This is a genomic window from Actinomycetospora sp. TBRC 11914 (assembly GCF_012933465.1).
Lineage (GTDB): Bacteria > Actinomycetota > Actinomycetes > Mycobacteriales > Pseudonocardiaceae > Actinomycetospora.
Genome location: NZ_JABBND010000005.1, coordinates 1 through 115,343, shown reverse-complemented (window position 1 = coordinate 115,343; position 115,343 = coordinate 1). Strand labels below are relative to the sequence as shown.

Below are 115,343 nucleotides of genomic sequence, written 5' to 3'. Positions count from 1 at the left end.
GCAGGTCCCGACCGGGTGGTGGTAGGAGCCGACGTTCCGGCGGAGCCACCCGGCGAGCGCGTCGTCGTCGTCGACGGCCGGTCCGGGGTGGATCTCCGGGCCCGGCAAGCGGTCGGCGAGGGGCGGGGTGGATGCGATGCGGCGCGCCTCCCGCAGACCGGCGAGCATCCTGACGAGGTCCTCGGGCTCGCGCAGGTGTGCCGGGTCGATGCGGGGCGGGTCCTCGGGATCCGTCGACCGGAGCCGGACCCGGCCGCGGGACCGGGGTGCGAGCAGCCCGGTGAGGATCGCGAACGTCGCTCCGCTCCGGCTGCCGGGATCGTCGAACGGGCCGGCGGGGAAGAGGTGCAGGTCGGGTGGGGTCTCCGCCGAGGCAGCTGTCGAGCGCAGGGAGAGCAGGACGGGGAACGCGGGCCCGGTCTGGCCGGGGGTCGCCGGCAGGTCGAGCGCGACGAGAGGGTGGTCGACCAGGTTCGCGCCCACCCCGGGCAGCGCGACCGCGCAGCGCAACCCGAGCTCTTCGAGATCGGCGCGCGGCCCGATGCCGCTGCGCAGCAGCACGCTCGGTGTCCCGTAGGTGCCCGCGCAGAGCACGACGACGTCGGCGGCCACCTCGTCCCCCTCGAGGAGTCGCACTCCGCGTACCTGTCCGCCCCGGTGCACGATCCGGTCCACCGTGGTGTCGGCTCGCACGTCGAGACGACCGCGCGCGGGCGCGAGATGGGTGAGCGCGGTGCTCATGCGGGTCCCGCCGCGGACGTTGCGCGGCAGCGGACCCATTCCGACCGTGCCCGGCGCGTTGTGATCGGTCACCGCCCGGTGACCGCAGGCGACGGCGGCCTCGTGGAAGTCTCGCGGCCACGGCGGGAGGTCCTCGATGGCGATCCGGGACACGGGAACGGGTCCGTCGCCGCCGTGCTCGGGCCCTCCGAAGTCCGCGTCGGCCTCGATCCCACGCAGGATCGGGAGCACGTCGTGATAGCTCCAGCCCGGGTTGCCGGCGGCGGCCCATGCGTCGTAGTCAGCGGGCCATCCCCGCAGGAAGAACACGGCGTTGGTGGCCGAGCACCCACCGACCAATCTGGCCCGCGGGAGGGCTGTCCCCGGGCGGCCGTCGTCGCCCTCGGCCGTGAATCCCCAGTCGTGGTCCACGGTCGGACGGGACGCGTCGACGACGTCGACCGGCAGCTCGGCGGGAGTGGGGTGGTCGGGGCCCGCCTCGACCAGGGTCACGTGGTGACGGGCGGCAGCGCTGAGGCGGGCGGCCACGACGCAACCCGCGGTGCCCGCACCCACCACGACGACGTCCATCAGCTGCCCCGCACCGAACACGACCGGCGTTCGGGTCGGTTGTACTCCCAGGTGCAGGCCGTCAGCGAGAGTCGGACGTCGTCATCGGACGTGCAGCGTTCGTCCGGTGGCTGCTGCGGTGAGCGGGCCTGACATCGGCCCGCGGCGGACCACTGAAGAGCCGAATCGATCCGGCCGTCCTTCGGCCCGTCGGGCTGTTGGCCGGGGAACGAGAAGGCTGTACGAAAGATGGTGCGGCGTCCCGGTCGGCCTCGGCAGGGCCGGAGGAGAAGACCCTGTCCCCCGAGCGGGCTCCGTGCTCGGAACCGGGAACCCACGCGGCATCGCCGTGCTCATGGCAGCGCCGTAGGTCTGCTCCAGCCACCGGCCGGCGGTGGCTGCGGCCGAGACCGCCACGACGGCGTACGAGGTGCACGCCTGGTATCTCGCGGCCCGAGCGTCGGGCGCCCGCCCCCGGCCAGCACCCCCCGCGGCCGGGGGCGGGCGTACCGCGACGAGACGCTGTGGGCTCACCGACCGCGCGACCGTCAGCCCGACGGGATCGCCTGCCTACTGGTCGACCGTCGCCTTCACCCACTGACCTGGTGCGAACGCCGCGACGATCCGGTCGTCCTCGTCGTGCTTGTCGTGGACCTCGAGGGCTCCGGAGTTGGCGATCCAGATGGCATTCGCCGGCTCGAACGACTCGCCGTCGGGGAGCTCGTGGGTGATGACCTTGACCATGGCGCCCCAAGTACCCCGCTTCTCCCACCGGAATGCCTGATGCGCCACGCCGAAATGCGTCAGCGTGAGCGGGACTGCCCCTCGTGGTGAAGCGAGATCGCGTTGCCGACGCGGTAGCCCGCACGTCCCCCGACGACGGCCCCGACGATCAGCGCGCCCGTCACCAACGAGGTCCCCCGTGGCGGGCGGTGCACGACGTGGAGCGCTCCGCCCCGGACACCCCTGTGCGGCTGCGGATGGACCGTCTCGTCCTCGACCACTGTCTCTCGTCCCCCTGCTCACCCCGCCGACGGACCCCGGTCGGTCACGCTCGGAGTTGGCGACGCTAACCAGCCCGCCGGACGCGGCACACCACCACTCGGAGCAGCGTGGTCGGGAACCCACGACATCAGGCCGCGTGACAAGTAGGAGAACTGCGTAGCGCGGTTCGATCGGTCGGCTGTCGAGTCCGACACCGTGTTCCCCATACGTTCCTCGAGGACAGAACGACCGAATGGCGAACGCCCGCTCATTCCACCACCCGGCCCCGGAAGGCCCACGATGACGACCATCCTCGACCTGATGCGCGTCGACGACACCGATCGCGACGTGGACTGGCTCCACACGGCTCTGCAGGCCGCTGTCGAGCTCGAGCTCGCCACGATCCCGCCCTATCTGTGCGCCATGTGGTCGGTCGACGACCCGAACGGGACCGACCCGGTCCGGGCACTGATCAAGAGCATCGCCGTGGAGGAGATGGGGCACATGGCGACGGCCTGCAACCTGCTGACCGCCATCGGCGGAACACCGCAGATCAACACCGCGGCCGCGGTTCCCCAGTACCCGGGACCGTTGCCCGGCGGGGTGCACCCGGGCCTGACGATCCCGCTGTCGGGGCTGACCAAGGACCTCGTGTGAAACTCTTCATGGAGATCGAGCTGCCCCAGAGCGGCCCCGTCCTGTTCGCCGAGGGCTCCGCGTTCCCGACGATCGGTGCGCTCTACTCGGCGATCGCGCATGCGTACGCGGCGCTGCCGTCGTCCGCGATCACCGGTGATCGACAGATCGCGATCGGCGGCGGGACGGGAGCGGCGTCGACGATCACGGACGCCGACGACGCCGCGGCCGCGATCGCGCGGATCAAGGAACAGGGCGAGGGCAGCACGACCTCACCGGTCGGAGACCCGAACACGCCCGGCGACGACCTCGCGCACTACTACCAGTTCGCCGAGATCTTCTATGGACGGCGGTTGGTGGCGAACGCCGACGGGGTGTTCGAGTTCACGGGGGCGGAGCTGCCGTTCCCGCAGGTCCTCCCGATGGCCGAGGTGCCCGCGGCCGGCTATCCGGAGTCCGCGGACTTCGACAAGGCCTACACCGAGGTGCTCGGCGACCTCCAGCAGGCCTGGGAGACCGGCGATCAACCGGTCAACGGCCAGAAGCCCTCGTCCGCGGCGGTCGGTGCGATGTTCGGGCTCGAGAGCCTGGCAGTCACCCTCATGACGACGCCCCGCACGGATGGGCCGGGCAACCTCGGCCCCGACTTCAAACTGGCCACCTGAGCAGCGCGGCGTCGAGAACGGAGAGAAGTCCGGCCCGTGACCGGAAACGCACGCCGGTCTCAGGACGGGGCGCGGGCACCGTCCGGCTCCTCGCCGTGTCCGCAGAGGTCGAGCGGCACCCACCACGTCAACCGCGTCCCGGCGCCCACCGGCCGGCGGCCCACCCGGAGGTCACCACCGGCGGCGCGGGCCCGGGCCGCGAGGTTGGACAGGCCGCTCCGGGCGACCGTCTCCGGGATGCCGATGCCGTCGTCGACGATCTCGACGGTCAGCGCGCCGTCGGTCGAGACGGTCACCGTGATCTGGGAGGGCGTCGCGTGACGCAGGGCGTTGCTGACGCCCTCGCGCACGACCGCCTCGGCCGCCACCACCAGCTCCTCCGGCACGGCCTCCACCTCGCCCGACACCCGCACCACCGGCTCGACGTCGGTGTCGGCGGCCATGCCGGTCGCGGCGGCGCGGACGCGCGCGGCGAGCTCCCCGCCGCCTCGCACCGTGTGCAGGTCGAAGATGGCGGTGCGGATGTCGCGGATTATCCCGTCGATCTGGTCCACTGCCTCGTCCACGCGACGCGCGGCGTCGGTGGCCGGGAGTCGTGTGTGCGCGGCCTGCAGGCCCAGGCCCAGCGCGAACAGCCGCTGCAGCACGTGGTCGTGCAGATCGGCCGCGATCCGTTCGCGGTCGGCGACGACGTCGAGCTCGCGCAGCGCCCGCTGCGACTCGGCGTAGCGCAGCACCAGGGCGGCCTGGTCGGCGAAGGAGGCAATGATCGATAGCCCGTCGGGGAGGGAGTCCACGCCATCGTCGACGCCGCTCACCACGAGCACCCCGCTGGCCTCCTCACCGCTGCCCATCGGGACCGCGAATCCCGGACCCTCCCCGGGATGCCCGGGCGCCAGCACCAGGTCGGCCACCGCCTGCGGGGCGCCGGTACGGGCGAGGGCGCCGAGCACGGTGCCGCCCACCGGCAGCTGGGTCCCGGCCGGGTAGCGGTCCTCGAGCCCGACCGCGACCATCACCCGCGCCGGTGGCGCCTCGCCGGCGGCGACCACGGTGACCGGGGTGGTGATGAGGGCCCCTGAGGCACCGATGAGCTCGGCGGCGCGCTGGGCGACCAGCGCCAGCGCCTCCCCGGGACCCGCCCCGGCGAGCAGCGCCGTCGTGATCTCCCCGGACGCCTCGACCCACCGTTGCCGCAGCCGGGTCTGCTCGTCGGCCGCGCGCCGCGCCCGCAGCAGCTCCCGTTCGTACGCGCGGCGGTCGTGGGCGTCGACCACGGCCATCCGCACCAGCAACGGCTCGCCGTCCGCCCCGGTCTTGAGCACCGCGTTGACGAGCACGGGCAGCCTCGTCCCGCTCGCGGAGACCAGGTCGAGTGCGACCGAGCGGACCTCACCCTGCATGCGCAGCAGCGGCCAGAAGTGCGTCTCGTGGTAGATGCGACCGCCGACCGAGAGCAGGTCCTCGAACCGCCGCCGGCCGACGACGTCGTCATGGTCCAGCCCGAGCCACCCCAGCAACGTCGTGTTGATCCTGACGATCTCGCCGTCGGGCAGCGTCGAGAGGTAGCCGCAGGGTGCGTGCTCGTAGAGGTCCTCCGCGGTCTCCTCGAGGGCCAGCGCGCGGCAGCGCGACGACGCGCGGTCGGGGGTGCTCACGACCTCGACGGGACGGCGGCGGCCAGGAACTCGCGGATCGCGGCCACGACGTCGTCGGGAGCGCTCAGGTGCGGGCAGTGCCCGGACGTCTCGAGCACCGTCAACCGGCTGTCCCGCACGGCCTCGTGGACGAAGGTCCCCACCTCGACGGGCGCGAGCGCGTCGTGCCGGACCTGCAGGACCAGCGTGGGCACGTCGACCCGTCCCAGGTCGGCGCGGTTGTCGGAGGTGAAGGTGACCCGGGCGAAGTGGCGGGCGATGTCGGGGTCGGTGCGGCAGAAGCTGTTCGTCAGCTCGGCGGCGAGGTCCGGACGCTCCGGGTTCCCCATGATCATCGGGGCGACGGTGGCCGACCAGCCCAGGTAGTTGCTGTCGAGGGCCTCGAGCAGCTCCTCGATGTCCTGCTCGGTGAAGCCCCCGCGGTAGGGCGGGTCGTCCAGGAAGCGCGGTGAGGGGCTGACGAGCACGAGACCCGAGAAGCGTTCTGGGGCCTGCGCCACGGCGAGCAGCGCGATGATCGCCCCGACGGAGTGGCCGACGATCACGACGTCGGTCAGGTCGAGCTCCTCGACGATCTCCAGGATGTCCCGTGCGTAGCCGTGGAGCGAGGCGTAGCGCTCGGGGTTCCACGCCGTCAGGTCGGAACCGCCGGCGCCGACGAAGTCGAACAGCACCACCTGGTGATCGTCGGCGAAGGTCGGCGCGACCATCCGCCACATATTCTGGTCACAACCGAAACCGTGCGCGAAGACCATGGGTCGGGCGCCGGGTGGACCGGTCACGGTGACCCGGTTCCTGGTGCGGACATCCACGGCCGGAGTGTGCCATTCGGTCCGGGTACTGACGACCCCTCGGAGCCGTTCCCCTCACAGCGCGGAACTCCTCGCCGACGAGGCCTCCTGCGGGACGCGCCACGGACGTCGCCTCCACCGCGGATCCGCTGAGCAGGCCGTCGCGCCGGCCGGCGCCGACCCTGCGCGGGCGGACGGGGTGAATCGCTCGACGGTGCCCGATGGTCAGCGCTCCCTCTCCTTGACTTCCATTTTGGGTCGCAGTATGTGTGCGCGAGCAATCCGCCGACAAGATCGGATACCATGGTCATCAGGCGACCGTTCTGTCCACGGAACGAGCGTTATTCCGGCGACGTGCCACCGAGATTCCGGTGTAACTGGTGGACGCGCACGTGATCGACGCCGAGTGTAACTACCGCCACCTCCTGCTCCGTCGTCGTTCTCGCCACGAAAGCGGCCAGCCTCAGCGTCCGCGAGGCTGTGAGCTGCGCAAACAGCGAGATCTCCATCATCGGCAAGGGGTTGCGGCCGCCGGAGGAACAAACAGTTGCGATGCACAACTTCTCTACGCGATCCCACGCTCACGCAGCGTGTCCGAGGCGGGAGTTCTCGCGCAATTTACCCCGCAACGAGGGATTGCCCCGTGGGATACCGTAGGCTTCCTGTGTCAGCCATTGAGGGGGAACAGTGGCCGCACCAGTAGCGGAATGGGAGTTGGTCGGAGGCGACAGCTTCTGGCGGCGTGCGACTTGGGACGCCGTCGGTCTCGTCGCGATTTTCGTCGTCGGAGCACTCGCGGCCGGGGGGACGGTGCGGCCGCTCACCTCGGCGGATCTCGGCCCGATGGTGGCCGCCTTCCTCGCCGCCGTGCTCGCCATCGCTGGCGCTGTCCTCGCGGCGGCGCTGTCGGCGACGTTCGCCCAGTTCCGGACTCTCTGGCTGGCGACCGCCCTGGGCGCGTACGGACTCGTCGTGCTCGTCGCGACGGCCGCCAGCCTCGGGCCCTCCCCCTTTCGCGAGATCCTCGTCGGGGTCCACGCGGTCGGCGTCGTGATCGGCTTGAGCGGACTGGTGGCCTACGCGGCCACCTATCGACGCCAGGCCGTCGCGCCGTTGGCGCGACGCCGTCGGTTGGCCGTCCTCGGGGTCTTCGCCACGGTGACCGTCCTGGTGGCCGCGGTGGTCGCGCGGCTGCTGGGCGGCTTCGGTGTTCTCTCGGCGGTCGTCCCGCCCACCCTGGTGGCCGTCGTGGTGGGCTCGGTGGCGGTGGTGTTGCTGGTGGCGGGGCGACACGCGCGATCGCCGGGGCTCTGGCGCGTGGGTCTCGGTCTGGCCGCGCTGGCCGCCGCCTACCTGCTGCACCGCGTCCCACCCTGGGACGACTCCGTCGGGATCGCCGGTTTCGAGACCGGACGCGTCATCGGGTTGGCGGCGGTCCTCGCAGGCCTCGTCGGGCTGTTCCACGAGGGTCACCGACGCCGCCGGGAGCGTGAGCGTGAGCTGCTGGCCGAGCTCGCGCGGGCGCGGCGGAGCCGGCGGACGCAGGCCGAGCGCGACCACGAACTGCGCAACTCGATCAGTGGCCTCAGCCTGCTCATGCCGCTGCTCGCCGACACGCCGACGGCACCAGCGCACGACATCGGCGCGATCTCCGACGCGGCGGAGTCCGAGCTGTCCCGGATGGAACGACTCCTCGACTGCGGACTCCGGCCCGGCCCGAACCGGGCGGTGGAGGTCGGTCCGGTCGTGCGGCGAGCCGTACTGGGGCACGCGCAGGGTGCGGAGGTCTCGCTCGACGTCGCGGATGCACTGACAGTGCGGACCTCGGAGAGCACCATCGCACTCGTCATGGCCAATGCCCTGGCCAACTGCACGCGGCACGCAGCAGGCTCCGCCATCCGCATCACGGCTCGCAGGCGCGAGGAACGGGTGGTTATCGAGGTCGCGGACGACGGCCGGTCCGATCGCGTGCCGAGCCCACCCGTACCGCCTGCGCTCGGAAAGGGCATCGGGCTCGCGGTCTCACGGCGGCTGCTCGAACAGGAGGGTGCCCGCCTCGAGACGATCTCGAGTGGCGCGCGGCCCGGCTACACCGTCGTGGTCGACCTGCCGGCGGTCGGATGACCGCGGAACCCCGCCCCCGGCAGGGCCCTGTCATCGTCATCGACGATCACGATCTGCTCAGTGTCTCGCTGGTCCTGGTCCTGCAGCGCGCCGGTCTGGACGCCCGGAGGTTGCCCGTCCGGCATCGTGAGGAGATCGTCGCCGACGCGGGGCCGACGTCCGGCGGTGTCGCCGTCGTCGATCTCAACCTCGGGTCGCACCCGGGGCAGGGGACGCTGCACGGCCACGAGATCATCCCGTCCCTCCGCGGTTCCGGGTGGCGCGTCCTGGCGATGAGCGGCAGCGCCACCCGAGAGGCACTGGCGGATGCCGTCGTGGCGGGAGCCGAGGGCATCGTCGACAAGTCCTCGTCGACCGACGCCTTCGTGGCCTCGATCCGCCGGCTCCTGGCGGGCGAGGACGTCATGGAGCTCTCCGAGCGCGACGATCTCCTCCGCGTCGCCCGCCAGGCCCAGATGCGGAGGACGCAGAGCGCCGCTGTCCTGGACCGACTCACCCATCGCGAGCGCCAGGTGCTGGAACGCCTGGCCGAGGGCTACCGGGCCGCGGCCATCGCCGAGGAGTTCGTCGTCTCGCTCACGACCGTGCGCAGCCAGATCCGGGCCGTCCTCGGGAAGCTCGGTGTCGGGTCACAGCTCGAAGCCGTCGCACTGCTGCACGCATCATCATCTCTATGAGTGAACGACTCACACCGTCCAGGCACTCTCAGTGACTAATGGATATCCTCAGTGTTGAGGATGAGCCGATAGAGGTACGTCGTTCAAGCTTTCACCGGCACACGCTCCAACGCTCAGTGAGCGGGAGCGCTCATCTGGGGGAAGTGAGACTCCGTGCGAGGACAAGGCGAGACCACGAGCGTGACCTGGACGTCGTCGCGGACCATGCGTCCCTCGACTCCGAGCGTGTCGGTCATCGTCCCGACGAGGAACGAGGCCGCGAACCTCCCGATCGTCCTCGGCCAGGTGCCCGGTCACTACGAAGTCGTGATCGTCGACGGCAACTCCGTGGACGACACCGTCGAGGTGGCCCGCCGGTGCCGCCCGGACGCCCGCATCATCCTGCAGACCCGCAAGGGGAAGGGCAACGCACTGGCGTGCGGGTTCGCGGCGGCGACCGGCGACGTCATCGTGATGCTCGACGCCGACGGTTCCGCCGATCCGGCCGAGATCCCCGTATTCCTGGATGCCCTCGTCGCCGGTGCCGACTACGCCAAGGGCTCCCGCTTCGCCGAGGGTGGCGACAGCGACGACATCACCGTCGTCCGTGCGCTGGGCAACCGTGTCCTGACGGGCATGGTCAACCGCTTCTTCGGCGTCCGCTACACCGATCTCTGCTACGGCTACAATGCGTTCTGGAGCAGCCTGGTCCCGGTGTTCGGCCTACCCGACCTGCTCAGCCCGTCCGACGGGATGGTGTGGGGCGACGGCTTCGAGATCGAGACCCTCATCAACATCCGGGTCGCCGCGGCCGCCGCCGACATCACCGAGGTGGGCAGCGTCGAGCGCACCCGCATCCACGGCGAGAGCAACCTGAACGCGACATCCGACGGTCTCCGAGTGCTCCACACGATCCTCGTCGAGCGCTGGCGCCTGACCTGGCGCCGCCCGGCCCTGCCGGCGGTGGCGGTGCCCGACACCGTCCCCGAACTTGTCGGCCCCACGGTGGACTCGCTCCGTCGGACGTCGACCGCCACGCGCCGGCGTGAGGTCATCACGCCGCGGACCCGGCTCCGCGTGCTCGCCGCGGCCTGACGCCGAGCCCCCGGGCCAGCCCCGACCGATGCCCGCCCTTCGCCCGTCCGCTCCGGCCGGGCAGCTCCCAGCGCAAGGACAACCATGAGCTCTGCGCCCCGCGACGCCTCCGCGCGCCCGTTCCGCTTCAGCGTCATCATGCCGACCTACCAGCGCCGTGACCTCGTCCGGCAGAACGTCGTCGCGCTCGGCGCCACCCGCCGCCCCTGGCCCTGCGAACTGATCGTCGTCGTGGACGGGTCCACCGACGGCACCGAACAGGCGCTGCGCGAGCTCCCGGAGCCCTTCCCGACCACGGTGCTCGTGCAGCCGAACCAGGGCGCGGCGGCGGCCCGCAACGCCGGGGCACGCCACGCCCGGGGCGAGATCCTGCTGTTCCTCGACGACGACATGGAGGCCGACCCGGAGCTGCTGGTCGAGCACGACGCGGTGATCGGCGCCGGCGCCGACTCGGTCGTCGGGCACCTCCCGCTCGCCACCGAGGCTCCCCGCAACCTCATGACGATCGGGATCGAGCGGTGGGCGGACCGTCGCCGCGAACGCCTGGTCGACAGCGACGGCACGCTCGAGCTCGACGACCTCCTGACCGGCCAGCTGTCGGTGCGGGCGCAGGTGTTCGCTGCCCTCGGCGGCTTCGACGGCAGCTTCACGGCCGGGGGGACCTTCGGTGGAGAGGACACGGATTTCCTCTACCGCCTCCGGTGCAGCGGGGCGGACCTCCGTTTCGCCCCCGATGCGATCTCCCACCAGCACTACGTCGTGGCGCCGGAGCAGCTCCTGCGGCAGTGGCGCCAGGGCGGACGGGCCGACGCCCTGTTGCTGCGCAAGCACGCCGAGCTCGGCGACAGCCGTGATCGGGTCGGGTTGAGCGCCGTGCTGCGCTCGACGGCGGAGGTGCTGCCCGACTCCGTCACCAGCGCCGCGGGCCGGTACGTGGCCGGAAGGGTGCGGGCCGGGCACGTCGACGGGGTGACCGACCGGGCCTTCACGGGACTGCGCCACGTCGCCTACTGGAAGGGACGCGCCGAGGGCGCCGACCGCATGAGGAGGGGGCTGCGGGCCCTGCCGGGGACCGCGCCGCTCGTCCGGGTCCTCGCGTACCACGCCGTGGAGGACGTCCGTGACGACGTGATCGGCCGATGGTCCGTCTCGCCCGAGCGCTTCGCCGCCCAGCTCGACGCCCTCGTCGACGCAGGCTTCGGGTTCCTGACGCCGGAGCGGTTCGTCGCGCACCTGACGGAGGGAGCCGCGCTTCCCGACCGGTCGGTGCTGCTGACCTTCGACGACGCCTACGCGAGCGTGTACGACCAGGCGGCACCGGTCCTGCGCGGCCTCGGGGCGAGCGCGCTGGTCTTCATGGTCTCGAGCCGGATCGGCAGCCACAACGCCTGGGACACGGACCGCGGCGGCGCCCAGCTGCCCCTGCTCGACGGTGACCAACTGCGCAAGCTCGTCGACGAGGGATGGGAGGTCGGGGCGCACACCCGCTCCCACGCCCGACTCGTCGGCCTCGACGCGCTGGGGCTGCGGCAGGAGCTCGTGACACCCCGCCGCGACTTCGTCGACGCGGGTCTCTCCTTCCCGCGCACCGTGGCGTATCCCTACGGCGAGCACTCGGCCCGGGTGCGGGCCGCGGCCCGCGAGGCGGGCTACGACGTCGCCTTCGGGCTCGAGGAGACCCGCCGCGCACCGTCCCTGCGCAGTCGCCACGCCGTCCCCCGGATCGAGGTGACCCGCGACCTCGGCCCCGAGGAGCTCCTGCGTCGCGTCCTCGACCCGCCGCTGCGCCCGTTCGCCGCCCTCGAGCGCGAGGCGAGGGACGCGGCGCGCACCCTCATCGGCGCGCACGGGGGAGCCCCCCGGTGACCACCGCACCCACCTCGGCGCCGGTGAGCGGGACCTGGTGCTGTGAGTACGAGTTGTCGGACGTCGCCCCGCCACGCTCCGTCGTGCCCGTCGACCCGACGCAGAACAGCGCCCGGGTGCTCGTCCGACTCCATGGCGAGCCCCTCGGGTACGTGGTCGTCGACCTCGTCGGCGGCACGCTCGACGTCGACCAGCTCGCCGCCGCCGTCCGTCGCGAGCTCCGTGGACCGGCCGCGGAGCACCTGGTCGCCGAGGGCCTCCCGCCGCTGGTCGGCTCGGGCGATCTCGCCATGCCGGCCGCGACGTCCAGCTGTCCGTCCCGGGTCGACGGCGACGAACTGGTGTCGGTGGTCGTGTGCACCCGGGACCGCAGCGACATCCTCCGCCACTGCCTGGAGAGCCTGCGGGAGCTCACCTACCCCCACCTCGACGTCGTGGTGGTGGACAACGCCCCGACCGACGACCGCACCGAGCGCGTCGTCCACGAGATCGGTGCGGGTCGCTTCCGGCACGTCGTCGAGCCGCGGCCCGGCCTGTCCTGTGCCCGGAACCGCGGCCTGGCGGAGACCCGCGGGCGGTGGATCGCCTTCACCGACGACGACGTCACCGTCGACCCGCACTGGATCGAGGGCATCCTGCGGGGCACCCGGCGCCACGACGACGTCGGTCTGGTGACGGGCCTCGTCGCCACCGCCAGCGTCACCGGCGCGGCCGAGGCGTACTTCGACGCCCGCGCGGCCTCGTGGTCGGTCCGCACCCGGCCCGAGCTCTTCGACCGTGGAGTTCACCGGCGCGACGACGCCCTGTACCCCTACGCGGCCGGGGTGTTCGGGGCCGGCGCGAACCTCACCGTGGAGCGCGACCTGCTCCTGGCGCTCGGCGGTTTCGACGAGGCGCTCGGCGCGGGCACGCCGACCCGCGGCGGGGAGGACCTCGATGCCTTCGTCCGCGTCGTCAACGCCGGACGGGTGATCGCCTACGAGCCGTCCGCGGTGGTGTGGCACCACCACCGCGCCGACGCGTCGGCGCTGCGTCGGCAGATGTACGCCTACGGCACCGGCATGGCGGCGTTCGTCGCGAAGTTCCTCGTCGACGGGACGACGCGGTGGGATCTGCTCCGGCGCATCCCGATCGGGCTGTGGCGGATGCGGCGGATCGGCGCCACGACGCGGGAGGGCCTGGGTAGCGCGCACACCGCCCCGCGCGGCGCTCTAGCGCTCGAGTTCGCCGGCTTCGTCGCCGGGCCCTGGCTCTACGGCCGCTCCCGGCGGGGCCGTCGCGACGCGCGACGTGCCGGGTATCCGGCGGTGCTCTCCGGGGTGCTCCGGTGACGGCTCTGGTCCCGGCGAGCGTGATCGTCTGCGCGCACACCAACCGGCGTCGCGGTGACATCGAGGACGCCCTCGCGTCGCTCGCCCGGCAGACCTGTCCACCGCTCGAGGTCGTCCTCGTGGTCGATCACAACGAGTCCCTCCTGGCCTGGGCCCGGGACCGTTTCGCCGGCGAGGCGCGGGTGGTCGCCAGCACCTGGCCCGCTGGGCTCTCGGGAGCGCGCAACACCGGCGTCGGCGAGGCCGTCGGCGACGTCCTGGCCTTCCTCGACGACGACGCGGTCGCCGATCCGACCTGGCTCGAGCGGCTCGTCGGGCACTACGCGGAGCCCGACGTCGTCGGCGTCGGTGGCGGCGCGTTCCCGGTGTGGGAGGACCAGCGCCCGACATGGTTCCCGCCCGAGTTCTTCTGGGTCGTGGGCTGCTCGTACGTCGGACTGCCCGGGGAGACAGCCACCGTCCGCAACTTCATCGGCGCGAACATGAGCTACCGCCGGGAGGCGTTCGAGCAGGCCGGGGTGTTCACCCTGGGGCTGGGCCGCGTCGGCTCGACCGCGCTGGGGTGCGAGGAGACGGAGTTCGGCATCCGCGTCCGGGCCGCGCTCCCGGGCGCCCGCTTCGTCTACGACCCGTCCGCGGCCGTCCGGCACTCGGTCGGCGTCGAGCGCGGGCGTGTCACCTACTTCCTGCGTCGCTGCTACGCCGAGGGCGTCTCCAAGGCCGCGGTCTCCGCCATCGCCGGGCCCGATGCGGCACTCGAGAGCGAGCGCCGGTACGTCGGGACGGTCCTGCCGCGCGGTGTGGCGGCGGGTCTGCTCGGCCGCGGGAGCAATCCGCTCCGTGCCGCCGGGATCGTCGCGGGGCTGGCCGTGACCGCAGCGGGCTACGCCATGGCGCGAGTGCGCGGCACGTGGGACCCCGGGGGACCGGCGCCGCTCGCGATCCGTCCCGCGGGGGAGGGGACGTGACCGTCGACGTGTCCCGGGCGCTGCGGGTACCCCTCGGGGTCCGACGCCACCTCGAGACGCCGCTCTTCCGCAACTCCTACGCGCTGGTCGTCTCCGGTGGCGTGTCGATGCTGCTCGGCCTCGGCTTCTGGGCGCTCGCGGTGCGGCTGTTCCCCGCCGAGGAGGTGGGGCGCACATCGGCCGCGGTGTCGACGATGACCCTCCTGGCCGCGATCCTGCAGCTCAACCTCACCAACGGGCTGATCCGGTTCCTCCCGGAATCGGGGCGCCGGACGGGAGCGATGCTGCGCAGCGCGTACGGCATCGCGGCGATCTCGAGCCTCGTCGGCGGTGCCCTCTTCGTCGCGATCACCGTCGGCCGGTCCTTCCTGGCCGGGCCCGGCGGGAGCACGCTCGGGTTCGCCCTGCTCTTCGTCGTCGCGGTGCCGGTCTGGTCCGTTTTCGTCATGCAGGACGCCGCGCTCATCGGGTTGCGCGCCGCCGGTGCGGTCCCCGTCGAGAACGCCGTGTTCTCCGTGCTCAAGATCGCCCTGCTGGTGCCGTTCGCGGCGTTCCCGCAGCTCGGGATGCTCGGCGCCTGGATGCTCGCGGCCTCGGTCGTGATCGTTCCGCTGAACACCTACATCGCCCGCCGCCTGCTGCCGCGGCACGCCGGCGAAGAACCGACGGTGCAGAGCTGGTGGGAGGTCCGCCGCTACCTCGGCTCGGACTACACGGGCGGCCTGCTCGAGACGGGCTTCGTCGCGGTCCTGCCGATCCTGGTGACCGCCAAGCTCGGCCTGGTCGCCAACGCCTACTTCTACACGAGCTGGATCGTCGTCACCGGACTCGAGCTGGTCCTGTTCAGCATCGGCTCGTCCCTGACCGCCGAGGGCGCCCACCACCGCGCCGGCACCGCCCGCTTCCACGCCGCGACGGTGCGCCTGACGGCGGCCTTCATCGTGCCCGTGGTCGGCATCGGCGTCCTCATCGCCCCGTGGCTCCTCGCGGTGTACGGACCCGACTACGTCGACCACGGCACCACGCTGTTCCGCCTGCTGCTCCTGGCGATGCCGCTGCGCGCGATCGTCGCGCTCCGCCTGTCGGTGCTGCGGGTGGAGCGGCGCGGGGCCGCGATCGTCCGCTACCAGGGGGCGAACGCCGTGCTGTTGCTCGTCGGCGGCTATGTGGCGCTCGGTCATCTCGGCCTGCCCGGCATGGGTCTGGTCTTCCTCGCCACGCAGGCCCTGCTCGCCGCCTCGGTAGGCATCGGTGGCCTCGTCCGTCGTATACGGAGGGAGAGCTCGTGAGGTCCAGGATCCCGGGGCTGCTGCGGTCCCTGGCGGTTGCCGTCGGCGAGGACCTGTTCCGGGGGGTGCGCCACGTCCTGGTCAACGTGATCGGGGGCTCGGCCCTCACGACGCGGCCGCTGCGCTACCTGATCTACCGCGCCGTCGGCATGGACATCCGCACACCAGGGATCTTCGACGGCTGCATCTTCTCCGGGCGCCGGCACGTGCGGATCGGCGCCGGCAGCTTCGTCAACCGCGCGTGCTACTTCGATTCGGCGGGCCCCATCACCATCGGGGAGCACACCGACGTCGGGATGTGCGTCCTGTTCGTCACCGCCACCCACCGGCGCACCGACCGCGGGTTCGACCACCGGTCCACCGCGCTCCCCATCGTCATCGGCGACCGCTGCTGGATCGGCGCCCGCGCCACGATCCTGCCCGGCGTCGCGATCGCCGACGACGTCGTGATCGCCGCCGGTGCCGTGGTCGCTCGTGACTGCCCCGTGCCGGGCCTGTACGCGGGTGTGCCCGCGCGGCTCATCCGTCCCCGCGGCGCCGGCGGCGCGGCCGGCGCCGCGGGGACCCCGTTCCAGGAGGCTCGATGACGACGCCGACCACCGCTACCACCACCCGGCCGCGCCGAACGGGATCCTGGGTCCCGCCGGTCGTGCTGCTGGTCGTCGGGGTGGTCGCCTGCGCCATGGCCGCGTCGGGAGCCGATGACGGTTCGGCCGGGGCCGTCCGCGCTGTCGCCACCCTCGCCTTCTTCCTCTTCGGGCCGGGCTGGGCGGTGGCCGGGTTCCTGCGCACCGTGACGACGGCGACGAGGTGGTTCCTCGCCGCGGCGTTCAGCTGCGCGATCGCCATCCTCGGGGCGCAGGTGATGGCGAGCACCGGGAGCTGGCACCCGGTCGGCGGTCTGTATGTGCTCGTCGGTCTGGCGACCGTTCCCCTCGTACGGCTCGCGTGGGCCGCGCGATGACGGCAGGGACCGGCATGACGAGGCTCATCAGCCTCGTCGAGCGCGCCAGGCCGGAACCCGACGGTGCCGCTCCCGACGACGTCGAGGGTGGGGCACCGACGTGGCATCGGCTGCGCCCGTGGACGCCCCTGGCGCTGGCGGCGCTCGCCGTCGCGCTCCTGCCGTTGGCCGCCGTGACCGTGGACCTCGACGCGATGGGGGGCCTGGGTCTCGGCGGGGTGCTCCCCGTCTGGGGATGGGCGTCGATCGTGCTCGCCGTTGCCGCATGCGTGCTCGAGATCGCACGACCCCGCCCGGTGGCGCTCGCGCTCCTGACCGGGGTGCTGATCCTCTGCACGACGGGCATGCCGTCGGTGGTGGAGCCCGCGGCGCGTCTGGGCATCACGTGGCTGCACGCCGGGTTCGTGGACGCGATCACCCGTGCGGGCGGCGTGCCCCGCGGGATCGACTCGCGGCTGTCCTGGCCCGGCTTCTTCGCGCAGTGGGCCTGGATCCAGGACGCCGCCGGGATGCGCCAGCTCGACACGGTGCTGCGGTGGGCGCCCATCGCGATCGTCGGGGCGTGGGCCGCGGGCGTCTTCCAGATCGCTCGCGGCCTCCTCGGCGGCACCCGTGCGCCATGGGTCGCGACGTGGCTGTTCTGCGGCGAGAACTGGATCGAGCAGGACTACTTCTCCCCGCAGGCGACCGCCATGATCCTCGTCCTGGCGGTGCTCGCTGCGGCGGTCGGCCCCCTCGCGGCCCCCGCGACCGGGCCGAGGAGGGCCGCGGAACCCCGGTACGCGTCGACCGAGGCCGACACCGTGGAGCTCGCCGCGGTCCGGCCGTACCGCGTCGGAGCGCTGATCGACCGGGTGCGCTGGTGGCTCTCGGGGCCGTCGCGGCCAGACACCGACCGACTGGACGTCCTCATCCAGTGGGGCGGGTCGGCCGTGTGCCTGGCGGCCCTCGTCGCCGCCCACCAGCTCACGCCGTTCGCGATCGGCGCCCAGCTGCTCGTCCTCGTCGTCGCCCGACGGCTCTGGGGCCGGCACCTCCTCCTGGTGTTGGTCCTCGCCGTGACGACGTGGTTCGTGCTGGGAGCCGCCGAGTTCTGGGTCAACCAACTCGGACTCGCCACCTCGAGCGTCGGCCAGGTCGGGTCGTCGATCAGCGGCGGGCTCGGTGACCGGCTCGTCGGCGACGTCGGCCAGCTGGTCGGCAAGTTCGGCAGGGTCGCGCTGGCCGGCGCGACCTGGGGGCTGGCGCTGCTCGGGGCGTGGTGGCGCTGGCGGCAGCGGCGTGAGCTCGTCGTCCTGGCGCTGGCCGCCGTGCCGGTGACGATCGTGCTGCTGCAGAGCTACGGCGGCGAGGTCCTGCTCCGGATCCTGCTCTACGGGTTGCCGTTCCTCGCGGTGCTGGGCACCGAGGCGCTCCGGGTGCTCCATCGGCGCTGGACCTCGGTGGCGCTGCCCGTGTTCGCCGCCGGGATGGTCCTGCTGTGCGCCGCCGTCGTCGTCCTGCGCGGCGGCAACGACGTCTACCTCTCGGTGCGGCCCCACGACGTCCAGGTCGTCCGGGAGACCATCGAGGCCGCTCCGGCCGGCACCTCGGTCTACACCCTCGGCGATCACGCCCCGCTCGGCATCGAGCGTCTTGCGGACGTCAACCAGTTCAACACCGCCGCGGACTGCCAGCCGATCATCGACGACCCGATCCGCTGCGTCCTCGCGAACCCCCCGGAGTACCTCGTCGTGCTGCGCCAGGGCGATGCGGAGGGCGTCGTCCTCGGTGGGAGGAGCCCGGGGTGGACCCGTCAGGCCATCGCCGAGTTCGTCGCCGAGGGCTGGTACCGCATCCAGCGTGTCGAGGGCGACGCCGTCGTCCTGGAGAGGACGAGGAACCCATGACCACCTCGACGGCCGAGATCCTCGCGTGGTGCGCGTTCGCCGTCGCGATGCTCGCACTCGCCGGCTGTGCCGTGCTGGCCGAATCACCGTGGCGCCCGGAGCCCGCGGGAGTCACCAGGACCGTCCGGGTCCTCGCCTGTGTCGCAGCCGTCGCCGTCGGCGAGCTGCTGTTCGCCCTGCTGACCTTCGTGCTCACGACACTCCGGATCTGGTCCTGACCCACGACACACCCACGCCGTGCTGTCGGAGCCCGGCCGCTAGGAGGACCGTCCCTCGGGGGAGGAGCACGGACCGCCGAGCCACACCGCCCCGCACGCCGTGACGATGTCCGTGCCGTAGGCGGCCAGCGGTACCGATCCGAGCCCGACGCCGGCGACCACCGGGTGGTCGCCGGTGTTGAGGAGCAGGGTGCTGTCGTTCGACTGGAAGGCAAGGACCTTCCCGTCGCCGGATCGTCCGATCTTCACCTCGCCGTGGGCGAGCCGTGGTGCGAGCCAGGTCCACGCCGTGGTGAGGGCGGTGGGCCGGCCGCCGTCCGAACTCGCGGTCGAGGTCCACAGCGCGGCGTAGTCGAAGCCGGGTTGGGCCTCCGGCTGCCACAGGAGCGTGGCCGACGCCCCCGAGGTCGCCAGCGCGGCGACGGCCTCGAGCGTGGCGGCGGCTCGCTGGTGGGACGACGAGTCGCCGGCGCGGGCCTCCGGGTAGAACTCGGCCCACCAGATCGGCAGCGTCGTCCGGCCGCGAAGCCACTCGTCGATCACGGCGAACTTCGCCGCCGCGGTCGCGGGCGTGGCGACCAGACCGCCGTCCTTCGTGGCGGTGCCCCCGTCGACGACGACGAAGTCGGCCCCGCGGGCGTGGCCCAGCCAGTAGTCCACGACGTCGAGGCTGCGCTGGTCGACGTACCCCCAAGGCCCGGAGAGCGACGACGGCGACCCGCCGGCGGCCGGGCCCGCCCACGAGTCGATCGCCACGTACGGTCCGCCGAGGCGGACCGTGGGTCGCGCCTGCTTCACTGCGTCGTAGACGGCGTTGTAGAGATCGGTGTAGGACGCTGCGTCCCAGTCGTTGGCCGCGGCCGAGTAGAAGCCCTTCAGCTCGCTCCAGACCTGCACGTACTGGATCTGCGGATACCGCTGCACTGCTGCCGCGGCGAGACGGGCGAAGTCGGCGTAGTGCGCGCGGTCGGGCGCGACCTCGATGCGGGAGAAGTCGGTGACGCCGGGCGCCCCGCCCTTCATCCAGTCCGGCGCCCCGGCGAGCGTGAGTACCGTCGTGCCGCCGGTCTCCCGAACGAGACCCATTCGTTGGTCTAGCCGGGACCAGTCGAAGACGCCGGGCGCAGGCTCCGGGTTCAGGACGCCGAACCCCATGAGGTACTGATTCTGCAATCCGCTCGCTTCGCGCAAGATCGCGTCGGCACGGGTGCGTGCCGGCGCGGGCTGCCACGTGTCGACGCTGTACTGACCGTGGGTCACCCCGAGCCTCAGCGGGCCCTCCTGGGCCGCCCACGTCCAGTCCGCCGTGCCCAGCGCGACGGCCGACGCACGCGCCTGGTCATACCACCAGACGGCGAGGGCGCCCCCGGCGAGGAGCGCCACGACGAGGACCGTGAGCAGCGTCCTGGGCCAACGGACCCGCGAGCGGGCGTGGCGTGCTCGGGTCATTGTTCCTCGGGCTGCCTGATGGACCGCTCTGACCGGCCTGCGCCGGACGCTCACTCTGGCGGAAAGTGATCAAGGCAAGACTGCCTGACCTGTCAGTGCGACATCATCCTCAGTATTGAGGATGGCATCAACACTCTCCGTGCTGTTCGCTCGTTGCGTCATCAAGGAGCAAGGGGAGTCTGCTCGTGCTGAAGTACACCGCCGTCGCCGCGGCGTCGAAGGCCTTCTCGGTCAACAACGTCACGCGCCGCGCCTACCGCGTGCTCGGCAACAAGGTGCTGGAGCGGATGCGGCTCGACTCGGGCATCCCCGCGCCCTATCTCGACCGCGCGGTCCGGCTCCTCGAGACGTGCGATCGCTACTCCGCCCTCGCGGCCGGCGACCGGGTGCTCGAGCTCGGCACCGGCTGGGTGCACTGGGAGGCGACGATCCTGCGCCTCTTCCACGACGTCGAGGTGACGCTCTACGACGTCGTCGACAACCGCCTGCCCAGGGCCTACCGCGCGTGGCTCGGGCAGCTCCGCGACGAGCTCGACGGCGACTTCGGTCGGCGGCTCCCGGTGTCGGCCGAGCGTCTCGACGCCGCGCGGGCTCTCGCCGACCGCGCGCTGCGTACCGAGTCCTACGACGAGCTCTACGCCCTCATGGGGTTCCGCTACGTGCTCGACCCGAGCGGCATGCTCGCCGGCGTCCCCCCGAACTCGTACGCGCTCGTCGTGAGCGCCGACGTCCTCGAGCACGTGCCCGCCAGGACGCTCCCGACCTACCTCGACGAGGCACGGGAACGGCTCCTGCCCGGGGGCCTCTCGGTGCACCAGATTGACCTCGTCGACCACTTCACCTACTTCGACCCCACGTGCTCGAAGAAGAACTACTACCGCTACACCGACGAATCCTGGCGGCGCTGGTTCGACTCCGACGTGCAGTACATCAACCGGGTGCAGTGCCCGGAGTGGCGCGCGCTGTTCGCGGATGCCGGCTTCGAGGCGATGGAGGAGGACCAGGTGTCGGAGCCCCTGCCCCCGCACGGCCTAGCGCCGGAGTACGCCGACCTGTCGGCGCCCGACCGCGAGTGCATGCAGATGCTCGTCGTGCACCGCCGCTCCGAAAGGACGCCGGCTTCGGTCTGACGACCTGGTCGACGTGGCCCGCCGACCGAGAATTCGTTCGCACCATCATGAGGACGCCAGACACGAACGTTTCTTGCCGTCGGCCCGATCGGGCCGCAGCTCGAAGGAACAGGCGGCTCGGCCGGCGGCGACCATGACGATGCGGGTTCCGTCCAGCGCGAGTAGATTCGCGACGGCGATGGTCGGCAGCGCAGCCCACGGGGTTCGGGAGTCCGGGTCCCAGGGCCGCACCGTCCCGATCGTCGGCGCCCCGGTCGCTGCCCCCGCTCCCTGAGACGAACAGCGGTCGGCCATCGGGGGTCCCAGAGGCGCAGCGTCGCGTTGTCGTGCCCGGGGTCGGCGCGCACAGCGCCGCCCCGAGTCGCCGACCGACGCCCGACAGATCAGGCGATGCAGGTGAAAGCTGCCTGAAAGGCCTGGTGCGTTGCCTTGCCCCATGGGAACGATTCCGAGTCGCCGTTCGCGGGCTACGGCTGCGGGACTTGCGGCCCTCGCGGCAGCGGTGCTGGTCGTCGTGTCGGCGTGCGAGGACGACAGCCAGGGCAGCGGCGGCTACGGCGCCGGCTACGGCAGCGGATCGACCCCGTCGTGGCCGACGACCTCCACCGGGCCATCGCTTCCCGACCTCGGCGACATCCCATTACCGAACGATGTCCCGACCTGGCGTCGAGCTCCCGAGCCGCTCCCGATCCCGGAGCACCCTCCCATCAAGCTCCCGCACCTTCCCATTCCCTGAGCCTCACGGGTCACTCCGCGCCGATCGGGACGTACAGAGCGTCGACGGCACTAGGTGCTGGCGCGAACAATTCGCCCATACGGTCGAACGAATACGTTCGGGGACGCCGTAGCCTCCCCCCAGGTGCTCACGTGGAGTGACCTCCTGGGGGGAACGATGACGTTCGTGGAGATCCGGCTGCTCGGATCCGTGGCCGTCGAGCGGAACGGGGTGGCGGAATCCCGGCGCAGCCGCAACCACGCCGCGCTGCTCGCGATGCTCGCGCTCAACGCCGGCCGTGCGGTCGACGGCGACGTGCTCATCGACGAGGCGTGGGGCGAGGACCTGCCGCAGAATCCGCGAGGCACCCTCCAGATCGCGCTCACCCGGCTCCGGGCCTGGTTGGGAGAGCGGGCCGAGCCGTGGCTCACCGCGCGCGCCGGGCTCTACACACTGCACCTGCCGCCGGACGCCGTCGACCTCCTGCGCTTCCTTCGGCTCGCCGACGCGGCACTGACGAGCGACGACATCGCGCGCTACGACGAGGCCCGCGACGCCTGGCGGGGGACCCCGTTCCCGGGACTCGACTCCGACCGGCTCGCCGAGGCCCGGCGCACGGCCGAGCAGCGGCGGCGCACGCTCACGGTCCGCCACGCCGCTCTGTTGCTCGACGCCGGTCGTCCCGGAGAGGTCGTGGACCTGCTCGCCGGCGAGGACCGGCTCGACGAGGAGTTCGCGACCCACCTGGTGCGCGCCCTGCGCGAGGGCGGCCGGCACCGCGACGCCGTCGAGACCTTCCTCGACGTGCGCCGACGGCTGCGCGACGAGCTCGGGGTCGAGCCCGGACCAGTGCTGCGTAGCACGTACGCGACCCTCACCCCGCGACACCCGCGACCGGCTCCGGCCCGGGGGCCCGAGATCGTCGGCCGCGCGGCCGTCGTGGCCCCGATTCTCCAGGCGCTGCACGAGGACGGCCGCGTCGTCGTGCTGCACGGTCGAGCCGGCGCGGGGAAGACCGCCGTGCTACGGGCGGTCCTGTCAGGCGCTCGCGACCGGGGAGCCCGCACCGCCGCGAGTGCGTGGGGCGAGAACGGCGCCCCGGCCGCGCCGTGGCACGAGGTGATCGACGACCTCGGGGTCCGCAGTGCCGTTCCGGACCGCGACCTCGGCCCGTGGGTCCACGAGCAGCTCGCGCGCAGCGCCCAGGACGCGCCGCTGCTCGTGGCGCTCGACGACGCGCACCGCGCCGACACCGCATCCCTCGACGTCCTGCGAGTCCTGGCGCGACGGGGCCTGCCGCCCGGTGTCGTCGTGGTGGTGGCCGCGCGGAGCCCCGACAGCACCGAGCACCCGCACTGGGACCGCGCGCTCGCCGAGCTCGGCACGCAGCACGGGGTGACGACCTGCCCGGTGGGCGCGCTCGCCCCGGACGCCGTGGCCACCCTCGTCCGCCGGCGCCTCGCGGCGCTCGATCCCGGCGACGACCTGGCCGCAGCCGTCCTCGACCGCTCCGGCGGTCTGGCGCTGCACGTCACCGCACTGCTCGACCTGCTCGGACGCTGCACGACCCGCGCCGAGGCCGCGCAGGCGATCACGGAAGTGCCCGAGCAGGTACGGGCCGTCGTCGAGCACCAGGCCGCCCAGCTGCCGGCCCTGACGCGCCGCGCGATCGAGGCCCTCGCCGTGCTCCGCCCGATCGACCTGACCAGCCTCGCCGCCGTCCTCGCCCGCCGCCCCCTCGACCTCGCCGACGACCTTGAGGTCGCCGTCCGTGCCGGGCTGGTGACGGGGGAGGGCGACCGCTACGTGCTGCGACACGACCTCGACGCCGACGGGCTGCGCGACGGCGTCTCGCGGGTGCGGGCAGCCCACCTGCACCTGGCCCGCCTCGACGCGCTCGACGACGCGGCCGACGTCTTCACCGTGCTGCGCCACGCCGAGGGCGCGGCATCGCTGCTGCCGCCGCTCCGGGTGGCCACGGCTCGGGTGGACGCCGGGGTGGAGTCCTACCGGCGGCGCGCCCTGCCCGAGGCGTCGGCCCTGTTCGAGGCGGCTCTCCCGGCGGCCGCCGACGACGTCCGGGCCCGGCTGCTCGCGTACCGGGCGCTGTGCCTCTCCGCGCTGGGCGGCGACGCCGACGATCCCGACGATGCCCTGGACGAGGCTCTCGACGCCGCGCTCGCGGTCGGCGACGACGAGCTGGCGGTGCTCGTCGCGATCGGCGACGAACCCCTCGGCCTGTCCGTGCAGGGGGACCCTCGTCGCTACGGGCGGCTGTGCCGGCTCCTCGGGAGGCCGCTGGGCCCGCGGCCGCGATTCGACCTGGTGGTGGCGACGATCCGCGAGGCCGAGGCGACGGCGCAGGACGCCGCGCCCGAGCTCATGGCCGAGGCCCTGGCGCTGGCCGACGACCTCGCCCGCGTCGACCCGCACGCCCACGCCCGGGTGCGGACGTTGGAGGCGCGCAGCCTCGTCGACGGCTCCCGCCCCGCGCTGGACCGCCTCGCGATCGCCGCCGACGCCCACCGGCTCGCCGTCGCCACGGAGGACCCGGCCCTCTTCCTCGACGCCACCGAGCTGCTGATGTCCGCCGAGCTCACCGCAGGGCACTCGGAGCGCGCCCACAAGCTGCGCGTCGAGCTGGAGACCGCGGGCGAGCGCTGGTTCCGCCCGCGCTCGATCTGGGCCGCCCAGGTCACCGAGGCCGCGATGCTGCTCGCCGAGGGTGATCCGGGCGCCGACGCCGCCGCGGAACGCGCGGCCGAGCGCGGCGGCGCGCTCGGGCTCCCCGGCGCGCCCCTGGCCGCCGGCGCGCACCTGCTCGTGAAGCGGGTGCTCGGCGGGGGCGTCGCCGAGCTCGCGCCCCTGGCCGCACATGCGTCGGCGCAGTCCCCCAACACCGCGGCGTGGGCCGCCGCCGCGGCCTTCGCCGAGACGTGCGCGGGTCACGACGACGAGGCCCGGGTGCACCTGGCCGAGTTCTCGCGTCGCACCGTGAACCCGGCCATGTGGTTCGGTCCCGCCGCGCGAGCTGTCGCGGCCGCTGCCGCGTTCAACCTGCGGGACACCGCGGTGGCGGCCCACGTCCGTGAGGTGGTGCCCGCCGATCCCGACTCCGCCGTGCTGGTCGGCTTCGGCGGGGCGGTCCTCGGGCCGGTGCCCCTGTGGACCGGTCTCGCCGCGTGGACGCTCGACGACGTCGAGGCCGCCAGGCGCGACCTCACGGCGGCGGCCGCGTTCGCCGACCGCGCCGGCTGGCCGCCGTGGTCCGCGGCGGCCCGCCAGTGCCTTACCGCGCTCGACGACCCGAGCGCGCCGCTACCCCTGGGGCTGCACCGCTGAGCCGCCGTCGCCCGACCAACGACCCTGCATGATCAGCGTCCAGTCGATCACGGACGTCGTGATCGGCGGCGGGGACGACCCGTTCGGACTGGGACCATTGGGGTCGTCCAGCGCATCCGCCGCGATCTCGCCGAGACGGCGACCCAGATTGTGGTAGGCGTCGAACTGGTCACGATCGAACCACTGGTCAGCCGTCGAGTCGTAGGGGAAGTCCGGATTGGCGTGCGCGTACGCGAATACTTCGTACGGCAGGTCCTGGACGAGCCGAGTCTTCACGACGACGAGTCGGCCGTATGGAGTGCCGCTCGGCAGTGGGGTCGGGTACGTGATCGTTCCCCTCACTAGAGCGCTCTTCGACAGCCGCGGGAGCAGGTCCTTCAGCGGTTCGGGGAGCGGGTCGTCCAAGAGAACTGAGCCCGGAGCGAGGTCGTCGGGGTCCTTGAGGTCGACAGTTACGCCCAGTTCCTCGTGCGCAAGTCGGATCGCCTCGAGCAGTGCGGTCGCATAGGGCGGTGCGTCCCCGCTTGAGTCGACGACGATGATCGTCGCGCATCGGTGCCGCAGGGCCTCGACCAGCCCGAGGTTGTCGTAGTGCCCGCCGTCGGTCACGAGGACCAACGGATCGTGGAGCGGATGGCTGCCGAGGATCTCCCGGAGGTGATAGCTCTCGCCACGTACGGCGGGCAGCCGTCGGCGCGTCCAGTCCCGGGAGCCGGCGTCCTGGGACTCACGACGTAGCCACCAGGGGTTCGGCAACCACGCCCCCAACCGTGCATTGCTGAGCGCGAGCAGTACTTCAAACGGTTTGCTCATCACGCCCATGGCTGAAGCGAACGCTGCGCCCGAGAGGGCCATCGCGCCGAGGACGGTGAGGTCGCCCCGGTAGCAGCGAGGGACTCGGTCGTCGAGCGCCTCCGTGCGGACGTAGCCGAGCTGCGCTCCACCGACCCAGTCTCCGCTGAAGGTGTAGGGGACTGGTCGCGTCGGCTTCCCAGGGCCTGCCGAGACCTGGGCAGTAGCGACGAACACGAGGGCCGGAAAGCCCTCGACCTTCTTGGCATAGCAGGAGAGGGCGGTGCGCTCGGCGTAGTCGTACGGCGCGGCGCTGCCGTTCTCCCTCCGCCGGGTGGCGAACACGGTGTTCATGCGCTGGCGATAGAAGGGATGCAGGCTGGCTGTGGTCTGGTCGAAGGTGAGCGCCGCGAGTGCGGCGACGAGGACACCGACGGCGAGTGAGATCAGGAGCCACGTTGGTGCGGGCGGAGGAACGAAGCTCGGGGGAGGAACGGTCGCCGGAGGAACGGGAGCGGGCGTGACGAGCCCCGGAGAGACCTGGGCCACGGTCCAGGCCATCACGATGAGCATAGCGACGATCAACAGGGCCACCACCACGACGACCCCGACCGGCATGAGATAGCGGGTGAATCGCCCCGTCGCGCTCGATGTTCCCCCGGCCGGAGACAGCTTGGTCCCCATCGCCGCGACCGACGAGATCGCCGTCAGGGCTGCACCGATCGCCGCCGTCGTCTGCGCGACGGCGTTGTTGTTCCCCACCCACCAGGCCAGCCAGGGGACCACCAGAGTCACCACGGCGACGAGGAGCGTGATCCCTGCCGGGACCCAGGCGGTCCGTCGCCACGCGGGGCTCGGCGCGCCCGTCAGACCTTCTCGGGCGCCGGCCGCGATCCACAGGAAAACCGTGAGGGCGACGAGAGTGCCGAGCAGCCAGGTGACGCCGCCTGGGTCGTGCCCAACGTGTCCAACCGCGTCCGACACCCCGGGCCCGGCCAGGGGGTACTGCCTGTAGAGAAACCCCAGCACCAGACCGACGGCGACGGACGCGGCCGCGAGCAGGAAGAGGACGTACACCAGGTGCGCGAGCACTACACCGAGCGCGACCATCCACTGGGTGCAGCCCTGCGCGACGTAGTTGCCGTGGTCGCGCATGTGGCGGAGTTCGGCGGTGCCTTGCTCGTAGAGCGGCGGGTTGCGGTTTGCGCGATTCGCGTCGCCGGTATGTTCGGCCTGCATGGCGAGCCGGAGGGCTCCGGCCATGTAGCCACCTCCCGAGACGGAGAACAGGTAACCGTCGTTCGTCAGCTTCCCGGCTGCGCGGAGCATCTGAAGGGCGCCGAGCGTCACGCAGGCCGATCGGATGCCGCCGCCCGAGACGCACACCCCGACCTCGCCGGCGAAGCGCTCCTTTGCCACGCTGGGCGGTAGGGAATTGCTCGGGTCGCCGGACCTGAGCGAACCGGGCTCCACGGTCACAGGCGCGGCCGTCGGGTGGTGCGCCGCCCGTGCACCGACCATCAGGACCGTCGCGAGAGCAACAGCAACCGTCGGTAGGAGCAGCACGAGCTTGAGGACGTCTGCCGACGCCGCCACCCGCCACCACAGCTCGCCGGACTGCGGCTCGGTCAGCTGTTCCAGGCCCCAGGTCACGGCGAGGTTCTCGACGACGTCGAGGAGACCGGCAACCACAGCGGTGCCCACTGCGACCCGGGCGAACAACCGTGCCCGCGGTCCGGCGAAGCACCAACCTCCGACCAGTGTGAGCAGGACGAGGCCGAGTGTGTAGGCGCCGATCAGCCAGTAGTCGGCCGCGAGCGCGGCGGTGTACGTGGCCGAGGGCTGCGTGAACGTCTTCCGGACGGCCTCGACGCTGCCGGCGAGCTGGAGGCCCGGCAAGTCCGGTGGCTTGCCAGCGAAGCGCGAGGAGTAGTACAGGAAACCGACGTCGATCAAGGCGATGCCAGCCGCCATGAGGAGCAACGCGACGAGCCAGTGCGGCACCCGTGCCTGGTGGCCGTCGTTGTGGGTAGGCCCCTTCTGTGTTTGCGTGCTCATCCTAGGAGTGAGCCAGCGCACACTTTCACTTACCTTTCAACCCGAACGCCATCACGCGCGGGTCGGCACCGCGTCCGGCTCAGCGTTCGGCAGCCGATTACCTCTATCGCTGCAGTCCTCGCGCCCCAGCCCCCCTGAGCCCCGGGTGTGGTGGAGGCTTCGATCCCACAGGAAGGTTGAGATCGTGTCGGCACCGAGGAAGTTCAGTGACAAGATACGCGATCGGGCCAAGCGGATGGTCGGCGAGGCCCGAGCGCAGCAGCCGGGCCTGTCGGTCAACTAGGAGGTCGACGGCGTTGGTCAATGCCACCGCCGCCGCTTCCGAGCGACCTCGAGCGGCGGGTGGGCCGGGCGAATCGGGAGAAAGCACCTCAGATAGCCTCACCTACGTGGGGGAGTGCCTGTTGGGCGAGTGGACTAGCGACGGACATGCGCCGAACTGCCGGCGGGGCAACCCGCCATGGCGCCGCGAGAAGGAGTCGCACCCGAGAACGGCGTTGGCTCGCCGCGTGGAGGCCGGGGCGGATCGCCCCGGCATGTCGTGAGCGTCATGGATGAGAGCGTGGAGAGGGAGTTCGATTCCGTTCGGATTCTCGCAGGAACGCCGTCGAGTGATCTGTACCTGGTAGACGGCAGCCGCTTCGGCCGCGATCTCGTCGTGGTGAAGGTGCTGCGGGCTACCGTCGGCGCCGACGAGCGCGACCTCTTCACGGACGGCAACGCTGTGGCGTCCCGGTATCGCCACCCGAATCTCATCGAGGTGCTCTCGGAGGGCCAGCTCAGCGACGGTCGCCTGTGGGTGGCCATGCCGTTCTTCGCGAGAGGGAGTCTCGCGGAGGTCGGCGAGCAGCCGATCGAGACGATGCTGCACGTCGGAGCGCGGGTCGCGGACCTTCTGGACCTCCTGCACGGCCGAGGTGTGCTTCATCGCGACGTGAAACCCGCGAACATTCTGATCGATGATTTCGGGGAGCCCGTCCTCGCCGATCTCCACGTCGCCGGGCGTCTTCACGAGGAAACCACCAGCATCACAACCGGTCTGGCAACCCGGAGCTATGCCGCCCCGGAGATCGTCGAGACGGGCAGGTACACGGTCCGGAGCGAGGTCTACTCCCTGGGCCTCACTTTGGCCGCTCTCGCGACGGACACACCGAGTCCGGCTGAAGAGCTGATCGGACGCATGATCGCCGCCGATCCCGAGCTACGCCCGCGCTCGTGCGGCGAGGTGGCGGAGACGCTGCGTGACCTCCAGCGGGCGCTCGATCTCCCGGTCACCGTCGAGACACCTCCGCTGGAGACGTCGGAACCGTCGCCACGCCGACCGCCGAGAAGGACGTTCCGACGCGTGATCTTCCGTCGCGGGCGGCGCCGCGCAAGCGTCGCTGCCGTGGTGGCCGTGACGCTGTTGGGTGGAGCCGCCGTCGGTGGTGCTGCGCTGACCGGTTGGTTCTCGAGTGGGTCTCCGGTGGCTTCGGAGCGAGCGCCATCCGAGACGGACCAGCCGTACCTGCGCGATGACTTCGACGGTAACCGGCTCGATCCCTCGAAGTGGCTGCCGCCGATGCAACCGGAGCACATCGCTCCGGGCGATCGAGTACTCAATCTGATCGGGACAACGAACTCCGCGGAGACGGTCGACACGGATTTGGTGCCGCGGTCGCAGAACGAGTTCCGTGAGCTAGATTTCCAGGTCGGTGTGTCGTCCGCCGACTATCCTGGTCCCGGCGGTGGTTCCGTGATCGTCACGGAGCAAGGTGGCCGGACGCACCGTTTCATCTACGGCCCGAGCCCCGGCGAGCCGACCGCCGTGATGGGTGCGCTCATCTGCACACGACCGACGTGCTCGACCTACGACGACTACGTGCCGCCGCCCCCTACACGGCCGTTCGAGCGTCTGGCGCCGGCAGACCGAGTGGCCGTGTCGATCGTTCACGTCGGGTCCGAGCTCACGTTCTCCGTCCGTGGGACGGTGATGGCTCGGGCGGTGGTGACTGAGCCCCTGGTGTCGTTCCGCATCAACGCCTATGCCACCCCTGGCGAGCGTTGGAGACTTCTGCTCGACGGGATCCGCGTCTACCGATGAGGGGCGAGGTTCCTAGTGGAACACTCCGCGGAAAGCAAGCAGCGTGCGGGCCCCCCCGCGAGTTCTGACGGGCTGGAGTGAAGTCGATCTAGCGTCTTCTCCCGTAAGCGAACGACGAGCCGGCTGGCTCGACGGCTGGGGGAGGAGACGATGGTCAGGCGCGTACCGAGCCGGAACGGCGGACGGCGACGGAGGGGTCGAGCCCCGCGGGGGCGTGTCCACACGCTGGGTCGTGGCGGGCCGTGCGGACGTCGTCGTAGGTCAGGACCCCGTGCCGGATCAGCAGTTCGATCAGGAGTTCGGGAGATTGGCCAGCGGATGCGCCCCACAGCGCCCGGCGAAGGTGGGACAGGAGTCGCTCGCCGCGGCTCGCGTCCTCGGGCCGGCAGGAGGCCACCTGCCGGTGGGTCGCGATCGCCGGGGGCTCGGTGGTCACCGCAAACCAGGATCTCGCGTAGATGGCGAGAAGGTCGCGCGCGGTCGGCTCGGCCAGGATGTCTCGGCATCTCAGGAGCCCCTCCCGGAGAAGGGTCCCGGTCGGCTCACCGGCGTTCGAGGTCTGCTCGTCCCAGGCCTCGTCAGGGATGGGGCCTCGTGGCGCCGGTGCCGAAGGAGGAGCGCCCACGCGCATCGCGATGACGTAGGGCTGTGCTGGTCCACAGCTGCTGGGAAGCAAGAGCCACGACGACAACCGTCGAGGTCGGAGCGAGCCCATCGGGGGGACAGCCCGACGTCCGTAGCGGACGTCGAACAGGTAAGCATTGCGCATCGTCGCCGAGTGGTTGGTGATCGTCCATCCGCCGTTCACGACGTGGAGGGACACGCCGCGCCTGCTCATGCTCGCGTCTGCGAAGTCATCGCGAGCCCATCGGCGGGTCTCGGTGGGGCTGAGGCTCGAGTACGTCGAGATGCCGAGGTCGGGGCACATCCAGAGAGCATTTGGCGTCGAAGGCAGGCCGGACACGCCTTGACGTCGCTGCGGTGATCCCCGCTGTTACCCGCGGCGTCTGTTCACGGACGTCGGTCACCGAGAGCGAATTCCTCGTCTCGCTAAGTCAGTTCACGACAAGTCGGAATCACAGGATCCCCGGTGGCGGGGAGATTCAGGAGGGATGAACGATGAAGAAGTCTGCGACTCACCTGCTCGGGCGTGTGGCGGTGGCGGCCGCTGTCACGGGCGCGATGAGCGCCGCGACGCTCATGGCAGCTCCGACTGCCCTCGCGGCTGCCCCGAAGGTCTGTACCGCGCACAAGGCAAACACTGCGACCTGGGCCAACTGCAAGAGCACCAACAGCCAGGCGTACTGGGCGCGCCTGACGACGGACTGCGACATCCCTGGCAGCGACTCCAACCACACCACGGTGGGGCGCTGGGAGCTCGTGCCGGCGGGCGGAGACCTCACGATCAGCGGGAACTGCACGTTCAAGGCGGTCAAGGCCACGGTCACGTGGCGCCCCTACTAGCCGACGGGCGACTGTTCCGTCCCGCGGTGGTCGGCCTCCCTCGGGACGGGACCGCTCCCCGTGTCGAGCGGGTAGGGCGACGCGACCAGTAGCGAGAGGTTGGCCTCGGCCGCCGGGTCAGGGAGTTCCGCGGGTGGACCGCGCTCGTCACAGCCTCATGGCGAAGACCCGGCCTGCACCAATTCATCGGACTCGTTGAGGACGCCGGCCTCGAGACACTAGTTCAGCGCGCCTGTGAGGTCGCTTTTCGTCCCGTTTCCAGGGTGAACGGCGAACGGCGATCGAGTCGCTTCGTGAACCGGTCGTCGCGATTCCATTGCAGCCAGGCGGCTTCGATGGCAGGGACGCGCTCGATCGCACGCATCACCGCGGCGGCTGCCCACGACCAGTAGACCGGAGGACCACGGCCTGGCTTCATGAGGTGCGAGATCGCATGGTCACGACGGTGAGCCAGGATGGTGGCGGTACGCAGCGAGAGGAGGCGATCCGCCTCGTGCTCCCACAACGGTCGTGCCGCGAGGGTGTCGAACCAGCAGGCGAGCGCTCCCGACTCCAGCTTCTCGCCACTGGAGGAGATGGTGATGCTGTAGGCCTCGGCGACATCGGGCGGCGCGTCGGGGAGACGTTCGACGATCGGCCGATACCGCGGATCGTCCGCGAGCTCGATGGCCACGGTGATGATCGCACAGCGGCCCGGGAGCGTGGACTCAGGAAGCAGTGCCTCCATCCGAGCGGAGAGCACGTCCCCCAGTGGCCGAAGTCGAACTTAGGCCCTCGCAGACAGCGTTGTCCACACCGTCGGGCGGACGACGCCAGCGGCGAACTCCTCGATGACGTCGGCGATCCCCGCCGTGGCTCCCCCAAGACGCGCAGCGGGTCATCATCGGCTCGATCGAAAGTTACCGATAAACGCTAGACGGGTTATTCGTTCGACTCCCGCAACTTGGGCTCTTCTAGTCTCAATGCCGTTTTTTGGGCGCACCGGGAATCCGCGGCGTCGTCGTCCGGGGCTCGCCGCGGCACGGGAACCCCACGCTCACGCCGCCAGCTCGACACGATCCGCCTGTCCACCGTGCCCCGACCCGCCATCGACACCCATGGCGCTGCAACCCACGTGGCCACCGCGCCCAGTGCCACCCACCCGACGATGCCATGACGCCCCCGGCGAACCCGACCTGATCCCGCGCCCGTGCACAGAGGTGACCGGCCGCATCTCAGGGCAGCACGGGCGCCTTTCAGAAAGCTGTCGACGGCGTCTCCCGGCGACAGAAGCAGCGTTTTTCCTGCTGATGGACGCAGAAGGCATCCCCGATCGGACGTACGCTTCCATTCAGGCGCACACCCGCGGTGACGCCGCTGAGGAAACGATGAGCGACGTTCAGATCCGCCTGCTCGGCGCGGTGGCGGTGGAGCGGGACCGGGTGGCGGAGCTCCGTCGTAGCCGGAACCACGGCGCGATCCTCGGTATGCTGGCCATGAACGCCTGCCAGCCCGTCGACGGCGACCTGCTCATCGACGAGGCCTGGGGCGAGAACCTCCCAAGAACCCCAGAGGTGCCCTGCAGATCGCCCTGCCCCGCCTCCGCACCTGACTGGGGGAGCGTGCCGAACCCCGGATCACGGCCGGAGGCGGCCTGTACACGCTGCACCTCGCCAAGGACGCCGTCGACCTCCTCCGCTTCCACCACCTCGCTGACGCCGCGCTGCGCAGCGACGACCTCGACACGTACGACGAGGCCCAGGAGCCCTGGCGCGGCACGCCAATCCCCGGCCTCGACTCGGACCGGCTTACCGACGCCCGTCGCAACGCCGAGCAGCGCCGACGCACCCTCACCGTCCGCCACGCCGAGCTGCTGCTCGAGCACCGGCGACCCGGCGAGGTCGTCGACCTCCTCACCGGCGAGGACCGTCTCGACGAGGAGCTGGCCGTGCTGCTCATCCGCGCCCTGCGCGACGGCGGCCGGCACCGGGACGCCGTCGAGACCTACCTGGAGGTGCGCCGCCGACTGCGCGACGAGCTCGACGTCGAACCCGGGCCGCCACTGCGATCCCTGTACAGCACCCTCGCCAGGCGCCGACGGCACACGACGGAGCTTCCCGAGCCCCAGATCGTCGGCCGTGAGGACTTGGCCACCTCCATCCTCGACGCCCTTCACGACGATGGTCGGCTGATCGTCCTCCACGGGCGCGCAGGTGCCGGGAAGTCGACCGTCCTCCGCGCCGTCCTCGCGACTGCCCGCGCCAGCGGGGCGACCACCGCCGCGAGCGCCTGGGGCGAGAACGACGCACCCGCCGCGCCCTGGCACGAGGTGATCGCCGACCTCGACGTCGCCACCGAGGCCCCCGACCGCGACCTCGGCCCCTGGGTCCACGACCAGCTCGCCGCGCGGGCCGCCGACGCGCCCCTGCTGATCGCCCTCGACGACGCGCACCGCGCCGACACCGCCTCCCTCGACGTGCTGCGTGCGCTCGCGCGTCGCGGACTGTCGGCTGGCGTGGTCGTCGTGGTCGCGGCCCGGACCCCAGACGCCGTCGAGCACCCGCACTGGGATCACGCCGTCGCCGATCTCGGCGTCCACGACGCCGTCACCGCCCACCCCGTCGGCCCGCTCGCCGCGGACGCGGTCGCGACCCTCGTCCGCCGACGCCTCGCCGCGCTCGACCCCGACGATTCCCTCGCCGGCGCGGTCGCCGAACGCTCCGGCGGCCTCGCGCTGCACGTGACCGCCCTCCTCGACCTGCTCTCCCGCTGCAGCACCCGCGACGAAGCGGCGCGGGCGATCACCCACGTGCCCGACCAGGTCCGGGCGGTCGTCGAGCACCAGGCCGCCCAGCTCCCGGCCGCGACCGGGCGAGCCGTCGAGGCACTCGCCGTCCTCCGTCCGATCGACCTCGTCGGCCTCGCGACGGTGCTCGATCGCCGCCCCCTCGACATCGCCGACGACCTCGACGTCGCCGCCCGCGCGGGCCTCGTCACCGGCACCGACAACGCCTATGCGCTGCGCCACGACCTGGACGCCGACGGCCTCCGGGCCGGCGTGCCCCCGGTCCGTGCCGCCCACCTCCACCTCGCCCGGCTCGAGCGCCTCGACGAGACCGCGGACGTCTTCACCGTCCTGCGCCACACCGAGGGTGCCGCGACGCTGGTGCCATCGGAGCAGCTCGCGAGGGCGCGGGTCGCCGCCGGCATCGAGTCGTATCGACGCCGGGCGTTGCCCGAGGCGCTGGCGCTGTTCGAGTCCGCCCTCCCGGCCGCGCCATCGGCTGACCGGCCACGGCTCCTCGCCCACCGCGCCCTGTGCCTCGAAGCCACCGGTGGCACCGACCACCCGGACGACGCGCTCGACGACGCCCTCGCCGCCGCGGTGACTGCCGGCGACTTCGACCTCGCGGTGCTGGTCGCGATCGGCGACGAGCCGCTCGGCCTCTCCCTCCAGGGCGACCTCCGACGCCTCGCCCGCCTCGCAGCCTGCTCGACCAGCCGCTCGAGCCTCGACGTCGACTCGATCTACTGGCGGCGACCATCCGCGAGGCCGAGGCGACGGCCCAGGACGACGCCCACGATCTCCTGGCCGAGGCACGGGCCCTGGCGGACGATATCGCTCAAGACGACCCGGACACGCAGGCCCGGGTCCGGACGCTGGAGGCCCGCGGGCTGGCCGACGTCGCCCACTCCGCGCTCGACCGGCTCGCCGTCGCGACCGACGCCCATCGGCTGGCCAGGGCCACCGGCGACCCGACGCTGCTGCTCGACCCCACCGAGGTCCTGATGACCTGCGAGCTCGCCGTCGGTCACTCCGCCCGTGCCCACGCGCTGCGGGAGGAGCTCGAGACGACGGCCGAGCGCTGGTTCCGCCCGCGCTCGATCTGGGCCGCGCAGGTCACCGAGGCGGCCATGCTCCTCGCCGAGGGCGATCCGGGTGCCGACGACGCTGCCAAGGGCGCCGCCGCACGCGGCGCCACGCTCGGCCTCCCGAGCGCGCAGCTCGCGGCCGGGGCCCACCTGCTCGTGCGGCACCTGCTGCTCGGGCGCATCGCCGAGGTCGGGCCCCTGGCCGCGCACGCCTCCGCGGAGTCGTCCAACACGGCGGCCTGGGCGGCTGCGGCCGCGCTCGCGGAGGCCGCCGCCGGCCGCCACGACGGCGCGCGGGCGCACCTCGCCGAGTACTCCCGACGCGCCGCCCGGCCGGGGATGTGGTTCGCGCGGGGCGCGACGGCGATGGCCGCCGCGGCCGCGTTCGCCCTCCGCGAGGCCGGCGTGGCAGCGCGCGTCCGGGAGATCCTTCCGCCCGATCCCGACGCGGCCATCCTGGTCGGCTTCGGCGGGGCGGTGCTCGGTCCCGTCACGCTGTGGACCGGGCTAGCGGTGTGGACGCTCGACGACGTCGAGGCAGCGCGGCGGGACCTGCGGGCGGCGGTCGCGTTCGCCGACCGCGCCGGCTGGCCGCCATGGGGGGCGATCGCCCGTCAGTGCGTCTCGGCCCTCGAGGATCCGGCGGCATCCCTGCCGCTCGGCCTCCGCCGCTGAGTTCGCTGAAGGGACAGGGCACGTCGACCACCTCTCGCCAGGGCCACGACGGCGGCCGGTACCGCCGGCACGAGCAGGGCGAGCCTGGCGACGTGGGCAGCGACGGCGATTCGCCACCACACGTCCCCGGCGGGCGAGGCCGCGACGAGCTCGTCGAGCCCCCGTGCGACCGCGACCTTCTCGACGACGGCGAGGGCGCCGACCGCCACGGCCGCTGACACGAGGGCGCGCACGACCCGCGACATGGACGGTGCGCGGCTGCCTGGCGAGGCCGTGTCGGTCACGAATGGTAGTGACTCGCGCCACACCTTCAGCCATCTTTCAGTCGCCGCCGTCGGCCCGCCCAGGTGACGGGGACCGGGCTGAAAGGTCAACGAAAAGACAGGCGGCTCAGAGTCCCCGCCGTCGGGGGACGCAACGCTCAGTGGCCATCGTCCGAACTGTGATGAACCCGTCCGGGGGACATCACCTCGCTTCTCCGTCAGAGTTTCTCGGCGTGTCGCCGCGACACGCCCAAAACTGTGTACGGAGCGAGTAACGGACCTGGCCATGGAGCGCGATAGCCGGGTCAAGCGCACACCAGGGCGAGATGGTCTGGATGGCGCGGCGGGGGTCCACCAGAGCGCCCCCGACGCTGCTTCCTCCGGTCGCCTTCCGTGACTATGGGGGGTCACTCGACGTGAGCACGGACATCAGGACCGTGGGGGGAAGGCGGGACGTCATTGTTCCCGCTCCGCGGTCATCGCAGGACGGGCCGGTGGGACGTCCGTTCCGCACCAGCACGTGGCGCGCCCTGCTGGGCCGCGCGGTCGTGGCTGCCGACCTCGGCATCTTGTTCGGGGTCTGCGCGGTCGCCACCGCCCTCGGTGTCGGGACCCGCGACTGGGACCTCGCCGCCGCCGCCGAGTACAGCTGTATCGGTGCAGTCGTCGCCCTGACGCTGATGGGCGCGATGCGCTCCTGGGACAGCCAGGTGATCGGCCAGGGCGCCGAGGAGTTCAACCGCCTCGTCCGCGCCTTCCTCGGCGCGAGCCTCGTCCTCGCCCTCATCGGCTACCTCTTCAAGGCCGAAGGGCTGCGGCCCTGGGTGGTCGGGGTCGTCCCGGCCATGGGCGCCGGCGTCCTCATCGGGCGCTACCTGATCCGCCGCGTGCTGCACGCCGCGCGCCGCGAGAACGTCTGCATGGCCTCGGTGCTCGTGATCGGCAGTGAGGACGGCGTCGCCGACCTCGTCGCCCGCACTCGCCGCGTGCCGCACCACGGCTGGTCCGTGACCGCCGCCTGCACCTCGACCGGCCCGGTCGACGGTCACGCCGACCTCGATGGCGTCCCGGTGGTCGGCGACCTCGACGAGGTCGCCCACCACGTCGCGGAGCTCGGCATCGACGTCGTCGCAGTGTCCCCCACGCCGGGCTGGTCATCCCGCCGGCTCCAGTCCCTGGCCTGGGCCCTCGAGGGCACGGGGGTGGACCTCGTGGTCGACCCGGGCCTCATGGAGATCGGCGGCCCGCGGCTGCACGTCGCCCCCGTCGACGGCATCCCGATGCTGCGCCTCACCGAGCCTCGCTTCGACGGCGTCACCCGCGCGGTCAAGGCCGGCGTCGACCGCCTCGGCGCCGCGGCTCTGCTCTTCGTCCTCGCACCGGTCTTCCTGACGCTGGCGGTGCTCATCAAGCGCGACGGCGGCCCGGTCTTCTACCGCCAGGAGCGCGTCGGCCTCAACGGGTCGACCTTCCGGATGGTCAAGTTCCGCTCGATGGTCGTGAACGCCGACCAGATGGTGGCCTCGCTCGCGGCGACCAACGAGGCGGCCGGCCCGCTGTTCAAGATGAAGACGGACCCGCGGGTCACCAAGATCGGCACGACGCTGCGTCGTCTCTCGCTCGACGAGCTCCCGCAGCTGTTCAACGTGCTCGGCGGCTCGATGTCCCTGGTGGGTCCCCGGCCGCCACTCGCCTGTGAGGTCGCAACCTACGCTGACGACGCACGCCGCAAGCTTCTCGTCCGGCCCGGGATGACCGGCCTCTGGCAGGTCAGCGGCCGCTCCGACCTCTCCTGGGACGAGTCGGTCCGGCTGGACCTCCGCTACGTCGAGAACTGGTCGCCGGCGCTGGACGTGAACATCCTCTGCAAGACCCTCGGGGCCGTGCTCCTCGCCCGCGGCGCGTACTGAGAGTGACTACAGGTGCCTTGGGTTCGAATCCGCTCCGACCGGGTAATGGCGGAAACGAGGCCTGCGATACGGTCGGACACGCCAACCCGGGGGGGCGCGCGCGTAGTGATTTACTCCAGTTTCGTGCGATCTTGTGCGTCGCTCCAACCGGTAAGCTCAGTTACGGGTAGCCGGGAAGGGTAGAGAATGACCATTCAGGACTACCTCAGAGTGCTCCGCGAACGGTGGCGCCTGATTCTGGCGGTTACCGCTGTGGTCGTGCTGGCGACCGGCGTGGCGTGGGCTATAAGGGGTCCCGAATACACCGCCACCAGTACGCTCTATGTCTCTTCGCAGGTCGCCGACGATCCTAGCTCTGCATTCGAGGGTGCGCAGCTATCACAGCAGAGAGTGAGCTCATATATCGAGCTCGCTACTAGTAGAAGAGTTCTTGACGATGTAATTCAGCGACTGCACCTCGATACAAGCCCTGAGCAACTCGCCAAGAAGGTAAGCGCATCGAACTCGCTAAGCTCGGTCGTAATACAGGTGAAGGTCATCGACAGTTCACCAGCACAAGCCGCGCGGATCGCAAACACGCTCGACACGGTCTTCGTTGGCCTAGTAGACGAAATCGAGCGGCCGATCCAACCCAATGCGCGGCAGGCAGTGACGGTGCGGGTTGTGCAGCCGGCAGACGTCCCGGTCGTTGCGTCGTCCACCGGCATGTTGACGATTCTTGGTCTCGCGCTTCTGGGCGGACTTGTCGTGGGGATCGCGTGTGGGCTCGTGCGGGACAAGCTAGATACCAGAATCAAGAGCACTAACCAGCTCAGCGTACTCGCAGGAGCGCCCAACTTGGGCGCGACTCTCTGGGACCCTTCCGTAGTGGATCACCCACTTTTCGTGATAGCCGAAGGCTCACGGTCTGGCGAGTACGTTAGGCAGCTTCGTACAAATCTACAGTACATAGATGTCGATCGCTCACCCAAGACCTTCATGTTCTCAAGTCCCATGCCGGCCGAGGGCAAAACAACTACCGTTGCAAACCTCGGCCTTGCCATGGCGATGGGTGGGCTTCGAGTCCTCTTAGTTGAGTCCGACCTCAGACGTCCCCGGCTTACCAGCATTTTTGGCCTTGAGAATGCAGCTGGTTTGACCAGCGTCATAAGCGGCCGAGCGACTCTGGACCATGTGATCCAAGCTGCGCGGCCAAACCTTGACCTCTTGAGTAGCGGGCCGATACCGCCGAATCCGAGTGAATTGCTTGCTTCTCAAAATATGGCAAGCGTAATTCGAGAGTTGTCTGGGAGGTACGATCAGATCCTCTTCGACGCCCCGCCACTTCTCGCGGTGAGTGATGCTTCCGCCTTAGCGCCCCTGACCGACGGCGTCGTCGTGATTGCGCGTTCCAATAAGACAACTCGGGATCAGCTCTCGGCGGCAGTCGAGAACCTGAGGGCCAGTGGAGCGCCAATACTGGGCACGATTCTCACTGCAGTACCTGAGCCAGCGGCAGAAGGGCGTGCATACGACGCCTATCGCAGTGAAAAGCCTGAATCCTCGGGAGCTCCCTTTACTGCGATACATCGAGCGAGCAATGGCTCCGGCCATGGCGAGATGAGCAGGCCTACGCCGAGACCTCGATAGCGATCCAGCAGTGAAGAGCTCATTTCACAGCACCGCGAGCGCGTCGACGACGCCTCTACTCCTGTCATGAAGTATCGGCTGAAGGCACTAGGTAGCTTGACCGATGCTGGCGTATCCAGCCTCGGAAACGCCGTGCTCACGGTTTTAGGGGCACATCTCCTGCCGCCCGTTGCGTTCGGTTATCTCGCTACCTATCTCACAGTCGGAATTCTAGTGACGGGTTGTAACCGTGTCCTGCTGGTCGATGCCTACACTCTGAAATACAGTGCAGCGAGCCCTGAATACCGTCACCAGGCAGCTAGGTCTGTCCTCGGTTGTAGCGTTACCTCTGGTGTTGCCTTATGCGTCGTTGCGCTCATAGTCGCGTCCTTCGCACCTCCTGACGGCCGAGACCCCATCTTGGCCCTTGCGGTTGTTCTGCCGATGCTCATCTGCCAAGACTCCATCCGTTGGGTCTGCTACGCCGGGGGAAACGTAAGGGACGCGCTAGTAAACACTGCTTTATGGACTGTCGGCACATTCGCTGGCGTTGGAGTGCTTGTGGAAATGCATTCCTTTACGACGGCCTCGGGAATCGTTGTGTGGGGCGCTTCAGCGGGGATCGGCGCTCTCTTCGGGTTATCGTCAACCGGCCTCCTTCCACGCATTCAGGACTCCAAATCGTGGTTGGGCGAGGCAAAGAGTATCGGTAGCAGGAGCTTGGTGGATTTCACACTTACCCAGGCGATTGGCCCGGCCGGGGGCCTCGTGATCGCAGCGGTCTGCGGCGCGGCAGCCTACGGTACCCTGCGAGTAGCACAATTGCCCCTTGCGGCTGTTCAAATCGCGATCATGGGTACGATCTCTCTGATTCAGCCGCTCATGGTTGTTCAAGTGTCGCAAGGCGATATGGCGCAAGCTAAAAAGATCGCATTGGTGGCAGCTGGTGGGATGGTTGGCGTGACTCTATTCGTGGTTGCGGCTTCCTTTACGGTTCCGGCGCAATTTATGGCGCTCATCTTCAGCGATGATTGGATCACGTCTAGGCCCCTGCTGCCCCTCGCGGCACTATCATTTGTAGGAGGCTCGTTGAGTGCAGCGTATGGACCCTTCCTACGAGCCGTGGGCCAGCTAAGCTTCGAAGTCTTCACGAAGGCCGTCATCGCACCAATTACGATCGTTCTCGTCCTGGTTGGTGCTTGGTTGTTCTCAATCTGGGGCGGTGCCGGCGCACAGGCTGTCGGAGCGCTCGGCCTGGGATTCGTGACCGTCGCACGCGCGCGGAGATCCACCAATTTTCAGGTAGTCGAGTAACGGTGAAGGGACCTGAAGGGTGTTGCCTGAGTCTACGCCTCAAACTTCGCCGGGCGAGAAATTTGCGCAATGGACGACGACCGGGCTAGTCTGTGCGACGGCCGTCGCGCCCTACTCCGGGGATAACGTTGTAATTCCCTTGATTGCGCTAATCGCTATTTTAGTTCATCCTCGGTACACTCTGGCGCCACGATCGACCGGGTTAGACCTATCCATCCTGTTCGCGGCGTTTGCGTTGTCGAGTATGTTCTGGTCTCTTCTTCTCTTGTCTACCGTGGTATCAGCAGTGCAAGTCCTCCTTCTTGCGCTCGCTGCTCGCGCGATCGCGAAGAGCCTCTCGTTTGAAGAGACTCTGTACTCCGCCCGAGTCGGCTTTCGCTTGCTCCTTCTTGCGTCACTAGTGCTTGCATTCGTTCGTCCTGATATTGCAATCACGTCGGACTCGTACGAAGCAGGTACACTGAAGGGAGTATTTGATCACCGGAACCTACTCGCTTTCGTATCGGTGCTAGCGTTGAGCACTGTCATCGCTTCTGCCCGGAAACGCTCCCCGCTTCTATTAGTCTTTGACGTGGGCCTGGCTATTCTCTGCCTGCTTTTCGCGCAGTCACAGTCCTCAATACTCGCTGCAGTGGCACTCATCATGGTGTGGCTTGCAGTTCGCGGTGTTCAACGGTTTGAGAACACGACACGATACATCGCATTGACGGGCGTCTCCCTGCTCGGGGGCGCGATCCTGGCTTGGGCACTACTTTCCTTAGACACGTTGGTTGGCAGCCTGGGTCGGGATCTGACCTTCACCGGCAGACAGATCATCTGGGATGCTGTTTTGCAAGAGGCAGGCGAATCGCCCGTATTGGGTTATGGCTGGAACGCCGTATGGCACGACGATCTACCTCTGACAAACACGATCTGGAATATCACAAAGTTCTCAATATATCAGGCACATGAGGGATATCTAGATGTCTACATCCAGATCGGCGGCCTAGGGCTCTTCTTGTTATGTATTCTCATATTATCAACAGTAACTCGCTCAATTAGGACGGCGGTTCGCGGCGCTGCCGGGCACACCTATTGGCCTTTGGCGGCCATAATCGTCTTGATAGTAAGCAACTTTAGCGAGTCTCGATTCGTCACGCCGATCGGCTTGCTTTTTCTGTTTCTGACTTACCAGCTTTCGGGTGTTTGTCCAGCAATGAGTAGGACTATGTCAGGGAAAGCGGACGCGTGCCGTGTGCCTTCGGGGGCTGTTAGCAAATCGAGGGCAGCGGGCAGGGGGGCCTGCGTTGAGTAGTAGTACTAGCCAGAGAACGATGCGCGTGCTCCAAATTACTGACGGCTTAGAGGTTGGTGGAGTAGAGCGAGTAGTAGTAAACCTCGCCTCGAGCCTCACGCGGAATGTCGCGCGATCAGGCGTGCTGGCACATCCAGGCGGCCCATTATGGCGAGAGTTACCCAAGGAGGTTCTGCGTTACGAAGCATCCCCGCGAACTTCCCTATTGGGTAAGATTCAGTATACGCTAACACTGCGGAAGATCATCAAGAATGACAGATGGAACGTTCTGCATTGCCATCAGCGTGGTGTCGCACTCCTCGCGGTATTAGCGAGTGTAGGCACAGATGCTAAAGTCGTAGAGCACGTACACAATATGTTCCGAGGTGAAAGCCGTATGAAGAGGCTGGTCTCCTTCCGCGGTACTCGGCTCATCGCTTGCGGGTCCGCGATGGCTTCGATGTTGGTTAAGGATTACGGCCGCAAACCTTCTTCGGTTACGACGGTGCTTAATGCGGTAAATGCATCTGAGGCTGGCCCTGTGGGAGTACCGCCAAGTGCTACGGGGGCGCGACCGCGCATCCTGGGGATCGGTAGGCTAACTGAGCAAAAGGACCCCTTGCGCTTCTTGGAAACCATCCGGTGCATCAACCGTGAAGAACATTTTGTCGATGCTGAGTGGGTGGGCGACGGTGAGTTGCGCACTTCGCTTGAAGATCGCTTGCAAATGCAGCCTATCCGCGGATTCTCGTTGTCTGGCGCGTCAGATCAGGTGGGTGTCAAGTTGCGCGAATCAGACGTTCTTCTCCTTACTAGCAGGTGGGAAGGGCTTCCACTGGTATTACTTGAGGCGCTATCGGCGGGTCGCGGAGTCGTCGCTCCTGATATAGGTAGTTGCAGAGACGCTGTGATCTCGGGTGGCAACGGCATTCTTTATCCCCCAGACGCGACTCCCCAGGAAATTGCAGCAATCTTGGTTGCGGCGGTCCTAGAACAATCGTTCGTTTCGTGGGGCGATAATAGCAAGGCCCGTTCCAGCGAGATAGGTGAATTCGCCCGATTTCGCGACGAAGTCATCGCTGTGTATAACCAGGTGAGATCGTGAGAGTAGTAGTCGTAGCCCCTCATTTTCCCGAGTATGCGTTTCACTACGCGGAGGCGTTGGCGGGAAGGGCGGAGGTCTTGCTGATTGCGGATGCCGGCCAGTTTAACGACGAGTTCGAGGGGCGATTTCCGAGTACACATTGTTCGTCGGTGCGCCTGATGAAGTTCAAGTCGCCACTCGATCTCTTTGCGCTGCTCGTAACTATCCTTCGAGTTTGGCCAGAGTTTGTTCATTTTCAAGAGGCAGTCGGTCCGCGGCGAAGATTATTCAACTTCGTGGCCGGTCTTTTTTGCAAGTTATTCGCCACGATCGTGCTCACAGTTCACGATCCGGTGCCGCACGAAGGAAGGGATCACAAACAGGACCAGCGCTCGCGACGCTTGGCAATCTGGCTGAGGGAGCTGGCGGACGTTGTTGTCGTACACGGTGAGTATTGTGAGCATCTGTACCGATCGCATCATTCAGTGGCGCATCAAAGGCTGATTGTGTCCCGCCACGGAGTAATCCTTCAGGCGGATCGAGTACATTCCTCTCATTCGAATCCGGGAGAAGCGGGTCGTCATCCACGCGTGGCTCGTTTTCTTGTATTCGGTAGAATGGAGTCGTACAAAGGGCTTGAGACGCTTAGTCGCGCTCTGGATCACACAGAAATGACGGAAGTAGAGTACGAACTTGTGGTGGCGGGTACGGGCCCGGAGCTTGACCGTTTAGAAGCTGCGTTTACGGAATATCCGTCGGTGACGGTGCACAACAGATATATCGACCCACTATCCCTCATGTCCGAGTTAGAGATGGCTGATTGCGTTGTGCTGCCTTACACGTCCGCGACTCAGAGCGGCGTTCTTGCGGCCGCCTTTGGTTCGGGATGCTTTGTCGTCGCGTCTAATGTTGGTGGCTTGTCTGATCTGGTCGAGGACGGGGAGAACGGCCTGCTTGTAGAGGCCGGCGACGACCATGGGCTTGCTCAAGCCATTTCTAGGGTCGCGCGCGACCTGGAACTGCGGCGACACCTCGCCTCGGGGGCAGCTAAGACGGCTGAGACATCGCTCTCATGGGATTTGATCGCGGACAAGATCGTGGCTGAACTGGGTACGTTCAGATCAGCGGATCTGCGCAGATCGCAGACGGTGGAGTGATGAGGGTGGGCGAGGTGCCCAATCGCCGGCTCAGGTCAGCCGCTCGCTGCGGCGCCGCTACTGGGCCCGCCGTAACTGCCAGCTGTGCCACGAGAATTTACGACGCCGTCTACCGTCCCATTGTCGAGCCCGAGGCCACAGTTCAGCGCTGCACCCGCCGCACCTACCATCACCGACGCAGTTGGGGCCGCACCTGCGCGACCGCGCCCTCAAGCAGTGGATGGCGATGCACCCGATTCACCACCGCCGAGCGCTGAGCGTTTCGACGCCGGGCTCAACTCGCCGAGATCGCTGCGAGCTCCACGACCGGCCCGGCCAGCGCGTCGGCGCGATTCCCGAGCACCACGGCGAACCCGAGCACTGGCAGTTCGCCCGGCGCAGCCTGCCCGACCCCAACGTTGCCTACTATAGCTCCCACGGCGTTGCGGGGCGACAAGGCGTACTCGAGCAAGGCGATCCGGGCGATGTTGCGTCGCCGCGACATCACCGCGGTCATCCCCGAGCCCGACGACCAGGGGCGCAACCGGGCCCGCCGCGGGTCACGCGGCGGGCGACCGGTCGCTCTCGACGTCGCGGACTACAAGAACCGCAACGTCGTCGAGCGGGGCTTCAACCAGATCAAGCAGTGGCGCGCACTGGCCACCCGCTACGACAAGCACGCCCTGATTTTCCGCGGCGGCGTCGTCCTAAGAGCGATCTTGGTCTGGCTGACCATTACTTGAGAGACACGCCCTGGCCTAGGTCCGCGGCCGCCCCGCACGTCGGCGCGGCCAAGGCCATCTGATCGCAGACCTGCGCAGCCCAGCCGGCCCGCACAGTGATGCGAAGTTTGGGAACGTGCCTTGATGACGCCGCGCTTTGTCAAGCTGCTTTGGCTGGGCTTCGCGGCATCGGGTGCAAGCGCGCCCGAAGCAAGTGAGCCGGGCCTCTCGCCTAGAAGCGCCGGTCCCGGAGCAGCTCCTCGCACGCAGCAGCACCGCGGTGGAGTTGAACCGTACAAGGTCGAGCTACACAGAGGCCTGGTCTGCCCCGCCCTTGGCCGAGGCCCTCAAGCGTGTGTGAAGCAAATGGAATGCGACAGCCGGCGGCTCGGCGAGGTACCTGCGCGAGAGACGTCTGGGGCTCCGGGCAAGCCGGTACGCCCATTCGAGTCCGTACTGGCCCAACCACCGCGGCGCGAGGTCCTGCGCACCTCCGATGTAGTCCAGACATCCGCCGACAGTGCAGGTGACGGTTGCCGCGAGGTCGTCGTAGTTCTCCTGCACCCAGAGCTCTTGCCGAGGCATACCCATACCGACCAGGAGGACGTCGGGGCGGAACTGCTTGATCCAATCCAGGACCGCCCGGTTGTCGGCGGAGTTGCGAGTGGTGTCGAAGAAGCCGTCGTGTGCGGCCACCTCGATGCCCTCGAAGCGCTGGACGATCTCATCCTTGGCTCGGTCCGCGACCCCTGGCGCACCGCCAAGCAGAGCTATGCGGAGGCCCGCCTCGTTGGCGACGTGTAGGAGCGCCCCGAGCCAGTCGGTGCTGCCAACGCGGTGAGCGCTAGTAAGGTCGTCCTTCTTCCTCTGGGCCATCCGAAGGATCGGAGTGCCATCGATGATGGTGCGCTCGGCCCGGTCGTAGAAGCTTTGGATGAGCGGGTCGCGCTGCATCAGGTACAGGCTGTGGAGGTTGTGGTTAGCCAGCAGCATGCGTTCACCAGTCAACGAGCGAAGGACGATCTCGTTGACGATCTGCGGCACGGTCAGCGGGTGAAGCGTCATACCGGCTACTTGGACGGTCTCGACAGGGTCCACCAAGCGGTCTTCTGCTCCGGTGCGAGCGGATGGGACGAAGACTTCGGCCGCGTAGCGGTCGCAGGCTCGCCAGAAGGTGCTGGGCCGTTCCACGGGCCTTGCTTTGCGGCCGATAGCACTGTCTGAACCCAGCGGGGCGTGTCCTCCGAAAGAGTCAATGATTGGCTCCGTGCTCACGTTCTGTTCCCCCCTATGCGCCTGCAAGCGCCCCCCGGCTGGCGGCGCTCGGTCAAGAGCGCCTCTCGGACAGGTCATCGACGCGCTCTTCTCGATCGCTACAGCTGGTTCACCTCGTGACGGCGTGTCTCGCCGACGCGCCGAGGATCGAGATGTTGGAACATCCATTCGGAGCAGCCCATCCAAGGTTGCCAGGTGTGCGTTCCGTGTCCAAAATGGGACTGTCGAGAAGGTGCATCGTCCGCGCAGGCCAAGGGGACTGGAGCTAGCTTTCATCAGCCTTTCAGGGCAATCTTCGGACGACCCTCGTCGCACTCAGCGATAGGTGAGTGGACGTCAAGACTGCTCCGCGTGGTGCTGGTCACGGGTGCGCGGTGGGCGGCGACAGCACGCGGGTGGACGAGGCGACGGACCACGACGGGTCCACTCGCGACGGGCGCAGCTTGAGGTGCCCGGGAGTGCAAGCGAAGTGTCAGGCATCGTTAAGGATGAGATCCTCGATGCTCTCGGGGTCCCGGTCCCAGGACCGGCGCAGCGCACAGCTCGCCTGCCGGCCGCGCCGCGTTGACGCAGGTCAGGTCCGACGGGCCGCGCCGGTGAGCGCGTCGAGCCGACCCGGGTGGCTCGGCACGACCAGCTCGGGATCGATGTCGAGTACCCGCTCAGCGAGCGTCGCGTAGACGTCACGGAAGTCGACGGTGGCACGGAGGTCGCCGGAGTCGAGCTTCGTGAGGCCGGGCTGCTCGCCGTGGAACCCGCCGGACACGTGGTGGCCCAGGACGAAGACCGGGCCGGCGGTGCCGTGGTCGGTGCCGTCGCTGGCGTTGCGCGCACCCGGTGTCCGAACTCCGAGTACACGAGGACGACCACCTGCCGGCCCGCCGGCGAGGCTGCCATCCGGCTCACGAACGGCGCCAGAGCCCCGTCGAGCTGGCCGAGCAGGCGTTGCTGGGCGCCGCGTTCGTCGGCGTGGGTGTCGAAGCCGCCCATCGACACCGAGTACACCCGAGTCGGGACCCGTGCCTCCACGAGCGCGGCCACGGTGTCGAGTTGGCGGGTCAGCTCGGTGTCGCCCTAGGGATGCGTGTGGTCGACGGTGCCGCCCGCGACGTGCTGCAGAGTCTGGAGGTGGGTGATGGAGGTCGCCACCCGGGCCCGCCACGGGCCGTCGTCGGGATCCGTTGTGCCGAGGCCGCGCACCGCGTTCCCAAGTGCCCCGCCCGGCAGGTCGAGCCCGCCGCGGTCGGTGGTGGATGCAACGGCGCGGTCGCCGACCAGGAACGGCGGCAGCACCGGTTCCAACGAGATGGCGCGCAGTGGATCGTCGGGAACCGAGTCGAGCCAGCGGCCCAGCCATCCAGCTCCACTCGGACTGGTCGGTGAGCCGGTCCGCCAGATCGCCATCGAGCGGAAATGACTGTGGTCGGGCTGCGGATACCCGACGCCCCGCACGACGGCGAGGCGCCCGGCGTCCCAGTGACTCTTCAAGCCCCGAAGCGCGGGATTGAGTCCCAGGCCGTCGCCGAGGTCCAGCACCTCGTACGGCTGGTACGCGAGCTCCGGGGGCGCGTCCTGGTAGGCCGGATCGGTCGCGGGGATCACGGCGCCCAGGCCGTCGTTGCCGCCGTAGAGGGTCACGACCACGAGCACGCCGGCGTTCGGGTCCAGGTCGCCGGCCGCGCCGAGCAGGTCCGACCACGGCACCTGCGTGGCGCCGGCGAGGAGGGCTGCGGCTCCGGTGGCGCCGGTGGCCGCCAGGAACCGGCGACGGGTCAGGATCGGGATCGTCGTCCGCACCGGGTCACCCGCTGACGACGTACTCGGGACTGACCGCGGCGGCGGCCAGGAGATCGGTGGCGCTGCCGTCGGCGACCCCGCGTAGCGCTCTGCGGGTGCGGTCGCTCCAGTGGTCAACCGCCAAAGTGGCCCGGGCCCACTCCACCCGGGCGTTCCCACCGGCCGGTGCGCCCTTCGGAGGAGCTTGCCGCAGCAGGGTCCGGGCGACGGCCAACCGGTGCACGGTCGCCGTCGGGGTCAACCACGCCTGCCCGGCCGGCCACCCCCCGACGTTGGGAGGGCGGAACGGTACCTGGCCGAGAGCCTGCAGGTTCCCGACGAGGCCCTTGCGGTTCGTGGCGTCCAGCTCGGCAGGCCTCGCCCCGATTGCGCGCGCCAGGCCGGTGGCCCATTCCACGGGGGATTTCACCAGTGACGACGCCGGGTCCTGGAACGTCGTGGAGGTGGCCAGGGCGCGCAGGAGCGCGGTGATGTCGGTGCGCTGGCCATAGGCCACGGTCAGACGCTCGAGCTCGTCCGGGTCGGGTGGGAGCGGGGACACCAGGCGCGTCCAGAGCTTCGTCGCGACGAAGCGGGCCGACGCCGGAGTCGCGATCACGGCGTCGACCAGTCCGTCCGCGTCGTAGGTCGCCGGGCGCCCCAGCACCGTCTTGATCGTGGCGTCGTGCTTGGCGGGACGCAGGGACGCGGTGCCCCTGGTGAAGTCGACGTTCCACCCGGTCAGGGCCCGGGCCGACTCCCGGACGTCGGTCTCGCTGTAGTGCCCGACCCCGAGGGTGAACAGCTCGAGCAGCTCGCGCCCGAGGTTCTCGTTGGGCTGCTGGATGCGGTTGGTCTGCCCGTCCAACCACAGGATCATGGCCGGGTCGGCGACCATCGCCCGCGTCAGGCTCCGGAAGTCGCCGAGCCCGAGCCGCCGCAGGGTCTGGTTCTGGGCCAGCATGAGGTTCGGGCGGTTGACCTTGTCCTCGCTGGTCGCGAAGTGGCCGTGCCAGAACCAGGCCAGGCGTTCCGGGACGGGCGCCGTCACCGCCGCCATCCGGTCCAGCCACCAGATCTTCATGGCCTGCTGCTGGTCCGCGCGTTCCGCCTTGACGTCGAGGCGGCGCGGGTCGTCGACGCCGGCGGGGTCGAGGGGGTCGATCTTCGGGACTGGAGTGGCGGCGGCGCCCGGGTCGGCCGGGTCCGGGTCGAGCAACTCCTGCAGGGTGGCGTCGAAACCCTGCGCGACGCCGTGGTCGATGTCCGCGCGGCGCGCACCCAGCCCGAGCCGGTCGTAGAGGCGCCGGACCGCGGCCCGCTCCTCGACCGGTTTCACGCAGCAAGTGTGAGCAGGGCCGGGGTGCCGGACAACGCCGTGCCGTGATCGGACGATCGAGATCATCCGGACGCCGCGCGGCCGTCCAGCCTCGAGTGCAGCAAACAGCGCTCGGACCCCGGCGCGCACGAATGGCACGCTACCCCGGGCGGGTGTAAAGGCCTGCGTGTCGTTGGTCTATCCGGGTGCTCCCGTACGCAGTGAGGAACATCGGCCTCACGCGATCCGAGGACAACCTCGAGTGAATCGAACGACGATCCACCGTCCGGCACTTGGGTGAACATGAGCCAGTGCAACCCAGACCCGGCGGGCCGGGGCCTCTTGAAGCTAGCGAGTCTCCGACTCTTCGGACGGCCTGCAACCGTTTCACGACGCCTCGGTCGCGCGCCCTGCTTCGGGTCAGCTGCCGTGCTCAATCGTGACGTCGAGCAGGCTCCAGTACACCGAGGCCGGCGGACCCGTCCGGTCGGTGATCAGCGGGCCACCGCCGCAGGTGCTGCCGTGCACGGTGAGCTGAAGAGGTCGCGGTCGCAGGTCGGCCCGCCGTCGACAACCAGGACCACCAGTGGGCGGAACATCCGGACCGGAGCGGCTGGCGTGTTTTGGCGCCCCGCCGACGAATGGCGTGGGCACGTCGCTGCCGCCAGGGCATCGGCGGGCTGTCGCGGCAGCCCGACATTGCCGTTCCGGACTGTGGTCAATCGGGCGACCCAGAACGTCCGGGACGACGCCGCGGTCACTGTCCTACCAGGCCGGGGACCTGGAGGTGTCGTTGTCGCGAGCACCTGGCCGAGCGGGTCGGACCCGACCACCGACTCCGTCCGCCGTCCGAACGCTCCCGCCCCGTCTACGACACCGGCCCGTACTGTTCGTAGCCCTGTCGGTCGAAGGCCAGCATGTCCGGGGTGAACTTCGGGGAACTCCGACGACGGGTGTACCGGACGATACCGATCGAGTACCGCCGCCCACAACACCAGCAAAGGGCGAGCTCGACCTATGGAGAGTCCCTCCGAGATGGGCCGGGGCCGCCAGGTCGTCGACGCATTAGTCCGGCAACTGACGACTGCGGGTGCCCCAAGTGGCTGTGTAAACAACTCATCAAGTGGATCGCCAGGACTGATAACACGCCGTAGGGTGGAAGCGATACTTGTTCTGGTGGGTGGAGGACCTGCTTGGGTGAGAGTGCTCTTGGGGGGCGAGGGCTTTGAGCCACGACGCGGCTCGTCGATGGTGGAACACCGAGCACGACGTCCGGCGGGTTCTACTGGACCGTCGAGCGAATTGCAGCAAGCCGGGAGTAAGGAAAGACCCATATCGGGTGGGTTTAGCTGTCGAAGGCGGGGGCTTGCGCGGCGTAGTTTCTGCCGCCATGCTGTGCGCGCTCGAAGACCTGGGATTCGCGGATTCGTTCGATGATGTGTACGCCTGCTCGTCGGGTGCGGTCAACGCGGCTTACTTTTTGAACGGGGCGACGTGGTTCCCGCTCAACATCTACTTCGACGACCTGACGACAAAGAACTTCCTCGATTATCGTCGACTATATCGTGGCAAGCCAGTGATGGATCTCGACTACGTATACGACGAGGTCCTGGCTCGACGGAAGCCCCTCGACTACGGACAAATCCGATCGAGCGTGCGGCCATTGCACATACTGGTCACCAACGTCTCCAAAATGAGACGCGAAGACGCGTATCCCTACAAAGACGATAACGATGTTCGTGACGCGCTGAGGGCTAGCACGTGGCTCCCGCTGGCCACCTATGGGGCAGCCAACTTTCGTGGTCAGCCCTTCATCGATGGCGGTGTTGTGCAGTTCCATCCGTATACAGCGGCCGTCGCCGATAAGTGCACACACATCCTTTCCCTCAGTACGAAGCCGATGTCTCATCAACCCGCCGTGTCGAGAACAAACCGTTACCTTGTTCGACCGTGGCTCAACCGAATGAGGGACGAGTTGGGGGACGCCTTCATCAATAGTCTCGAGAAGGATGCATCGATCGACAAGCCGTTGCTGCGGAATGGCAGGATGAAGGCGGCCTCGAATCCTAGTATCCTGGACCTCGCCCCTCTCCCCGATGACCCTGAGATTCGTCGGAACGAGGCCGAGCGCGGTGCACTAATTAGAGGTGCGGGCAAAGCCTACCGCGTACCGTATGCAGTTCTCGAGAACGAGGAGATCGAGCCGGTTATTCGGTTTATCGGGATGGCTGGCGCGTCGACTTTCAGCAGCAATTTTCGACATGGGGGAACAGGTGACGACCGCGGTTCGGCCTGACGGTGCATTCGAGGAGACGAGGGCCGAGTACTCCGCTCGAGTGATGAGTGTCATCGCGGACATGATCGGCGACGAAAGCGAATCGGAAAAGGCTGGTGCTCTACGCGCCTGCTGCTCCAGCCGAAGTGACTGGAACGCGGCGCTGAGCGGTCTCCCGTTGGAGCCCGCGACGTTTCTGGTTTACGTGGGAGTACGACGGCCTGAGTTCGTAGCCCGGCTCGAGCGGTGGCTTTCCGAGCGGCCGGTGGGAATGGCCTCAGATGACCGAGCTATGCGCGGTTTCCTAGCCGTGCTGTATATCACGCTCGTCACCATGCAGGAAGCAGGACGTGACCAGGCAGGTGTAACGGACGCGGCAGAGCATCAACGAACCAGCAATCACCTTTGCGATCAGACGTGCCGTGAATTCGTGTCAGAGCCAGAGGTGCGTGAGGCACTGATCGCTCTCTATCGACCCGACTCGGGATTGGACGAGATGCATGCTGAGGCCGACTCCGAAGAAATGAGCGAGTGGACGTCGATCCTGCAAGACGGGTGGACGTTGGTTCGGCACGGCTCTACCTCGGTGATCTTGAAGGCGCGTGCCAGGAAGCGGATGGGTCAGCGTGCAAAGCTAGTCCTCAAGATCCTCCTTCTGCCTTACGCGAACGTTCCACTAATCGCCAATGAGACCGAGAAGTACGCACAGTCTCACAACGCAGAAGGGCGGGAAGGAAACCACATATCCACGATGGTGCATGTCTGGTCCAGTACACGCCGGTGGATCATCATGGACTTCGTCGAGGGTACAACCCTCAGGGAAGCGTACCTGGGGCTGCTCACTCGCACCAAAGAACTTGACCGGCGGGGTCGGGCAGACGGCAATGTTCGACTTGATCTTATCCGCAGACTAGCGATTCCGCTTCTCGTAGCGATGGCTGAACTTCGGCGGAACAACAAGGTTCACGAGGACTTATCGCCCTCTAATGTCATGTTCACGCCCTCGGCGGACGGCCGCTCCTACTCAGTCACCTTCATCGACTTCGGTCGGAACTATCTCTATACTCGCGCCGTTGGCGGTCCTGAAACTCCAGACGGAACCTTCGTCGCTCCGGAGGTGCGCGACGACCGAGAGGTCGCCGAAGAGAATGCGTGGCGCACCGACCTCTACTCAATCGGCAAGATTCTGATCATGCTCGGCAACGTCGGAAGCGCTCGCGACGGGGTCATTCCTGACCGCTTCTATGGCCAAGCGCCGCTTGTGGCCCGGGCTGTCGAGGATCTTATCGATTCGAATCCGTCGCGCCGACTGCTTGTATTCGCTGATTATGCTGTCGGGCGGAATCCCTACGAAGGCCTGGCCGTACTGCTGACCCAAGAGCTCGACGCCACCCAAGGCGCGCTGGTCTCGTCTGCCGACGATCGCGACGCCGCTGTACCATACGACCACGACACCGTGAGCGCGGCGTTGGGCAGTCTCCTTCCGCTGTCGCGCGAGCCGAAAAAGCGGTATCGGGTGTACCGAGTCCGTAAGCGTCAAGAGCATGTCCTGAGCGACCCGCGCCGTTCATTCTATGCTCGCTGGCTGCTTCGGTTCTCGATACTGGCGTCCTTCACGTACTACATCACCGCGCTCGTTTCGATCTTGTGGTTCCTTCGAGACCTTGGAATCGACGTACTCGGTCCGGGAGCGCAAGTCGGGATGCGCGCTCTCGGTCTTCCGCAAGGCTCCATCCCCTTCGTTGACGATCTTCAAATGCCGACATATCACCTCGGCGAGGTGATTAGCAATCTGCCCGCTCGGGTCATCGGCTTGAGCTTTGCTCTGATCGGGTCTCGCTATTACCAAAATATTCTAGGCTCATTTACGACGCGTGTCGCGGACAGTCCACGGCTTCTGGGTGGAGTCTTTCGTGGGGCGACAGAATTCGTTACCAGGTTGATGGCGGTCTGGTCCCTGCCGCTGATTCTTGCCTGCAACCTCGTCAATCCACGCTGGTGGCCCATTGCGAGCGCCATGGGGTACACAGGAGTCCTGTTTGCGAACCTCTCAAGCGCAAGCTTCGCGGACCGATACCTCCGCAGGGGGCGTGAGCTGGGCTTGAGCACCCTGCCGGGTCCGCACCAGAAGATCACGGGCTTGGACGGCTACAGACAATGGGGTCCATCGATGGCTTTCTATGTCATCATCGTCTGGGCGTTCGCGGTACCCATCTATCTTGGAGTGCTTAAGGATACAGGAGTTTACGTAACTGTTGTGGCGGCCGTGAATATTGGTCTGTTCTACATCATCAAGACGGGAGCCAATGCACTTGATGTCCGGACTGGATTGAACAGGGCAGTGTTGGCATCAGAGCGCGTACGGTGTCTAGCGGATGGCGCGCAGTCCTCGCGCGTCATCCGACAGGAGCCGATGTGGGAGCCAATCGTTCGGAACCAGTGAGTTCCGTCGAATACCGCCCTGTCTCTGACCTGAACGGCCGCCTTGGCTCGAGCGCGATCGCGAGGTCTGGGAGGACTTGACATCGCCGGGCCGATAATGCGCTTTCGCTGACGAGCCGCTTTCTCCGCGTCAAGTCGCGGACTTCCTGGTCGTTGAGGTGGCGTCGAATGGACGCTTTGCCATGGCGCCCGTACGGGCCGTCTTCCCCATCTGCGCCGCCGAACAGTCTTGCGTAGCCCGCAGAACGCTCCGCACCTGCGTTGACCGTAATTGAGCTCTGAGCAAGCTGGTGGCTGGTGGCTGGCGGCATCGCGGAGTATTGCTACGCGAGTGATCCGATGAGGGCAACGGCAGCCACAATGCTCTCCGCGAGGGCCCGACGGGCTAAGAGGGCAACGTCGGCGCGCGGTCCTGCCCAAGGCCGACGCCGACCAAGAAACAGCCGAGCAGGCCTCGATCTGCAACACGCAGGATTCCCAGGCCGCTCTGGCGTCCCGGGTATCGGGCACTGCACTGCCAAGAGCAGGCCTTTACCGACCAAAGGAAGGGCGAGCGCGATGCCGCTCAGGCGGCCCTCGACAGGGCCACGCGCGACGCCGAGGAGCGGATCGACGGCGACGCCCCGTGGAACCCGCAGCGGACCAAAGCCGACCTCGCCACCACCCAGTCGCAGCGCGGGGCGCTGAACGCAAAGCAGAGTCAGTACTAGGCCACGGCGGCGACCGCCTCCGAGCACCGCGGGGTAATGCCGGCTCGGCTCCATGCGCTCCACCGGCTCTCCGCGGCACGCCATGATGCGAAGATCATGTGCTTTGACGACGTCGTCGGAGAACGTCTCGCCCTCGTCCTGCGGGCGCGGCAGAGCACGCTGAACATGTCGCGGCCCTGACCGGCTGGTCGACGTCGTGCTCGCGGGAGGGTGGGTGTGGCGGCGGTAACACCGGCGACGAGCTCACCGATCACCTGGGTGCCCGGAGGAGCGACCTGCGGGCTGCTCGGTGAGGGGGGCCTGCTGATGCGTTCGCCCGGACGTCTTCTCCTGCGCGCCGGACTGGCCGTGCTCGCCGTCGTCGCCCTGGTCGTCGCCCCGGCCATCGCTTCGGCGAAGACGGGCACGCGCTATGTGAACATGGGCGACAGCTACAGCGCCGGCGCCGGAATCGTGCCGCCCGCCCCGGGCTCCCCGCCCGCATGTGCCCAGTCGGCGCTGAACTGGGCCCGGGATCTGTCGGCGACGCGCGGCTACCAGCTGACCGACGTCTCGTGCAGCGGAGCGGACACGACGGACTACACGACCTCGCAGTACCCCGGCGTCCCGCCACAGCTCGACGCGCTGTCGCGGCAGACGCAACTGGTCACCATGACCATCGGGGGCAACGACAACGGCGTGTTCACCGGGACGATCCAGAAGTGCGGCGCCGCGGCGGCCCAGACCGCCGGCCAGGGCAGCCCCTGCAAGGACATGTACGGCGACACGTTCGTCAACACGATCAACAACAGCACCTACCCGAATCTGGTCAGGGCGCTGACCGAGGTCAGGGCCAAGGCACCCAAGGCGCGGGTCGCGATCGCCGGATACCTGCAGATCCTGCCGCCGACGACCGGCTGCTACCCGGTCATGCCGATCGCGACCGGCGACGTGCCCTACCTGGACAACGTGCAGGCCACGCTGAACGACGCGGTGAAGCGCGCGGCCGGCGTTACCGGCGTCACGTACATCGACGTCACCGGCGTCTCGACCGGCCACGACGCCTGCCAGCCGATCGGCACGCGGTGGGTCGAACCGGTCGCGGGCTCCACGAACTTCGTCCCGGTCCACCCCAACGCCCTGGGGGAGAAGGCCATGGCGGACCAGGCCGTCGTGGTGCTGGGACTCGACTGAGCTCGGCGCCCGCTTCTGGGCGTGGAGAGTCGGCGACCCCACGCTCGCCCACCCCGTCCAGCGCGGCGTCCAACAGGCGTTCGCGGCGGTCGGCGAACTCGCGCCGGGCCTGCGCTCGAGACTTCCGGGACCGACCCGATCGGCGTTCCCGCTGCTGGAGGGTCGTTGTCGGGGGGTGCGTTTACAGTCACCCCCATGAGCGGTTCGGTGGTCGACGAGGCGGTGATGCGCCATGCCCAGGAGGTCATGGTGGCCGCCCGGCGCGCCGAGCACGCGGTGCTGTGCGAGGTCGCTCGGCTGGAGTTCACCGGCACGGCGGAGGTGTCGGGCTACGGGTCGACCGAGCGGTTGGTGCAGGACCTGTGGCGGGTCGATCTGGGGGAGGCGCGCCGGTTGGTGCGCCAGTCGCGGGTGCTGTGTGCGCCGCCTCTGCTGAACGGGGCGGTGGGTGAGCCGCGGTTGTCGGCGACCGCGCCGGTCGCGGCGGCGGGGGTGCTCGACCGGGCGCACGTGCGGGTGATCGACGAGGCGATGCGCTACCTCGAGCGGGTCGACGGGATCGATCCGACGGCGCTGAGCGAGGCCGAGGCGTTCCTGGCCGACAAGGCGGCGCAGTTGGCACCGCGCGGGCTGGCGCGGGTGGCCGCCCAGCTGATCGCGGCGTTGGATCCCGACGGGGTCGCGCCGGAGGAGGAGCCGGAGCCGAGCGACGAGCTGCGGGTGGGGCGCCGTCAGGACGGGTCGTTGGTGCTCAAGGGCCGGTTCCGGGGGCGGGCCGACTGTCAGCTGATCCTCGCGGCCTTCGACGCGCTGTCGGGCCGCGCCGGTGCGGACGATCACCGGTCACTCGAGGCGCGCTACGCCGCGGCGTTGCTGGAGCTGTGCGGGCAGGCGATGGCCCCGGAGGGGATCGGCGACACGGTGGCGCCCGAGGACCGGGCCCACCCGGGGGAGACCACCGCACCATCGGAACGCGGCGAGCCCGACCCGCGGCACCTGCGTCCCGAGCAGCGCCACCCCGAGGACATCGCCCGTCGGGAGCGCTACGAGCGCGACCTCGCCGACGCCGACGACGCTGCCGCTCCCGGCACCGAAGCGGACGACGCGGCCGCGGCCACCGAGGAGTCCACGAGTGCCGGCGGGGAGATCCCGCCGGCGTTGCGGTCCCGCGCGCCCGGACGGGCGCTGCTGACGGTGTCGATGCCGTTCTCGTGGCTGCGTTCGCAGATCGGCTACGGGTTGGTGGGCGCCGAGGAGGAGATCAGCCCCGCCGAGGTCCGTCGGTTGGCCTGCGACTCCGGGATTGTGCCGATGGTGCTGGGGACCCGCTCCGAGCCACTCGACGTCGGACGGATGTCGTACACCATCCCCGAGGCGATCCGCCGGGCGCTGGTGTTCCGGGATCGCGGATGCACGTTCCGGGGCTGCAATCGGCGTCCCGAACGCTGTCACGCTCATCACGTGCACCATTGGGCGGACGGTGGCGAGACGTGCCTGGCGAATCTGACGCTGCTGTGTGCCTACCACCACCACCTGATCCACCACGGCGACTGGGTGATCACCATGAGCGAGGGCCGGCCCTGGTTCACGCCGCCGGCGTGGATCGACCCCGAGCGATATCCGATCCCGGGTGGACCCGGGGTGCTCTGATCTCGACGGGCGGCGCTCGACGCCGCCCGTCTGGGCACGCGTGCGCTCAGGGAGCCGCATCTCGCCCGAGACCCTCACCGGCCGACCCCGAGCCCTTCTCGACGGGGAGGGCGGTGAGCTGCAAGAACGCCGTCCGAGACCGCTTGACGGGCCGGCCGAGTTCGCCGGCCGACACAGTCGACACGGCCGGTCCGTCCTCCCGATCGCGTGTCAGACTCGGGACGTGATCGCGGACGTCCCCGAGGAGTTGCGTGAGGAGGTCGTGGCGGCGCTGCGCGAGGCCGGTGCCCGCTTCGCGCTCCTGCACGGGAGTCGCGCCTCCGGGACGCACCGGACGGACTCCGACGTCGACGTCGGGGCGTGGTGGGGCGGGTCGGCGCCGGCGTCGTTCGAAGTGACGCTGCCCCACGGGGTCGATCTGGTCGTGCTCGACACGGCGCCGCTCGAGCTGCGGGGGCGCATCGCGCAGGAGGGGTTGGTGCTCTTCGACGACGATCCCCCCGCGCGGGTTCGTTGGGTGGCCACGACCCGCAAGATCTTCTTCGATGAGAGGCCGCGTCTGGAGCGGGCGCATCGCGAGTTCGCCGAGGGCCTGCGTCGTGGTCGATGAGGTTCGGGTGCTGCGGTTGCTGCGCGCGGTGTCGGACGATCTGGCTCGGCTGCGCGCCGAGGCGTCGGCCGACGACCGACGTCGTCGGGATCCGATGTGGTTGCCCGGGGTGAAGTACACCTTCGTCACCGCCATCGAGGCCTGCGTGGACATCGCCCAGCATCTGTGCTCGTCGGAGGGATGGGGTCCGCCGGCCGACAACGGTGATGCCGTCCGCCTGCTCGCCCGCCACGGGGTCATGGACGCCGTCCTCGCCGATCAGCTGGCGCAGGCGGTCGGCTTCCGCAACGTCCTGGTGCACGAGTACGTCGCGGTCGACGATGCGATCGTGGTGTCCCGTCTGGATGACCTGTCCGATCTCGACCGGTTCGCCGTCGCCGTCGTCGAATGGCTCCCTTCGGTCTGACGGTCTGCCCTCGCGGCCGGCGCTCCAGGCAACCCGACCTGCCTGAGAGCCACATGGCCCAGCTCGTCGACCTCGGCTCCCCCAGGCGCCTCGGCGACTCGGTCGCGGACCGTGCTTCCGGTCAGGTGCCGGGCTCGATGGTGATGTCGACCAGCCCCCAGTACCCCGAGGCCGAGGGAGCCGTGTTGCCGGTGACCAGCGGACCGCCGGGCCACGTGCCGGGTGCGGTGAGCTGTTCGAGCTGATAGAGGTCGCGGTCGCCGGTCGGTCCACCGTCGACCGGCAGGACCGCCAACGGGCGGAAACCCGGCACCGGAACCGCTGGAGTGTTCTGACGCCCGTCGACGAACGCGGTGAGCACGTCGCTCCCCGCGGGCGCGTCGTCGCGCAGGTGCGGCAGCCCGAAACTGCCGTTGGCGGCGATAGCCGATCCGACGTGGCCGTGACGGTAGGCGAGCACGGTCAGGCCGTGGCCCTCGTCGCCGTGGGTGACCGCCATCGTGCTGCTGATCGTCGACCCGGCGTCGTGACCGTTGGCCGGCGCGGTGTACACGTCGACGATCGAGCCGTAGACGATGTGGTGGAGCCGTTCGGTCCAGACCCGACCGGTGCTGTCGCTCAGCACCGAGTGCTGCGCCTGCGCGTTCGCTTCGCCGGGCCCCGGTCCGTCGCCCATCGCGACCGCGACCAGCAGGGTCGCGCCCTGCATGCTCGTCGGGAGCACCACCGTGGCCGCCCCGTCCTCACGCTGGGACGACGCGCTGCGCGCATCGAGGTAGCCGACGGCGGCTCCTCCGGTGGGCGCCGGAACACCGGCGCACCCCGCCAGGACGACGACGGCCACGACGAGGACCAGCCACACCCGGGACCGCATCGTTCTCTGGCCTTCGCATTCACCCTGCCCGTCGCGTCGCTCGCGAGGGACCTCGGAGGGGCTCGACGACGTTACCTCCGGAGGATTCGTGAGGTCGCCGTGCCCGAGGTTGCGCCGAGGAAGTGGCGCGCTGTCGGGAGCACGGCGACGAGGGCGTCGACGACCACCGCGGCGCCCGGCAGCGCAAGGGCGACGGCCCTTGGCGCATCGACGCCATCGCCGACCGGCTCGGCGAGCTCTGCCGCGCGATTCTCGGCTCGACCGACGCACAGGTCTACGTGTTGCTGTACCCGCCGATGATCCCCACGCGATCGTCGGACACGACCGCTGACTGCTCGGTCGAGAACCTCGCGGGGGTCGGCAGCATTGGCCTGAGCGTGGACACGTCGCACCGTATGGTCGACCTGGGGATCCGGCTCAACCAGCGCATCCGCGAGCGCGTCGCGAGCCTCGCGGACCCCCGGGTCCACGTCGTCGACGTCGAGGCCGAATTCGGTGGCTACCAGGGCCACACCATCAGCTGTGGTTTCAGCGACCGTCCCACCCCGTGGATGAACGCCCTCCGGTTCGACGTCGGGCAGGTCGTCTCGCCCTCGGCCGGCGCGCTGCGGGTGGAGGCCGAGGAGTTCTACACCACTGGGTCGTTCCACCCGGTGAAGGCGGGTCAGGAGGCCATGGCGCGCGCCCTTCGTCGGGAGATCGACGCCGCCGGGTGACAGCAGGCCCCGGCTGAGTCACGGAAGACTATCGGCCCGACTCGGGGCCACCCTGACAGGTGACCTTGATCGGCACGTCCGCTGCCATGGCGTTGGGCGCGGTCACCACGAGTCTGGCCTTTCCGACCGAGCTCCATTGCTGACCGCTCAGAATCACCACCTGGGTGACCAGTTGGCTCTCGCTCGCCGAGAACGGCACGTCGTGGTTTCCGGCGAGCTGATCATCCGTAAGAGCGGGATCGAGTTCCCAGTGGTAGTCGGCGTGCGTTCCAGCGGTGGCATCGATCGCGCCAGTGAGCACGACTGGGGTCGGGCCAGAACAGAGCGGCGCGGTCGTCAAGGGCATCGCGTCCACCGAGACGTGAGTGACTTGCGAGGTCTCCCTGCTGATGTCTCGCAAGAGGACGATGACACCGGCGGCGGCGACGAGCGCGAGGACAAGTACGACCACCCATCGCTTCGCGTGAGGACGATGCGGGGGAGGCGGTCGTCGGGGGCCCGGCCGGTCGAGATAGCCCTCGGCTCGTCCGTGTTCGTTCGCGCGCTCGACCTCGAACGTCGGCGACCGAGTGGGCGCCCGGGATCCGCCGTCGAGCTCGGGCGGGTACCACGACACGGAGGTCCTGGGAACGAAGCTGTCTTCGTTCTCGAGGAACTCCGTGAACACCCGCAGAGCCTCCGACGTCGCCTGAGCCATGAGGGCCTTGGACGGTGTCGCGTCTCGTACTCGGTAGACGAGTCCGTACATGATCGAGATCGGGCGGCTGTAGCGGTCGAGCAGTCGCCCACGCGATCCGGCACCGTCGGCGGTGACGCCCGTGCTCTGCGTGGCGTCCTCGACGGTTGCCACGCGGCCGATGTAGACGATGGTCAACGGACCAAGGGCGTCTGACTCGATCGTTCTCGACCGCCGCCACTCCCGATCGGCGACGTCGGTGGCCTCGACCAATTCGCTGAGAAGGCCCGGGAGGCCCGCCTCCTGCAGGAAATCCGGCACCAGAAGCGTTGAATAGCCTCTGTGGCGCCCTCGTGCCACGAGGAAGGGCCACGCCCGGCTGTTCGGTTCTGATCGCGGGTTCACGTTCGCGGCCTTGCGGCGAGCACAGACGACGGGAGGGCACCCTCGAGCCGGGCGACCGCGCGCTCTAGGTCTTCCAGGGCAGCGAGGCGAACAGCAGCGGACAGCGACTGGCGACGGTCTGCTTCCATGACCTTCTGGGCGAGCGCCTCATCCTTGGTGTCCGAGTTGCTGAACCAGGCAAGAAACAGGGCCAGGAGCGGATCGGCCATCGGGATTCCGAGGCCGTTGACGATGGCGGAGCGGAACTCGTTGTTCTGGAGGACGACGACTGCGCGCTGGAAGACGTCTCCCGCGCGGCTCCGCGCATTGGACCACACGTCCTTCTCGATTTTTCGCTTCACGGCTGACGATATCTGATGTTCTACGTACTTGAAGACGTCTGGCAGGACGGCGATGATCGGGTACTCGACGTATAGAGGGTGGATTCGGCCGCCGGGTCGCTTCACGACCCTGTGCTGAGCATCCAGTTTCGCAAATCCTTTGCCGACTGCGCTGACGGGGATCAGGCGGACGGTCTGTTCTTCGCTGCGGTAGCTGACGAGGCTCTTGAAGTAGTGGTTGCTGAGCAGCTGGACGACGACGTCGTAGAGGCGATCATCGTCGCCCACCTCCGAAGGCTCCCCGTACTCTCGGACCAGGTCCCACTTCGTGACCACGAAATGGATCGGACACGCGGCCTTGCTTGCCATCTGCATCATCGGATGCACGGTGAAGTCGAGGTACCGTTGTCCCTCGGCTTCACCGCGCATCAGGCTTACCAGTTGTTCGCCGTCGATCATCACGAGGAGGACGTGGGCGTCGCGGAGCTCCCCGTCCAGTCGGTCGGCCTGCGGGCGACCCTGCTCTACTTCCCGCTCCAGCAGTTCGCCGGAGTAGTCGATGTAGCGGACCCGCATCAGCTCGCGCTTCAAGTCCCCCCGGCGCCCGACACAGGTGAAGATGAACTCGCGAAACTGGGAGGGCAGCGTGGAGGCCGCCCACTCCGGACTGCGCGGGTCTGCGACCCGCTCGAAAGTATCGTTGAGATAGGTCGCGTTTTGGAGCGTGGTTTCGAAGTAGAAGCTCCGATTTTGCGCTGGAGTGGCGAGAGATCGGAACATGCTCGCCAGGAGAACCGTTTTTCCGGTGCCGCTGCACCCGAGGGCGAAGACGTTAATGGTCGGGACGGCCGGCTCCGGGGGAAGCTTCGAGGGACTGTGGAAAACCTTGTACAACACGAACGCCACGACCAGCAGCAAGATGAGCAGAACGAGGATGATCATGTTGTGTCCCTCCGCGCACTTCTCCTCGGTAGCGGGCGATTAGTCGAAGCAGGGTACTCACACTGTGTTTATCATCACCCAGTGAACTGGTGCATGTGAGGCGGTACAGGCACGTTCAGCCGCAGGAAAGGGGAGAACTACCCACTCAGAGCAAGCGGTGCTTTGGTCTCGTCTGGCGGGTTCACCCCGATGCACCAATGCTGTTCTCGTATGCATTCGAGGGACCTGCCGGGAACCATCTCGACGCGGGGGCTCCTCGGTGCGAGGCGAGCCGCTCGATCACCGGGTCAGGGTGGGGCCGGAGATGCCGGTCGGGCGATCGAGGAGGTCCGGCCGTCGCCCGGGGCCCGTCTCGAGGCGTTCAATCTGGCGCAAAGTCCTTGGGCGGATGGCGGACCAGCGCCTTGCCGTGACCATGCTGCTCGGGCGGCGAGCCGCATGTTCCGTGTCGCCACCGGCGGGATCGAGCGGCAGGCCGGCGAGCTCGCGGAGTCGGTCCGCTCGCAGGCCGATCAGATCGCGGCCCAGGAGCAGGCGGAAGCAGCGCGCCTGGCGGCGCTCGAGCCGGCCCCGGACATCGCCCTCGCCCGACCGCGCTCCGGAGAGCGCGCAGGCGCGCGACGGTGGCGGCGCCCGGCGTCGGGAACCCGCTAGACCCGTTCGAGGCGCAGCGGGAGGTGGTCGGCTGGTGTCGGCCCCGTCGTCAGGCCGATGGGCATGACGTAGTCGTGGGGGACCGACCAGCGGAAGCGGCGCAGCATGGCGTGCATGATCGCCTTGACCTCCATGCCGCCGAAGTGCAGGCCGATGCACTTGTGGACCCCGCCGCCGAACGGCATCCAGGCGAACCGGTGGGACTTGTCCTCGGCGCGCTCGGGGGCGAAGCGGTCGGGGTCGAACTCGTCGGGGCGGTGCCACCACGGTTCCATGCGCTGCGAGGCGTGGATGCCCAGCGACATCAGCGTGCCGGCGGGGATGTGGAAGCCCTGCAGCTCGGCGTCGCGGACGGTGATGCGGGCGAGCTGTCCGACCGGGGCGTACATCCGCAGCGTCTCGCGCATGGCGAGGTCGAGGGAGACGAGGGAGTCGAGCTGGGCGCTCGTCAGCTCGTCGGAATCGAGCGCGAACGACTCCTCGCGCAGCTTCTCCTGCCATTCCGGGTTCTTCGCGAGCAGGTAGCTCATCATCGACAGCGTGATCGTCGACGTGTCGTGCGCCGCCATGAGCAGGAAGATCATGTGGTTGACGACGTCGTCGTCGGAGAACGTCTCGCCCTCGTCGCTGCGGGCGCGGCAGAGCACGCTGAACATGTCGCGGCCCTCGCCGGAGCGCTTGGCCGGGATCTGGGCGGCGAAGTAGTCCTCGAGGAGCTTCCGGCCGTCGAGCCCGCGCTTCCACGAGCCGCCGGGGACGGGCGCGCGGACCACCGCGACGCCCGCGTGCACGGTGTCGACGAAGGCGCGGTTGACGCGGTCGGCCCGCGGGCCGAGCTCGTCGCCGACGAACACCTCGGTGCCGATGTCGAGGGTCATCTGCTTGATGCGGTCGTAGATGCGGATGCCGTCGCCGGTGGTCCAGTGGTCGAGGCTGCGCCGGATGCGCGGGTTCATCACCTCGAGGTACTCGGCGAGCCGGTCGCGGGTGAACGCCTCCTGCAGGATGCGGCGGTGAGTGCGGTGCTCCTCGAAGTCGAGCAGCATCACACCACGACGGAAGAACGGGCCGATGAAGAAGCCCCAGCCATCGGCGTTGCCGAAGTACTTGTCCTTGTTGACGAGCACCTGGCCGAGCGCGTCTGGTCCGAGCACCGACACCATCCGCCGCCCGAACGCCCCGGTCCACGACACCGGCCCGTACTGCTCGTAGCGCCGGCGACCGAAGGCGAGCATGTCCGCGGCGAACTCCAGGGATCTCCCGACGGCGGGTGCGCCGTAGTCGCCGGGGACCGGCTCCAGACCGCTCCCGGGCGGGGGCGGCGCGAGCGGTGCCGAGGCCGACGGCACCCGGCTCAACGCCGCGGCCAGGCCGCTCTGGATGCGGAGCGTCAGCGGTGCCGTCATCGTCCCTCCCGGGTGGGGGCCTGCTCGGTGAGATGGTCGTCGGCCGCGGCCACCACGAGGCGGGCGCAGCGGGCGACGAGGTGTTCGGCGTCGGTCGGCAGCCGGCCGTCGAGCCAGAACCCGACGGCGTCGACGATCCCGGCGGTGAGCAGCACCGTCGTCGTGGTCAGGTCCGTGTCCCGCAGGGCGGAGTGCGCGTCGACGATCAGCCGCGAGAGGAACCCCGCGAACGCGGCGACGGTGTCCTGACGGCGGGCGGCGAGCACCGGGTGCCCGACGGCCTCGCGGTAGAGCCGGGCCGACCGGGGGTCGCGGGCGAGCAGCGTGACGGTCGCGCGGACGGCGGCGCGGGCCCTGGTCTCTAGGTCGGCGGTCGGGACGTCCGCGGCCGCCTGCTCGGCCCGGCGTAGCGCGGCGTCCGAGACGGCGTCGAACAGCGCCGCGAGCAGGTCCTCCCGGCGGGCGAAGGACTCGTAGAAGTACCGCTCGGTCAACCCGGCCGCACGGCAGACCGCCGTCATCGTGAAGTCGGCGACCCCACGCTCGCCCACCACGTCCAGCGCGGCGTCGAGCAGCCGCGCGCGGCGCTCGGCCACGCGCTCCTCCGCGCTCGCGCCCTGGAAGGTCCGGGTGGGCATGCGGCCATCCTGACAGGAAGCCCTGTCAGGACGACAGTGTCGCCCGGGAAGGGATTGGCGGTCACGTCGCGGGCGCAGGCGCTGCTGCCACGCCCCGACGACGTCGTCGCACCGCTCGAGCTGTTGTCCTCGACGGTCGAGCCGCCGTCGACCTGCGGGGCCGGCGCGACGCGCGGTCTCGGCGTTCTCGGGGCGGTCGGCGGCGTGGAACCAGTCGACCATCGTCGTCACGCCGAGCTCAATGCTTCTAGGCGCCCGGCGGGGTGCCGAGGTAGATGTCGTCGGGTCGGTAGTGCGGCCGCAGCGTGCCGTGCATCGCGACGCGGTACTGGTCGAACGACCAGTCCGCGCCGAGCCCGCGGAACGCGGTCTGCAGGGTGTGGCGGTGCGTGTCGACGACGCCCGGCAGGACGATGTGGCCCGTCGCGTCGAGAATCTCGGTGCCGTCGGGGACGTCGGTCTCGCCGGCGTCGGTCGCGGGGCGGGCCCACTGCGGCGGTCCGCCAGTCCTCGACGAAGACGTCGCCGCGGGGGAGGTCCCCGAGGGCCGGGTCCACCGTGATCACGTGGCCGCCGCGCACCAGGAACCGCGTGAGGTCAAACCTAGACAGTGCACAGGTCATCCAGCCGTGACGCCGGGTGGAAGGCACACCCGGCTTCGCCACCTCGAGACGGGCGGATCGAGCTTGCCTGCGAGTGGCTTGCCCACCGGACGCCGTCCCGGGCCCGGTGATCGTCGAGAAGCGTGTCATCATGCGAATGACCAGGCAACAGGGTTCGAGTCGAGGAGACCGGATGGATCTACGAGCGAGCGTGCCGGTCAGCACACTCCAGCACTGGCCCGACGAACACGTGCGCAGGGCCTGGGAGCTGAAGACGGCGGATACGTGGCGGCTTTCTCTACTGCCCGAGGACTCGCAGGAGCGGATCGATCATCTCGCTGTGGCGAGGATGGACAGTGAGCTGTTCGGGGCCGAGATGGTTCGGCGGGGGCTTCGCTGACCAGGACGGCCCGCCGGACCGGGGTCCGGCGGACCGCGAGAACTCAGGGCTCGCGGATGTCGATTACGGTGCCCTGGTTGAACCCGGCCATCTGCGTGTCCTGACCGCCGTTCTGATTGGTGATGACGACGACCATCTGGTAGACGCCCTCGGCCAACGCATTCGCCGCAACGATGATGGGCACGCTGTAGGCATGGCCGTCGGTGGGGACCAACGGCGTCGTCGCGCTCCCGAGGTTGACCGAAGCGGGAAGGCTGAGGCCGGTCGCGTACGCGGTGACCGTCCATTGCCCACCGAGGAACTGGACATTCGGTCCGTTGAGCTGGAAGTCAACCTGGATGGTGAACGGCTTGTCCCGCTCGAGCACATGGTTCGGAGTGGCGTCGGGATCGAGCACCGTCACGGTGTCAGTGGCGGTGATCGCGGACGCGGGAGGCGTGTCGAACATGGTTCCCCGATCGGTTCGTTCGGATTATGGGGGCTAGCCGGTTCCCGTGCCCCCCTGACGACGCCAAAGATGCGTTGCCGATCCGACAACACGGAATCCGCTGGATGAGTGATTGTCCCGGTGGCCGACGGGGGTCGAGATTGAGGCCGGATGTCCGAGGTGAATGGGCTGTCCGCGCCGTCGATCTGCGGTCGACGATGCAATCCCCGTCGAACTTTCCCGCTCGGCCACGTTCCGTGTTCGCAGAAACACGTGGTGTACGAATAGCCGCGTGCGTCGACGGCCAGCAGTGACCAACGGCATTGCTGCGGCGGGGGGAACATCGCCACGTTCGGCCTGCCGGAGCTATCGCCACCGACTCGGCCATCGTCGCCGGACCCGGTCCGCGGCCGTGTTCGACGGGTTCGCACAATTACGTATTGCGGCGTGGTTCGATGGATCGCGGCGCCCGCGCGCCGGCTGGACGGCGAAACACGAGCCGTCGGTAGCTGCTCTCATCGACCGGACAGCCCGGCGTGGGTGACGGGCTAAGAGCTGGAATCCAACGACGTCGAGACCGAGCGCCTCCGGCAGGCCGCGGGGTGCACCTGCTCGACGGCGATCTGCGGCGGTCGGCCGGGTCAGGGGGCACACGTCGCCGATCTCGGCTGCGGCCTCGCTGAGGTGGACGTGCGGCTGGGCGGTCCGACGTGGGCGGCCAACCTGCGATGGTCACCGGTGGCGTGGCGAGCGAGGGGGACCTCGAGCGCGGGTACCGCGAGTTCGCGCTGCTCGACACCCAGGAGGTCCAGCCGTGGATCGTGAGGTGCCTGTTCGTCGCGGTGGGGCGCCGGGCAATTCGGCCCGCCGACCGGGATCATCGCTCGGTATCAGGAGAGGCCTCCGTGCTGGGGTCTCCGGTCGTAACCGTTGGTCGAAAGACCGAGTCGGGAGCACTCGGTGCCCGAGAGCGCTTCCGACGGCAATCGCCCAGCTGCGACCGGTGCCGATTCGGGCTGGGCGCACTCGATCGCCTCGCCGCCGTGTGCGCGCATCGTGCCCAGGGGTCGGAATGCCGGAGGTCGTTCTAACTCCGGGCGTCGACCCGCAGCGCCCGGCGCCACTGCTCGGCCATCTCCGGTGCGAGCACGGTCGGGTCGAGGGTGTCCTCGGCCAGCAGCAGTTGCAGACCGACGCCGCGCAGCTGTCCGACGATCGCGACCGCGGTGACCACAGGGTCGACGTCAGTACGGATGTCGCCGGCGTCGATGCCCCCGACGACGTCGGCGCGCAGCTCCGCGCGGAAGGCCTCGTCGCGCTCGCGGAAGACCTCGGCGAGCTCGTGGCTCGTCGCCGCCTCGGCCCACAGCAGCAGGAAGGAGCGGCTCAGGGTGTCCGCGCCGGGTAGCGCGGCGACGTAGCCCTCGATCAGGAAGACGAGACGCTGCAGCCCGGCCGGGTGCACCACACCGGGCACGAACCCGGTCTGCGAGGCCCGCGCCAGCGCGTCGACCAGCGCCTGCTTCGACCCGTAGTGGTGGGAGACGATCCCGCGGCTGTAGCCGGCCCGCGTGCCCACGGCGGCGAGGGTCAACGCCCGCACGCCGCGCTCGACCACGAGCTCCGCCGCGGCGTGCAGCAGCGCCGCCTCGGTGCGCTCACGGCGCTGCGCCTGGGTCGGACGCTCCCTCTCGTCCGCACTGAGCACGAGTGCCACCCTACTAACTTGCGTGTTGTCCAACAAGTACGTGAGGCTCGTGGGGTGGCGATGAACGATGTAGTGGCGGCCGAGGCGGGCCCGGCCGGGACAGCGGTGGTCCTGTGACGACCACCGTGCTCGTCCACGGCAACCCCGAGACCGCGGCGGTCTGGGAGCCGCTGCTCGCGGAGCTGGGGAAGGACGACGCCGTCGTGCTCTCCCCGCCGGGGTTCGGCGCGTCGTTGCCGGGCGGGTTCGACACGACGCCCGTGGGCTACCGGGACTGGCTGGAGGCCGAGCTGGAGCACATCGGCGAGCCGGTCGACCTGGTCGGGCACAACTGGGGAGGTGCGCACGTCGTCTCTGTCGCGATGCACCGGCCCGATCTGCTGCGCAGCTGGGTCAGCGACACCGTCGGCGTCTTCCACCCCGACTACGTCTGGCACGAGCTCGCCCGGACCTGGCAGACGCCCGGTGCCGGGGAGCGCCAGCTCGTGGCGTTCCTCGACGGCGGCCCTGCGGATCGAGCCCGTCGCCTGTGCGACCGGGGGATGCCGTTGCCGGTCGCGGAGCGTGTCGTCGCGCGCCTCGACCCCTCCTTGGCCCACGCCGTCCTCGCGCTCTACCGGGCGGCAGCGCAACCGGTGATGGCCCGCCTCGGCGAGCACCTCGAGCGCGCGGCGCAGCGTCCCGGGCTCGCGGTGCTCGCGACTAAGGACCAGGTTGTCGGCACCGAGGCCCAGCGCCGGGAAGCGGCGCGACGGGCGGGTGCGCAGGTCGCTGTCCTCGATGGACTCGGCCACCACTGGCCCTCGCGGGCGCCACAGCGGGCCGCCCTGACGATGCAGCGGTTCTGGGACTCGCTCTGACGCCTGTCACGGCGATCGCGGAAGACGCTGCCCCTGCCGGTCCGCGCCCACTGTCGGATCGATGGGTCATGGAACCGAGCCTGAGCTGCGCCATCGTCCCGTGAGGTGGTCCGGCTCGACGGAAGTCGAGCGGCCCTTCGAGAACATCAATGCGGTGGTTGCGCAACCGGACTAGCCGCAGCCGACCCTGACCTGTCCGTCGATATACGGGCACGCATGGAACAAGCCGGCGCGACTTGCCGGGGCCGGCCACCAAGATACGCAGATCTACGTATACCCGGCCCGACGCGACCTCCGGAGAGTTGTTCCAGAGATGGGGCCCGTCCAGCCAGGTCGAGGCAGGCCTCCTGCCGGGCTTCCTTCGCCAGCCGTCTGGAGTAATCGCGCTGACGCTAGCGATGCAGCCGGTCCTCGGCGGGGGGTTCCCCGAGCGTTGGAAAATGTGGAGGTGGGTCGAGGTGACGGGCTCTTCTCGCGCGTGGCTGCCCATCGTGGTTTCTGCCTGCGTCCTCGGAGCAGTCGCCTGTGGCACGGCGCCGGGGGCGCAACAGGAACCGAGGAGCGATGGTAACGCCCCGACGATCGTTGCGGGGGCGTCCGGTCAGCCCGGTGGCGCGCCAGGATCGTCGGGCTCCGCGGTACGACCGGACGAGCCCGGGCCGGGACGCCCCGGACAGCCGGGCCCGGCAGGTGGGACGGGGACCACCGGCGATCCCGGGGGCCCGAACGGTTCCGGGTCGTCCAGTGAACGCCCCGGCGCCCCCGGTGCCCCAGGCGACGTCGTGGCCCCTGGAGCTGGCGATCAGAATTCGTCAGGGCGCTCGGGGGCCAGATGGGACATCGACGCAATCGATGCTAATGATCGCTTCCGCACCGTTCCGGATGACGCCTACCAGGCAGCACTGGGCAAGTGTGAGGGCGGCAAGTGTGCGATCGCGGTGCTGGATCAGGAGGGGCGGCCGCTCGGCGAACTGCAACGCTTCTCCGATTGCAACTACACCGGACCGGACGATCAGGCCACTGAGTGTCGCTTCCTCCACCACATCAGCTACGTGCCCACTCCCAAGACGTATCGCAACGGGAAGCTGGTCGATTGCGACCCCGAGATCGCACAGGACTGCAAGCTGGAGCGGGGTACGAAGATCACGATCGTGATCACGGATCCGCTGAAGGCGAAGGATCAAGAGTCACACGCGGCCCGGGTCGACGGGGAGATCGACGACAAGTGCAAGAGGCAGAAGGTGACCTCGCCTGAGTGCGACGCCGCGGCCGACAACGTCGAAGCTGAGAAGGGTGCGCAGGGCTCCGTCGGCACGACGAGTACCGCGTCGACGACCGGGACGTCGACGACGGGTACGTCCACGGAGTCGTCGACCAGCACGTCCACGGGGACGTCGACCAGCACGTCCACGGGGACCTCGACCGGCACCTCGACGGGAACGTCGACCGGTACATCGACGGAGACGTCGACCGGTACATCGACGGAGACGTCGACGGGCACGTCGACGGGCACGTCCACGGGAACGTCGAGCGACACCTCCAGTGGTACGTCGAGCAGCGGTGCGACCGGTTGAGGACTCGCAGGGTCGCGAACGGCAGGCCGAGGCGGCGCGCCAGCGGCGAGACAGTAGACGCGGACGTGCCCACTCCGCGTCCGTCGCGGAGCGCCGAGCTCGGGCATCGGTCTCGGCTCGTCGTCGAGCGCTCGACTGCGGTGCACGAAGGTGAGGACGACGGGTCCGCCAGGGCATCGAAGGCGGCTTCGGTCGGCAGGGCGGTGCAGACGCTGGGGGCGGTGATCGCGCCGACGACCGTTATCACGGCTCTGCTGTTCTACTTCGGACTGCTTCATGCACAAGCGCTGACCCGCTACTTCGGCGTGAGCTCGACGGTGTTCGGGTTCACGACCCAGGACTACCTCGTCCGGAGCGCGGACGGCCTGTTCGTCCCGCTCACATTGATCGCCTCGTGTGCTCTTGGTGTCCTGCTCGCTCGCCGAGTCCTGGTCCGGATCCCGATCACTCTGCATCGTGAAGGAGAACGTGCGGTTCGCGCGACCGTCGCCATACTCGGGCTCGTCATCATCGTGCTCTCCCTGCTCATCGCGGTGGGCTCCCTCGACGCCGGCTTCCCGCCGGAGTCCGGCGGACTGTTGCTCTGTCTGGGGGCTCTGACCCTGACCTGCGTGTTGCGATGGCACGTGCCTGGGAGCGGGCGGCCTCTGCGGGGCGACTCCGCGCACGCGAACACTCGAACCGTGGAGTACGCCGTCGCCTTCGTGCTCGTCACCGTGGGACTTTTCTGGGCGATCAATTCCTATGCCATCGGGGTGGGGACCGGTCGTGCGCAGCAGATCGAGGACGCCCTGGGGTCTTCTCCCGACCTCGTGGTACTGAGCAGGGGGCGACTAGGGCTCCAAGCGCCGGCAGTGACGGAGACGATGTGCTCGGACCGCGGAGGCCCCAGCGAGTCAAGCTTCCGATTCCGCTACACCGGTCTGAAATATGTGCTTCAGTCCGGCAATTACTACTTGCTCCTGCCTGCGACATGGAGACATGGGACCAGCCCGGCGTTCGTCGTTCCACGAAGTGACGCCGTTCAGCTCCAGTTCTACCCCTCTGGCCAGGGCGTACCGCTCGCGTGCTGACCCTCGGGCGCGACCGGGTCGTTGCGACTCGGTCGCCCCAGGCCGCTCCTGCTCGGGCGCACGGCCGTGCTCGTTCCGTGACATTTGGTAGCCAGGTCACTAGGCCGATCGAATGACTTGAGCCGTGCATCCGAGCGAGCTATGTCACCATCTGTCGCACGAGTCGGGGGACTCGGGCCGCACGGGGGTTCCGGGTGCAGAGCCAGTGATGGTCGGCACGGGACCGGGGGTCCGCGATGGCGCAAGCAGGGCCGTACTGGTCCCCTCCCGTTCTCCCCGAGCCACCGAGACGGCGCCGGCGCCGGACGGTGGTCACCGTGATCACGGTGCTGGCCGCTCTGGTGGTGTTCCTGGCGGCGATGGCGGGCTATCTCCTCTGGCGCGCGCAGGACGCCGCCGCCGCGGTGACTCTCGAGCCGACCAATTCCGCGGCGCCGAACCCCTTCATGCCCCCGCAGGGACCGGATGCCTCCGTCCCGGCGCCTCCGGGCGACGCCGGGGGAGCGGTCGCCGGGAGCACGCCAGGGCTGTTCGGGGGCAGCCTCGACAACGGCAGCTGCAACCAGGACCAGATGGCGGAGTTCCTGGCGACGCACCAGGACAAGGCGGAGGCGTGGGCCGAGGTCCAGGGCGTCGCGACGAGCGACATCCCCGCCTACGTGCACCAGTTGACCCCGCTCGTGCTCCGGGCCGACACCTCGGTCACCAACCACGGCTTCCGCGACGGCGAGCTGACGTCGTACCCGGCGGTCCTCCAGGCGGGGACGGCCGTGCTGGTCGACGGCTACGGCACGCCGCGCGTCAAGTGCTACTGCGGGAACCCGCTGAGCGCGCCGCCCGAGCACCGGTCCGAGAACTTCGTCGGGCAGCGCTGGGCCCGCTTCGCGCCCGTGACCGTCATCGTCATCGAGCCCGCGCCGGTCGTCGTCGAGAACCTGACCGTCATCAACATCCAGAACAACACCGTGATCAACAAGCCGCTGCCGCCCTGGCACTGGGGTCGGCCGCCGGGGTGGAAACCCTCCTCGTCGTCGGGCAGCTCGTCCTCGAGCAGCTCCACCTCGACCACGGACACGTCGTCGACCGACACCTCGTCCAGCGACCCGTCGTCGAAGTCGGGGACGTCGAACCGGAACGGGGGCCAGCTCGTGGGGCCCGGTACCGGCTGCGTGTCGCCGCAGGACTCGGCGGGCGTGGTCGTCACGACGACGCCGGCTGCGTGCGGCTCCGCCACGTCCCGCACCACCACCACCTCGAAGACCACGACGACGACCACGCCGACCACCACCACGACGACCACGACGACCACGACGTCGTCGAGCAAGAAGTCGGGGTCCTGACCCGCGGGGCCGGTCGCGCGGGCAGTACGCCACGGCGCGCTGACCAGTCGCCGGGCAGGCCCGCCCGGAAGTGCGCTCGAACGACCGCGTCGTCGCGACTCGGTCACTCGGAAGCGTTTCCCGCCGGGTGAGGGCGGCTCACCGGCGTGCAACCGCACCGCCCTGCCGGCGGCCGCCGAGCCGGGCCGACCACTCTGATCACTCCGGCGGCAGGACCTCCTGGATCCGCGCGACGGTGAACTCGCGCTCGTCGTCGCGCAGGTGGCACCAGGCGACCATCCGGCGGTGGTGGAGCTCGTACGGGGTGACGACCCGCTTCGTGTACGCCCCGCTCTGGCCGCGGTAGACGATCGTGACCGGTCGTTCCTCGTCGAGGGCGTCGGCGAGCAGGTCGATCTCGACCGGGTCGAGGTGCGGGGCGAGCTCGGCGAGCCGTGCCCCGGTGACGGTGTCCTCGGGGTGACCGATGCCGGCCTCGCGGACGCGGTCGGCCAGGTCCTCGGGAGTCACGAGGTCGCGCGCGGGACGCTCGGCGGACGACGCGAGCCGGGTCTCGTCGCGCTCCACGGTCAGCGCGCCGGACTCGTCCTCGCGGACCGGGAAGTGACCGGCCTGGCGGAGTGCCTCGAGCACGGCCGCGGGTGCGGCGGGGCTGGACAGCACGGTCGGGGCGAGCCGAACGAGGCCGAGCGAGCGCAACGACCGGGTGCGCAACAGCTCCTCGGCGAGGGTCTCCTCGAGCACCAGGCACGACGACACCGGGCGCACGCGCACCTCCCCGTGACGGCGCGCGACGTCGCGCACGAGGTACTCCAGCGGCTGCGGCACCGGACGCTCGGACAGCCCGCGCAGCGCGGCGAGCAGCCCCTCGGCGTCCCAGCCCCGGTCCATCGCGGTGCGCACGCTGGCGGGGGAGAAGCGGTGGACCGTCGCGGAGCCCCGGGACTCGGGGCGGGCCGCGTCCTCGAGCAGCCGGGTCACGGCGAGGTCGGGCCGGCCGGAGACCAGGGCGGTGAGGTCGGACTGCAGGACGACCTCGCACGTCGGGTCCACGAGGTCCCCGGCGACGGCGGCGGCGAGGTCCCCGCCGTCACGCTCGGCCACCACCGCCCGGCCCAGTGGGCTCAGGGAATCCCCGACGACGACGCCGAGCAGTTCGGCCTCGCGATGGACGAGGGCGAGGAGATGGGCGACCTCGTCGGCGGCGAGGTCGTGCCACGGGCAGAACCAGTCGACCTCGGCCTCGCAGGCGCGGACGGAGCGGTCGCCGACCGCACCCAGCAGCGCGCGACGGACCTGGCCCGCGGTACTCAGGAGGGGCTCGGGCGGCGCGACTTCCTTGCCGTCGACGATCCGGTCCCCGGAGCAGAACTCGAGGGCGAACCAGGCCTCGGCGAGCCGGGCCCACCGCTGCGGTGCGTCCGACTCCCGCCAGGCGGCGTACTCCTCGGTCGGGGCGTAGCCGGCCGCGGTGCGGCCGAGGAGTCCGGCGTCGGCGGCCAGGTCGAGGACGAGGCAGGCGGTCGCGTCGTCGGCGAGGTCGAGGCGCTTGACGAGGCGGGCGCGCTCCCGCTTGCCGACGCCGCCGCCCTTGAGCGCCGCGAGCGGGGTGGTCGCGGCCTCGTCGAGCACGGTGGTGGTGAGGCGCAGCCACTCGTGCGCCGCGGCCAGGGCGCCCGAGGCGACGCGCCCGGCGTCGTCGGGAGCCTGCGGAAGATCCGGGACGCCCCGCGGCCGCGCGCCTGCGAGCCACTCGGCGACCACCACCTCGCGTGCCACGTACCCGAAGCGGCCGTCCTGGAGGATGAGGCCGGCGTCGAGCAGGACCCGGTCGTCCGAGGGTCCGTGCGGAGCTCCGGTGACGCGTCCGCAGATCTCGGCGAGCAGGGCGCGGGTGGTCGCGGGGAGGGCAGCGATGCGCTGGCGGAGCACGGCCGGGTCGTGCCACGCGTCGTGCAGCGCCTGGGCCACCTCGGCCTTCCGCAGCCCGGCGACGTCGAGGCCCTGCGCGGTCGCCACCCGCCTCAGCTCGTCGACCGGCATCGAGCGCGCGAGCCGGGCGATGGGCTCGCCGCGGGCGACCTCGTCCCGCCAGTGGGCCGCCAGCTGGGCGGGGAGCCGGAGCACGGCACCGTCGGGCCAGACGAGTCCGAGGCCGGAGAGCACGTCGACGGAACGCCGGACGAGAGCAGGATCGGCGTCGAGCAGGGCGGCGAGCGCGTCGGGGACGGCGTCGTCCCCCAGGACGGCGACGGCGCGACCGACCTCGAGGGTGTCCCGGTCGAGCCGCTGGACCGCGAGGGCGAGCGAGTGGCCGCCCTCGAGACGTTGCGCGACGCGTGCGAGGTCCCGCGGCACCGGCTCGCGGCGCACGTCGGGGCGACGGCGGAGGAGCTCGACCAGCGCGGACCGGTCGAGGTCGGCGAGGTGGTCGACGAGCCCGGTGCCCACCTGCGCAGTGTGGCGGTCCCCGGGGCGACGGCGGCGGCCGCCCCGACGTCGCGGCGGTCCACCTCGTGCCGGTTGCCGGGTTCACCGGAGGTCGAACCGCTCCGTCCACGCCAGCGCCGGGCCGCCGTTCCCGTCCACGTGCCGCATCAGGTAGGCCCCGACGCTGCACACCACGGCGCCGTCGCCCCCGGCCTCGAAGCCGAGCAGCATCGCGTGGTCCTCGCAGACGGCCCCGTCGTGACGGCCCGGGACCGCGTTGACCTGTTTCGCGACGCCGGTCTGGTCGGCTCCGCCCGGCGGGAACACGTCCAGCCCGTCGTCGAGCCCGCACGACACCGGCGCCTCCGCCCCGTCGAGCACGGTTAACGGCGAGCTGATCACCTCGACGTGGCGCCGCCCGGTCTCCGCCACGTCGATCGTCACCACCCGGCCGAAGTGGGCGTCGCCGCAGACCACGACGACGTCGTGCGCCGCCCCCGCCAGCGCCGCGCACAGCTCGCCGTACTGGCGCGTGTACGACCGCAGGTTGTCGTCGAACGCGCCGGCCGCCCCGACGATCAGCGGCTGGCCGAGGAACAGCACACCGGGAGACCGCAGCTCCCAGAGCCACGCGAGCAGCTCGTCGAAGTCGTCCTCGGCCATGAACCGCGGGTCCTCGCCGTCGGCGGTCGTGCGGTGGATGCGGGTGTCGGCGACGAAGATCGCCAGCTGGGGCCGGGACCGGGGCCGCGCGACGGCCACGGAGTAGGTCGGCCGCGCCAGCTGCATCCAGCGCAGGTGGTCGTGCGCGGCGTCCTCGAAGGCCGCCCGGGCCCCGGGGTCGGCCAGCGACCGCCAGAGGAGCGCCGGCTCGTTCGGGTAGTCGTTCCAGAACTCGTGGTCGTCCGACACCAGGACGTTCGCCCCGAGCGTCAGGAACTCGCCCAGCATCTCCCACGACCGCTGGTAGCTCCGCGCCACCCGCCGGGCCAGCGCGGCACCCGACACCCGGGCGTAGAACTCCCGCACGGGCGCGTCGAGGTAGACCTGGTCGCCCACGAGGACCGTGAGGTGCGGACGCGTCGCCGGGTCGGCGTGCAGCGCCCGGTACCGCTGCGCCACCCCGCCCTGCAGCAGGGCCGGCATCCCGCGGCGGGGGATCGCGCTGAGCAGCGTCCGGATGAGCAACCGGAGCCTGCGCAGCAGGACCGCGGCCCAGCCCTTCCCGACGGCGGCCGGCAGGCGTAGCGGGAGCCTGCTGAGGATCGTCGTGTCGTTCTCGGCGTAGTAGCAGGACCCGGCGAGGATCCGCAGCGGGAGCTGCTGGGGCAGCGTCTCGAACCGGGCGACGACCCGCTCCGAGCGGATCGTCGGCACCACGGCCACGTCGTAGGACCCGCCCGGCGCCAGCCCGGAGACCGCGTGCCGCCACACGCTGTACCCCGGAAGTCCGGGGAGGCCGCTCGGCAAGGTGCGGTCGGGCCGCCGCGTCGCCGACCACTGGTCGACGATCTGGCCGGTCCCCCGCACGCGCACCTCGACCGACCAGCGCCGCTCGGCGGGTCCGGCGCTGATCCAGAGCGTGACCGACGTCGTGGTGGGGTGATGCGCGACGACCTTCATGAGGACAGGGCGCCACGCGGACCTTTCACGGGTCTGTCATCGCGGCGCCGGTCGAGCGGCTACCCGTCCGTGTAAGGCCCGTGAAAGGTGTCCGCGGTCTGCTCGTGCCCGTCATCGGAAGGGAGCCCGAGGGGGGTCGGTGAACGGGTCGAGCGTCCGGCAGGACAAGGGGGAACGCCTGCACGGTGGGGTCTGCCGGACGCTCGCTCGACCCACTTCCCGACGTAGGCCCTTCCTGCGGACCTGGCTACCGGACGTATCCGGCGTCGCGCCCAAGGATCCTTGGAATGCCCCTAACGGGCTACTAACCTGGTGTCCCGGGGAGAGCGCAACGCGACCGGGGGAGCCGATGGCGGAGTGTGGGCGGATCCGCCTGCTCGGGCGCCTCGGAGTCGAGCCCACCGGGCCGGGGACCGACGCCTCCCTGCGCACCCCACCCGGCTCCGGCCAGCAGATCCTCCTCGCGCTGCTCGCCTCCTCGCCCGGCGAGCCCGTCGACCGCGACCTGCTGTGCACCGAGCTCTGGGCCGACGACACGATGCCCCGCAACCCGTCGGCGAGCCTGCACACCCGCATGACCCGGCTGCGCGACTGGCTCGGCATCCCGCGCGACGACCTCGTCTCGAGCACCGGCGCGTACACGCTCAAGATCGAGCCCACCGACGTCGACCTGGTCCGCTTCCACCGCGCCGCCGACGTCGCGCTCGGCACGGTCGGGCCGTACGCGGTCGTCGCCGCCGACGAGGCCCTGGCCGCCTGGGGCGGGCCGCCCTTCCCCGGGCTGTCCAGCCCCCGGCTCGACCTCGCTCGCGGGCACGCCGAGTCGCGCCACCGCCTCGTCGTCGAGACCCGCATCCGGGGGCTGCTGGAGGCCGACCGGCCGATGGAGGCGGTCGACGCCCTGTCACCGCTGGTCGCGGCCGAGCCCGACGTCGAGGTGTGGCACGCCCTGCGGGTCCGGGCGCTGCACCAGGCCGGCCGGCCGCGGGAGGCGACCGAGGCCTTCCTGGCCGCGCGCCGCCATCTGCGCGAGGAGCTCGCCGTCGACCCGGGCGACGAGCTGCGCGAGGCCTACCGCCGGCTGCTCACCGACCGGGCCCGCACCCCGGCCCCCACGAGCCCCACCCCGCGGCAGCGCCTCGTCGGCCGCGAGGAGCCCCTCGCGAAGATCGCCGCGGTCCTGGACGCCGACGCGGTCGACGGGCGGATCGTGGTGGTCGAGGGCGAGGCCGGGATCGGGAAGTCGTCGCTGCTCGCGGCCGCCCGGCACGCCGCCACGAAGCACGCCACCACGCGGACGGGGACCTGGGACGAGAGCCGGACCCCGATGGCGGCCTGGTTCGAGGCGCTGGGACATCCCCCGCCCGGGCCGGCCGGCGCGCCGGTGCCGTGGGTGCGGGAGCGGCTGGCCGAGCTCGCCGTCGACGGCGCCGTGCTCGTCACCCTCGACGACGCCCACCACGCCGACTCCGCCTCCCTCGCCGCGCTGGGCGGGCTCGCGCACCACGGGGTGCCGCCCGGCGTCGTCGTGCTCGTCGCCGCGCGGGTGCCCGACGTCGTCGCCCACCCCGACTGGGGCGCCTGCCGCGCCGAGCTCGCGCGGGCCCCGCACACCGTGGCGCTGACCCTGGACGACCTGCCCGCGCACGCCGTCAGCGAGCTGGTCGGGGCGCGGCTGGCCGACACGGCACTGGCCACCCCCGAGGTCACCGCCCGGCTGGCCTCCCTCGTGCACCGCCGCGCGGGCGGGCACCCGCTGCACACCACCGCGCTGCTCGACGTCCTCGTCGCCCAGCCCGACGAGGCCGCCGCCACGGCAGCGGCCGCCCGCGTGCCGGAGCGGCTCCGCGCGGTGCTCGACCACCAGATCGACCGGCTCGACCGCACCGCGCGGCGCAGCCTCGAGGCCCTCGTCGTGCTGCGCCCGATCCCGATCGCCGCGCTGGCCGCCGTCCTCGACCGGCCCGCCCTCGCCGTCGCCGACGACCTGCGCTCGGCCGCGGAGGTCCGGCTGGTGGTCACCGACGACGAGTCCTTCGAGATCCGCCACGAGCTCGTCGCCGCGGCCGTCGTCGACCTCGTGCCCGCCCCGGTCCGGGTCGCGCTGCACCGCACCCGGCTGGCCACCCTCGGCCCCGACGCCGACCCGTTCGTCCGGCTGCGCCACGTCCTCGGCGCGGCCGCCGAGCTCGACGCGCGCACCGTCGCGCTCGCCCGCCGCGACGCCGGCGCCGCCGCCTACGCACGCCGGGCGCTCGTCGAGGCCCTCGAGCTGCTCGACGCCGCCTCACCGGTCCTCCCGGACGACCCGGTCGTCGTCGTGCACCGCGGTCTGGTCCTGGCCGCGCTCGGACGGCCCGACGAGGCCGACGTCGTCCTCGACGCGGCGGTCACCACGGCGCTGGCCGCGCCCACGCCGGACCCGGTGCTCGTGGTGCGGGCCGCGGTCGGCGACGAGCCGCTGGGCCGCACGATCTCGGGCGACCCGCGCCGGCTGGCCCGGCTGCACCGGGTGAAGCACACGGTGGTGGGGGACGAGCCCCGGTTCGAGCTGCTCGTCGCGCTGCTGCGCGAGGAGTCGCTGGTCGGGACGCCGCAGCCGGCCCTCGTGGCCGAGATGCGCCGGATCGCCGAGACCCCCGGTTCGTCCCCCACGACGCGGGCCCGCGCCCGCGCCCTCGAGGTCCGCCAGCTCGTCGAGGGACCCGGGTCCGCCGCCCGCCGGCTCGCGCTCGCCACCGAGGGGCTCGAGCTGGCGCGCCGGGCCGGCGACCCCACGGTCGTGCTCGACGCCACGGAACTGCTCATGACCGCAGCCCTCGGCGCCGGCGACGTCGAGCGGGCCCTCGCGCTGCGCGAGACCCTCGCCGCGCAGGCCCGCCGCTGGCACCGGCCGCGGCTGATCTGGGCGGCGCGGGTGCTGGAGTCGGCGCTCGCGCTGGCCCGCGGCGAGTTCGACGAGGCGGACGCGGGCGCCACGGCGTCGTTGCAGCTCGGCCAGGGGCTCGGCGTCGGGGACGCGCTGCCCGCGTTCGGGGTCCACCTCATGATCCGCCACTGGATGGCGGGCACGGCCGACACGCTCGGCGACCTGGCCGCGCAGGCCGCGACCGAGAACCCGGCGCTCGCCGCGTGGACGGCGTCCGCGGCGGTCGCGCGGGCCCGGGCCGGGCGGGCCGACGAGGCGCGGGAGTGGCTGGCCGAGTTCCGGACCCGCCGGGCCGCGACCTCGAGCCGGCTCTTCGACCGGCCCGCGCTCTGCATCGCGGCCTGCGCGGCGTGGACGCTGGGCGACGTCGAGACCGCGGAGCTGGTGCGCGGTGCGCTGCCCGCCGACCCGGACGCCGTCGTGATCCTGGGCTTCGGTGCGGTGATCACCGGCCCGGCGGCGCTGTTCGCGGGGGTCGCGGCGATGACGCTGGGGGAGACGGCCGAGGCGCGGGCCGACGTCGCGGCCGCCGAGAAGCTCGCGACGTCCCTGGGGTGGGCGCCGTGGGTCGACGCGGCCGCGCGGATCGGCGCCTTCCTGGACCGGGGGCCGGACGGGGGCGCGGCCGAGCTGCCGCTGGGGATGGGAGGGCCGCGGGATGCCGAGGGCTGAGATCGAGTCGCGCCAGGTCGTCGTCGTCGGGAGCGGGTTCGGCGGCGCCGTGACCGCCTGCCGGCTGGCGCAGGCGGGCTGCGACGTGCTGGTGCTCGAGCGGGGACGCTGGTTCGACGGGGACTTCCCCCGCGACGCCGGCGACGACTGGCTCTGGGAGCAGGGCGGGCGCGGGCCGTTCGACGTGCGCCGGGTCGGCGGGGTGACCGCGGTGGTCGCGGCCGGGGTCGGCGGGGGCTCGCTGCTCTACTCCAACGTCCACCTGCGGCTGCCGGCCGAGGTGTTCGGGTCCCGGTGGCCCGCGGGCTGGACCCGCGAGGCGCTCAACCCCTACTACGACCTCGTCGCCTCGATGCTCGACCTCAAGCGCGCCGACGAGCAGGACGCCCAGCGCTACTGGCCGCTCCCGCCGCGGGCCGGCCTGCTGCGCGAGGCCGCCACCCGGCTCGGCGCGGCGCAGGACGTGTTCCACCCGCCGCTCGCGCTCGACTTCGGCGACCCGCGGGTGTGCCGCGAGAACCGCTTCGGCGCGAGGCAGTCGGGCTGCCGGCACTGCGGGAAGTGCAGCGTCGGGTGCAACGTCGGCGCCAAGAACAGCCTCGACAAGAACTACCTGCCGCTCGCGATGCACCACGGGGCGGCGGTGCGGGCGCGCTGCGAGGTCGTCGGGCTGGCGCGGGATCCCGACGGCGGGTACCGCGTCACCTACCGCTGCCTGCTCGAGGGGACCGAGCACGTCGTCGTCACCCCGACCCTCGTCCTCGCCGCCGGCACCCTCGGGACCACCGAGCTGCTGCTCTCCCACGGCGCGGCGCTCGGCGCGACCTCGTCCCGCATCGGGGACCACTACTCGGCCAACGGCGACTACCTGATCACCTCGCTGGGCGGCATCGAGAAGGAGTGGCGGCCCGGCGTCGGGCCGGCGATCACCACGTCGGTGCTCGCCGACGACGGCGAGACGTGGTTCCTCGTGCAGGACGGCGGCATCCCCGCGCTGGACGTGCTCCTGCCCGGCATCGGGGTCCGCTCCGACGACGAGGATCCCGCGCTGCCGCCCGACGGGCCCACCTCCGGGCACCTCGGGGTGCTGCTCGCGATGGGCCGCGACAGCGCGACCGGGAAGGTGCGGCGTCGTCGGCGGTTCTGCGGGACGCGGCTGACGGTGCGCTGGCCGTGGCGGTCGAACACGCGCTTCTACGACGCCGAGCGGTCCTACCTGCGCGACGTCGCCCACGTCGCCGGGTCGGTCGGCGAGGTCGACACGGCGCGGCTGACGCAGAAGGCGGTGTCGGTGCACAGCCTCGGCGGCGCGGTGATGGCCGACTCGCCCGACGAGGGCGTCGTCGACGCGCACGGCGAGGTGTTCGGCGCGCCCGGGCTGTACGTGATGGACGGGGCCGCGATTCCGACGGCGACCGGGGTCAACCCGTCGCACACCATCGCCGCGGTCGCGGAGCGCAACGCCGAGCACCTGGCCCGGCGGCTCTGCGGGTCCGCGGAGTGGACCGCGCCCGGGTTCTCGGCGGTGCCGCCGTACGCCGACCCGCTGCCGGTGGGGTGAGCGCGGTGCCGAAGCGGTCGCTGCTGCTCGCCGGTGGCGGGCTGAAGGTCGCGTTCCAGGCCGGGGTGCTGCAGGTCTGGCTCTCCGAGGCGGGTCTGACCTTCGACCACGTCGACGCGTGCAGCGGTGGCGCGTTCAACCTCGCGCTGCTCTGCGACGGGCGCACCGGCATCGAGATCGCCGACCTGTGGCGACAGATGCGCCCGCGCGACGGCGTCTCGTTCAGCGGCAGCGGCTTCCTGCACGGGCGCTCGATCGTGACGATGGACGCGTACCGCGACACGATCTTCCCGGGCTGGGGCCTGGACTTCGACCGCATCCGGGCCTCGCCGATCACCGCGACGTTCACCGTCCACAACCGCAGCACCGCCTCCCGCGAGACGTTCTCCGCGGCCGAGATGGACCTGGACAAGCTCGTCGCGACGCTGTCCCAGGCGGTCTGGTTCCCCCCCGTCGAGATCGACGGGCACTACTACACCGACGCGGTGTTCGACACCGACGCCAACGTCGACGCGGCCCTCGAGCAGGGCGCCGACGAGATCTGGGTGGTCTGGACGGTCAGCCGCCGCCCGGAGTGGATGCCCGGGGCGCTCGCGCAGTTCTTCCACGCCCTCGAGGTGTCGGCCAACGGGACGCTCGAGTCCGACCTCGAGCGGATCCGGATGAACAACGAGGTGCCGGACCGTCACTTCGGGCGGCACGTCCACGCCAAGGTCCTCCGCGCGGAGGTGGCCACGCACTACCTCGCGCTGTTCAACGGCGACCGGCTCCATCGGGCCGTCGAGCAGGGCGTGCGCGCCGCCCGGGCCTGGTGCGACGCGCAGGGCATCCCCTACACCCCGATCGACCGCAGCCACTTCTACGACACCGACGTGGCCCTGCGCTTCTCCGACCGCCTCCGCGGCCGGCTGCGGGGCCGGCGCGCCGAGGCCGACCTGCAGCTGCTCGTCCCCGACGCCGGCGCGTTCATGAACACCGGCCACCAGCGGGTCGAGGTCCGCGGGACCGTCACCTCGTCGGTCCTCGACGGGGCGGCCACGGTCGAGGAGGGCCACGCCGACATCCTGCTCGACGTCCGGTCGCCGTCGGTGCCGGTCGAGAGCGGGGGCGTGCAGGAGGCCGACGACGGCGTCGACCCCACCCGCAAGCTCATGACCTACGTCCTGCACCTGCGCACCCCGACCGGGCGGGCCGTGACCTTCCTCGGCGTCAAGGACGTCTCCACGCCGACGGTGCGGGCCGCCGCGCGCGAGGCGATGACGATGTCGTGCCGGGTGCTGGAGGGCTGGGTGGGCCCCGACGACGAGGCGGTCGAGCTGGCGACGGGGCTGCTGTGGATGGGGTTCCGCGACGTCGCCGCCCAGCTGGTCGGCGCGCGGGCCGACGGCCCGTCGCTGCGCGCCGAGGCGGCGGGTCTCGCCCGCTACGGCGCGCTGTTCGCCGGGAGCCTGTGGGACGTGGCGGCTCGCAAGGTGCTCACGTACGCGCCGTTCTGAGGTCCTCCCTCCAGGCGGATCCGTGGTCGAACGACCGAGTCGCGGCGACCCGGTCGCGCGGTGGCCCGTCCGTGGCGCTCGCGGTGCGACGAATCCTTGACCGCACCTTCACCTCGCGATGACTCGTTGTGGGAGCAGTCGGACCGAGGGGGGTCGCGATGACATCGAGGCACGGAGCGCCGCCGCCGGCGACGTCCCGGCTGGCCACCATCGCGGTGCTCCTCGCGGCCGCGGCGCTGGTCCTGAGCTTCTTCGCCCAGCCGCTGGCGGTCCTGCTGCTCCTCGCGGCGCTCGTCTGCGGCATCGTCGTGCTCGTCCGGGTCCGCCGCGGTGGGCCGGGGAAGGGGCCGGCGGTCGGGGCGATCGTGCTGTCGGTCCTCGCGCTGATCATCGCCGGCGTGACGAGCCCGGCGCCGTCGCCGGCACCGGTCGCGGCCCCCGTGGCCCCGGTCGTCGACCCGAACGTGCTCCCGGCCGACGTCGTCGTCGCGAGCGTCCAGTCCCCGGACAACCTCGTCACGACGGCGGGCCGCCGCCTCCACGTGACGATGATGCAGGGCCACCCGCCCGCCGACGCCTGCCAGACCGGCACGAACGCGGCCACCGCGACCCGGCTCGTCCAGAACCAGCGCGTCCACGTCACCGCGCCCGACACGGCGCACTCCGACACGCCCGCGGCGGTCCCGCCCGGTTTCCAGCCGGTGGTGCTGACGCTGCCCGACGGCTCCGACTACTCCCAGACGTGGGCGCAGAGCGCGGCGGAGAACTGGCAGTCGGAGTGCGTCACGGCCGAGCCGACACCGACCTCGACGTCCGCGACCCCGACCACCACCGCGCAGCAGGACACGGACGTCGACGTCGACCGCCCGTACGTCCCGGCCCCCGACACCCACGTCAATACGCGCGTCCACACCGGGCACTCCGGCCACCCGTGCCTGCCGGGCGAGCGCGACGGCGACCACGACGGCTACTGCGGGGAGTAGGGGCCTCGTCCCCCTCACACCCCGGGAACGCGACGTGTCGCCGCGCGATCGCGGGACCGGCAGGATGGTCGTCATGCTCGAGCACGATCGGGGGGACCTGAGCTCGTCCGGTGGAGACGGTGGGAGTGGGGTCGGACTCGAGCAGGTGCCCGAGGGGGTCGTGGTCACGGTGAGGGGCGCGCTGGACCTCGCGCTCGCGCCCACCCTGCGGCGGATGGTCGACCGCGCGGTCCGCCTGCGCCCGGCACGGCTGGTCATCGACCTGACGACGGTGACGTTCCTGGCGTCCGCCGGGATGTCCGAGCTCGTCCTCGCGAACCGGCAGCTCGACGGCGTGGTGCGGGTCGTCGTCGCCAGCCGCCTCGTCATGCGACCGCTCGAGCTCACGCGGCTCACCGACGAGCTCGAGATCCGCGCTTCGCTGGCCGACGCGCTGGTCGACGGATGAGCCGGACATGACCACGACGTCGTCGGGGACCGATCGGCCCGCGCCGGAGGTCGACGTCCTGCTGGACGCCCTGGCCGCGACCTTCACCGGCGTGGACGGGACCCCGGTGCCGGTCGAGCGGCGACCGCTGCGACCCGACCAGGTCGCGGGGCTGCGGGCCGCCGGCGCGGACGTCCTCGTGCTCGACGACGGGCAGCTCGCCGACCTGGAGCTCCCCGACCTGGAACTCCCCGACCTGGAACTGGCCGACCTGGCACTGGCCGACCTGGCACTGGCCGACCCGGAGCGGGGGGCGGGCGCGGCCGTCGTCGTCCTCCACGAGCAGGGGGGCACGGCCCTGGTCGCCCGCGGCCCGGTGGGCACGGCGCACCGCGCCGCGGCCGAGGCGGTCGTCGCCGCCACCAGCGGGCTCCGTCGTGCCCTCGACGCCCTGCGCTCCGAGGCCGCGGTGATCGACGCGCTGCAGTCGGTGGGCCGGCAGCTGACCGCGCAGCTCGACATCGACCGCCTCGTGCAGGAGGCCACCAACGCGGCGACCGCGGGGGTCGGGGCGGCGTTCGGGGCGTTCTTCTACAACCTGGTGAACCAGTTCGGCGAGTCGTACACCCTCTACACGCTCGCCGGGGCGCCCCGATCGGCGTTCTCCCGGTTCCCGATGCCGCGCAACACCGAGGTCTTCGCGCCCACCTTCGACGGCCACGGCACGGTCCGCAGCGACGACATCACCGCCGACCGGCGCTTCGGCCGGAACGCGCCGTACCACGGCATGCCCGAGGGGCACCTGCCCGTCCGCAGCTACCTCGCGGTCTCGGTGATCAGCCCGACGAGCGGTGAGGTGCTCGGCGGCTTCTTCTTCGGCCACCCCGAGCCGGGCCGCTTCACCGCCCGGCACGAGGCCCTCGCCGAGGGCATCGCCGGGTACTCCGCGATCGCGCTGGACAACGCCCAGCTCTACGAGCGCGAGCGGCACTTCACCCGCGAGCTGTCCCGCAGCATGGTCCCCGACGTCGGCCCGGTCCCCGGGCTGGAGCTGGTCACCCGCTACCTCCCCGCGGCGACCGGGCACAAGATCGGCGGCGACTGGTTCGACGTCATCCCCCTGCCCACCGGCGCGACCGCGTTCGTCATCGGCGACGTCGTCGGCCACGGTGTCCCCGCCGCCACCGTGATGGGCCAGGTCCGCACGGCGGTCCGCGCCTACGCCCTGCTCGGGCAGGGACCCGGCGAGGTCCTCCGGCACGTCTCGACGCTGCTCGACACGTTCGCCGAGCCGACCTTCGTCACCTGTCTCCTGGCCGTGCTCACCCCCGACGACGAGCTCGTCTACGCCAGCGCCGGGCACCTGCCGGGTCTGCTGCTGCACGCCGGAGGCGCCCCGGAGCTGATCGGCGAGGCCATGGCCCAGCCGCTCGGCGTCGGTCACGAGTTCCCCGAGCGCACCGCGCCGTTCGCGCCGGGGACGGGGCTGCTGCTCTACACCGACGGACTGGTCGAGAGCCGCTCGCGGGACGTCGGGCAGGGCATCGAGTGGCTGGTCGAGGCCGTCGCCCGCCTGCCCCGACCCCTGACGCCGGAGGCCTGCGACGGCCTCGTCCAGACCCTGACCGACGGCAGGTACGACGACGACGTCGCCCTCGTCTCCGTCGACCACGTCGGGCGTCGGCACCCCTGACGACCGCGACGGCGTCATCCCCCCGGAGTCGCCGGCTCGGCGGCCGCGACGGTGCGGACGAGCACGGTCGGACCGTCGGCGGAGACGTGCAGCGGGCCGGTGACCCGCACCGGGCCGGCGGGCGTGGCACCTGCCGAGCGGGTCCGGAGTCGGTCGAACGCCTGGCGCTCGTCCTCGGTGGCGGGTCTCGGTCGTCGGGTCTCGAGGTCCCAGGCGAGCTCGTCGCCCGGTTCGAGCGGGGCCAGGGTCACGACGATGCCTGTGGCGGGCACGGTCAGCCGGAGCGCGCCGCGGTCGGCGTCGACGCGGCCGGTGAGGCTCACCTCGACGCCGCGGTAGTGGTAGCTGGCGTTGGCGGACGCGGCGAGTTGCGCCGGCCAGCGCGTGACGTCGGGCAGGCCGTCGCGGCGCAGGTAGACGGTCGCGGTGGAGTCCGCGCTGTTCGCGATCGGGCGGACCGCACCGACGTCGGTGAGCCTGCCGAGGGCTTCGTAGGCCCCGCCCCAGCACCCGCCGAGGCCGTAGGGGCACTGCGCGGTGAGCCCGACGGTGACCTCGGTGCCGAGCAGCCCTCGTCCGACGCGCTCGGTGATCGAGTCGTCCAGCTCCTCGACCGTCAGGCCGGGTGAGGCATCGGCGCGGGCCGTCTCCGGCCGGGCCGCGTGGGCGGCCGGGGCCGGCGCGGTGGGGCCGTGGACCCGCACGATGCGTGCCACCGACGGGACACCCGCGGCGCTGAGCACGAAGAGCATGTAGTGCCCGGGCAGGCACTCGGCCGGACTCGGCGGGACGGACGCCGTGATCGTCGGGCCCTGCGTCGTGAACGCCAGGACGTTGAGGCGCTGGGTGGCGTTGAACGCGTGGGTGACCGAGGAGAGGCGGACGAGGGTGACCTCGGCGACGGCGGGGCCGCTGGTGGTGATCGTGAGGGTGCCGCCGTTGGCCACCTCCGTCGCGTCGAGGGAGTCGATGTGGGGACGTGGTCCCTTGAAGAGGTACGGAGGGTGGAAGAACTGCCCGTCGCGGTGGCTGTCTCCGGGATTCGTCTGGCCCGCGAACTCGCCGCTGCCGGCGCTGAGCACGCGGCCGTCGGGCAGCAGCATCGCGATGGAGTGGTAGCAGCGATCGACCGACTCGGCCGCGAGCGGAGTCCACGAGTTCGTCCCGGGATCCCACAGTTCCGCGGTGTGCACCGGCTTGCCCGGGCTGAGGTCGTTGAACCCGGGGCCGCTGGTGCCGCCGGTGACGAGCACGGTGCCGTCGGGCAGCAGGGTGGCGTTGTGCTGGCGGCGCGGGAAGGTCATCGGCGGTCCCTCGCGCCACGCCGGCTCCGGCTCCGCGAGGTCGATCAGGCTCGTCCTCGCGGTGGGGGTGTCGGGGCCGGGATCGTTGCCACCCCCGAGGTAGATCACCTTCCCCGGTCGGTAGAGGACGGAGGGCGCGTACTGCCGTTCCCCGTCGGTGCGGGCGAGGCCGCCCGTCCAGCGGTCGGCGGTGACGTCCAGGAACGGGGTCGCGGCGTTGGTGCCGGTGACGAAGAGACGTCCGTCGGGGACGGCGTGGACGCGGGGGTACAGCGGCGGGGGACCGGGGAACGGCGCGGCGTCGTGCCACCGGGTTCCGTCCCAGATCTGCGGGACGTTGGTGACGACCACGCCGGCTCCGACGACGGCACTGCCGGAGAGCACGAGCACGCGTCCGTCGGGCAGCGTGGTGGCGGTCGGGTACCAGCGGCCCTGGTTCATCGGCGGGAGCGCGGTCCAGGTGTTGGCCCGGTGGTCGTAGACGCAGGCCTGGTTCACGCCGTTGTTGTCCTGCAGGTGGCCACCCGCGACGAACACCCGCCCGTCCGGGAGCAGGGTGTGGCCCGAGCAGAACAGGTTGCACGTGGTCTCCCCGTCCGACTTTGTCGGCTGGGGCGTGGGCACCGACCGACCCGTGGCGGGATCCCAGACGCGAGGAGTGCAGAAGTGGTCGTCCAACGTGCCGGTCGGTGAATCGCGTCGCCCCCAGAGCAGGATCTTGCCGTCGGGTAGGAGATGGGCGTGCACCGCGACGTTGGGGAGGGTGAAGACGTTGCCCCACCGGCCTGAGGTCGCGTGCTCTGCCGGCGCGTCGTCCGAGAAATCCTCGGTCACGCCGGCCCCCGATGGACCGACCGAACCGGCTGGGACAGACACGGTGCACTCCCGACGAGGCATTGGCGGCCGGGTTCACGCGCTGAGACCCGACCGGGGGTCTCAGTGTCGGGACGCACCGCTACGGCCGACAGTGCGCAGATCTCAGTAGGCCATTCGGGAGTTCGCGATGTGGGTTCCCGGCCAACCCGACATCATCGAGGAGTACCTGAGCCGTTCGGAGGCTGTGAATGTGTCCGGCCGGCCTCTGAATCTGCCCCGATGGGTTCAGTCCGCTGCGTGGGCTCGTTCTTCGTCGTACTGCGAGATCTACACGTTCGGACGCATGGTCGGGTTGCTCAGGCGTCCATCAGGCGATGACGAACCCGGCTTTCCGCACCTGATCGGATCATCCGGAGGCAGGCTCGGGAACGCGCATACTCACGGGGTCGGGGCGCCGGTGCTCTGAGCGTCCGGAGCCCGGATGCCCATTCCGGGAATCGGAGGATCACCGCCCGTCTGGAGGGAGGCCGTCGATGTCCTATGGCCCCGAATCCCCGGGAGGGGATTCGTACGACGGCTCCTCGGGAGGGTCGTACGGCGGCCCGCCCACGGAGACGCCCCCGCGTTCCCGGCAGACCCTGTGGTGGACGCTGCTGGCCCTCGGCGTCCTGCTGATCATCGTCCTCGTGAGCGTGTTCTCGTGCTCCTCGACGAGGACGACCACCTATTCACCGCCGCCGAGCCCTCCGCCGCCGTCGGGCTATCCGCCGCCGTCGGGCTATCCGCCGCCTTCTGGCTATCCACCGCCTTCTGGCTATCCACCGCCTTCTGGCTATCCACCGCCTTCTGGCTATCCGCCGCCGTCGAGCGCGGTCTATCCACCCTCCGACGGCATCCCGCCGCCTCCGTCCTACTCGACCACCGTCGTCCCGCCGACGACCACGACGTCGTCGGTGGCGCACCCACCGACACGGGTCGAGGCCGGCACCGGCGGCGAGCGCGCCACAGTGGGTAGGGCGGGAGCGATCGGCCCCGTGGTGATCGGTCTGGTGGGGCTGGTACTGGTCGGCGTCGGCGCGACGGCGTTCCGGCCCCGGCGACGCCGTGGCCCGTGAGCGTCACGGTCGCACCGCGTGGTGGCTGTCGTCCGGCGCGATCGTGCTGGGGCTGATCCTGGTCGTGTGGGGGTTCGGCTGGGCTCTCCACGCCGCGCTCGTCGCCGCCGACGGTGACCGTGCCGCACTTCCTCCGTCGGTTCCGGAGACGCCACGCGCCGTCACGCCCCTCCCGGGGGCGCCCCGCGTCCTCGGCCGCCCGGTGGTGCTCGCCATCCCGGCGCTGGGCGTGCGAGCCCCCGTCGACCCGGTCGACGCACCCGACGGTGATCTGCGGGTGCCCGACGATCCCGACCGCGTCGGGTGGTGGCGGGAGGGCGCCGTTCCCGGCGCGGACACCGGAACGGCCCTGATCGCCGGGCACGTCGACTCGGCGGTGTCCGGACCGGGGGCGCTGTTCTGGCTCGACCGGCTGCAGCCCGGTGACCCGGTGACGGTCACGACGACGTCGGGGGAGGCGGACTACGTCGTCGTCTCCGTCCGCCGCTACCCGAAGGCCGACCTGCCCGGCTCCGTGGCCACCTCGGCCGGACCGGCCGGCCTGACCCTCGTCACCTGCGGCGGTCCGTTCGACCACGCGGCCCACAGCTATCGCGACAACGTCGTCGTCGACGCCGTCCCGCCGATACGGGCGGCCGCACCGCGTCCGCCGTCCTCGATGCCGTCGCAGCCGCCGTAGTGGTTCCTCACCCGACGAGGCTGAGGAACACCCACTGCGCGTCGGGGGCCTGACCGGCCAGTCGTCGTCCGCAACCGTGCAGCACCCCGGGCCCGGAGGTGATGTGCTGGGTGCCGCCGTGCAGGTCGCGGAACACGCGGTTGAGCGGCCCCTCGCGCAGCGCGGCCGTGCCGGCCCACCGGTACACGGTCTGCCCGATCTCGTGCGCGGTCCAGGTGGCGGTGTTCAGCGCGAGACGGGTCAGGGTCTCCTGGTCGGTCGACAGGGTCTCGCTGCGGTCGAGCATCGCCTCGTTGTCGGCCCAGACCTCCATGTTCCAGGCCCGCGCCGCGCGCAGCGACGCCTCGGCGCGGGCGTAGTCGGCGTGGAACTCGGCGGTGTCCACGCCGGCGCCGGGCGTGCCGGTCTTCGCGGCGACGATCGCCTGCATCTCGTCGAGCAGCCGCCGCGCGACACCGAGCGCCCAGCCGGTGTGCCCGATCCCGGCGAGGTTCGCGACGCCCAGCCGGTAGAGCCCGCCGCCGACCCGCGGCTGCGTCGTCGGGCCGGAGTAGACGTACTCGGCGGGCACGAACACCTCGTCGAGGTGGTAGTCGATGCTGCCGGTGGCGCGCAGGCCCATGACGTCCCAGTTGTCGACCAGCGTCGCCTGCTCCTTGGGGAGCGTGAACACCAGCATCTCGCCGGCCTGCTCGTCGAGCGCGGCCGTGTGGACGTGGGTCGCGTGGTGCAGGCCGGACGCGAACTGCCACGACCCCGACACCAGGTACCCGCCCTCGACGGCGACCGCCCGCCCCGGCTTCGTGCCCTGCCCGGCCGCGCGCACCTCGCCGTCGTACGGCTCGGTCAACGAGCGCCAGGCGTCCTCGCCCAGGTACGCCGCGGTCGCGCCGGTGATCATCTCGACGGCCATGACCACCCACGCCGTCGACGCGTCGGCCCGCGCGAGCGTCTCGACCGCAGCGATCTGCTGGCGCGGGGTGAACTCGCCGCCGCCGAGCTCGCGCGGGGTGCCGACGGTCCACACCCCGCTCGAGGACAGCGCCTCCTCGACGCGCGGGGTCAGGCGCCCGCCGGCCTCGGAGCCCTCGGCCTCGGCCCGCAGCAGCGGGTCGAGCTCCACGAGGCGCGCCATCACCTCGTCGACGCCGTCGCCGGGGCGCAGAGCCCCGGCCGCGGAGTTCGCGGGACGCGTGAGCTGCTCGGTCATGTCGTCTCCTCGATCCAGCGCAGGACCACGGCGAGCGTGTCGTCGGAGTTGGTCTCGTAGGTCAGGGCGTGGCCGTTGCCGGTCACGCCGTGATCGGGCAGGTGGACGCGCTCGACGGCGGCGCCCGCGGTCACGAGCCAGCGCACGACGTCGTCGGCGAAGTCCGCGAACACCGACGCCCCGCCGGTCAGCAGCGCGACCGGGAGGTCGGCGAGGGCGGGGACGCGCAACGTCGTCGGGTCGGCGGCCCGGGCCTCGTCGGCCGAGGCGCGGGGCGGGTCGTAGGTCAGGGGTGCCGCCGTGAGGCCCCAGTCGAGCGTGCCGATGCCGGGGAAGGTGGCGAACGCCGGGCCGATCGGCTCGATCGCGACGAGTGCCCGGATGAGCTCGGGCCGTCGGTCGGCCAGCAGCCACCCGCACGGCCCGCCGGCGGAGTGGGTGACGACGACGGCGGGTCCCAGCTCGTCGAGCAGCGCGGCCAGCCGGTCGGCGTCCATGCGTTGGGACGCGGCGAGGTCGACCGGCAGGGAGCCCAGTGGCGCGATCCAGCGGTCGGTCGCGGCCTCGTCCTCGGGATCCAGCGGCCAGCGGGTGTGGTCGGGACGGCCGGGGAAGAAGAGGGCCTCCCCGGTGCCGTAGTCGAACTGCGCGCCGGGGGTGCCGGTGACGTCGGGGTGGGCCGGCGACCGTCCGTGGCCCGGGCGGTCGACGACGAACGTCGGGTACCCGGCGGCGACGAACCCCGCCGCCCAGCCCGGCCGCCCGTCGGGGGTGCCGAGCCAGTCGGTGCCCTGCCCGCCGCCGCCGTGGACGAGGACGACCGGCGGCCGGTCGGTGTCCGCGGCCGGCGCCTCCCAGGCCACGAACATCGGGCCCTTCGCGCGGACGGCCCCGTCGGCGCCGGTGACCCGCTCGCCCGGCACCCAGAAGTGCCCGCGTCGGGACGTCGTCGGGACCACCGACTCCCACACGCGCGGTCTCGCGACGGTGCTCATGCGGTCACGCTAGGTGTGGTCCGGGTCTCGTCGCTCTCGCTACAGTGCACGGACATCTCCGTCCGCTGCACGCCGGCGGCGGGGAGGAGGTGCACCGTGGACGACGAGGTCCGGGGAATGGGTGCGTGGCAGGGCGCCGTCACCGGGGCGCTGCTGCGCTTCGACGTCGAGTGCGCCCGCCCCGAGCGGTTCCGCGGCAGCGTGAGCCGGCGCCGGCTGGGGGAGGCCTCGCTGGTCGCGATGACCTCGCGGCCGCACCGCGCGGTCCGGACGGCGGCGCACATCGATGCGAGCCCGGCCGAGTACCTGCTCTCGGTGCAGCTCGCGGGGACCGCGGAGTTCCGGCAGGACGGCCGGCTGGCCCGCGTCGGGCCCGGCGACCTGGTGTTCTACGACTCCACGCGCCCCGTCGAGATCACCAGCGGCGAGGACTACCGCAGCCTGTGCTTCCGCTTCCCGACGGCGGGTGGGGGCCGGCGGGCGGCCGACCTCACCGCGACCACGCTCGACGGTGCCCGCGGGCTCACCCCCGCCGTCGCGGGCCTGCTCACCGGACTGCACGAGGCGTTGGAGGGGCCGGGCGCCGGGTGCCGGCCCGACGCGGTGCTCGCCACCGCGCGGCACGCGGCCGAGCTGGCGCGGACCCTGTTCGACGACGAGCTCGCCCGGCGCGGTCTGCTCGACGCCCTCGAACCCCACGCGGAGCTGCGGGCGCGCGTCGAGCGGCACATCGACGAGAACCTGGCCGACCCGACGCTCTCCCCGCGGTCGGTGGCCGCCGCGATGTTCGTCTCGACGCGGCTGCTGCACGCGGTGTTCGCGGAGGACGGCCGGACCGTCGGGACGACGATCCGGGAGCGGCGCCTGCAGCGCTGCCTCGCCGACCTCACCGACCCCGCCCAGGCGGCCACGCCCGTCTCGGCGATCGCGCGGCGCTGGGGCTTCCCGAACGCGACGCGGTTCGGTCAGCTCGTCAAGAGCGTGACCGGGCGGACCCCGGTGGCCTACCGTCGGGCGATGCTCCGGGGGGCCTGAGGAGGGGGCATGGCGCAGTCCAGGCCGACTGTCGCTGGCTTCCGACAGTCCAGAGGTCCGGACAGCCAGGCGGCCACCGGACTGTCATCGTGGTGCGGATCTGGCTCGGCGGAATGGAGTTCCCGCTCGTGCGGTCATCTCACGAGGGGCTGAAATAGGGTTCGCGAACGACCACGGCGAAGCAACGACAACCCTTGATGGGTTTTCGCCCTCGACATCATTGCTAGCCTCTTCAGGTGCTTGACGTCCGCTGAATGCGTGCGTCGCAGGCGCGATGTGCTGGAGAATTCGTCAAAATGTGCGAAGTCTCGCCGCCGCCGGAGTTCTACGGTGCGGCCCGCCCACCCCCGCGGCTAGCTCGGGCTCGACCTGGACCAGCCGCCGCGGTCAGCGCCACTGCCGCCCAGCAGGTCGTGGCGAGCCCCAGGGCGACGCCCCCGACGACGTCCGTGGCGTAGTGGACGGTCTGCACCAGTCGTGCCACGGCCACGACGACGACGGACAGACCCGCTCCCAGAGCGACCCGTCTCCGTGTCCGCGCTGCCACGGCCGTCGATCTGAGGACCAGCACGACGGTGACCGCCGCCGCTGTCGCCACCGCGACATGACCCGACGGGAACAGCAGGTCGTCCCCGCCCGGCCGCTGGCGATGAACGACCTCCTTGACCACCAGCTCGACCGCCAGTGTGCCCGGAACGGCGACAAGTGCGAGGAGCGCTGCGTCCCAACGCCTCGCCCGCCCGGCCACCGCCACGCCCACCACCGCGGCCAGTACTACCAGCGGCCCGACCGCCGTCGCGACGGCCGTCGCGACGCCGTCGGCGCGGACCTTCGCGACCTCCTGCCAGTACATCAGGTCGGCGTCGGCGGGATCGGGTTGGCGGGTGCGCCAGACGACCTCAGCGAGGAGCACGACCGCGAGCGAGGCGGCGACAGCGACCCTCAGGGCCCACGGCGGGCAGAGCGCCTCCTGCCGTTCGTCGGACCTGTCCCGGCGTCGGCGCGCGCGCAACACGTCCCGCACGGTAGCCGAGGTCATTCCTCCGCCGCCATTGTTCGGCTGATGCCGTGCAGCCGGCTCCAGGACCGGACGAGCCCGAACCGGCGGGCCTCGAAATGCCCTGGGACAAACGTCTGAGGGCCGAGCCGTGGCGGTTCCAATCATCATTCTTGACGACCGACATCCCGCCCGTGAGCTGCGACGATCCTCGAGCGTTCATCGAGCGGCGGGAGGGGGTCCGGCGTGGGCATCGCCAAGGCGGACGCGGGCCGGGCGGCGCCGGACCAGCCACTGGTGGTCCGGTCGTCCCGGAGGACGTGGGAGCGCCGCTACGTCCGGACCGTCGTCGGGATCGACGCCGCCGCCGCCCTGGTGGCTGGGATGGCCGCCTACGACATCCGCTGGGGAGACCCCGCGACGCCGGACCCGCGGTGGGAGTACGTCGCGCTGAGCGCGGGTCTGCCCCTGCTGTGGTTGGCGGCGATGTCGGCCGCTCGTGCCTACGAGGCCCGCTTCCTGTCGGTCGGGTTCGAGGAGTTCCGTCGAGTGCTCGCCGCGGCGGTCGCCGTGATCGCCACGGTCGCGACCGCGTCCTGGGCGACCAAGGCGGAGACCGCGCGGGGTTACGTCCTCATCGCCCTGCCGATGGCGACCGCCCTGACGCTGCTGGGGCGCTACCTGCTCCGCAAGCGGGTGCATCGCGAGCGTCGGCGCGGATTCTACATGAGCGACGTCCTCCTCGTGGGCCATGCGCGCACGGGTGCCGAGCTGGTCCGGCAGATGCGCCACGATCCCCACCACGGGATGCGGATCGTGGGGGCGTGCGTCCCGGGCGGGGGAGACTCCAGCGACCTGGCCGCGCTGGGCGTGCCGGTACTGGGGGGCTTCGAGGACGTCGACCTCGCGCTCCGGATGACCTCCGCCGACGCCGTCGCCGTCCTGCCCTGCCCGGAGATGGACGGGTCCGCCCTGCAGATGCTGTCCTGGAGCCTCGCCAGGTCGGGGATCGACCTGCTCGTGGCCTCGGCGCTGATCGACGTCGCGGGCCCTCGGATCGCGATCCGGCCGGTCTGCGGACTGCCCCTGCTCCACGTCGACGAACCCCAGCTGGCGGGTGGGCGCCGCGTGGCCAAGGCAGTCCTCGATCGGCTGGTCGCCCTCATCGCGCTGATCGTCCTCTCGCCCCTGTTGGTGACGATCGCGCTCGCGATCCGGCTCACCAGTCCAGGACCGGCGATCTTCCGCCAGGCCCGGGCCGGATGGCAGGGGCGCGAGTTCACGATGTGGAAGTTCCGCACGATGGTCCGCGGCGCCGAGGCGCTACGGCCCGGTCTCGACGCGCTGAACCGGCACGGGACCGGGGAACTGTTCAAGATCTCCGCCGATCCGCGGATCACGCGGGTCGGGCGATGGCTGCGCCGCACGTCGGTCGACGAGCTCCCGCAGCTGGTCAACGTGCTGCTCGGCCAGATGTCGCTCGTCGGCCCGCGCCCGCTGCCGGTCACCGACCGGCGCTACGAGGGCGAGGCACGGCGGCGGTTGTTCGTGAAGCCCGGCCTGACCGGCCTGTGGCAGATCAACGGCCGCTCCGACCTGGACTGGGAGGAGTCGGTCCGTCTCGACCTGCGCTACGTCGAGCAGTGGTCGCTCGCGCTCGACGCTCTGATCATCTGGAAGACGCTGTTCGCGGTGGCCAAGGGCCGCGGCGCCTACTGATCGACAAGCACGGAACGCGCACAGGGAGGTTGCAGTGGGGAAGCGAGTGTGTGTCACGGGAGCGGGGGGGTTCATCGGACACCACCTCGTCACGTTCCTGAAGGAGAGGGGCTACTGGGTCCGCGGGGTCGACCTGAAGTACCCCGAGTACACCGACGTGGATGCCGACGAGTTCGAGCTGCTCGACCTGCGCCGGTGGGACGCCGCGCTGCAGGCGACGCGCGGCGTGGAGCAGGTGTACGCGCTCGCCGCGGACATGGGTGGGATGGGCTACATCTCCACCCACCACGCGGAGATCCTGCACAGCAACTCGCTCATCAACCTGCACACCATCGATGCCGCACGGATCAACGGCGTACAGCGGTACCTCTACAGCTCGTCGGCCTGCATTTATCCGGAGTACCGGCAGACCGAGACCGACGTGGTCCCGCTCAAGGAGAGCGACGCCTACCCGGCCCAGCCCCAGGACGCCTACGGGTGGGAGAAGCTCTTCAGCGAGCTGCTGTGCTCGTACTACGCCGACGAGCACCCGATGGAGACACGCATCGTCCGGTTCCACAACATCTACGGCCCGTACGGCACCTACGACGGCGGCCGGGAGAAGGCTCCGGCGGCGCTCTGCCGGAAGGTCGCGCTCGCCGAGGACGGCGGCAGCATCGAGGTCTGGGGCGACGGGGAGCAGACGCGGTCGTTCTGCTACATCGACGACTGCGTCGAGGGCATCTACCGGATTATGCAATCCGACTTCGCCGAGCCGCTCAACCTCGGCACGGACGAGATGGTGTCGATCACGGAGCTCGCACACCTCGTCGCCGAGGTGGCCGGCAAGCGGGACATCGGGCTGAAGTACGTGGCCGGTCCGCAAGGGGTGCGGGGACGCAACTCCGACAACTCGCTGCTGCGCGAGGTCCTGGGGTGGGAGCCGACGACATGGCTCCACAACGGGCTCCGCCCCACCTACCAGTGGATCGAGAAGAGGCTGACCAGCGGTGAGCGCAGCTGAGCGGCTTGGCCGGGCGTCGGCGGACGGCCCCCCGCGTGTCGACGTGCTCGGCGTGCGGATCAGCTGCCTGACGCTCGACTCGGCGGTCGAGGAGGTGTCGGGCTGGGTGGTCCGCGACGAGCACAGGTACGTCTGCGTCACCGGCGTGCACGGCGTGATGGAGTGCCGGCGCGACCCACAGCTGCTCCGGATCCACAACCGCTCGGGGCTGACGACCCCGGACGGCATGCCGATGGTGTGGTCGGCCCGGTGGGCCGGTCGGCGCGACGTCAGCCGCGTCTACGGCCCGGACCTGATGGCGGCGGTCCTCGCCCGGGCGGCCGAGCGCGGCTGGTCGTCCTTCTTCTACGGCGGCAGCTCCGGGACCGCCGAGCTGCTCGCGGAGCGGCTCACCGCGCGGTTCCCCGGGCTGCGGATCGCCGGCACGTGGACGCCGCCGTTCCGGCCGCTCACCCCGGACGAGGACGCCGAGGTCGTCCGGGTCATCAACGACTCGGGCGCGCAGCTGGTCTGGGTCGGCCTGAGCACGCCGAAGCAGGAGCGTTGGTTGGCCGAGCACGTGGGGACGCTGCGCGCCAATGCCCTCTTCGGCGTCGGGGCCGCCTTCGACCTGCAAGCGGGCACCATCCCCCAGGCTCCTCGCTGGATGCAGCGCAGCGGGCTGGAATGGGCGTACCGGCTGGGCCGGGAGCCGCGGCGGCTGTGGCGTCGCTACCTGCGGAACAACCCGGCCTTCGTACTCAAGATCCTGGCCCACCCGCCGCGGTTGGCCGGGACCATCCCCGACCCGGCCGACACGGTCGGGTCCGGCACCACGGCGGGAGCACCCGTATGAGCGTGACGGTCCAGCGGCCGGGCGTCCGGCCGCCCCTCTCCATCGGCGACGTCGTGGAGGTGAAGCCTGCAGAGGAGATCCTCGCCGGACTCGACGAGCGGGGCGAGTTCGACTCCCTGCCCTTCATGCCGGAGATGCTGCCATTCTGCGGCGGGCGCTTCGTCGTGGACAAGATCGCGCACAAGACGTGCGACACCGCCACCTGGACGGGCCTGCGCCGGCTGACCGACACCGTCCATCTCGCCGGGCTGCGGTGCGACGGCCAGGCACACGGCGGCTGCCAGGCGGGGTGCCTGATCTTCTGGAAGACCGCCTGGCTCACCCGTGTCTCTGGGGGCGAGGGCTGTGGGTCGAAGCCGATCCCGCTGCAGCTGCGTACGCCTGAACCCGCGACACCGGACGCCTCCACCCCGGACGCGCCGGCGCCGGAGCAGTCGTCGGTGGGAGCCCTGCCCGGTACGAGCGGAGGGGCACCGACGTCGGAGTGCTCCGGCTGCACCCGGGAGCGGCTCACCGAGGTGGCGCTCGGTGCGTGCCGTCCGCGGGAGGCCGCGTCCGACGAGCCCGTCTACTCGTGCCAGGCCACCGAACTGACCCGCGCGGCGCCGGTCGGCATCCCGTTGTGGGACGTAACGCAGTACGTGCAGGACGTCCGTTCCGGCAACGCGCCCGTTCGTCAGGTTCTCCGTGGCATCCCCATCGGCGCCTTCAACCGGATGCAGGACCTGTCGCGCCGGAGGTTGCCCGAGAGGTTCCGGATCCGCGGCGGGCAGCGCTACCCCTTCATCCGGGGCACGGCGGACCGGACGCCCGTCCAGAGCCTCGGCCTCCAGCCCGGCGAGTGGGTCAGGGTCAAGTCCATCGAGGAGATCACCGCGACCCTCAACGCGGACAATCTCAACCGGGGGATGTCCTTCGACCGGGAAATGCTCAAGTACTGCGGTCGGACCGCCCAGGTGCTGCGCCGGGTCGAGCGCATCATCGACGAATCGACCGGCCGGATGCAGAGAATGAAGACCCCCTGCATCGTCCTGGCCGACGTCGTCTGCACCGCCGACTACCACCGCAGCTGCCCGCGCAGCGTCTACGCCTACTGGCGGGAGATCTGGCTGGAGCGGGTCCCGGCACCCCTGACCGCGTCACGAGCAGCAGGAGACAACCCATGAGACCTCGACGCGCGGTCGTCACGGGAGGTGCGGGTTTCCTGGGCTCCCACCTGTGCGAGCGACTCCTGCAGGAGGGCTACGAGGTCGTCTGCCTCGACGACTTCTGCACCGGGAGCTCGGCCAACGTGGAGCACCTCCTCGAGGACGGCCGGTTCCGCCTCGTCCGGGCGGATGTCACGCAGTTCATCCACGTCTCGGGGCACGTCGACGCCGTGCTGCACCTGGCGTCCCCGGCCTCGCCCATCGACTACCTGCAGATGCCGCTGCACACGCTCAAGGTCGGCTCGATCGGCACACTGCACTCCCTGGGCCTGGCCAGGGACAAGCGGGCCCGTTTCCTACTGGCCTCCACCTCGGAGTCGTACGGGGACCCGCTGGTCCATCCGCAACCCGAGACGTACTGGGGCAATGTCAACCCGGTCGGCCCGCGCGGGGTCTACGACGAGGCCAAGCGATTCGCCGAGGCGACGACGATGGCCTACCGCAACGCGCGGGGGGTGAACACGGCCATTGCTCGAATCTTCAACACCTTCGGGCCGCGGATGCGGCCCCGGGACGGGCGCGCCATCCCGACCTTCATCGGGCAGGCGTTGCGCGACGAACCCGTGACGGTGGCCGGTGACGGGAGCCAGACCCGGTCGGTGTGCTACGTCGACGATCTCATCGAGGGGCTCGTCAGGCTGCTGCACTCCGACCTGCCGGGCCCGGTGAACATCGGCAACTGCGGAGAGATGAGCGTCCTCGAGCTGGCGCGTCTGATCATCGACCTCACCGGCTCGCATTCCGAGATCGTCCTCGTGGATCGTCCACAGGACGATCCCTCCGTCCGCCGCCCCGACATCACGCTCGCGCGCGCCGCTCTCGGGTGGGAACCAACGGTGGATGTCCGCGACGGACTGCGGCGGACCATCGACTGGTTCCACAGCGAGCGCCTCGATCTCGAGTCGCTGCCGGACCAGCGGGCGCTGACCGAGTCGGCGGTCTAGAGGGCGGGTGAGAACGATGCGCGACCCCATGACGGCGATGTCCGACCGACCGGGAGAAGGGGCTTCGATGAACGGTAGCCGGGAACTCGCGGTCTCCGAGCCGCTATCGCCGCTGGACAGGGACGGCACCTGGGTCGGCGGACCGGGGCTCTTCGGTTCGCTGTGGCGGTACCGGCTCGTCATCGGGGTCGTGACGGTGGTGGCCGCCCTCGCGGGACTTGCCCTGTGGCTGGCGCTCCCGGCCCGATACGAGGCGCAGGCCAGTCTCTTCCTGCGCGATCCCGGGAGTCCCGCGGTCCTCACCCTGGGTAGCACCTCCCAGTCCCAGGCGGGCGACCACGCCGTGTTCATGGCCACCCAGGCCGAACTCGCCGGCTCCGCCGTGGTCCGTCAGCGGGCGGCCGACCTCCTCAAGGCTGGTGGGACACCCGACGCCATCGGGGGCACGGTCGCGGTGGCGCCCTCGTCGGACCTCACCTCCCTCACCGTCCGGGCCACCGCCGACGACCCCGCGCAGGCAGTGAACCTGGCCAACGCAGTCGGCACCGCCTTCCAGCAGGTGTCCGCCGAGCGCGTCGCCGCGGACTCGAAGAACGTGATCCAGCGGCTGCAGGACGTCATCGGCCAGCGGGAGGCCGAGTTCGACGCCCTCCAAGCGCAGCTCGCACAGTCGAGCGGTGGGGATCAGTCCGCCCTCCAGCGGAAGGCGCTGCACGTGGCCGATCTGATCGGCTCGATCCAGGCCCACCAGAGCGAGGTCGCCTCCCAGGCCGCGTTGTACGGGTCGGGGGTCGAATCGTTCCAGCCGGCGGTTCCGCCTGCTCCGTCCTCGCAGCCCGCGCCGCTTCTGCTGGCCCTGTTGGGCGCGCTCCTCGGGTTCATCGCCGCCGGCGGCTGGGCCTGGTGGGCCGCCGGCCGGAATCGCCGCGTGGAGGCGGACGACGACGCCGGGGCGATCCTCGGTGTTCCGCTGCTCGGTGATACGCCGAGGCTCGACGACAAGCTGCGGCGGGCGGATCCGCCTCGGTCGCCGGACGAGTGGGATCCGGTCGCCGGGGAGCCGTACCACGTCGTGCTCGCCGCGCTGGAGCATGCTCTCTCCAAGGTGGACGGCAAGGTCGTCGCGGTGGTCAGCCCGATGCCGGGTGACGGGAAGACCACAGCCGTCCTCAACCTCGCGCTCGCGGCCAGGCGGGAAGACCGCAAGGTCCTCCTGGTCGACGCCGACGAGCGCACGCGACGGCTCTCGCAGCTGTGTCGCGACGGCGGGCACTTCGACGTGATCGGCGTGACCCATGACGGTCGCGACGGCGAGGAACGGCCCGTCGTCGCGGGCGTCCCGTGGTCGCCGACGACGCAGGGGCCGACCGAGCCGTCAACCCACGGAACGGTGCTGCAGATCGGGCCGAGCAAGCCGAACGGGCATCACCCGGCCGTCTTCTTCCGCTCGACTGCCTTCGGAAACCTGATCAGCCTCTCGGGTCAGCCGGCCGACCTCGTCCTGATCGACACCCCGGCGCTGCTCGGTGTGTCGGAAGGAGTGACGATCGTCGATCACGCCGATGCCGTTCTCCTGGTGGTCAACCACGGCACCTCGCTGGCCGATCTGCGGCGGGCACGCGAACGGCTCGCCTTCACCGACACCCCGCTGATCGGATACCTGCTCAACCGCAGGTTTCCGCAGCGCGCGTATGCCGAAGGAAGTGCCGCTCGTCGGGACGGACTCGTCCGGCGCGCGTGGGAAGCCATCCGCAACCGGCGCAGTCCGACGGTGCCCGACGAGGACGCTTCGGTGAGGCGGACGAGTGGAAGCGCCAGGAGCTGAGCCGGCGAGCACCCCCGATGGTGCGGGCCGCGCAAACCTGACCGCTCAGGCCGCGTCCGGCCTGAGCTGGTCCGCGCTGTCCACCGTGGCGCTCGTGGTCGCCAACCTCGCCTACACGGCGACGGTCTCACGTCTGCTCGACCCGACCGAGTTCGGGCTCATGGCGATGGCGAACCTCGTCGTGCTGTTCGGACAGTTCTTCGCCCGCATGGGGCTGGCCTCCGCCCTGGTGCAGAAGCCCGAGCTGAGCGAGGACGACGTCCGTGCCGCGTCCACCGCGGGGATCGGGCTCGGCGTGGTCTGTCTGGGAGCGGTATGGCTCCTGGCCCCGGCGGTCGGCGCACTGTTCCACACGCCGGAGGTGGTCCCGGTACTGCGCGGCGTGGGCGTGTCGTTCCTGTTCAACGGCTGGTCCATGACCGGCCTGGGCCTGCTCCGCCGCGAGATGCGCTTCCGTGCCCTGTCGGCGATCTCGGTCGGTGCCTACGTGGTCGGCTATCTCGTGGTCGGTGTGGGGCTGGCCCTGCTCGGGGCGGGGGTCTGGAGCCTCGTGGCGGCCACCGTCACCTCGACGCTGATCCAGGCGCTGTGGCAGTACGCCATCCTGCGCCACCCGCTGCGGCCCGTGCTGCGCTGGCGGCCCTACCGGACGGTGTGCGGCTACGGGACCCGGCTGCAGGTGGCCCACGTGCTGGACTACGTCGGGGGGAACCTCGACACCTTCACCGTCGCCCGCATCGCCAGCTCGGCCGTACTCGGCCAGTACAGCCGGGCCTACTACCTGGTCTTCCAACCGCTGGGTAACTACCTGTCCACGGCGTTGACCAACGTGTCGTTCGCGGCGTTGAGCAGGGTCCAGGAGGATCCGGTCCGGCTGCGCCGCGGCTACCTCGGCATGATGTCGCTCGGCGCCCTGCTGGTGTTCCCGCTCTGCGCAGGGATGGCGGTCGCGGCGCCGGAGCTGGTCGCTGCCGTCCTCGGGCCGCAGTGGGGGCTGGCCGTCGGGCTGGTCCCGTGGTTCGCGCTCGCCGGGGGCTGCCACCTCGCCTCCCAGCTGTCGCAGTCCCTGGCCGAGGCGCGGGCAGAGCTCAACCGTTCGGTCGTCGTGCAGGTCGGGTACCTCCTCGTGCTCGCCGCGCTCATCCTGCTCGCCCTGCCGTTCAGCGCGCGAGGCGTGTGGGTGATCGCCGCTGCGGTGGCGGTGGCCGAGCTGCTGCGGTATCTCGGCTACCTCGTCCTGGCCCGGCGGGTCCTCGAGCTGCCGGCGGCGCGAATCTGGCAGGCTCACGTCCCCGCGTTCTTCGCCGTGGTCGGTGTGGCGCTGGCCATCACCGCCATCCGCTGGGCGCTCGGCGGATCCCCGCCCCTCGCCGTGCTGGCGGCCGAGATGACGGCCGGAGCCCTCGCGCTGGCGCTGTGCATCCGCTTGTGTCCGGTGCCGGCCGTCCGTGCCCAGATCCAGTACCGGTTGGCGTCGGCCGGACTCCTCGGCCCTTCCCATCGTCGGCGACGGCGCGTGGCGTCGCTGGTCCTGGGCCCGCTCGACCGGCTCGAGACCGAGGAGCCGCGGTGAACGTCCTGTTGCTCGGATTCGCCGTGGCGGTCGCCGCCGGGCTCGGTATCGCGCTGCTCGATGTGACGATCAGACGAGCAGAGGTCGGGGCAGCGCTCGTCTTCCTCTCGGCGATCATCCAGGCGGTGTTCATCTTCGCCGTGCCGTCCGTGAGCGTGGGTGGGATGCGGGTCGGGTGCACCGACGTGGCGGCGGTCATCGTGCTCGCGGCCGCGGCGGCCAGGTGCCTGAGACTTCGCCGCTTCGGCCGATATCAGTACTGGCTGTTGCTGCTGAGCGTCCTGCTGCTGGTGTCGCTGGTACTCGGCATGGCCCAACACGGGATCCAGACGAGCGTCAGTGACTCCCGTCAGTACCTCTTCTTCGTCGGGGCCGCCCTGTACATGGCGACGTTCCGCCCCGCTGCGGATCTCTACGACCGGATCGGCCGGATCTGGCTGATGGCGGCGGTCCTGATGATCCTGCTGGCCTGCGCTCGCTGGATGCGCGTCTTCGCCGGCGTGGACCTCGGGGTCCCGGCCGAACGCTACGGTGTCGACACCGCGGTCCGCGTCCTCGACGGACCGTACGCGTTCTTCCTGGCCGGACCGCTGCTCCTCACCGTCCCCTTCTGGCTGCGGCGCGGGCAGCAGGCGCGATGGGTCCCCATCCTGGGAGCGGTACTGCTGGTCGTGTTGATCGCACTCGACCGCAGGACCGTCTGGCTGGCGGTCGTCATCGGCATATCGGTGCTCCTGTTGCGCGGGCGGCGACTCGGGGCGCGTTCGGTCGCGCTCGTCGTCGCCGCATCCATCGTCACCGTCCTGACGTTCGCCGGTGACGTACAGGCCCGCGATCAGGTCCCCGCCGGGGCCGTCACGAGCACCGGGTCGGTGACCTGGCGGGTCGAAGGCTGGTCGGACGTCATCGCCAGCTGGTCGGCGAGCCCTGTGAGCTGGCTCATCGGCACGCCGTTCGGCGGCGGGTTCGCCCGCACGATCGACGGGTCGAGCACCAACGCCCATCCGCACAACTTCTACATCGAAACGATGATCAGGGCGGGTCTGGGAGGGTTGATCGCCCTGCTCGCGCTCACCGTCGGATTGCTGCGCCGGGTCTGGAGAATCCCGGTCGGGGCCACGCGGCTGCTCGAACCCGGAGTGCTGGCCCCGCTGCTCGCCATGCAGCTGGTCTGGTACATCACGTGGGTCCCCGGTCTCGAACAGGGGATCGTGACGGGCATGGCCGTCGCCGTCGCCCTGGCCGGCGCGCGTAGGGGCGCGGCAGGCCGGCTCGGACCGGCGGGGCCCAGCCGGTCGAGGCCCGGCGGACCCGCCCAGCCCGCCGCACGCAGCGCGCCGCCTGGAGCGCGCACGACCTGCCGCCCACCGCCCGCGCATCCGTCGCGCGACGCCGACGTCGCGGCGCCTCCACCGCCGACCTCGAGTCGGATGGCGCGCGGCCGGCCCGGACCGGCCTGACCCAGTGAAATCAGCATCCGAAGCCACCGCGAGCAGGGACAATGATCACGCTCTTCACGCTGCCTAAGCCCTTCACCGGTCACATCGGGATGATCCAGCGCAATGCAATCCAGAGCTGGACTCGGCTGCATCCGGACATCGAGATCCTCATGTTCGGTGACGAGCAGGGCGCCGCGGACGTCGCCGCGGAGCTCGGCATCCGACACGTCCCGGACGTGGACGTGAACGAGTACGGTACACCGCAGATGAGTGGCTACTTCCGACAGGCGGAAGAGACCGCGCGGCATGACCGCATGTGTTACGTGAATGCCGACATCATTCTCTTCCCCGACCTGCTCCGCGCCGTGGCGGACGTCGATCTCCCGAAGTTCGTGATGAGCGGCCGACGCACCGACTACGCCATCGAGGAACCGGTCGACTTCAGCCGTGCCGACTGGGCCGACGCCCTGCGCGAGGACGCGCAGGAGAACGGTACGATGCATGACTTCAGCGCGATCGACTACTTCGTCTATCCCCGGGGGATGTTCGACGAGATCCCCCCGTTCGCCCTGGGCCGCTGGTACTGGGACAACTGGCTCGTCTATCGCGCGCGCCGTCTCGGCGGTGCCCTCATCGATGCCAGCGCGCGCGTGACGGCGATCCACCAGAACCACGATTACCGCCACATCGTCGGGGTCGCGACGAAGGGTGAGTCACGCAACCAGGGGGGTATCGAGTCTTTCCGCAACCGCCTCCTCGTGGAGTCGATCCTGCTGACCCTCGAGGACGCGGACTGGCGACTCGATCATTCCGGCCTCTCCCGGACCTTCCGGAAGACCCGCTGGCACCTCGTGAACGAAGCCGCGCTGCAGGCGGAGCTCCATGAGCTACCCGCCTCCATCCGTAGGCCCCTCGTGTGGGCGGCTCGCCAGCAGTGGGACCGGAACTGGAAGAAGCGCTATGCGGAGCTGCTCGCGGAGCAGCCGGAGTTGATCGTCCGGAGCGAGAACTACGCGGTGTGAGGGATGACCATGATCCAGAATCTCTCCGTGATCGGACTGGGCAAATTGGGAGCGAGCATGCTCGCGGGCATGGCTTCCCGAGGCTTCTCCGTCATCGGCGTGGACATCAGGGAGAGCTGCATCCGTGCGGTCAACAAGGGACGTGCGCCGGTGCAGGAGACCGGCCTGGAGGAGATGATCTCGGCGCACAGCGACCGGATCCGGGCCACCACCAGCCACGAGGAAGCGGTCCTCGCCAGTGACATCAGCTTCGTCATCGTGCCCACCCCGAGCGACAGCCGCGGAGCGTTCGAGCTGCAGTACGCGAAGTACGCCTTCGAGCAATTGGGAAAGGCTCTCGCGAAGAAGGACGGCTATCACGTCGTCGTCCTCACAAGCACCGTCATTCCCGGCGCGACCCGGCACGGCCTGCTCCCCGTTCTGGAGGCCGCCTCGGGCAAGGAGTGCGGCAGGGACTTCGGCCTGTGCTACAGCCCCGAGTTCATCGCACTCGGGAGCGTCATCCATGATTTCCTCAACCCCGACTTCTACCTCGTGGGTGAATTCGACCGGCGCTCCGGCGACGTGCTCGAGGAAGTGAATCGCGCGGTCTGCCTGAAGGACCCGGTCGTCCGCCGCATGAGCATCGAGAACGCGGAGATCGCGAAGCTCGCGCTCAACAGCTACGTCACCATGAAGATCTCCTTCGCGAATACCCTCGCGGATCTCTGCGAGCGGATTCCCGGGGGCGACGTCGACGTCGTCAGTGACGCCCTCGGGTCGGACACCCGCATCGGACGTCGATACCTGACCGGCGGTCTCGGCTTCGCAGGTCCGTGTTTTCCTCGGGACAACGTCGCGCTCGGTTTCCTCTGCGAACAGGTCGGCGCTGACGGCGACCTCCTGCTCGCCAACCACGGCTACAACACCTCGATCGCCGCCCGCGTCACGACCAAGATCGCCTCGCTGCTCCGGGCCGGGCAGACCGCAGCGGTGCTGGGCCTGTCATACAAGCCTCTCTCCCACATCGTCGAGGAGTCCCAGGGCGTTGCCCTCGCGCTCGCCATGGCGGAGGCGGGCATGCGCGTGATCGGCTACGACCCGCTCGCGGCGGACGGTGCGCGCAGCGCCTTTCGTGACAAGGCACTCGTCGCCGAGTCGATCGATGCTGCGCTCGCCGACGCCGCGCTCGTCGTCGTGACCACACCGGATGCGCACTTCCGCGAGCTCAAGGCAGAGGAGTTCCTCGGTGGCAAGGAGTCGGTCACGGTCGTCGACTGCTGGCGATGCCTGGATCCCGCCGTGGCCGATCATCCGGACATCGACTACGTGCCGATCGGCCGTTGCCTGGACGACGCCCCCGCAGCGCAGGTGCTCGAAGCGATCTGGGCGAGGTGAGCCCCGTGCCGATGAAGGCCAGCATGGAGTGGAAGACGGGGACAACGAGGGAACGGCACGGCGGAATCCTCTGGGTGACGAGGGACAACAGCGCTCCGCACCCGTACCTGGTGGAGGCTTGCCGGCGCGCCGGAGCCGAGGTCCGGGAGCTTCGCTGGGCGGAGGAGTTCGAGGGCGAGCGACCCATGGGTCGGTTCGTCGAGTGGGGTCGGGGCTCGGGCAGGACGCATCCCATGAGCCTCAAGCTCGTCAGCCCACGGATGCTGGTGAGGTTCGCCAGGGCGACCGAGGACATCGCCATCGTCTACGAGCTCGGCCTCGTGGGCCTCTACGCCGGCCTCACCAAGCTCGTCCGGCGGCGCGGGCTGATCTCGCTGGTGGAGGGCGATTACCGGCACCTCGGGCGGACCGGCACGGCCCGCGTCAAAGTCGCTCTACGGCGGCTGGCCGCGCGCTTCGTCGACCTCTTCATCGCCAACAGCGCGCCGGCACGGGATTACCTGATAGACACCCTGAAGGTACCGCGCTCGCGAGTCGTCCTCGGCCCGTGGCTCGCGGGCCTGCCGGCCGATCTGCCGGCCCGGGCTCCAGCGGTCATGATTGCGACACCGGAAGGTGCACCGCTCTTCGTCTGCGCCGGCAGGTTGATCGCGCCCAAGGGTGTCGACCTGCTGATCGAGGCGATCGCCATCCACCAGCGCCAGACCAGGCCCTGCACACTCTGGGTCATCGGCGACGGCCCGGAGCGGGAGAACCTGGTCGCGCTCGCTCGCCGGCTCGGGGTGGCGGACTCCGTGATCTTCCTCGGCACGGTCGACCCCGGCACGCTCAAAGGCGCCCTGCAGTCCTGCGACGCCCTGGTGTTCCCGACCCTTCAGGACCTGGTCGGCCGCGTGGTGGTCGAGGCGCTCACGCTGGGTGTCCCGGTGGTGCTGTCACCCATGACGGGCGCGGCCGGCACAGTGGTGCAGGACGGCGTCAACGGGCTGATCGTGGACCCGCGCGACCCGTGCGAGCTGGCGACGGCGCTGGCGCGCTTCGCCGAGCCGCACACCAGGATGGCGCTGCGCGACGGCGCTCGGCGCAGCAGCGACGCGCTGGCGCCCGATGCGGTCGCCGCACGCATTCTGCGCGCGGTGGCGGTGGTGCGTGAGCAGCGGCGATCACCCACGGGGAGCGCCGAGTGGGAGGAACTCATGGCCCTGAAGACGAAGGCTTGACCCGCGGTCACCGGACGGCAGGGCTCGTCAACCGGGGCACCTCTGCGAAACCGTAGTCGTCGGTGGTCAGCGTGCCCACCCTGTCGATGGCCAGTCCGAAACTCACCGCGAGGGCGTCGGCCGGCGTCGCGGGGGAGATCCAGCTCGCCCTCGTCCATCCGGAAGCGGGCGAGAAGGGGGGACTGTACGTCCAGAAGGTCCACTGGCCGACCGCGTTGCGCGTGAACAACCTGAGGGAGACCTCCACGTCGGACTTGTACCAGGCGCTCACCTCGTAGCGCCGTCCGCTCGTCACCTGGTTCGAGCACTCCCCGAGGTCCATGAGCGGCAGGAGCTTGGCATCGCCTTCCGTCCAGCTGTTCATCGTCAGTCGTTCGCCGAACTTGCCGGAATGCGCGTCATTGACCCGGGAGAAGGTCACGCTGTTGTCTCCGTAGCCAGCTGATTCGAAGCATCGGGGCAGGTCGGCGTCCACCGGAGACACGGTTTCGAGCGATGGGTTGCGTACGGTGTTGACACCGGGTCCGCCCGGCGGCGGGGGTGGTGGGGGAGCCGCGGGCGGCTTCATGCTCCCTCCCACCGCCTCCCGAACGGTTTTGACGGTGGTGTGGAGTGCGGAGCGCGCCTGCAACCACGTGAGGAACTGGTCCAGGACGCTCGCACGGATCGACCGCTGCTCACACCCGTCACAGACGTCGTGGAAGACGAACGTCAGCCAACCGCCGTTCGTCGCCTCGGCCTTGGTGACCGTGTTCTCCAGTTCCTCGAGGGTCCATGTCTCGTCGACATCAGCAGCGGTTCTGGTCGCGTAGATGTCCGCGGGCGGGGTCGGCTCGGTGGCGGGACAGTCGGTGCAACCACGTGGTGACCTGAGACCCCCGACCGTGCGAGCGGTGTCGTATCCACAGCGTGCTGCGATCGACTGCACCGTGGCGTTCAGGTCCGAGAATGGATAGGCGAACGAGGTTGCAGCATGTCCCCAGGAAAGCAGGGTGTTGCGGTCGGTGCACACCTGCCGCTCGGCCTCATCTGTCGACAGCGAGCTCAAACTCAGATGGTTGGCGGAGTGCCCGCCGACTTCATTTCCGCTCGCCTCGAGTACGTCGAGGTCGCCACGGGTCATGTGTCCCCCCGGAACCTCGATCGACGATGAGTTGATGTAGAAGGTGCCCGTCATCGCATGTTTCTTGAGCAGTTGCTGGGCGACCATCTGGTTCGCGCGACCGTCGTCGAAGGTGAGGCTGACGGTCAACGGACGGTTCGGCGATGCGGTGTCGGCGGTGGGGAACATGAGCGCGGACGCCGACAGCACCGCGATCGCCAGCCCGAGCAGCACGTAGGTCGAGCCCCGCCGCCCGAGCGGTGACGTGGGGCGGCCGCTCGGTGCCGCGTTCATCGTCACCGCGCTTCCTCCTCGGTCGAGCCGTACCTCCCGTGGACCCGGAACATGACGCCGTCAGCGAGGATGCGCACGTCGTCCCCCGCGGCGTGACGTTGCCGCTGGACCGGCCGTCAACCCGGCCGCGGCTGACCACCTTCCTCGCAGGCGGCCGCCCGGATCGTGTTCCCGGTGAAACGAACGTCCTCGTCGGTGATGCGGGCGCCGTTGTCGGACGCCGCACCCGTGGGGTGCCCTCCGTCGCCCGTGGCGCAGACGATGTTGTCGTGGACGTGGAAGCCGGTGAGCAGGTGGGCCGGCGGGGTCGAGTCCGGCCGGTCCTGTTGGACCCCGGTGATCCCGTTGTAGTTGCCCGAGAGGCGGTTGCCGTAGACCTCCACCCCGGAGCTGGAGGCCACCGTGATGCCGCCGCCCCAGTACCACCCTGGGGAGCCGAATCCGTTGCGGTAGATATGGTTGTTGCGGATGGTCGCGTCCCGGCTGATCTCGTAGAGGATCCCCTCCGCCCGGTTGCCCTCGACCAGGTTGTTCTCGATGAGCACGTCGTGGGCGTTGATGTCGGCCCAGATCCCTTTGCAGTCGTTGTCGTGGACGTAGGCGTTGCGGATGGTGACCTGCCCGACGTCCCACTTGATGCCCCCGCCCTCGAACTCGCACGAGGCCCGGAGCGCGTGGTTGCGCGCCAGCTCCGGCCCGTCCAGGGTCGCCGGGTCGCTGTCGAGCCCGTCCAGGACGATCCCGCTGGCTTCGTTGCCGCCGATCCCCAGCTGGTCGTTGTCGTTGTAGTGGCCACCGAGGATTCTCATGCCGTCGGCGACCAGGAGACCCGCCCAGGAGTTGTGCAGAGCGGACACGTTCCGGACGAGCCAGCCGCTGGCACGGGAATCCGGCTGGATGGCAGCGCCCTGCGTACTACTCTCGTAGTCTCGTACCGTGATCGAGTCCAGGGTCACGTCGGTCGCCCCGCCCGAGAACGCGGACGCGAGGCTCCGCCCGCCGTCCAGCACCGCGCCCGGCTCCCCGCAGTACCGGTCACCGGACTGCGGCCGGACGCTGAAGTTCCGCAGATGTACCCCCGCCTTGACGATGTAGCTGGTACCGGCCCCGTGCGCGTTCACGACGCTCTGGGCGTCGTCCCCGACGCCGATGGCCACACCGCCTCCGGTGAGGCACGACGACGCGGACGGAGGTGCCGCCACGCCAGGGGGTGCCTGGAGGGGATGTGGGGACCTGTTGATCGAGCAGGCCGTGATCGTGACGATGACGACCAGGCCGAGTGCCCACCAGGCTCGCCGCGCCCAGCGCCCGCCGCCGCCTCCGGTCACCGACCGATCTGGGGTGGCGGGGTCATCGAGATGCATCGGGGTGAACGCGGATCTCGGCCAGCCGCTTCTTCAGGTGGTCGGCCAACCGCAGAGCCAACGCCACGACCGTGAGCGTCGGATTGGAGCATCCGTAGGTCGGGAACACCGAACTGCCCGCGACATAGAGGTTTCGGATGCTGTGCACCCGGCAGTCGGCGTCGACCACCCCCTGGGCAGGGTCGGTGTGCATCCGTGTCGCCCCGAGATGGTGGAAGTTGCCCTCGAGCAGGGTCGGTGGATGCTCGTCACCCAGCATGAGCTCGACCTGGCCGAGCCCCGCTCCCCGTAGCGCCTCGTCGATGGCTCCCTGCGACGCTCGGATCGAGGCACGATCCGAGTCGGCTGGACGCCAGTCGACGCGAGCGACGGGCAGGCCGAACCGGTCGCGCCGGGTGCCCAGGGTCACCCGGGAGCCCGGGTCGGGTGCCTGCTCGCCCTGCGCGCGCAGGGCGAGGACTCCGCGGGCAGCATCGGGCGTACGCAGGCGCTCCCGGGCGAAGGCGCCGAGGTCCCCGACACCGGCGACGATGTTGTGGAGGTGGCCGCCGATCCCCGTCGGCAGCGGGCTGCGGCGCCGGGCCTTAGCCAGGGTCGCCAGCGATCGGACTGCCTCGTTCATCATGGAGCGGTTGCGGGGCAGCGGGAAGAACGCGCAGTTGAGGAGCTGCCGTTTCCGCTGCACGGCGTCCGTGACCCGCAACGCCCCTTGCACCCGTACCCCCGGCGCCGGCTCATGGACGGCGTAGAGGCCGGCACGCCCCAACAGCTCCGGCGACGTCGGGAGGATGTACCCGGTGCGGGCCGACATGCGTTCGGCGAAGAAGCGCCCGACCACGTCGTGATCGTTGCCGAGCCCGTCGCGGTGGACCCGGCGGCTCTGCAGCAGCAGGCGCGGGTTCTCGATCCCGCCTGCTGCCAGCACGACCAGCCGGGCCCGCACGAAGCATCGTGAGCCGTCCTCACGCCGCAGCTCGACCCGGTCCACCCGACCGGGATCACCGTCGGTGGCCAGGTCGACCACCGAGGCGTGGAGCAGCAGCGTCACGTTCGGAGCGCGGACGAGCTCCTCGTAATACCCGTCGAAATCGTCGACGCCGTGCTGGAACACCGTGCTCTCTACCGTGCCCTGGAGGAGTGGCAGGGGCGGCGTCCCGTCCTGATCGGCCCAGCGACGGACGTCGTAGTCGAACGGGCCGAGCCGGCACAGCTCCTGGGCCTGGGCGTAGTACGGCTCCAGGTGGGCGCGGTCGAACGGCCAGCCGGAGTAGCGGATCCCCGGCCGAACCTCGAAGTCGACTGGGTCGAGCGGCCGTGCGGCCCAGCTGTCGTCGCCGGGCCGGAACCAGTGCCTGCTCGTCCCGCCGAACGCCCGCACCCGCGACTGGTGCAGCCGATGGATGGGATGGCCTTCGCTCTGGCCGCGGTTCAACCGCTGCGCGCGGCGTTCCGCGTGCCTGCCGCCACTCTCCAGCAGCCAGACCTCGGCGTCGTCGCCGATCAGCTCGCGGGCGATGGTGATCCCTGCCGGACCGGCCCCGACGATGCAGACGTCCACCTCGACCTGCTGGTCGTTGTCGAGCTCTCGCACGTCCGACAGCACCTGTAGTGCTCCTTCCTCGTCACCGAGCGACGCTAGGTTGTCCGGAGGGGATGGCGGCCGCTGTCGTGAACGCGAGGCGGACCGGCAGCCACTTGGGCGACGGACCGAGCGCTCTGACCCTCGGGAGCCGGAACAGCCGAAGCACGTCTCTGGCGTCGGCGAGCCGCCCCTTGCGCAGTCGGCGGTAGGCACCGGCCAGGATGAACTGATGCATGAAGTCGGCCTCCCAGCGACGCACCTCGCGCTCGGGGACGACGCCGGTGGCGACGGCCCGGTCGAAGATGCCGTCGAGCACGTCGATCGTGCGCGGGTTCCACATGCCCATGGTTGCCGCGGCCTCGTGGATCGTGTAAGCGCAGGTGGCAGCTGGCATGCACCGCGCGCCGTAGCGGGACAACAGCCTGACCCACATGTCCGTGTCGGCCGCATCGCCCACCTCGGGCTCGAACATGCCCGCCTCGACGAGTGCGGTCTTGCGTACGACGACCATCGGTTCTCGCACGAAGGACGAGTTGCGGAGGAGCCGCCGCAGCGCCGCTTCGGGCGGCAGGTACTCCTCGCGTTTGAAGGTCTGCTCGCGCCGTTTGACGCCGTCGATGTCCACGATGTGAGCCCCGAAGACCACGACCTGCTCGCGGGAAGGTACGCGGCGTAGCGTGTCGATCATGAGCTGTCCGGACGTCGGCAGCATGAGATCGTCGTCGTCGAGCTGCTGAACCCACTCGCCGCTGGCCAGCCCACCTGCCAGGTTCATGTTCTCGATCAGCGTCAGAGCCGGACGATTCCAGGCGTAGGTGTGCCCGCCCGGCCAGTCCGTGAGCAGACGCTCCACCACGCGTCCGCTTGCGTCGTTGTCCGAGCCGTCGGAGACCGTGACCTCGACGTGTTCGGCCACCGGAGCCATCGCGGTGACGAGCGAGCGCAACGCCCGTTCGAGCAGCTCAGGACGGTTCCGAGTGGGCATGACAAGCGACAGGACAGGGCTTGTCACCAAAGACCTCCAGGCAGCCCATCATGTGGTGGATCGCGTCACGGTCGCAGGTGGTGCAGCGCACGCGAATCGTCAGAATTGAGGGCTTGCCGGTTGCCCCGGCCGCGCTCCCGTGGAGCGAGGACCCTCGAACGCCCACGGTGGCGGGCCTCCGGAGACGAGGTCGTGATCGATCTGCCTGCCGAGCCACCGCAGCAGGGACGTCGGCCACGTCGCGGTCGACCCTCGACCTCCGTGCCGTACCGACGTCGGTGCAGTCGCTCGTCGCCGCCGGAAGCGGTCTGGTCCAGCTTCTAGTACTACAGCCGGATTTGG

At 70.4% G+C, this 115,343-nt stretch carries 86 protein-coding genes and 2 pseudogenes (1 of these 88 running past the window's edge); 58 read left to right on the top strand and 30 right to left on the bottom strand.

Features of this window, described 5'->3' with window-relative positions; genetic code table 11:
• Positions 1-1,311 carry the 5' portion of a GMC family oxidoreductase gene (locus HH311_RS11285; RefSeq protein ID WP_169183759.1) on the bottom strand. 210 nt of this gene lie to the left of the window's left edge, so the window shows 1,311 of its 1,521 coding nt (coding positions 1-1,311); the start codon lies at positions 1,309-1,311; its stop codon lies beyond the left edge, outside the window.
• Between the two features lie 549 nt (positions 1,312-1,860).
• A complete protein-coding gene (locus HH311_RS11280; protein ID WP_169183758.1) occupies positions 1,861-2,082 on the bottom strand; it encodes a hypothetical protein in 222 nt (73 codons plus the stop codon).
• A 492-nt stretch (positions 2,083-2,574) separates the two neighbouring features.
• Here HH311_RS11280 and HH311_RS11275 point away from each other — a divergent pair, with 492 nt between their 5' ends.
• Together HH311_RS11275 and HH311_RS11270 are read left to right on the top strand one after the other, a co-directional pair.
• Complete coding sequence (locus HH311_RS11275; protein ID WP_169183757.1) at positions 2,575-2,931, top strand: ferritin-like domain-containing protein; 357 nt, start codon at positions 2,575-2,577, stop codon at positions 2,929-2,931.
• The gene (locus HH311_RS11270; protein WP_169183756.1) at positions 2,928-3,575 is read left to right on the top strand and encodes a ferritin-like domain-containing protein; all 648 of its coding nucleotides are present in this window, start codon (positions 2,928-2,930) and stop codon (positions 3,573-3,575) included. Before HH311_RS11275 ends, HH311_RS11270 begins: the two co-directional genes overlap by 4 nt.
• Positions 3,576-3,634: 59 nt before the next feature.
• Here HH311_RS11270 and HH311_RS11265 read toward each other — a convergent pair whose 3' ends face one another.
• Both HH311_RS11265 and HH311_RS11260 read right to left on the bottom strand, forming a co-directional pair.
• Positions 3,635-5,233, bottom strand: a complete 1,599-nt coding sequence (locus tag HH311_RS11265) for an ATP-binding protein (protein WP_169183755.1) — start codon at positions 5,231-5,233, stop codon at positions 3,635-3,637.
• On the bottom strand, positions 5,230-5,943 hold the full coding sequence (locus HH311_RS11260) for an alpha/beta fold hydrolase (protein WP_248292441.1): 714 nt from the start codon (positions 5,941-5,943) through the stop codon (positions 5,230-5,232). The genes HH311_RS11265 and HH311_RS11260 overlap by 4 nt, the downstream gene beginning before the upstream one ends.
• Positions 5,944-7,194: 1,251 nt before the next feature.
• Between HH311_RS11260 and HH311_RS32595 the strand changes: the two genes are divergently transcribed.
• The 11 genes from HH311_RS32595 to HH311_RS11205 all read left to right on the top strand — a co-directional run bounded on the left by HH311_RS32595 (position 7,195) and on the right by HH311_RS11205 (position 18,424).
• The gene (locus HH311_RS32595) at positions 7,195-8,148 is read left to right on the top strand and encodes a sensor histidine kinase KdpD (RefSeq protein WP_169183754.1); all 954 of its coding nucleotides are present in this window, start codon (positions 7,195-7,197) and stop codon (positions 8,146-8,148) included.
• Positions 8,145-8,825, top strand: a complete 681-nt coding sequence (locus HH311_RS11250; RefSeq protein WP_169183753.1) for a LuxR C-terminal-related transcriptional regulator — start codon at positions 8,145-8,147, stop codon at positions 8,823-8,825. Before HH311_RS32595 ends, HH311_RS11250 begins: the two co-directional genes overlap by 4 nt.
• A 225-nt stretch (positions 8,826-9,050) precedes the next feature.
• Positions 9,051-9,899, top strand: a complete 849-nt coding sequence (locus HH311_RS11245; protein WP_312030081.1) for a glycosyltransferase family 2 protein — start codon at positions 9,051-9,053, stop codon at positions 9,897-9,899.
• Positions 9,900-9,983: 84 nt separating this feature from the next.
• A complete protein-coding gene (locus tag HH311_RS32590) occupies positions 9,984-11,765 on the top strand; it encodes a polysaccharide deacetylase family protein (RefSeq protein ID WP_169183751.1) in 1,782 nt (593 codons plus the stop codon).
• Entirely contained in the window at positions 11,762-13,096 is a 1,335-nt protein-coding gene (locus HH311_RS11235) for a glycosyltransferase family 2 protein (protein ID WP_169183750.1), read from the top strand. Before HH311_RS32590 ends, HH311_RS11235 begins: the two co-directional genes overlap by 4 nt.
• Positions 13,093-14,064, top strand: coding sequence for a glycosyltransferase family 2 protein (locus tag HH311_RS11230; RefSeq protein WP_169183749.1), 972 nt, complete (start codon positions 13,093-13,095; stop codon positions 14,062-14,064). Before HH311_RS11235 ends, HH311_RS11230 begins: the two co-directional genes overlap by 4 nt.
• Positions 14,061-15,353, top strand: a complete 1,293-nt coding sequence (locus HH311_RS11225; protein WP_169183748.1) for a lipopolysaccharide biosynthesis protein — start codon at positions 14,061-14,063, stop codon at positions 15,351-15,353. Before HH311_RS11230 ends, HH311_RS11225 begins: the two co-directional genes overlap by 4 nt.
• A complete protein-coding gene (locus HH311_RS11220) occupies positions 15,350-15,940 on the top strand; it encodes a DapH/DapD/GlmU-related protein (protein WP_169183747.1) in 591 nt (196 codons plus the stop codon). Before HH311_RS11225 ends, HH311_RS11220 begins: the two co-directional genes overlap by 4 nt.
• Entirely contained in the window at positions 15,937-16,317 is a 381-nt protein-coding gene (locus tag HH311_RS11215; protein WP_169183746.1) for a hypothetical protein, read from the top strand. The genes HH311_RS11220 and HH311_RS11215 overlap by 4 nt, the downstream gene beginning before the upstream one ends.
• A gap of 14 nt (positions 16,318-16,331) precedes the next feature.
• Positions 16,332-18,206 (top strand): hypothetical protein, encoded by a 1,875-nt coding sequence (locus tag HH311_RS11210; RefSeq protein WP_169183745.1) that lies wholly within the window; start codon positions 16,332-16,334, stop codon positions 18,204-18,206.
• The gene (locus tag HH311_RS11205) at positions 18,203-18,424 is read left to right on the top strand and encodes a hypothetical protein (protein ID WP_169183744.1); all 222 of its coding nucleotides are present in this window, start codon (positions 18,203-18,205) and stop codon (positions 18,422-18,424) included. Before HH311_RS11210 ends, HH311_RS11205 begins: the two co-directional genes overlap by 4 nt.
• Before the next feature lie 39 nt (positions 18,425-18,463).
• On the opposite strand, the gene HH311_RS11200 is transcribed toward HH311_RS11205, so the two are convergent.
• On the bottom strand, positions 18,464-19,807 hold the full coding sequence (locus HH311_RS11200) for a hypothetical protein (protein ID WP_169183742.1): 1,344 nt from the start codon (positions 19,805-19,807) through the stop codon (positions 18,464-18,466).
• Positions 19,808-20,058: 251 nt separating this feature from the next.
• On the opposite strand from HH311_RS11200, the gene HH311_RS11195 reads away from it, so the two are divergent.
• Both HH311_RS11195 and HH311_RS11190 read left to right on the top strand, forming a co-directional pair.
• The gene (locus tag HH311_RS11195) at positions 20,059-21,003 is read left to right on the top strand and encodes a class I SAM-dependent methyltransferase (protein ID WP_169183741.1); all 945 of its coding nucleotides are present in this window, start codon (positions 20,059-20,061) and stop codon (positions 21,001-21,003) included.
• Positions 21,004-21,862: 859 nt separating this feature from the next.
• Positions 21,863-25,060, top strand: a complete 3,198-nt coding sequence (locus HH311_RS11190; protein WP_169183740.1) for a BTAD domain-containing putative transcriptional regulator — start codon at positions 21,863-21,865, stop codon at positions 25,058-25,060.
• On the opposite strand, the gene HH311_RS11185 is transcribed toward HH311_RS11190, so the two are convergent.
• The gene (locus tag HH311_RS11185; protein ID WP_169183739.1) at positions 25,037-27,910 is read right to left on the bottom strand and encodes a hypothetical protein; all 2,874 of its coding nucleotides are present in this window, start codon (positions 27,908-27,910) and stop codon (positions 25,037-25,039) included. The two genes, HH311_RS11190 and HH311_RS11185, sit on opposite strands and share 24 nt — an antisense overlap.
• Before the next feature lie 550 nt (positions 27,911-28,460).
• On the opposite strand from HH311_RS11185, the gene HH311_RS11180 reads away from it, so the two are divergent.
• Positions 28,461-29,993 carry a serine/threonine-protein kinase gene (locus HH311_RS11180; RefSeq protein WP_169183738.1) on the top strand — a complete coding sequence of 511 codons (1,533 nt, stop codon included), beginning with the start codon at positions 28,461-28,463 and terminating at the stop codon, positions 29,991-29,993.
• Between the two features lie 154 nt (positions 29,994-30,147).
• Here the strand turns inward: HH311_RS11180 and HH311_RS11175 are convergent, their stop codons facing one another.
• Complete coding sequence (locus HH311_RS11175; protein ID WP_169183737.1) at positions 30,148-30,429, bottom strand: hypothetical protein; 282 nt, start codon at positions 30,427-30,429, stop codon at positions 30,148-30,150.
• 764 nt (positions 30,430-31,193) lie between these two features.
• Between HH311_RS11175 and HH311_RS11170 the strand changes: the two genes are divergently transcribed.
• On the top strand, positions 31,194-31,457 hold the full coding sequence (locus HH311_RS11170; protein ID WP_169183736.1) for a hypothetical protein: 264 nt from the start codon (positions 31,194-31,196) through the stop codon (positions 31,455-31,457).
• A gap of 223 nt (positions 31,458-31,680) precedes the next feature.
• Here HH311_RS11170 and HH311_RS11165 read toward each other — a convergent pair whose 3' ends face one another.
• Positions 31,681-32,130 (bottom strand): hypothetical protein, encoded by a 450-nt coding sequence (locus HH311_RS11165; protein WP_169183735.1) that lies wholly within the window; start codon positions 32,128-32,130, stop codon positions 31,681-31,683.
• Positions 32,131-33,048: 918 nt separating this feature from the next.
• Here HH311_RS11165 and HH311_RS33695 point away from each other — a divergent pair.
• The 10 genes and pseudogenes from HH311_RS33695 to HH311_RS11115 form a co-directional block, all read left to right on the top strand.
• Positions 33,049-33,459: pseudogene (locus HH311_RS33695) on the top strand (BTAD domain-containing putative transcriptional regulator); the annotation flags it as partial.
• Positions 33,460-33,582: 123 nt separating this feature from the next.
• Positions 33,583-35,226 carry an ATP-binding protein gene (locus HH311_RS11155; RefSeq protein WP_169183734.1) on the top strand — a complete coding sequence of 548 codons (1,644 nt, stop codon included), beginning with the start codon at positions 33,583-33,585 and terminating at the stop codon, positions 35,224-35,226.
• Positions 35,226-35,984 (top strand): hypothetical protein, encoded by a 759-nt coding sequence (locus HH311_RS11150; protein WP_169183733.1) that lies wholly within the window; start codon positions 35,226-35,228, stop codon positions 35,982-35,984. The genes HH311_RS11155 and HH311_RS11150 overlap by 1 nt, the downstream gene beginning before the upstream one ends.
• A 757-nt stretch (positions 35,985-36,741) precedes the next feature.
• The gene (locus tag HH311_RS11145; protein ID WP_312030080.1) at positions 36,742-38,157 is read left to right on the top strand and encodes a sugar transferase; all 1,416 of its coding nucleotides are present in this window, start codon (positions 36,742-36,744) and stop codon (positions 38,155-38,157) included.
• Positions 38,158-38,343: 186 nt separating this feature from the next.
• On the top strand, positions 38,344-39,786 hold the full coding sequence (locus HH311_RS11140; protein WP_169183731.1) for a polysaccharide biosynthesis tyrosine autokinase: 1,443 nt from the start codon (positions 38,344-38,346) through the stop codon (positions 39,784-39,786).
• 702 nt (positions 39,787-40,488) lie between these two features.
• Positions 40,489-41,079: a hypothetical protein gene (locus tag HH311_RS11135; RefSeq protein ID WP_169183730.1), complete on the top strand. Its 591-nt coding sequence runs from the start codon at positions 40,489-40,491 to the stop codon at positions 41,077-41,079.
• A gap of 244 nt (positions 41,080-41,323) precedes the next feature.
• Positions 41,324-42,373, top strand: coding sequence for an O-antigen ligase family protein (locus HH311_RS33690; RefSeq protein WP_396027435.1), 1,050 nt, complete (start codon positions 41,324-41,326; stop codon positions 42,371-42,373).
• 19 nt (positions 42,374-42,392) lie between these two features.
• Positions 42,393-43,457, top strand: a complete 1,065-nt coding sequence (locus tag HH311_RS11125; RefSeq protein WP_169183728.1) for a glycosyltransferase — start codon at positions 42,393-42,395, stop codon at positions 43,455-43,457.
• Positions 43,454-44,593, top strand: coding sequence for a glycosyltransferase family 4 protein (locus HH311_RS32585; protein ID WP_169183727.1), 1,140 nt, complete (start codon positions 43,454-43,456; stop codon positions 44,591-44,593). Before HH311_RS11125 ends, HH311_RS32585 begins: the two co-directional genes overlap by 4 nt.
• A gap of 422 nt (positions 44,594-45,015) precedes the next feature.
• The gene (locus tag HH311_RS11115) at positions 45,016-45,315 is read left to right on the top strand and encodes a transposase (RefSeq protein ID WP_169183726.1); all 300 of its coding nucleotides are present in this window, start codon (positions 45,016-45,018) and stop codon (positions 45,313-45,315) included.
• A 285-nt stretch (positions 45,316-45,600) separates the two neighbouring features.
• Here the strand turns inward: HH311_RS11115 and HH311_RS11110 are convergent, their stop codons facing one another.
• The 5 genes and pseudogenes from HH311_RS11110 to HH311_RS11100 form a co-directional block, all read right to left on the bottom strand.
• A complete protein-coding gene (locus HH311_RS11110) occupies positions 45,601-46,392 on the bottom strand; it encodes a WecB/TagA/CpsF family glycosyltransferase (RefSeq protein ID WP_169183725.1) in 792 nt (263 codons plus the stop codon).
• A 751-nt stretch (positions 46,393-47,143) separates the two neighbouring features.
• Positions 47,144-47,335 carry a hypothetical protein gene (locus HH311_RS33220; protein WP_312030091.1) on the bottom strand — a complete coding sequence of 64 codons (192 nt, stop codon included), beginning with the start codon at positions 47,333-47,335 and terminating at the stop codon, positions 47,144-47,146.
• A gap of 119 nt (positions 47,336-47,454) precedes the next feature.
• A pseudogene (locus tag HH311_RS33215) lies at positions 47,455-47,559 on the bottom strand (hypothetical protein); the annotation flags it as partial.
• Positions 47,560-47,643: 84 nt separating this feature from the next.
• Positions 47,644-48,366 (bottom strand): twin-arginine translocation signal domain-containing protein, encoded by a 723-nt coding sequence (locus HH311_RS31595; RefSeq protein ID WP_312030079.1) that lies wholly within the window; start codon positions 48,364-48,366, stop codon positions 47,644-47,646.
• Between the two features lie 4 nt (positions 48,367-48,370).
• On the bottom strand, positions 48,371-49,684 hold the full coding sequence (locus tag HH311_RS11100) for a DUF1800 family protein (RefSeq protein WP_169183724.1): 1,314 nt from the start codon (positions 49,682-49,684) through the stop codon (positions 48,371-48,373).
• 1,318 nt (positions 49,685-51,002) lie between these two features.
• Between HH311_RS11100 and HH311_RS11095 the strand changes: the two genes are divergently transcribed.
• The 6 genes from HH311_RS11095 to HH311_RS11070 all read left to right on the top strand — a co-directional run bounded on the left by HH311_RS11095 (position 51,003) and on the right by HH311_RS11070 (position 58,929).
• Entirely contained in the window at positions 51,003-51,959 is a 957-nt protein-coding gene (locus HH311_RS11095; protein WP_169183723.1) for a patatin-like phospholipase family protein, read from the top strand.
• Between the two features lie 43 nt (positions 51,960-52,002).
• On the top strand, positions 52,003-54,381 hold the full coding sequence (locus HH311_RS11090; protein ID WP_169183722.1) for a hypothetical protein: 2,379 nt from the start codon (positions 52,003-52,005) through the stop codon (positions 54,379-54,381).
• A 1,057-nt stretch (positions 54,382-55,438) separates the two neighbouring features.
• Positions 55,439-56,263: an SGNH/GDSL hydrolase family protein gene (locus HH311_RS11085; RefSeq protein ID WP_312030078.1), complete on the top strand. Its 825-nt coding sequence runs from the start codon at positions 55,439-55,441 to the stop codon at positions 56,261-56,263.
• Positions 56,264-56,458: 195 nt separating this feature from the next.
• Positions 56,459-57,913, top strand: coding sequence for an HNH endonuclease signature motif containing protein (locus HH311_RS11080; RefSeq protein WP_169183721.1), 1,455 nt, complete (start codon positions 56,459-56,461; stop codon positions 57,911-57,913).
• Between the two features lie 223 nt (positions 57,914-58,136).
• Positions 58,137-58,523 (top strand): nucleotidyltransferase domain-containing protein, encoded by a 387-nt coding sequence (locus HH311_RS11075; protein ID WP_169183720.1) that lies wholly within the window; start codon positions 58,137-58,139, stop codon positions 58,521-58,523.
• Positions 58,524-58,539: 16 nt separating this feature from the next.
• A complete protein-coding gene (locus HH311_RS11070; RefSeq protein ID WP_211190122.1) occupies positions 58,540-58,929 on the top strand; it encodes a type VII toxin-antitoxin system HepT family RNase toxin in 390 nt (129 codons plus the stop codon).
• Between the two features lie 121 nt (positions 58,930-59,050).
• Here the strand turns inward: HH311_RS11070 and HH311_RS11065 are convergent, their stop codons facing one another.
• The gene (locus HH311_RS11065; protein WP_169183719.1) at positions 59,051-59,803 is read right to left on the bottom strand and encodes a hypothetical protein; all 753 of its coding nucleotides are present in this window, start codon (positions 59,801-59,803) and stop codon (positions 59,051-59,053) included.
• A gap of 122 nt (positions 59,804-59,925) precedes the next feature.
• Between HH311_RS11065 and HH311_RS11060 the strand changes: the two genes are divergently transcribed.
• Complete coding sequence (locus HH311_RS11060) at positions 59,926-60,519, top strand: hypothetical protein (RefSeq protein ID WP_169183718.1); 594 nt, start codon at positions 59,926-59,928, stop codon at positions 60,517-60,519.
• Positions 60,520-60,547: 28 nt separating this feature from the next.
• Here HH311_RS11060 and HH311_RS11055 read toward each other — a convergent pair whose 3' ends face one another.
• Positions 60,548-61,516: a hypothetical protein gene (locus tag HH311_RS11055; protein ID WP_169183717.1), complete on the bottom strand. Its 969-nt coding sequence runs from the start codon at positions 61,514-61,516 to the stop codon at positions 60,548-60,550.
• 80 nt (positions 61,517-61,596) lie between these two features.
• Positions 61,597-62,862: a TRAFAC clade GTPase domain-containing protein gene (locus HH311_RS11050; RefSeq protein ID WP_169183716.1), complete on the bottom strand. Its 1,266-nt coding sequence runs from the start codon at positions 62,860-62,862 to the stop codon at positions 61,597-61,599.
• A 438-nt stretch (positions 62,863-63,300) separates the two neighbouring features.
• Here HH311_RS11050 and HH311_RS11045 point away from each other — a divergent pair, with 438 nt between their 5' ends.
• A complete protein-coding gene (locus tag HH311_RS11045; protein ID WP_169183715.1) occupies positions 63,301-63,516 on the top strand; it encodes a hypothetical protein in 216 nt (71 codons plus the stop codon).
• Here HH311_RS11045 and HH311_RS11040 read toward each other — a convergent pair.
• From HH311_RS11040 to HH311_RS11025, 4 genes are all read right to left on the bottom strand, one after another.
• Entirely contained in the window at positions 63,513-64,922 is a 1,410-nt protein-coding gene (locus HH311_RS11040) for a cytochrome P450 (protein ID WP_169183714.1), read from the bottom strand. The two genes, HH311_RS11045 and HH311_RS11040, sit on opposite strands and share 4 nt — an antisense overlap.
• The gene (locus HH311_RS11035; RefSeq protein ID WP_169183713.1) at positions 64,919-65,560 is read right to left on the bottom strand and encodes a TetR/AcrR family transcriptional regulator; all 642 of its coding nucleotides are present in this window, start codon (positions 65,558-65,560) and stop codon (positions 64,919-64,921) included. The genes HH311_RS11040 and HH311_RS11035 overlap by 4 nt, the downstream gene beginning before the upstream one ends.
• 1,045 nt (positions 65,561-66,605) lie before the next feature.
• Positions 66,606-67,010: a hypothetical protein gene (locus HH311_RS11030; protein WP_169183712.1), complete on the bottom strand. Its 405-nt coding sequence runs from the start codon at positions 67,008-67,010 to the stop codon at positions 66,606-66,608.
• Positions 67,011-68,076: 1,066 nt separating this feature from the next.
• Entirely contained in the window at positions 68,077-68,697 is a 621-nt protein-coding gene (locus HH311_RS11025; protein WP_169183711.1) for a TetR/AcrR family transcriptional regulator, read from the bottom strand.
• Between the two features lie 113 nt (positions 68,698-68,810).
• Between HH311_RS11025 and HH311_RS11020 the strand changes: the two genes are divergently transcribed.
• The 4 genes from HH311_RS11020 (at position 68,811) to HH311_RS11005 (ending at position 73,544) form a co-directional block, all read left to right on the top strand.
• Positions 68,811-69,557: an alpha/beta fold hydrolase gene (locus HH311_RS11020; protein ID WP_169183710.1), complete on the top strand. Its 747-nt coding sequence runs from the start codon at positions 68,811-68,813 to the stop codon at positions 69,555-69,557.
• Between the two features lie 782 nt (positions 69,558-70,339).
• A complete protein-coding gene (locus tag HH311_RS30955) occupies positions 70,340-71,131 on the top strand; it encodes a hypothetical protein (protein WP_211190121.1) in 792 nt (263 codons plus the stop codon).
• Between the two features lie 221 nt (positions 71,132-71,352).
• Complete coding sequence (locus HH311_RS11010; protein WP_169183709.1) at positions 71,353-72,204, top strand: hypothetical protein; 852 nt, start codon at positions 71,353-71,355, stop codon at positions 72,202-72,204.
• Between the two features lie 317 nt (positions 72,205-72,521).
• Complete coding sequence (locus HH311_RS11005; protein WP_169183708.1) at positions 72,522-73,544, top strand: DUF6777 domain-containing protein; 1,023 nt, start codon at positions 72,522-72,524, stop codon at positions 73,542-73,544.
• A 198-nt stretch (positions 73,545-73,742) separates the two neighbouring features.
• Here HH311_RS11005 and HH311_RS11000 read toward each other — a convergent pair whose 3' ends face one another.
• Both HH311_RS11000 and HH311_RS10995 read right to left on the bottom strand, forming a co-directional pair.
• Positions 73,743-75,995, bottom strand: coding sequence for a helicase-associated domain-containing protein (locus HH311_RS11000; protein ID WP_169183707.1), 2,253 nt, complete (start codon positions 75,993-75,995; stop codon positions 73,743-73,745).
• 81 nt (positions 75,996-76,076) lie between these two features.
• The gene (locus tag HH311_RS10995; protein ID WP_169183706.1) at positions 76,077-77,597 is read right to left on the bottom strand and encodes a hypothetical protein; all 1,521 of its coding nucleotides are present in this window, start codon (positions 77,595-77,597) and stop codon (positions 76,077-76,079) included.
• A gap of 349 nt (positions 77,598-77,946) precedes the next feature.
• Here HH311_RS10995 and HH311_RS10990 point away from each other — a divergent pair, with 349 nt between their 5' ends.
• From HH311_RS10990 to HH311_RS10965, 6 genes are all read left to right on the top strand, one after another.
• Entirely contained in the window at positions 77,947-81,198 is a 3,252-nt protein-coding gene (locus HH311_RS10990) for a BTAD domain-containing putative transcriptional regulator (RefSeq protein ID WP_169183705.1), read from the top strand.
• The gene (locus tag HH311_RS10985) at positions 81,185-82,759 is read left to right on the top strand and encodes a GMC oxidoreductase (protein WP_169183704.1); all 1,575 of its coding nucleotides are present in this window, start codon (positions 81,185-81,187) and stop codon (positions 82,757-82,759) included. The genes HH311_RS10990 and HH311_RS10985 overlap by 14 nt, the downstream gene beginning before the upstream one ends.
• A 5-nt stretch (positions 82,760-82,764) precedes the next feature.
• A complete protein-coding gene (locus HH311_RS10980) occupies positions 82,765-84,255 on the top strand; it encodes a patatin-like phospholipase family protein (RefSeq protein WP_169183703.1) in 1,491 nt (496 codons plus the stop codon).
• A 158-nt stretch (positions 84,256-84,413) separates the two neighbouring features.
• A complete protein-coding gene (locus tag HH311_RS10975; RefSeq protein WP_169183702.1) occupies positions 84,414-85,238 on the top strand; it encodes a DUF4190 domain-containing protein in 825 nt (274 codons plus the stop codon).
• Positions 85,239-85,383: 145 nt separating this feature from the next.
• A complete protein-coding gene (locus HH311_RS10970) occupies positions 85,384-85,686 on the top strand; it encodes an STAS domain-containing protein (RefSeq protein WP_312030077.1) in 303 nt (100 codons plus the stop codon).
• A 7-nt stretch (positions 85,687-85,693) separates the two neighbouring features.
• Entirely contained in the window at positions 85,694-87,358 is a 1,665-nt protein-coding gene (locus HH311_RS10965) for a PP2C family protein-serine/threonine phosphatase (protein ID WP_169183700.1), read from the top strand.
• Positions 87,359-87,372: 14 nt separating this feature from the next.
• Here the strand turns inward: HH311_RS10965 and HH311_RS10960 are convergent, their stop codons facing one another.
• On the bottom strand, positions 87,373-89,286 hold the full coding sequence (locus HH311_RS10960; protein WP_169183699.1) for a galactose oxidase-like domain-containing protein: 1,914 nt from the start codon (positions 89,284-89,286) through the stop codon (positions 87,373-87,375).
• 1,296 nt (positions 89,287-90,582) lie between these two features.
• On the opposite strand from HH311_RS10960, the gene HH311_RS10955 reads away from it, so the two are divergent.
• Positions 90,583-91,272 (top strand): class F sortase, encoded by a 690-nt coding sequence (locus HH311_RS10955; RefSeq protein WP_169183698.1) that lies wholly within the window; start codon positions 90,583-90,585, stop codon positions 91,270-91,272.
• 7 nt (positions 91,273-91,279) lie between these two features.
• On the opposite strand, the gene HH311_RS10950 is transcribed toward HH311_RS10955, so the two are convergent.
• Together HH311_RS10950 and HH311_RS10945 are read right to left on the bottom strand one after the other, a co-directional pair.
• Entirely contained in the window at positions 91,280-92,482 is a 1,203-nt protein-coding gene (locus tag HH311_RS10950; RefSeq protein WP_169183697.1) for an acyl-CoA dehydrogenase family protein, read from the bottom strand.
• Complete coding sequence (locus tag HH311_RS10945; protein ID WP_169183696.1) at positions 92,479-93,477, bottom strand: alpha/beta fold hydrolase; 999 nt, start codon at positions 93,475-93,477, stop codon at positions 92,479-92,481. The genes HH311_RS10950 and HH311_RS10945 overlap by 4 nt, the downstream gene beginning before the upstream one ends.
• Before the next feature lie 96 nt (positions 93,478-93,573).
• Between HH311_RS10945 and HH311_RS10940 the strand changes: the two genes are divergently transcribed.
• Complete coding sequence (locus tag HH311_RS10940; protein ID WP_169183695.1) at positions 93,574-94,512, top strand: helix-turn-helix domain-containing protein; 939 nt, start codon at positions 93,574-93,576, stop codon at positions 94,510-94,512.
• 325 nt (positions 94,513-94,837) lie between these two features.
• Here HH311_RS10940 and HH311_RS10935 read toward each other — a convergent pair whose 3' ends face one another.
• A complete protein-coding gene (locus tag HH311_RS10935; protein WP_169183694.1) occupies positions 94,838-95,527 on the bottom strand; it encodes a phosphatase PAP2 family protein in 690 nt (229 codons plus the stop codon).
• Positions 95,528-95,755: 228 nt separating this feature from the next.
• On the opposite strand from HH311_RS10935, the gene HH311_RS10930 reads away from it, so the two are divergent.
• The 11 genes from HH311_RS10930 (at position 95,756) to HH311_RS10880 (ending at position 109,674) form a co-directional block, all read left to right on the top strand.
• Positions 95,756-97,228 carry a sugar transferase gene (locus tag HH311_RS10930; RefSeq protein ID WP_211190120.1) on the top strand — a complete coding sequence of 491 codons (1,473 nt, stop codon included), beginning with the start codon at positions 95,756-95,758 and terminating at the stop codon, positions 97,226-97,228.
• A gap of 34 nt (positions 97,229-97,262) precedes the next feature.
• The gene (locus tag HH311_RS10925; protein ID WP_169183693.1) at positions 97,263-98,231 is read left to right on the top strand and encodes an NAD-dependent epimerase/dehydratase family protein; all 969 of its coding nucleotides are present in this window, start codon (positions 97,263-97,265) and stop codon (positions 98,229-98,231) included.
• On the top strand, positions 98,218-99,066 hold the full coding sequence (locus HH311_RS10920) for a WecB/TagA/CpsF family glycosyltransferase (RefSeq protein ID WP_169183692.1): 849 nt from the start codon (positions 98,218-98,220) through the stop codon (positions 99,064-99,066). Before HH311_RS10925 ends, HH311_RS10920 begins: the two co-directional genes overlap by 14 nt.
• Positions 99,063-100,232 carry a hypothetical protein gene (locus HH311_RS10915; RefSeq protein WP_169183691.1) on the top strand — a complete coding sequence of 390 codons (1,170 nt, stop codon included), beginning with the start codon at positions 99,063-99,065 and terminating at the stop codon, positions 100,230-100,232. Before HH311_RS10920 ends, HH311_RS10915 begins: the two co-directional genes overlap by 4 nt.
• Entirely contained in the window at positions 100,229-101,218 is a 990-nt protein-coding gene (locus tag HH311_RS10910) for a UDP-glucuronic acid decarboxylase family protein (RefSeq protein ID WP_169183690.1), read from the top strand. Before HH311_RS10915 ends, HH311_RS10910 begins: the two co-directional genes overlap by 4 nt.
• 16 nt (positions 101,219-101,234) lie before the next feature.
• On the top strand, positions 101,235-103,043 hold the full coding sequence (locus tag HH311_RS10905) for a tyrosine-protein kinase domain-containing protein (protein ID WP_169183689.1): 1,809 nt from the start codon (positions 101,235-101,237) through the stop codon (positions 103,041-103,043).
• Positions 103,024-104,616, top strand: a complete 1,593-nt coding sequence (locus tag HH311_RS10900; protein WP_312030076.1) for a lipopolysaccharide biosynthesis protein — start codon at positions 103,024-103,026, stop codon at positions 104,614-104,616. Before HH311_RS10905 ends, HH311_RS10900 begins: the two co-directional genes overlap by 20 nt.
• On the top strand, positions 104,613-106,076 hold the full coding sequence (locus tag HH311_RS10895) for an O-antigen ligase (RefSeq protein WP_169183687.1): 1,464 nt from the start codon (positions 104,613-104,615) through the stop codon (positions 106,074-106,076). The genes HH311_RS10900 and HH311_RS10895 overlap by 4 nt, the downstream gene beginning before the upstream one ends.
• A gap of 41 nt (positions 106,077-106,117) precedes the next feature.
• The gene (locus HH311_RS10890) at positions 106,118-107,077 is read left to right on the top strand and encodes a hypothetical protein (RefSeq protein WP_169183686.1); all 960 of its coding nucleotides are present in this window, start codon (positions 106,118-106,120) and stop codon (positions 107,075-107,077) included.
• Positions 107,078-107,080: 3 nt separating this feature from the next.
• Positions 107,081-108,454 carry a nucleotide sugar dehydrogenase gene (locus tag HH311_RS10885; protein WP_211190119.1) on the top strand — a complete coding sequence of 458 codons (1,374 nt, stop codon included), beginning with the start codon at positions 107,081-107,083 and terminating at the stop codon, positions 108,452-108,454.
• A 233-nt stretch (positions 108,455-108,687) separates the two neighbouring features.
• Complete coding sequence (locus HH311_RS10880) at positions 108,688-109,674, top strand: glycosyltransferase (RefSeq protein WP_169183685.1); 987 nt, start codon at positions 108,688-108,690, stop codon at positions 109,672-109,674.
• 7 nt (positions 109,675-109,681) lie between these two features.
• Here the strand turns inward: HH311_RS10880 and HH311_RS10875 are convergent, their stop codons facing one another.
• The 4 genes from HH311_RS10875 to HH311_RS10860 all read right to left on the bottom strand — a co-directional run bounded on the left by HH311_RS10875 (position 109,682) and on the right by HH311_RS10860 (position 115,001).
• The gene (locus tag HH311_RS10875; RefSeq protein WP_248292447.1) at positions 109,682-111,070 is read right to left on the bottom strand and encodes a polysaccharide deacetylase family protein; all 1,389 of its coding nucleotides are present in this window, start codon (positions 111,068-111,070) and stop codon (positions 109,682-109,684) included.
• 116 nt (positions 111,071-111,186) lie between these two features.
• A complete protein-coding gene (locus tag HH311_RS10870) occupies positions 111,187-112,227 on the bottom strand; it encodes a right-handed parallel beta-helix repeat-containing protein (protein WP_169183683.1) in 1,041 nt (346 codons plus the stop codon).
• Positions 112,228-112,420: 193 nt separating this feature from the next.
• A complete protein-coding gene (locus HH311_RS10865) occupies positions 112,421-114,037 on the bottom strand; it encodes an FAD-dependent oxidoreductase (protein WP_169183682.1) in 1,617 nt (538 codons plus the stop codon).
• A gap of 19 nt (positions 114,038-114,056) precedes the next feature.
• On the bottom strand, positions 114,057-115,001 hold the full coding sequence (locus HH311_RS10860) for a glycosyltransferase (RefSeq protein ID WP_169183681.1): 945 nt from the start codon (positions 114,999-115,001) through the stop codon (positions 114,057-114,059).
• Positions 115,002-115,343 lie beyond the last annotated feature (342 nt).

Coding starts and splice junctions, on each gene's coding strand:
- HH311_RS10860 (WP_169183681.1), bottom strand. CDS start 115,001: ATGCCCACTCGGAACCGTCCTGAGCTGCTCGAACGGGCGTTGCGCTCG.
- HH311_RS10890 (WP_169183686.1), top strand. CDS start 106,118: ATGATCACGCTCTTCACGCTGCCTAAGCCCTTCACCGGTCACATCGGG.
- HH311_RS11045 (WP_169183715.1), top strand. CDS start 63,301: ATGTTCCGTGTCGCCACCGGCGGGATCGAGCGGCAGGCCGGCGAGCTC.
- HH311_RS10990 (WP_169183705.1), top strand. CDS start 77,947: ATGGCGGAGTGTGGGCGGATCCGCCTGCTCGGGCGCCTCGGAGTCGAG.
- HH311_RS10905 (WP_169183689.1), top strand. CDS start 101,235: ATGCGCGACCCCATGACGGCGATGTCCGACCGACCGGGAGAAGGGGCT.
- HH311_RS11150 (WP_169183733.1), top strand. CDS start 35,226: ATGACCTGCGAGCTCGCCGTCGGTCACTCCGCCCGTGCCCACGCGCTG.
- HH311_RS11090 (WP_169183722.1), top strand. CDS start 52,003: ATGAGTGTCATCGCGGACATGATCGGCGACGAAAGCGAATCGGAAAAG.
- HH311_RS11050 (WP_169183716.1), bottom strand. CDS start 62,862: ATGATCATCCTCGTTCTGCTCATCTTGCTGCTGGTCGTGGCGTTCGTG.
- HH311_RS10995 (WP_169183706.1), bottom strand. CDS start 77,597: ATGAAGGTCGTCGCGCATCACCCCACCACGACGTCGGTCACGCTCTGG.
- HH311_RS11275 (WP_169183757.1), top strand. CDS start 2,575: ATGACGACCATCCTCGACCTGATGCGCGTCGACGACACCGATCGCGAC.
- HH311_RS11065 (WP_169183719.1), bottom strand. CDS start 59,803: ATGCGGTCCCGGGTGTGGCTGGTCCTCGTCGTGGCCGTCGTCGTCCTG.
- HH311_RS11125 (WP_169183728.1), top strand. CDS start 42,393: ATGCGCGTGCTCCAAATTACTGACGGCTTAGAGGTTGGTGGAGTAGAG.
- HH311_RS33690 (WP_396027435.1), top strand. CDS start 41,324: ATGTTCTGGTCTCTTCTTCTCTTGTCTACCGTGGTATCAGCAGTGCAA.
- HH311_RS10985 (WP_169183704.1), top strand. CDS start 81,185: ATGCCGAGGGCTGAGATCGAGTCGCGCCAGGTCGTCGTCGTCGGGAGC.
- HH311_RS11250 (WP_169183753.1), top strand. CDS start 8,145: ATGACCGCGGAACCCCGCCCCCGGCAGGGCCCTGTCATCGTCATCGAC.
- HH311_RS11040 (WP_169183714.1), bottom strand. CDS start 64,922: ATGACGGCACCGCTGACGCTCCGCATCCAGAGCGGCCTGGCCGCGGCG.
- HH311_RS11215 (WP_169183746.1), top strand. CDS start 15,937: ATGACGACGCCGACCACCGCTACCACCACCCGGCCGCGCCGAACGGGA.
- HH311_RS11170 (WP_169183736.1), top strand. CDS start 31,194: ATGGCAGCTCCGACTGCCCTCGCGGCTGCCCCGAAGGTCTGTACCGCG.
- HH311_RS11030 (WP_169183712.1), bottom strand. CDS start 67,010: ATGTTCGACACGCCTCCCGCGTCCGCGATCACCGCCACTGACACCGTG.
- HH311_RS11205 (WP_169183744.1), top strand. CDS start 18,203: ATGACCACCTCGACGGCCGAGATCCTCGCGTGGTGCGCGTTCGCCGTC.
- HH311_RS10975 (WP_169183702.1), top strand. CDS start 84,414: ATGACATCGAGGCACGGAGCGCCGCCGCCGGCGACGTCCCGGCTGGCC.
- HH311_RS11140 (WP_169183731.1), top strand. CDS start 38,344: ATGACCATTCAGGACTACCTCAGAGTGCTCCGCGAACGGTGGCGCCTG.
- HH311_RS11035 (WP_169183713.1), bottom strand. CDS start 65,560: ATGCCCACCCGGACCTTCCAGGGCGCGAGCGCGGAGGAGCGCGTGGCC.
- HH311_RS11185 (WP_169183739.1), bottom strand. CDS start 27,910: ATGAGCACGCAAACACAGAAGGGGCCTACCCACAACGACGGCCACCAG.
- HH311_RS11180 (WP_169183738.1), top strand. CDS start 28,461: ATGGATGAGAGCGTGGAGAGGGAGTTCGATTCCGTTCGGATTCTCGCA.
- HH311_RS10875 (WP_248292447.1), bottom strand. CDS start 111,070: ATGAACGCGGCACCGAGCGGCCGCCCCACGTCACCGCTCGGGCGGCGG.
- HH311_RS10915 (WP_169183691.1), top strand. CDS start 99,063: ATGAGCGTGACGGTCCAGCGGCCGGGCGTCCGGCCGCCCCTCTCCATC.
- HH311_RS11080 (WP_169183721.1), top strand. CDS start 56,459: ATGAGCGGTTCGGTGGTCGACGAGGCGGTGATGCGCCATGCCCAGGAG.
- HH311_RS10910 (WP_169183690.1), top strand. CDS start 100,229: ATGAGACCTCGACGCGCGGTCGTCACGGGAGGTGCGGGTTTCCTGGGC.
- HH311_RS10880 (WP_169183685.1), top strand. CDS start 108,688: ATGAGCCTCAAGCTCGTCAGCCCACGGATGCTGGTGAGGTTCGCCAGG.
- HH311_RS11260 (WP_248292441.1), bottom strand. CDS start 5,943: ATGGTCGCGCCGACCTTCGCCGACGATCACCAGGTGGTGCTGTTCGAC.
- HH311_RS10885 (WP_211190119.1), top strand. CDS start 107,081: ATGACCATGATCCAGAATCTCTCCGTGATCGGACTGGGCAAATTGGGA.
- HH311_RS32590 (WP_169183751.1), top strand. CDS start 9,984: ATGAGCTCTGCGCCCCGCGACGCCTCCGCGCGCCCGTTCCGCTTCAGC.
- HH311_RS10945 (WP_169183696.1), bottom strand. CDS start 93,477: ATGAGCACCGTCGCGAGACCGCGCGTGTGGGAGTCGGTGGTCCCGACG.
- HH311_RS11210 (WP_169183745.1), top strand. CDS start 16,332: ATGACGAGGCTCATCAGCCTCGTCGAGCGCGCCAGGCCGGAACCCGAC.
- HH311_RS10950 (WP_169183697.1), bottom strand. CDS start 92,482: ATGACCGAGCAGCTCACGCGTCCCGCGAACTCCGCGGCCGGGGCTCTG.
- HH311_RS10965 (WP_169183700.1), top strand. CDS start 85,694: ATGACCACGACGTCGTCGGGGACCGATCGGCCCGCGCCGGAGGTCGAC.